General features: G+C 45.5%; 63 protein-coding genes and 4 pseudogenes. 24 read left to right on the top strand and 43 right to left on the bottom strand.

Going from position 1 to position 85,976, the window contains the following annotated elements; all coding sequences use genetic code 11:
* Nucleotides 1–119: 119 nt before the first annotated feature.
* The 4 genes and pseudogenes from RLO19_RS08570 to RLO19_RS08585 form a co-directional block, all read right to left on the bottom strand.
* Nucleotides 120–257 (bottom strand): hypothetical protein, encoded by a 138-nt coding sequence (locus tag RLO19_RS08570; protein WP_446355657.1) that lies wholly within the window; start codon nt 255–257, stop codon nt 120–122.
* Nucleotides 258–487: 230 nt separating this feature from the next.
* Complete coding sequence (locus tag RLO19_RS08575; protein WP_446355650.1) at nt 488–682, bottom strand: helix-turn-helix domain-containing protein; 195 nt, start codon at nt 680–682, stop codon at nt 488–490.
* Between the two features lie 24 nt (nt 683–706).
* A pseudogene (locus RLO19_RS08580) lies at nt 707–928 on the bottom strand (helix-turn-helix domain-containing protein); the annotation flags it as partial.
* Nucleotides 929–983: 55 nt separating this feature from the next.
* Complete coding sequence (locus RLO19_RS08585; protein WP_446355553.1) at nt 984–1,229, bottom strand: helix-turn-helix domain-containing protein; 246 nt, start codon at nt 1,227–1,229, stop codon at nt 984–986.
* A gap of 81 nt (nt 1,230–1,310) precedes the next feature.
* On the opposite strand from RLO19_RS08585, the gene RLO19_RS08590 reads away from it, so the two are divergent.
* The 3 genes from RLO19_RS08590 to RLO19_RS08600 all read left to right on the top strand — a co-directional run bounded on the left by RLO19_RS08590 (nt 1,311) and on the right by RLO19_RS08600 (nt 3,181).
* Entirely contained in the window at nt 1,311–1,577 is a 267-nt protein-coding gene (locus tag RLO19_RS08590) for a hypothetical protein (protein ID WP_446355555.1), read from the top strand.
* A 29-nt stretch (nt 1,578–1,606) separates the two neighbouring features.
* Nucleotides 1,607–2,119 (top strand): hypothetical protein, encoded by a 513-nt coding sequence (locus RLO19_RS08595; protein WP_446355652.1) that lies wholly within the window; start codon nt 1,607–1,609, stop codon nt 2,117–2,119.
* A 174-nt stretch (nt 2,120–2,293) separates the two neighbouring features.
* Nucleotides 2,294–3,181 (top strand): hypothetical protein, encoded by an 888-nt coding sequence (locus RLO19_RS08600; protein WP_446355557.1) that lies wholly within the window; start codon nt 2,294–2,296, stop codon nt 3,179–3,181.
* A 34-nt stretch (nt 3,182–3,215) separates the two neighbouring features.
* Here RLO19_RS08600 and RLO19_RS08605 read toward each other — a convergent pair whose 3' ends face one another.
* Both RLO19_RS08605 and RLO19_RS08610 read right to left on the bottom strand, forming a co-directional pair.
* Complete coding sequence (locus RLO19_RS08605) at nt 3,216–3,989, bottom strand: tryptophan-rich sensory protein (RefSeq protein ID WP_446355559.1); 774 nt, start codon at nt 3,987–3,989, stop codon at nt 3,216–3,218.
* Between the two features lie 36 nt (nt 3,990–4,025).
* Nucleotides 4,026–4,580 (bottom strand): response regulator, encoded by a 555-nt coding sequence (locus RLO19_RS08610; protein WP_446355560.1) that lies wholly within the window; start codon nt 4,578–4,580, stop codon nt 4,026–4,028.
* 826 nt (nt 4,581–5,406) lie between these two features.
* Here RLO19_RS08610 and lipA point away from each other — a divergent pair.
* A complete protein-coding gene (gene lipA, locus RLO19_RS08615; protein WP_446355562.1) occupies nt 5,407–6,336 on the top strand; it encodes a lipoyl synthase in 930 nt (309 codons plus the stop codon).
* Nucleotides 6,337–6,346: 10 nt separating this feature from the next.
* Here the strand turns inward: lipA and RLO19_RS08620 are convergent, their stop codons facing one another.
* The 4 genes from RLO19_RS08620 to zds form a co-directional block, all read right to left on the bottom strand.
* Complete coding sequence (locus RLO19_RS08620; protein ID WP_446355563.1) at nt 6,347–6,583, bottom strand: hypothetical protein; 237 nt, start codon at nt 6,581–6,583, stop codon at nt 6,347–6,349.
* 314 nt (nt 6,584–6,897) lie between these two features.
* Nucleotides 6,898–7,347, bottom strand: coding sequence for an SRPBCC family protein (locus RLO19_RS08625; RefSeq protein ID WP_446355565.1), 450 nt, complete (start codon nt 7,345–7,347; stop codon nt 6,898–6,900).
* A gap of 211 nt (nt 7,348–7,558) precedes the next feature.
* Nucleotides 7,559–8,776 carry an RNA-guided endonuclease InsQ/TnpB family protein gene (locus RLO19_RS08630; protein ID WP_446355567.1) on the bottom strand — a complete coding sequence of 406 codons (1,218 nt, stop codon included), beginning with the start codon at nt 8,774–8,776 and terminating at the stop codon, nt 7,559–7,561.
* A gap of 134 nt (nt 8,777–8,910) precedes the next feature.
* Complete coding sequence (gene zds, locus RLO19_RS08635; protein ID WP_446355569.1) at nt 8,911–10,380, bottom strand: 9,9'-di-cis-zeta-carotene desaturase; 1,470 nt, start codon at nt 10,378–10,380, stop codon at nt 8,911–8,913.
* Between the two features lie 420 nt (nt 10,381–10,800).
* Here zds and RLO19_RS08640 point away from each other — a divergent pair, with 420 nt between their 5' ends.
* Complete coding sequence (locus RLO19_RS08640; RefSeq protein WP_446355570.1) at nt 10,801–11,586, top strand: hypothetical protein; 786 nt, start codon at nt 10,801–10,803, stop codon at nt 11,584–11,586.
* 125 nt (nt 11,587–11,711) lie between these two features.
* Here the strand turns inward: RLO19_RS08640 and RLO19_RS08645 are convergent, their stop codons facing one another.
* Entirely contained in the window at nt 11,712–13,001 is a 1,290-nt protein-coding gene (locus RLO19_RS08645) for an extracellular solute-binding protein (protein WP_446355572.1), read from the bottom strand.
* Nucleotides 13,002–13,255: 254 nt separating this feature from the next.
* Between RLO19_RS08645 and RLO19_RS08650 the strand changes: the two genes are divergently transcribed.
* Nucleotides 13,256–14,416 carry an RRXRR domain-containing protein gene (locus RLO19_RS08650; protein WP_446355574.1) on the top strand — a complete coding sequence of 387 codons (1,161 nt, stop codon included), beginning with the start codon at nt 13,256–13,258 and terminating at the stop codon, nt 14,414–14,416.
* A gap of 377 nt (nt 14,417–14,793) precedes the next feature.
* The gene (locus tag RLO19_RS08655; RefSeq protein ID WP_446355576.1) at nt 14,794–15,213 is read left to right on the top strand and encodes a hypothetical protein; all 420 of its coding nucleotides are present in this window, start codon (nt 14,794–14,796) and stop codon (nt 15,211–15,213) included.
* Here the strand turns inward: RLO19_RS08655 and cobT are convergent.
* The 5 genes from cobT to RLO19_RS08680 form a co-directional block, all read right to left on the bottom strand.
* Nucleotides 15,204–16,319 carry a nicotinate mononucleotide-dependent phosphoribosyltransferase CobT gene (gene cobT, locus RLO19_RS08660; protein ID WP_446355578.1) on the bottom strand — a complete coding sequence of 372 codons (1,116 nt, stop codon included), beginning with the start codon at nt 16,317–16,319 and terminating at the stop codon, nt 15,204–15,206. The genes RLO19_RS08655 and cobT overlap by 10 nt on opposite strands.
* Nucleotides 16,320–16,407: 88 nt before the next feature.
* The gene (gene cysK, locus RLO19_RS08665) at nt 16,408–17,370 is read right to left on the bottom strand and encodes a cysteine synthase A (RefSeq protein ID WP_446355579.1); all 963 of its coding nucleotides are present in this window, start codon (nt 17,368–17,370) and stop codon (nt 16,408–16,410) included.
* 101 nt (nt 17,371–17,471) lie between these two features.
* Entirely contained in the window at nt 17,472–17,969 is a 498-nt protein-coding gene (locus tag RLO19_RS08670; protein ID WP_446355581.1) for a DUF4278 domain-containing protein, read from the bottom strand.
* Between the two features lie 211 nt (nt 17,970–18,180).
* On the bottom strand, nt 18,181–19,020 hold the full coding sequence (locus tag RLO19_RS08675; protein WP_446355583.1) for a DUF2232 domain-containing protein: 840 nt from the start codon (nt 19,018–19,020) through the stop codon (nt 18,181–18,183).
* A 135-nt stretch (nt 19,021–19,155) separates the two neighbouring features.
* The gene (locus RLO19_RS08680) at nt 19,156–19,863 is read right to left on the bottom strand and encodes a Crp/Fnr family transcriptional regulator (protein WP_446334768.1); all 708 of its coding nucleotides are present in this window, start codon (nt 19,861–19,863) and stop codon (nt 19,156–19,158) included.
* A gap of 361 nt (nt 19,864–20,224) precedes the next feature.
* Between RLO19_RS08680 and RLO19_RS08685 the strand changes: the two genes are divergently transcribed.
* From RLO19_RS08685 to pgsA, 4 genes are all read left to right on the top strand, one after another.
* Nucleotides 20,225–22,627, top strand: coding sequence for a hypothetical protein (locus tag RLO19_RS08685; protein ID WP_446355585.1), 2,403 nt, complete (start codon nt 20,225–20,227; stop codon nt 22,625–22,627).
* Between the two features lie 30 nt (nt 22,628–22,657).
* The gene (locus tag RLO19_RS08690) at nt 22,658–24,454 is read left to right on the top strand and encodes a hypothetical protein (protein ID WP_446355587.1); all 1,797 of its coding nucleotides are present in this window, start codon (nt 22,658–22,660) and stop codon (nt 24,452–24,454) included.
* Between the two features lie 547 nt (nt 24,455–25,001).
* A complete protein-coding gene (locus RLO19_RS08695; protein ID WP_446355589.1) occupies nt 25,002–25,688 on the top strand; it encodes a sugar transferase in 687 nt (228 codons plus the stop codon).
* Nucleotides 25,689–25,960: 272 nt separating this feature from the next.
* The gene (gene pgsA / locus RLO19_RS08700) at nt 25,961–26,518 is read left to right on the top strand and encodes a CDP-diacylglycerol--glycerol-3-phosphate 3-phosphatidyltransferase (RefSeq protein WP_446355591.1); all 558 of its coding nucleotides are present in this window, start codon (nt 25,961–25,963) and stop codon (nt 26,516–26,518) included.
* Here the strand turns inward: pgsA and RLO19_RS08705 are convergent.
* Nucleotides 26,464–27,399: an NAD-dependent epimerase/dehydratase family protein gene (locus tag RLO19_RS08705; protein WP_446355593.1), complete on the bottom strand. Its 936-nt coding sequence runs from the start codon at nt 27,397–27,399 to the stop codon at nt 26,464–26,466. The two genes, pgsA and RLO19_RS08705, sit on opposite strands and share 55 nt — an antisense overlap.
* A 226-nt stretch (nt 27,400–27,625) precedes the next feature.
* On the opposite strand from RLO19_RS08705, the pseudogene RLO19_RS08710 reads away from it, so the two are divergent.
* A pseudogene (locus RLO19_RS08710) lies at nt 27,626–27,925 on the top strand (RNA-guided endonuclease TnpB family protein); the annotation flags it as partial.
* A 210-nt stretch (nt 27,926–28,135) separates the two neighbouring features.
* On the opposite strand, the pseudogene RLO19_RS08715 reads toward RLO19_RS08710, so the two are convergent.
* Nucleotides 28,136–28,588: pseudogene (locus RLO19_RS08715) on the bottom strand (ACT domain-containing protein); the annotation flags it as partial.
* 125 nt (nt 28,589–28,713) lie between these two features.
* Here RLO19_RS08715 and RLO19_RS08720 point away from each other — a divergent pair.
* The 6 genes and pseudogenes from RLO19_RS08720 (at nt 28,714) to RLO19_RS08745 (ending at nt 34,975) form a co-directional block, all read left to right on the top strand.
* Nucleotides 28,714–29,463: a gamma-glutamyl-gamma-aminobutyrate hydrolase family protein gene (locus tag RLO19_RS08720; protein ID WP_446355595.1), complete on the top strand. Its 750-nt coding sequence runs from the start codon at nt 28,714–28,716 to the stop codon at nt 29,461–29,463.
* A gap of 159 nt (nt 29,464–29,622) precedes the next feature.
* A complete protein-coding gene (locus tag RLO19_RS08725; RefSeq protein WP_446355596.1) occupies nt 29,623–30,966 on the top strand; it encodes a CmpA/NrtA family ABC transporter substrate-binding protein in 1,344 nt (447 codons plus the stop codon).
* Nucleotides 30,967–31,093: 127 nt separating this feature from the next.
* Nucleotides 31,094–31,246, top strand: a complete 153-nt coding sequence (locus tag RLO19_RS08730; protein WP_446355598.1) for a hypothetical protein — start codon at nt 31,094–31,096, stop codon at nt 31,244–31,246.
* 102 nt (nt 31,247–31,348) lie between these two features.
* On the top strand, nt 31,349–31,828 hold the full coding sequence (locus tag RLO19_RS08735) for a hypothetical protein (RefSeq protein ID WP_446355600.1): 480 nt from the start codon (nt 31,349–31,351) through the stop codon (nt 31,826–31,828).
* A 157-nt stretch (nt 31,829–31,985) separates the two neighbouring features.
* A pseudogene (locus RLO19_RS08740) lies at nt 31,986–32,262 on the top strand (transposase); the annotation flags it as partial.
* Between the two features lie 130 nt (nt 32,263–32,392).
* Nucleotides 32,393–34,975, top strand: coding sequence for a M1 family aminopeptidase (locus RLO19_RS08745; RefSeq protein ID WP_446355654.1), 2,583 nt, complete (start codon nt 32,393–32,395; stop codon nt 34,973–34,975).
* 492 nt (nt 34,976–35,467) lie between these two features.
* Here RLO19_RS08745 and RLO19_RS08750 read toward each other — a convergent pair whose 3' ends face one another.
* Nucleotides 35,468–35,977 carry a TerB family tellurite resistance protein gene (locus tag RLO19_RS08750; RefSeq protein ID WP_446351074.1) on the bottom strand — a complete coding sequence of 170 codons (510 nt, stop codon included), beginning with the start codon at nt 35,975–35,977 and terminating at the stop codon, nt 35,468–35,470.
* A gap of 190 nt (nt 35,978–36,167) precedes the next feature.
* On the opposite strand from RLO19_RS08750, the gene RLO19_RS08755 reads away from it, so the two are divergent.
* Together RLO19_RS08755 and RLO19_RS08760 are read left to right on the top strand one after the other, a co-directional pair.
* Complete coding sequence (locus RLO19_RS08755) at nt 36,168–37,745, top strand: flavin-containing monooxygenase (RefSeq protein WP_446355602.1); 1,578 nt, start codon at nt 36,168–36,170, stop codon at nt 37,743–37,745.
* 129 nt (nt 37,746–37,874) lie between these two features.
* Nucleotides 37,875–38,750, top strand: a complete 876-nt coding sequence (locus tag RLO19_RS08760) for a class I SAM-dependent methyltransferase (RefSeq protein ID WP_446351076.1) — start codon at nt 37,875–37,877, stop codon at nt 38,748–38,750.
* A gap of 565 nt (nt 38,751–39,315) precedes the next feature.
* Here RLO19_RS08760 and RLO19_RS08765 read toward each other — a convergent pair.
* A complete protein-coding gene (locus tag RLO19_RS08765) occupies nt 39,316–39,864 on the bottom strand; it encodes a Uma2 family endonuclease (RefSeq protein ID WP_446355604.1) in 549 nt (182 codons plus the stop codon).
* Nucleotides 39,865–40,160: 296 nt separating this feature from the next.
* Between RLO19_RS08765 and RLO19_RS08770 the strand changes: the two genes are divergently transcribed.
* The gene (locus tag RLO19_RS08770) at nt 40,161–41,891 is read left to right on the top strand and encodes an ABC1 kinase family protein (RefSeq protein WP_446355605.1); all 1,731 of its coding nucleotides are present in this window, start codon (nt 40,161–40,163) and stop codon (nt 41,889–41,891) included.
* A gap of 110 nt (nt 41,892–42,001) precedes the next feature.
* On the opposite strand, the gene RLO19_RS08775 is transcribed toward RLO19_RS08770, so the two are convergent.
* From RLO19_RS08775 to RLO19_RS08870, 20 genes are all read right to left on the bottom strand, one after another.
* Nucleotides 42,002–49,093 (bottom strand): malectin domain-containing carbohydrate-binding protein, encoded by a 7,092-nt coding sequence (locus RLO19_RS08775; protein ID WP_446355607.1) that lies wholly within the window; start codon nt 49,091–49,093, stop codon nt 42,002–42,004.
* Nucleotides 49,094–49,260: 167 nt separating this feature from the next.
* Nucleotides 49,261–50,229: a pentapeptide repeat-containing protein gene (locus RLO19_RS08780; protein ID WP_446355609.1), complete on the bottom strand. Its 969-nt coding sequence runs from the start codon at nt 50,227–50,229 to the stop codon at nt 49,261–49,263.
* Nucleotides 50,230–50,381: 152 nt separating this feature from the next.
* Nucleotides 50,382–51,539 (bottom strand): glycosyltransferase, encoded by a 1,158-nt coding sequence (locus tag RLO19_RS08785; protein ID WP_446355610.1) that lies wholly within the window; start codon nt 51,537–51,539, stop codon nt 50,382–50,384.
* Between the two features lie 37 nt (nt 51,540–51,576).
* Nucleotides 51,577–52,725, bottom strand: coding sequence for a glycosyltransferase family 4 protein (locus tag RLO19_RS08790; protein ID WP_446355612.1), 1,149 nt, complete (start codon nt 52,723–52,725; stop codon nt 51,577–51,579).
* On the bottom strand, nt 52,718–53,791 hold the full coding sequence (locus RLO19_RS08795; RefSeq protein WP_446355613.1) for a glycosyltransferase family 1 protein: 1,074 nt from the start codon (nt 53,789–53,791) through the stop codon (nt 52,718–52,720). The genes RLO19_RS08790 and RLO19_RS08795 overlap by 8 nt, the downstream gene beginning before the upstream one ends.
* A gap of 4 nt (nt 53,792–53,795) precedes the next feature.
* On the bottom strand, nt 53,796–54,650 hold the full coding sequence (locus tag RLO19_RS08800; protein ID WP_446355615.1) for a sulfotransferase family protein: 855 nt from the start codon (nt 54,648–54,650) through the stop codon (nt 53,796–53,798).
* A gap of 31 nt (nt 54,651–54,681) precedes the next feature.
* A complete protein-coding gene (locus tag RLO19_RS08805; RefSeq protein WP_446355616.1) occupies nt 54,682–56,103 on the bottom strand; it encodes an O-antigen ligase domain-containing protein in 1,422 nt (473 codons plus the stop codon).
* Between the two features lie 25 nt (nt 56,104–56,128).
* The gene (locus RLO19_RS08810) at nt 56,129–57,085 is read right to left on the bottom strand and encodes a glycosyltransferase family 2 protein (protein ID WP_446355618.1); all 957 of its coding nucleotides are present in this window, start codon (nt 57,083–57,085) and stop codon (nt 56,129–56,131) included.
* Between the two features lie 50 nt (nt 57,086–57,135).
* Entirely contained in the window at nt 57,136–58,260 is a 1,125-nt protein-coding gene (locus RLO19_RS08815; protein ID WP_446355620.1) for a glycosyltransferase family 4 protein, read from the bottom strand.
* A gap of 201 nt (nt 58,261–58,461) precedes the next feature.
* Nucleotides 58,462–59,352 carry a sulfotransferase family protein gene (locus RLO19_RS08820; protein ID WP_446355622.1) on the bottom strand — a complete coding sequence of 297 codons (891 nt, stop codon included), beginning with the start codon at nt 59,350–59,352 and terminating at the stop codon, nt 58,462–58,464.
* A 44-nt stretch (nt 59,353–59,396) separates the two neighbouring features.
* Entirely contained in the window at nt 59,397–60,275 is an 879-nt protein-coding gene (locus tag RLO19_RS08825) for a sulfotransferase (protein ID WP_446355623.1), read from the bottom strand.
* 32 nt (nt 60,276–60,307) lie between these two features.
* On the bottom strand, nt 60,308–63,679 hold the full coding sequence (locus tag RLO19_RS08830; RefSeq protein WP_446355625.1) for an FG-GAP-like repeat-containing protein: 3,372 nt from the start codon (nt 63,677–63,679) through the stop codon (nt 60,308–60,310).
* A gap of 274 nt (nt 63,680–63,953) precedes the next feature.
* Complete coding sequence (locus RLO19_RS08835) at nt 63,954–64,841, bottom strand: sulfotransferase family protein (protein WP_446355627.1); 888 nt, start codon at nt 64,839–64,841, stop codon at nt 63,954–63,956.
* A 19-nt stretch (nt 64,842–64,860) separates the two neighbouring features.
* Nucleotides 64,861–66,834 carry a CRTAC1 family protein gene (locus tag RLO19_RS08840; RefSeq protein WP_446355629.1) on the bottom strand — a complete coding sequence of 658 codons (1,974 nt, stop codon included), beginning with the start codon at nt 66,832–66,834 and terminating at the stop codon, nt 64,861–64,863.
* 39 nt (nt 66,835–66,873) lie between these two features.
* The gene (locus RLO19_RS08845; protein WP_446355631.1) at nt 66,874–67,767 is read right to left on the bottom strand and encodes a sulfotransferase family protein; all 894 of its coding nucleotides are present in this window, start codon (nt 67,765–67,767) and stop codon (nt 66,874–66,876) included.
* Between the two features lie 16 nt (nt 67,768–67,783).
* On the bottom strand, nt 67,784–69,634 hold the full coding sequence (gene hepA, locus RLO19_RS08850) for a heterocyst formation ABC transporter subunit HepA (protein ID WP_446355632.1): 1,851 nt from the start codon (nt 69,632–69,634) through the stop codon (nt 67,784–67,786).
* A 130-nt stretch (nt 69,635–69,764) separates the two neighbouring features.
* Complete coding sequence (gene hepC / locus RLO19_RS08855) at nt 69,765–70,688, bottom strand: heterocyst development glycosyltransferase HepC (RefSeq protein WP_446355634.1); 924 nt, start codon at nt 70,686–70,688, stop codon at nt 69,765–69,767.
* Between the two features lie 348 nt (nt 70,689–71,036).
* Nucleotides 71,037–73,238 (bottom strand): GumC family protein, encoded by a 2,202-nt coding sequence (locus RLO19_RS08860; protein WP_446355636.1) that lies wholly within the window; start codon nt 73,236–73,238, stop codon nt 71,037–71,039.
* Nucleotides 73,239–73,593: 355 nt separating this feature from the next.
* On the bottom strand, nt 73,594–74,748 hold the full coding sequence (locus RLO19_RS08865) for a glycosyltransferase (protein WP_446355637.1): 1,155 nt from the start codon (nt 74,746–74,748) through the stop codon (nt 73,594–73,596).
* A 231-nt stretch (nt 74,749–74,979) separates the two neighbouring features.
* Nucleotides 74,980–76,485 carry a glycosyltransferase gene (locus RLO19_RS08870; protein WP_446355638.1) on the bottom strand — a complete coding sequence of 502 codons (1,506 nt, stop codon included), beginning with the start codon at nt 76,483–76,485 and terminating at the stop codon, nt 74,980–74,982.
* Between the two features lie 181 nt (nt 76,486–76,666).
* Here RLO19_RS08870 and galT point away from each other — a divergent pair, with 181 nt between their 5' ends.
* Nucleotides 76,667–77,665 carry a galactose-1-phosphate uridylyltransferase gene (gene galT / locus RLO19_RS08875; protein WP_446355640.1) on the top strand — a complete coding sequence of 333 codons (999 nt, stop codon included), beginning with the start codon at nt 76,667–76,669 and terminating at the stop codon, nt 77,663–77,665.
* An 80-nt stretch (nt 77,666–77,745) separates the two neighbouring features.
* On the opposite strand, the gene RLO19_RS08880 is transcribed toward galT, so the two are convergent.
* From RLO19_RS08880 to RLO19_RS08890, 3 genes are all read right to left on the bottom strand, one after another.
* Entirely contained in the window at nt 77,746–78,618 is an 873-nt protein-coding gene (locus RLO19_RS08880; protein ID WP_446355642.1) for an Rpn family recombination-promoting nuclease/putative transposase, read from the bottom strand.
* Nucleotides 78,619–78,831: 213 nt separating this feature from the next.
* A complete protein-coding gene (locus tag RLO19_RS08885; RefSeq protein ID WP_446355644.1) occupies nt 78,832–80,979 on the bottom strand; it encodes a tetratricopeptide repeat protein in 2,148 nt (715 codons plus the stop codon).
* 35 nt (nt 80,980–81,014) lie between these two features.
* Nucleotides 81,015–82,409 (bottom strand): DUF308 domain-containing protein, encoded by a 1,395-nt coding sequence (locus RLO19_RS08890; protein WP_446355646.1) that lies wholly within the window; start codon nt 82,407–82,409, stop codon nt 81,015–81,017.
* 318 nt (nt 82,410–82,727) lie between these two features.
* Here RLO19_RS08890 and pds point away from each other — a divergent pair, with 318 nt between their 5' ends.
* Nucleotides 82,728–84,161 carry a 15-cis-phytoene desaturase gene (pds, locus tag RLO19_RS08895; RefSeq protein WP_446355648.1) on the top strand — a complete coding sequence of 478 codons (1,434 nt, stop codon included), beginning with the start codon at nt 82,728–82,730 and terminating at the stop codon, nt 84,159–84,161.
* A gap of 566 nt (nt 84,162–84,727) precedes the next feature.
* A complete protein-coding gene (gene crtB, locus RLO19_RS08900) occupies nt 84,728–85,654 on the top strand; it encodes a 15-cis-phytoene synthase CrtB (RefSeq protein ID WP_446355655.1) in 927 nt (308 codons plus the stop codon).
* Nucleotides 85,655–85,976: the final 322 nt, after the last annotated feature.

The raw sequence follows: 85,976 nt of genomic DNA on the forward strand, positions 1-85,976 counted from the left end.
CATTTTACCACTTTTAGCTTATGGTAGAATTATAGCATAGGAAAGCTAACACTCGCAACTAAAGTTGCTTGGCTAAACGCCTCGCTCGGTTTCATCCCTCGGATAAATCACGAGGGCTTTCACCATCGCTTACCTTGTAAGGGAATTCTGGGGGGAACGGTTTCTACGAGACGCTGTAGTAATTCCGGGAGACGATCGCGGAGTGGTTCTAGGCGTTGAGCCAATTCGTCTGGTACGTGAATGGTGAGTTCAGCCATTGTTGCTTTTTCGTATCTGAAAAACTGTGAGTTTATAACCAGCTTGGATGAGTTATGTTCTCTCTATCTTATGCTAAATTGCCGCAATTGCATCTAAAATATCTTGCAGCCGTTCCGCCTCTCGCCTCATAGCATTACAGCCTCATGCAAAATGCGATCGCGACTGCGTTCTTTCAACATATCCACCGTAGCAATATCAACTTTGCGATTGAGTAGCTGTTCTAAATCAATTAATAGTCCTCCGGGAAACTAATCTTATTCAGTCCTTTCCTAATTTCGAGAATGGCATCACCTCCTGGATCTCGACTCTCATTGACCCAGTGGTGAATTGTTGATCGCCCAATACCCATTGCCACCGCCAACTTATTTTGGCTAATGCCGTAGGCTTCCAACACCTGTCTTAAAGATTTTCCTGCCTTTCGCATGGTTTCTATCGTGCCAGAGGCAAATGACTTATCTAAATACAAGCCAATAAACTCCTCGGCTGCTGCTGGATTAATCGTATTCAGTCCCTTCCTAATTTCTAAGATGGCATCGCCGACGGGATCTGCCACCTCATAAACCCAGCGGTGAACATTAGAACGCCCCACTTGCATTACCACGGCTAATCGATTTTGGGTAATGCCATAACTTTCCAAGACCTGTTTGAGTGCTTTGCCTGCTTTTCCCATGCCTCAGATTGTGTCAAAGGCTGACAACCGGATAAATGTTGACAAAACCCTTTCCCTATAACGACTCCTCACCCTCATCTGACTCATCCAGATACAACCTAATGAACTCGTCGGCTGCCGCCGGATTAATTTTATTCAGTCCTTTTCTAATTTGGAGGATAGCATCACCGGATGGATCTCGATTGTCATTAACCCAACGGTTGATACTAGAACGTCCAATACCCATCGCCACCGCCAACTTATTTTGGCTAATGCGATAGGTATCTAACACCTGCTTTAACACTGTGCCTGCTTTTCCCATGCCCTTGATTGTGTCAAAGGCTTACAATCACGTAAATGTTGACAAAGTTATACATCAAGATAAAATTAAAAGCATTGCACTTTGTCAACATCGCCGTCAACTAACGTCCTCTGGGTACATATCGAAGGATTGGGCGGTTACTTTATTAGTTACCGCAAGCTAGAACAGTGGATTGCCGCTTGTCGTACCCTAATCCGCTTCTGCCCAAACCTGGAAACCCTCAATACCCTTTGGTTACTCATCTACCAAGAATCTCAACGATACACAAAAGAAGGCTTTTCTCGACTCGAAGCCATCTGGCAACAAAGGCAAACTGATTTGCGCGATCGCTATGGCAAAATGAGGTAATCTCGGCAAACACGATTAGAAAGATAACCATAATGTTAAGAATCGGTAAAATACTCACCGCTTTATCACTCTCGCTATTTTTACTGGTGACGGCTTGTGCCGCACCATCCACCGCTCCCCCACCCTCAACCGAAGCACCTCAAACTAACACTGAGCAACCCACTCAGGCGCCCACAGGCGAACCTTTGGCTGGGGGGCAATTTAATAAATTCTTCCCCAACCCTAGCGGTGATTACCAGCGAATATTTGCCCAAGAGAAAACTGGATTTGCCGAAGCGAAGTTGAAACAGGATGGCAAGGATGTGGCGGTGCTGTCGATTAATGATTTAGCCAATAACCCAAGTGCGGCTAAGAAATTCCAGGATAGCACTAAAACAATTGCAGGCTATCCCGGTGTAGAACAGGGGAAGACACAAACTGCGATTCTAGTTCGCGATCGCTTCCAAGTCAAAGTCCAATCCCGTGACGACTCCTTTACCCCTAGCGATCGCGAGGCTTGGTTGGAAAAATTTGACCTGCAAGGATTATCCCAACTCAAATAAAATTGGTCATTTGTCAAAACACTGATTTCCCAGATTTATTGTCCAGATGCGGGTAGGGGATGAAAGCTTAGTTACACGGATTACACAGAAAGGTTAGTTCTCTATCATTCATTTGTCCTTTGTCATTGGGAACAAACTAAAGATATCATTGAAACGATTTATAGGAGACTTTACATGAGTAAATCTATTATTGAATTAGTTGATAACTTACCTCAAGGTGGGCTAACCGTTTCCGTCTTGAAAGCCTTAGACTTTGTTGCTCCCGGTGATTGGCAAAATGTAGTCGGCTTTGAAAATACCGTGCGCGAGGTGACAGGTGAAGATGATCCGGCATTAATTCAGGATATTAGTGAACGCGCTCTTTGGCTCTATAACGATAAGTCCCAAGGCTATCAACGGGCAATTTGGCTTTTTCAATCCGTTGATAGTGCGGATTTTGCCCTCGGTGCGGCTGCTTTAGCCAATAAAATTGGTGAACGAGTTTCGTTTCTGGGATTTTTAAATCGGTTGACGCCCAAAGCTGATACGGCACAAACCATCGATCTGTGTTTAAAAGTTGTGGCAGAATTGGTGGCGTTTTGTCAAATTAACGGCATTCCTGGAGACAGTATTGGGGATTTTGTCAATGCTTTAGCCGATTATAGCGGTGAGTCAATGATCCGGATGGCGGGGCTCATCTGTATTGATGGTTTGATTCCCCTGGGTCCCGATTTCATTCAAGTGGCGCAATCGACTCTTTCTGGGTTAAGTCCCTCTGGCTTAGAACAAAATTCAACCTTCCAACAAATCAGTAGTTTAATTCCAGGAAATAGTTCTCAAGGAAAGCTGAACTTTATTGGGGAAAGCTTCGATGCGGTGAAAGGTTGGATGGGTGGCGTCGTCGCCGCGAGAGGGTTGACACCCAAAAAGGTGGTTAATCACCTGCAAGGATTTGTGGAAATTGCGGATGATAAGTTGGACTATCTTGCCGCATTCTTAGACACGTCAACGAATTATTACGAACATACTGGCACTCAAACCGTCGCCCGTCGTTTAATCGAACGAGCAGCGGCTGAAATTTGATAGTCTGTTTCCATAAAGCCCGGTTCTAAAACATTTAGGTGTGTTTCAAATTCCTCACCCAGGTAAATAACAAAAGCGCGATCGCGAATCCTCCGGCGAATCCGGAAATCAGTGGGGTATCTGTATGACGCAGTGCGATCGCACCATAAGCCCAAGCAATTACTAGGGGAAAGGCAATATCCGATCGCTGAATAATCACCGTTGCTGTGATTACCGCCCCAACCATGAGGGCAATTGCCGTCCACGCTGAAGGGTCAATCCCCCACCCACTCCAGCCGAGGTCGTAGAGTACAATTGCTACATTCAGAATTGTGGCTACACTGATCCACGCCAAATAGATACTCACAGGAATGTGAACATACCATTTCTGCTTCCGAGACACCCTGACAGAACCAATGCCCAACCGCAAATAAACTCGAATCAGTGGCACTAAAATCCCCAGCATCGCCACCAGCGACAGCGCGAACTGGCGATACTGGAACAGAAACACCCAAGCAATCTGGGCAAAACTCGCCAGCACTAAACTATAGCCCATCTGGCGCAAATGAGGATTTTGCTCCTGGTTGGGCAGTACCTGATAGATCCCCAAACTAATCAAACCCAGATAAATAATTCCCCAGATGGCAAAGGCATAGCTGGCTGGGATAATCTTAATCTCTCCAAAAATAGTATTGGAGATTTCGCCGATTGTCAGTCCACCAATCGGTGCGATATTTGCCCAGATATTAATGCCAAAAGCAGCGAGGATAGCACTTAACGTGAGAACTTGCCTAAGGCGATCTGGGTTTAAAGAGTTGAACTGTTTCATGTTACCGCCGAGTTAAAATCTCGGTTATGCTGGAGGTCACTTAAGTTTTTGTTTAATAAATGCCACGAGCTGTCCCATTTGTTTCTTCAACCCATCAATTTCTGCCTGTAAATGTTCAATTTTTGCCTTTAAGGCTTGAACTTCGTCTGATGAAACACCGGGAGCTTCAGCCGCAGGAACTTCTTCTTTGGGCGGCACAGCCATGACTGGGCGTTTTTTCGCCTTTGCCATCGCTTCCTTAATCGCATCAACCAGTTGCTTCTTTTCAAAGGGCTTTTCGACAAAGGCAAAATACTCAAATGGCTCAGGTATTTTTTCCGTTACTTCTTCCTTTCGACCTGACATTAATACCAAAGGAATGCTCTGGAGAGTACCATCACTTTGAATTTGTTGGAAAACATCCCAACCGCTCATTTTAGGGAGCAGGAAATCTAACATAATTAGATTGGGATGCTCCTGATTGATTAGATTGAGACCTTCAATACCATCTTTGGCTTCTAGCACTTCAAAGTTACCGGGCGGCAACATTTCTTTAACGCGCATCCGGATGACTCGACTGTCATCAATAACTAATATTTTATGGCTTGCCACGACTGACTCCTTTGGAGAGGTAAAAGAAAAACGTCTTAAGCCCAGGTAGAGCAGACCCCATAATTCCACTCAGACAGACCTTACAGAGTCTGTTTCTGGGAAAACAACGGATGACCGACCCACACCTGTAACTTTTTTGCTGTTTTGAGATCGAACCCAAAAGCACTCATCGAAAATTGAGGTTGGTAAGGGGGCGAATGGAAACCCCTGTCATTTATGTATGGGGAGGATCTTGCCCTCTTACATAAACAGCAGTCCGACAGGACTTCCTTTGAGTGAGAAGCTGTTGGTATCCATTACCCTCGTGTAGACGACTGCATATTTGAATTGAAACCCCTACCGCCTTGGATTTACTTGCCGCGTTCGATGTATTGCATTCACCTTTCGTCTGGGCAATTACAGACTCGTGTTTTCAAGCTGTACGCATAGGGGTTAATTTTTGGGGTATGGTTGCCCCTAACTTCCGTTTCCGGAGTGACGTTAGCTTCGCCAATGTTATGCCTCGGTACTATCTCCAACACACTGGTTTAACCCTGTAAGCCTGTTTAATGCTGGAGTTGTAGAGCTACAAACTAGCTACGAATTTGTAGGTACGAACTTTAACTCTTGGGCATAACGTAGACCGCGTAGGTCTTAGGCTGGTCAGGTATGGGCTAAATTCCAAGCCCCCGCCTTTAGGCGTGGGGTTCCTGACTGTCCATGATTCTAGATTAATCTGCTTGGTTGGTTGAGAGCAAAACTCGGATCGCATCAGAGTCCGAGTAAAATGCTTTACCATTTGTATCGTAAAGAGTAACACTCTTGCTGATAGCTCATCAAAATTACTATGGATTTGCCTACTCAACCCAATCTGTCTGCTAAAAACCTTTGGCGAGAGGAAATTACTGCCCTACCGACTTGGTTGCGACGCCCCATTGGTAACGCCAGTGATATCTCCACGGTGCAGCGCATTGTTAAACAACGGCAAATTCACACGATCTGTGAAGAGGGGCGCTGTCCCAATCGGGGGGAGTGTTATGCTAACAAAACTGCGACCTTTTTGCTAATGGGTCCAACCTGTACCCGTGCTTGTGCTTTTTGTCAAGTGGATAAGGGTCATTCTCCTATGCCTCTTGATCCCGAAGAACCCCAGAAAATTGCCGAATCGGTTCAGTTATTGGGGTTGCAGTATGTGGTACTGACATCAGTAGCGCGAGATGATTTACCGGATCAGGGCGCAGGTTGGTTTGTTGCCACAATGGATGCCATCCGGCGACTGAATCCAGATACTCAAATTGAGGTGCTAACGGCAGATTTTTGGGGCGGGAGAGGTACAGACAATCAAACTCCAACCGAGTTGCAGCGCCAACGGGTGAAAACAGTGGTTCAGGCGCATCCCGCTTGTTATAACCACAACATTGAAACCGTAAAACGACTGCAAGGACAAGTGCGCCGGGGTGCCCAATATGAGCGATCGCTGGATGTTCTGCGCCTCGTCAAAACCCTTGACCCGACAATTCCCACGAAGTCAGGATTGATGTTGGGACATGGAGAGACGGAAGCTGAGGTGATAGAAGCCATGGAGGATTTGCGCCGCGCTGAATGCGATCGCCTCACCCTAGGACAATACATGCGTCCTTCTCTGGAACACCTGAGAGTGCAACGCTATTGGACACCAGAGGAATTTGACCGACTCGGTGCGATCGCCAAAGACATGGGTTTCACTCATGTCCGTTCTGGTCCCTTGGTTCGCAGTTCCTACCACGCGGGTGAATGACCAGAATTCATCAAGCCTTGTCGTGTGTCGTTCGCCCACCGATATTCAGCCCTGGATCGAGAGGAACACCAGTTCCATAAGATTCAGTCACTTCCTGGGGCAAATTGGAAATAATTGGTTCCTCGGTATCTTCATCTTCTACCGGTGTATCCGAAACTAGGTCAGTATCTTCGATGGGTACATCAGAAAGATTTCCGGCTTCGTTTGGATGGAGTTCTTGGTTGGGTTTACGAGTCATATCAGCCATAATGTTTCTGTCAATCCTGGGAATATCTATAACTGCAACCTATCTTAAGATTTGAGTCAATCGAATCTGCAAATAGGATGAAAATTTAGCCGTCTCGATCATGGAACGGCACAACTGGTTATAGTTGGTTGATTAAGCTAGCCGAAAGATATATCGAAGTCTGCTTCGTTGACAAATCTTATACAGCGCGATCGGCGCATAAATACCTATGACTGTACCCAGGATAAGGTGTGCGATCGGCTCAATGGGAAGCATCGCCTATTGGTAATCTAATCGATGAGCTGTGACCCATTAACAATCAACAATCACTATTATTAACTTTGGATTTTAAGCGCATATTCCCGGAATCGCTCCAAATCTGCTTGAATCGTAGACTCGACAATTTGACCTAAGAACAAACCATCCATCAACTTACCCAAAATGCCAGGAATATCGTAAGCCACAGTAAGTTTAACAACACTACTTCCGTGGCGATCATAAAAGCGTACTGCACCCCGATTAGGCAAACCATCCACAGATTCCCACTGAATAATCTGATGGGGTACTAATTTTAGAATGCGGGAGAGCCAGCTAAATTCAAAGCCACTGCTGGCGAGTTTCCAACGGGATAAATCTGGATTGTCTTCGAGGACTTGTACCGAGTCAATCCACTTCATCCAGCGAGGCATTTGCTCTAAATCAGACCAGAGGCTCCAAACGGTTTCCATTGGCACCTCGACTTCAACCTGTACACTGTGTTCTAACCAGTCAGATTTATTTGTCATTTGTTTATGTCATTTGTCAGGGAACAGGTAATTCAAATTCATAATTCATAGCAAGTTAGTTGTAGATCATAATAGTAGTTTCTCTCCCCCTGCTTCCCCTGCAAGGGCGGGTTTAGTCACGTTATCGGTTGTTTCCAGAACGTTATCTGTAAAACCCGCCCCTACATCCCGAGCTTCCCCGGTTCTCAGATAACTTGTGAACTACTCAGGCTTACTTCGTAGAAGCCTGAGCTTCTGATTTCACAGGGAATTGCGTCAGCTTAGATTTACGCCCAAGCTTCGGTCTCACATCCCCTCCATCAGCAGTAGTCCCAGTCCCTGAGACCAATAAAATTCTGATGCCTTCTGCTCTAATATTTGCTGAAGCATTGCCGTCTCTATCATGGTGAGTGCCACAACTAGGGCAAGTCCATGACCTAACCTCTAAGGGCATCTCGTCTACCTGATAATGGCAGTTTGAGCAGAGTTTAGAACTAGGGAACCATCGGTCAATTTCTACCAGTACCTTACCCTCTTCTTCAAGCTTGTACGATAGGAAATTGACGAACATCCCCCAGCCCACATCAGAAATAGATGCAGCTAGTTTGTGGTTACGAACCATGCCCTTGGTATTCAGACTTTCGACTACGATGACTTGGTTTTCGTCAACAAGCTTTCTGGACAGCTTATGCAGGTAGTCTTGACGGACATTACTAACTCGTTCGTGAACCTTAGCTACCAGTTTTCTGGCTTTATTCCTTGAGTTGCTTCCTTTCTCCTTTCTGTCTAATTTCCGTTGTTTCCGCTTTAGATTGCGTTCATGTTTGGCTAAGTGCTTGGGATTAGCATATTTAGAGGTTTTGACCCCATCATTGACAATAGCGAAGTTCTTCAGCCCTAGATCAATCCCAACTACCAAGCCATCGGTGTTAGTCGGCGGGTTATTCCCTTCTACCTCGGTCAAGACGGATGCAAAATACTTGCCCGATGGCGTCATACTTACCGTTACCGTCTTGATTGTTCCCTGAATGGGGCGGTGTATTCTTGCCTTAACTTTTGCCACGCGACCCGGAAACTTAAGACAATCACCTGCAACTTTGACCGATTGAGGATACTGAATGGACTGCTTATTCCTTTTAGCTTTGAACCTTGGATATTTGGCTCTACCATCGAAAAAGTTTTTGTAGGCAGTCACTAGGTTGAGCGTAGTAGCCTGTAACACCTGAGAATAACACTCAGATAACCAACACCTTTCCTCCTGTCTCTTTAGTTTAGGTAAGAGTGCATTCAATGCAGAACGGTTCAAGCCTTTGCCCGTTAACTGGTAAGTTTCAATGCACAAATTGAGTGCATAATTCCACCACCAGCGACTACAGCCAAAGTGTTGAGCTAGTATCACTTGTTGTTCAGTTGTCGGGTACAGCCTTACCTTGACGGCTTGATGTCGCATTGTTTATCACCTCTTCTTACCAGTATATACTATTTAGGGTAAGGCTGTCCGGAAGATGGGAAATTGAGGAACGAAATTTCCCACTGTCCATCCTCACCCTACGAGAGTTGAGGGTGAGGACTTCCGTGATCACGTTAAGTCGTGGTAACCAGGGTTGGTTCTACAGGTTTTTGTACATGTTCTAGAATCGCCTTAGCTGCACGCCGCCCGGATAGGGTTGCTCCTTCCATACTATCGATGTAATCTTGTTGGGTGTAGCTCCCTGCTAAGAAGAAGTTGCTCACTGGGGTTTTTTGGTTAGGGCGATAGGAGTCCATTCCTGGAGCTTCTCGGTAAAGAGATTGAGCTAATTTAACCACACTGTACCAGGTCATGTTCAATTCCCGCGAAGAAGGGAAGAGTTCGTGGACTTGCTGGAGGACATGTTGGGCGATGGATTCATTATTTTGCCGGATAAAGGGATCACCGGGTGTTAGTACTAATTGTAACAGTGACCCTTGTCCTTCTTTGTAATAGTCACTGGGGCTGGTTAAGGCTAAGTCGGCAAAGCAGGAGAAGTCCGCATCGGGAGTATAGAGGAGATTATCCATCCCCGCCGCTTGTGCCAGTTGCTTCCGTTTTTGAGCATCATGGAGTTCTGTTACCCAGCCATCAAAGCGCAGTTGCACGGTGGCGACAGGTACAGTGTCTAGCTGGTAGAGATTGTCAAACTCTGACCATTTGCGCCATGATTCTGGCAACAGACGCTGCACTCCAGGTACATCGGCGGCGCAAACGTAAGCATCAGCGGTAATGGTTTCTTCGCTTTCACCTTGGGCGATGACTAAACCTGTCACATTAGCTGAGTCTCCTGTCTCGGTGTAGAGGATTTCTCTCACCCGTCGCCTGGTATAAATTTTTGCCCCTCGCGCTTCGAGGTAATTAATAATCGGTTGATGTAAATATTCATTCGGCGAACCTTCCAGCATCCTGAGAATTGATGCTTCTGTTCTGGCTGCAAAGAACTGGAAGATTGTCAACATGCAACGGGCAGAGATATTCTCTGTATCGATAAAACCGAGGGCGTAGGCGATGGGATTCCACATCCGTTTTAAACTGCCGTTAGATCCCCCATGCTTGCGGAACCAGTCGGCAAAGCTAATTTTATCCAAGTCGCGAATCGTTTGCATTGCCCCGTCAAAGTCGATCAAGCCGCGTACTAGGGGACTGGTTCCGAGTGCGATCGCGTTTTGTAGCTTATCCTGAAGTGATAGCTGGGAGGTGGTGAAAAAGGCTTTGAGTCCATTAAATGGCGCTCCTGTGATAAAGCGAAAGTCTAGCGCTCCCGTGCGTCCACCACGATTAATAAAGGTATGGGTATGTTCTTTGAGACGTAGGTTCTCCAACGCCCCTACCTGGTTCATTAAGTCAAACAAGTTGTAGTAGCAGCCAAAAAAGACGTGCAACCCCATCTCGATGTGATTGCCCTCGGCGTCTACCCAACTGCCAACTTTGCCGCCCACGAATGGACGGGATTCAAAGATTTCTACATGGTGTCCGGCATCGACTAATTCTACAGCCGTCGCCATTCCGGCAAGTCCTGCCCCAACGATCGCAACGCGCATCGTAGCTCTTCCTTTTCAGTTTTCTTTACAGATTGTAATAGAATTTGGTATCCAAATGCAGCATATAGGCTTGCGATCGCCGTTTTGTTTGGTGGGATGAAATCTTGATAAAGTTGGCTAAACAGAGTTGCTGATGTCAGCCAATAGGAATTAGAATGTACAAAGTGTCTTACATGTTATACAGTAAGTATTACAGACTTACCAGTCTACAAAAATTGGGTAAGGCAAATATCTTGCCAAAGAGAAAGCAGGAAAGGTTACTCAATCTGAACATCAGGGTTGCTAGTTACAGATAGAACACCCAACAAAGTCTTTCTACAGGCTCAGCCTCCTAGACGTGAGCCTAACTCTAACTGAGCCGACAGGCAATAGCAGTTTTAATGTCACTGTTTTTGCTTAATCATTTTTAATGCAACTCAAATGTGTTTGAACAACAAAGAACGTAAAAGAGAGGAAGAGAAGGTATTACTATCTTCCCTAGCGGTTGAAGTCGATACTATTTTTTTGAAACTTCGCAAAGCGGATCAAGTCATTCGGAATGAACTTAATTTACTAAATTATCCCAGCATTAAATCCTTTGAAAAGAGCTGGATTGAGCCAATCCATGTCGAAGAACTAAAAAAGATTATTTATAAAATTCCACCTCAACATTTATTGGTAGATGAGTATGTTCTCTACATGCTTGACAGCCAAACAACTAGTATATTCGATTTAGTTGAAGATTATAATCATTCCCTAGAACACCGCAATAAACTGCAACAAAGCAATGATTGTAGTACCCTAAAGAATGTCGATGAACAGTTAGGTTATTCGATTCGACGTTTGGGGGCGATGATCTATCATTTAAATATTCATTTAAATTTGCTAACTGTCTTGTTAGTTAAAGCCCCGATTCTCACCGAGCATCAACAAATCGTTATTAACGACAGCAAAGATAAGTTAGAAAAAAATCTGCTGGATGATTGGGATAAATGGCACGACAATGTTCGGTTTATAGAAATCACCATTGATGAACCTTATGCGATTGTAACGTGGGCAATGGAAGATCTTTGTGGAGATGCCCTTCTTCAGCAGGATCGAGGCGGTTGGCAATTGATGACGATCAGTACAAGCCGATTCGACACGAAAGCCTTGGAACCCGTAAATATTTCCTTGGATGCAGCTCAACGCTTGCTCAAGCGTCATTACCAGAAACTTGAATATTAATTCCTTCTTCTTCGGCAGCATATCAAAGCAAACACCAAACATTTTTCTAGGTTAGATTGACGTTAGGAAACCCGACAAAATCCCAGGCTAAAGCCTTTACTACGAACCAAATCTTGTCCGACGCCTTAGACAAATCGGATTGTGCGAATTTCTCGCCATAGTTCTTGGTACTGCTCAATCGCTTCTTGGGGTAAAGGATGCAGAAATTCACTGGCGTTGAGGATAGAGGGTTCTGGTAAAAGTATCGAACTGTTTTGCAGTTGGTTTGGTAACGTAGCCGGATTCAGGCTAACCATTATCGGTGAAGCCCCATGAGTTAATAAAGAAATGTCAATCGCGGATTGTTTTTGCCAGCAAAAATTAATCCATTGCTGGGATAATGATGTGAACGTTTCTGAGTCTGGCGATTCAGCCGCCGTCTCTTGCACAGCAGGTTGTACCCACACATCTGCCCAAAGGGATGTTCCTGAACGAGGAACGACGGATTGAATTTGGCGATCGCGTCCGCGCAGGGATAATATATCGGTAGACCAACCCACGGCTAGCCAAGTATCGCCTAAAATCAGGGGTTCTAGGTAGTGATCTGAACTGTAAAGTTTAACCTGTTTATGTAGCTCTAAGAGTTCGGTTTTCAGATTGGGGACTTGACTCAAGTTGGCGGTATTATAGGAGAATCCTAATTTTTTCAAGGTCAACCCAATCACCTCTCGCGGACTATCGAGTAACGAGATGCGATCGCGTAATTCTTTTCGCCACAAGTCACTCCAATCCGTCGGGGTCCACCCTAATTCCTCAAACTTATCGCGGCGATAGGCAATAACCACTGTCCCCCAGCGATAGGGTGCGCCCCAAATTAATCCCGATTCATCAAGTTGTCCTTGGCGATTGCGTCTGACAATTGCTTGCCAACGGGGGGGTAACTGTTGCCATCCCGGTAATTCTAACAGTTCTAGGGGTTGAATCAGTTGCTGCTCAATGGCTGATTCTAACCAATAACTTCCTAATGTGACCAAATTTGCGATCGCGGGTGGCTGGCGACTAATCAGAGGAATAGGAAACCGCTGCGGGGATTCTGGGTTCTGTGCTTGTCGTTTCCACACCAAAAGGTGCTCGTATATATCCTTAAGCTGGGCTTGTGGGTCAAACTTGAGCCTCACGGGTGAGTTTAGGGTTTGGCGAAATTCAGCCAATAGCTGAACGGGAATTGAATCTTGCAACAGTTCTACATTCAAAGCCGTTGGCTGTCTATTGCCACACCCAGACGCCAATTGCCCCAGTGCTAGGGCGCTAGCGCCCATTAGAAAGGGGCGTCGTTTCATCCCGAAAATCCAGTAAATTGATGGAATGGATGCGTGTTCTTTCAACAAACTAACATAATTTTTGTGTTCTTTGAGACGGACAGTAAAATAACCCATCTGTTATACAAGTGACCAGTGACCCGTGACTCGTTCATGAACCGCGCCTTACTTCGTGAAGACGCGGATTGGCAGAGGGAACCTGCCAGGAAGTCATGAATAGGGCATAAGTTGGTAGGGGATAACCACTTCCAAGCATTTCTCTAGCTTGGCTTAAATGTAGGTCTAGGAATCTCTAGGCACTGGGTAAGTCCAGGACACACCCCTATCAATGCCTTAAGAGACGTAAACATTTACACGAATGGATTATCTCTATGAATCGTGTTCCAGTAGTTAGCAAAGAAGGAAAACCACTGATGCCTACCAAACCCTCCAGGGCTAGACGGTGGGTCAAAGAAGGTAAGGCAGTGGGGAAATGGTCAGACCTGGGCGTCTATTATTTCCAGCTCACCACATCACCATCGGCTGAGGAGGTGCAACCAATTGCTGTTGGAGTGCTCCCTTGTAAGTCCTACTCCGGTGTCGGTGTCCAGTCCGCTAAATGTACCCTGCTACAACTACACCTGATCCTCCCTTTTGGGCGGGTCAAGAAACGGATGGAAACCCGCGCCATGCTGCGACGGGGGCGACGGGGACGGCGGATTAACCGAGATGACCCATTCAGGCAACGTAACCATCGGCAATGCAGGTTTGATAATCGCAAAGGTCACAAAATACCCCCATCCATTAAAGCCTCCCGGCAGTTGGAGTTACGGACAGTTATGGAATTGGCGGCTATCTTCCCGGTGACAGCGATTGGTTATGAGCGGGTCAGAGCCGACATAGACCTTTCCCAACGCAAACGTGCTAAATCGGGTAAGGGCTTCTCTCCGGTGATGACGGGTCAGAATTGGGCGATATCCCAGATGGAAAAAATCGCCCCTGTCTATGTCCGGCATGGTTGGCAAAAGGATGGGAACGGCACGTCTCAACTCCGAACCCAACTGGGGTCAGAGAAGGATAAGGCTAACAAGTCCAGAGCTAAACCGGAGACTCACGCGGTTGATGGGGTGACACTGGCTTGCGGGTACTTTGTCAAGTATGTCCCGTTCGCTGGTTCTAACTCCCATGGTTACACCCACAAGGGTAGCGTTAACGTGACCCCTTCCCCATTTAAAACCATCACCCGTCCTGGTGCGGTGAAGCGGGGGAAAGAGTATGGGTTCTTCCGTCGTCAATTACACTTTGAAGTACCGGATAAGTCGGGGGTAAGGAAGCGTAAGGGTGGAACGATTACACCATTTGGTCTAAGGATTGGTGATTTGGTAAGAGCAGAGAAATCCGGAAAAGTCTACATTGGCTATGTTGGTGGGTTCACCGACACTCAAAAGACTAAAAATATTTCCGTTTGCGACTACACATGGAAACGTATTGGTCAATTTGCCCCTAGTAAAGTTGAGTTAATCAGGAGAAATAATGGCTTATGTGTAGCTTAGGCAAGAACTGGATGCCTCCATTCTTCCGGCATCCCGCTATCCTTCCTCACCCTACGAGAGTTGAGGGTGAGGACTCCCGCGAATACGTTGAGGGAATCGGGGAAATTATCCAGAGTTCGGTCTTAGTTGAAGGCGCAATTGTTAATAAAACATTAAATAGTTAGATTGGCGACATTAAAGCAAGACAAAGGTAAAATCTGGGAAAAAAGGCGATAAACGCCCAAGATAAATCATTTTGGGGTTGACTGAATCACTGTCAGTTGTCCCCGACCAAAAATCAGCAGGACATCGGGGTAAGAATTGTCTCAAATAGTTAAATGAATCAGCACGAATAGAATTTTCGAGTATAAATTGATTAGCATGAAGTAGAACTCGCTATGGAAATTGGTAAGCAGATGGATAGAATTCAACAACAAATCACCCTCCTAAATCATAAAGTTGATGCCATATATCAAATTATCGAGCAGCTCGACCAAAAACTTTCCCAGTGTCTGCCTACAGTCAAGCCGATGTTAACCGTAGACTCTGAGCTACAAGCATCAACCGAAAAGGTTAATGACATCCCCGTCTACGCGAATCCAAAACTGCTTGACTCAGTAATGGAACATAAAGATATCCTGATTGAGGATACTGGTGAAGTATCTCAATTTCATAGGAATCACAACGGAAATCATCATCCAGAGAATCCCCTATCCGCCGATGTACAAGTGCAACGCCTCACTGCCCAATTGACCGCCGCCTACAATCGCATTGCGGCTTTAGAAGAACAGCTTCTCGCCCGCAGAATTCACTCTTGAGTGAAATAGTGGTATTGAGCCAGCAGTGTTTCAATGGCTTGTAGTAATTGAGTAGCGTTCCATCCTTGGTAAAGATGGGAGGCGATCGCACATCCTCCAGCACCGACGCCTTCCTTGACATATCCTTGTTCGTAAGCCCGTAGCTGCGGATAACTTGACTGGGCAAAACTTAAGTCGGTTGCCAAAAGGGGAACATCACCGATAGCTCGTGCTAATCCTACGGTATCACCCGTGGGATCATCTGCTACCCAGCGAGTTGTACCGACAACCACCTGCTTAGGTTGCCAATTAGCTTGAGTTTGCTGCGCCAACGCCCGTGCTAGTGCATAAACCGCCAACATTTGCGTCCCTCCAGCCAACAAAACACCAACAGTCTGACTTGCGCCAAGTACCATTCCGGCGGCTGTAATTTGCATCGGATCGCCTACGGCGGCGACTAACTCGAAGGGATCAATGAATTCTGCCAGTTTTCTTTCCCAGTCAGCCTGTTGCAGCCCGATGCGAACGATTTCTGCTTTTTGGTGATGATTACAGCGAGGATGGCTGCTATTGACTTTACCCATAGCGGCAATACCTAACCCTGTTAGGACACTCAAAGCCGTTGTGGTTCCGCCAACCACGCATTCAGCAATCATTACATATCCGTCTACGGCAACGGTTGCTAGTTTTTGACCCCAGATTAAGCCTTGATCAAATAGATGTTTTACGGTGCTGATGGGCAAGGCTTTTCCCGTGGTCAAACAGTTAGCGGGTAAACCCTCTAAATCTATAGCTGGGACGGCTGGGGGTTGGGGTAAACCCGCATTGAATAGATAAACGGGAAGGGAACAAGCCTCGACGACAGCGCGAGAAATTAGCACAGGGGATGCCCCAGCATCCAAGGGAGGTAGAGGATATTGAGGATTGGGGGTAAAACCATTAACTAAGAATTCAGCATCCGCTACTGCTGTATACTTACGATCCTCTGGGGTTGCCCCAGCCGCAGAAATGCCGGGGATCAACCCTGTTGCCGTAAATCCTAAAATACAAGCAAGTAGGGGAGGTTGTCCCCGATACTGCTGCAACCATTGATTTCCTTGGATGAATTGGGTATAGATTCGGATCACGCCTGTCCTTTAGCTGAATCGACGAGAAGCCCAGCGCTGTACCCAAAGGGTGACGCGGTTCGGATCAATGATCAATGACCAATGACAATTAAACTAGGACAGGTGTTTCGGTTTGATCGAGTTCTCGAAACAAAGGCGTACTCAGATAGCGTTCACCAAAACTGGGTTGTACCATAACAATTAACTTACCTGCATTCTCCGGACGTTTCGCCACCTGAATCGCGGCACATAACGCAGCGCCGGAGGAGATTCCAGATAACAACCCTTCTTCTCGTGCCAAACGGCGAGCAAAAGCGATGGCATCTTCATCACTAACTTGAAGCACTTCATCAATCAGTTCTGTACGCAACACTTGAGGGACGAAGCCAGCACCAATCCCTTGAATCTTATGGGGTCCAGCTTGTCCGCCAGAGAGAACTGGACTACTGATGGGTTCGACTGCGATCGCGACAAAATCGGGTTTACGTTGCTTGAGAACTTCGGCAATGCCGGTAATTGTACCACCAGTGCCAACCCCAGCGATCAGGATATCGACCTGACCCTCTGTATCTGCCCAAATTTCTTCAGCCGTTGTCTCTCGATGGATTTGGGGATTGGCTGGGTTTTGGAACTGTTGCAGCATAAAGGCTTCAGGAGTACTTTCGGTAATTTCGTTGGCTCTGCGAATTGCTCCTTTCATCCCCTCGGTTCCCGGTGTTAGCTCTAGTTTTGCACCATAAGCTTTCAACATCGATCGCCGTTCTAGGCTCATCGTATCGGGCATAGTCAAGATTAGCTGATACCCTTTCGCGGCGGCTACCATCGCTAGGGCGATACCAGTATTCCCCGATGTCGGTTCCACTAAAACTGTTTTCCCTGGCTGAATCTGACCCGCTGCTTCCGCCGCCCGAATCATACTCATCCCAATGCGGTCTTTCACAGAAGCGGCTGGGTTCATTCCCTCCAGTTTCACCACAATTGTCCCCACACATCCCTCTGCTTGAGGAATTCGGTTGAGCTGAATTAGGGGAGTGCGACCGATCACTTCTGTGATGTCATGAGCAATTCGCATAGTTTCTCCTTATCAAAGAGTCATCATACCAAGTTGCGTTCTAACCTGTCTTATGACAGATTAACTCTTTGAGAGCAACTTGGTATCACGTCTGGGTTAATCTATCCTAGCCCGTTACTCCAATTACTGTTTTGGGTTAATTCCTGTTCTTTAACCACGGGTATCACCGATTTGTGCTCGCTAACGCTAACACCTCGATACTTTAAGGTTGAACTCGTTGACGTAGCTGGAGGTTTCACCAAATGGTGAACTCTCAAAGCCTGACCCCGATATTTTCCGATCACCTCATCTTCCGTTACCTCAACCTGGGCAGGGGTTAGGTCATAGTTAACGCCTCGATAAACTAACTTGACGTTTTTCTCATCCGGCAATGATGACTCTGTGACGGGCGCAGACGATGAAGAACTGCGTCTATGATTACTGAGAATGACCACGACTAGCAGCAATAATTGAATTTGCCAAGGTGCTAAACATAACGTTACAAGTAAGCTAATTAAGGCAACGGCGGCGGCAATATAAGCCATTTCATTAGCCAAATGTTTAAAAAGATAGGCGGCGACGAGAAAAATCCCCAGGGGAATGATAAATAATAAAGACATATCAAGTGACCTGTAACCTACTTAATCTGTTATCTTAGCGAATTACCAAAGTATCAACAGGGGAGCAGGGCTTGCTGTAGCAATATTGACAGATACCTTATTCATCATTCGTCATACTCGCTCCCGCAAAGAAGCCAGCTACGTCTTATGTAAGGGTTTGAAGACTATTTACACAACTTAACATCTTTCGGTTTATTTCCACCTACTGATTTCAATAATCCAGCAAAACTTGTACCCACTGAGGCGGGCGAGGAATGGGATTTTTCAGGCGATCAAAGATGAGTAATGCCACCAGATGAACAACAAATAAATAAACGGCATTGTTGACCACAATTGCCAAAATTGCCACCACCTGAATCAAGGTTAAACTGGGCTGAGCCAGTAACCCCAGCTTGATAAATCCCCATTCCACTAACTCTGTAATTTGAGTCATCACATAAACCCACAAATCCTCACTCAGCAGAATCGAGAGCAGCCAGAATCGAAAAAAGAATCCAAAAGTTCCCAGTAGAGTCCCAATACCAATGGAAAATAACCAATTCGCTTGACGTTTCCACAATGCGCCCAACTGAACGCCCATCAAACCGTAGGGAATCAAAAAGAGAATACTGCGGGTTGGTCCTTGTAGCACCGACAGCAACAACCCTGACACCAGTGCTGCCATCCAGGAGGCTCGATGTCCCCGACGCATATACACCAAGGCAATTGGCACAGGGAAAAACATCTTTAGGACAGGACCTAGGGGAAAATAATAATTAATCAGCCAAATCAAACTAGCTGTACTGGCGAGGAACGCCGTTTCCACCATGACTACAGTGGTATTGAACTGTAGCTGTTGTTCATGAGAGGAGTTACTCGCCTTCTTTTTGCCTTGATCAGGTATTTGCCGTTCAGGTCTAGCATTGGTTGATGTTTCCGTCTCTCGGTCTAGTTCCTCGACCAAATCCCATTCGTCATGGGTATTTTCACTGGCTGAGTCCTGGGGTTGGGGTTCAGTATTCTGATCGGGATTAGGGCGAGGCGTTTGGGCATCCTCAAAAGAATCGCTCATGCAGCTTTCATAAACGCTTAATCAACCTCCACTCTAACGCCCCTTTTACCTCGAAACGATCGCCTGATCCCCTGAAGTGGATAAACCTGCCTCAAACTCTTACCCAGAACAAAGGACAAATCACCAATGACGCCTCTAAGCAATAATGCGTTCTAGTGCCGGCAGATCAGGGATAAACATAATATCATGTTCTCGCTTAATCAACCCTTTTTTTTCCAGCTTAGTCAACACCCGCGTCACCGTCTCCCGTGCTAATCCACTCAAGCTGCTTAACTCGCGATGGGGTAAGTTAGGAATCTCAGTGCCTTGCTGTTTGACTTTACCCTGACCCTCTGCCAAAAACAGGAGCGTGTCTGCCACTCGCGACGTACTATCAGACTCCCTCAGGCGCAGACGACGGTTAACTTGGCGCAAGCGCTTTGCCATAAGCTGAGACAAACGAACACCTGCTAGAGGTTCATCATGAATGAGCTGGACAAAATCTTGGGCGGGTATACTGCCAATCGTCGTAGGAGTTAAGGTAATCACATCGGTAGAACGAGGTACCTCATCCAGTGCCGCCATTTCGCCAAAAATTTCCCCCTTGCCTAAAATATTCAGGGTCACTTCTTTACCCTCCAGGTTATAAGTCCGAATCTTTGCCCAGCCCTCCAAAATGAAGTAAACCGAGCCACCCCAATCATTTTCCAGCAAAATCACTCGATCCTTTGGGTGGCTGCGAGTAACAACATGAGCCGTAGCTTGATTCACACTGGCTTCTGGTAAGCCAGCAAATAAAGGAGCAGTGCGAATTAACTCATTAACATTAGAGTTCATTGCGTGTGAGCTGTATCGATCATCCATGAAGCCAAACCACATTGTATACGCCGTGGACAAGTACGGCGATTTGTTATCCTCAAAAACTTGAGCAGGTTTCTTCCTGTTCCACAACAGACACAGGATTGAGTCGTTGTGGTGTCAGCGCCCCCCATCACCCCATCTAGACCAGCCATAATGGCAGATACAAGGGACTCATGTCCTGATCGATGACGGCGCTATACTCCCTCGAAGTGCCTTCAAAGTTAATCAGCCGCAGATTGGTACACAGCTATTATGCTTCATATTGAGGGAGATTTAACAATTTAGATGCCACTCATGATGACTTGAGGGGTCATTGTCCACGACCAAGACATAATAGTTAAGAGAAGCAGGGGGATGTTTCACCGTGACTAAACAGAAGACAATTCAATCGCTGATTGCTGATATTGATAGCCTCCTTGCCAAGTTGGACTCCCGTTTCCCTTGGTCTAAATCCAACGACTTAGCCCGCGATCGCCAAGTTTTGGAACGAGTGCGTAGTTATTTGCTGTCGATGCAGCAAGAAGAAATGGCAATGACGCCAACCCAGCAATCAGCCGTTAGACCGATTATGCAAGCCGTGGCTCAAGAAATGGAGAGTATACGCCAACAGGTGAGTGCACCCTTGCTCTCTGAATTGTCTGACTTGCGTCAACAGCGAGAGTCTTTGACCCAAGAAATTCAGCAACTTGAACTCCAAAAACAGGAATTGCTCAATACTTTGATACCGATGGGGGGGGGACAAGAGCAAGCACTCCCAGCATTTGCTCAGGATTTAATTAACCAGTCAACTGAACGCCTGACGCAACAGTTGGCTCAAATATTACTAAATTTAGAAGCCCAACTGCTCAACGCTTCATCAACATCGGGATCACTAGGACAGCAAGCATCGGCGATGATGTCGCCACAAGAACGTTTGCAGCAACTGCGACAACTCCAAAACGAGAGCGATCGCATGTTGATCAATATAGACGCCAACCAACGGACTCTCTTTGAAGCACTCAATCGTGATTTACAGGGATACCAGCAGTCTTTGTCTCAAGGGATTGACAAAATGCACCGCTTGAGCAATCAAGGAGAGCTGTTATTTACAGCCCTTGTCAATCGCCTCGCTCAGTTATTGGGACGAGAAACCTCAACCTTGGTGCAATCTTCTCTACCCTGGTCAGAGGCGGCGGAATTATCGGAGTCAAGACCCAGTTCAACATCATCACCACCAAAACCCAGCGGTATCTTTGTCGGAGTTGATCCGGTTTCTCAGCCTGAATTCAACGTGACCCTATCTGCCAACGCCTCAACCCCGTCCCCGCAACTGCCGATTCAGCTTTCGTCTAATATCCCCGATCAGCAATCCACCCCAGAACTGGAGACAGAAAATTTAGCCGAAAATTCCCTAGACGCATTGATTGGCTGGGATATGGATACCCCAATCCCAGTAAACTCAACCCTAAATTATTCAGAATTTCCCGATCTAGATTTCTTATTAGACATCGATAGTGAAAAGGAGTCCACAACACCATCATTCCTATCCGTCCCAATCATTCAGGCGGACGCCACGAAACCAGTACAACCACCAAACATTGCCGCTCAAAATGAAGTAGAGAACCGCCACCATGAAATTGATGAGTTGTATAATACCCTATTTGGCACAGACTTTGCTCAAGACACCAATATAAGAGCTTCCGCAAATACCGTCGAGGTGACCGAGGCTAATCCCTCAGTTGCATCAATAACCACAACGGATTGGCAAGAGGATCACTCAACCGATCAGGCTGTAGGCGAGAATGTATCGGTTGAGGTTGCTGATTATCTATTTGACGGAGTTATTGATCCCGCCGAGGAAACGAGTTCACCAGAACCCTCGGTGGAAGGCGTCAATCATGATCTGCTATCTTGGGAAACCTTACTATTTGAAACCCCAAAAACGGACGCCCCGATTGACTCAGAGTTAGTTGCAGCGCCCGAAACCGCAACTCACCCTCACCAGGAAGCACTCAGCGAGTCTCAAGAGGTTAAAACGATTACCGCCCTAACCGATTTACTCGATGAAATGGGGTTAAGTGATTCCTCCCCCGTTACCGAACTCCCATCCATGGCGGCGACTCGTGAGGAAGAATGGTTTCTGGAAAACCCTGGGGAAACTAATTCCCCAGTTACTTCAGTTGATGACTACTATATTCCCGCCTCACCAGACGAAGATTTATTGGTAAGGGAGGAATTTCAGGAGTTTTCTGGTCAAGAGATTCGCTTAGACCAAAGTACCCTCGATCAGCTTAGTGAAGACTTGCACAGCTTTGAAGCGGTAGACCATCTAAATATTGTCCCTCAGCCATCCCCATCGCGCGATCGCATCGTCCCACCCCCAAGCTTCGATTTAGACTCAATCCAGTCGTTGCCTATGTCAGAGGAGTTGTTAGCAGAAGATTGGGAAGAGTTTGCCCTCCACGACCTATCCCAAGAGGATGTTATCTTCCCAGATTGGGAACAGACAACCCCCACTGACCTAGACTCCCGCATACCCGATCCTTTGGTGAGTGACTCTGAGGACACGAATCCACCACAATCTCCAGCGTCGGAGGACGTTGCTGATGATTTGTCTGAGAAACCTATTGACATAGAAGGAGAAAATGTGGTAAAAAAATACGTCTTGGAAGATTCAGTAACTCCTGATCAAAATTCCATGAGTCAACCGCAAGAAACGTCTTTAGAGGATGGCGAACAAGATAGGGATCAGAGTAACAGTGATACTCGTGAAGCAGATAATCTTTAATTTCAAGGGAGGGTCGAGCAATTTAGTTGAATGGCTTCACCATCAAATTCGTTAGTGGATAGGAGTAATCCTCTCTGGTACTTGGGAATTGACTTCGGCACCACAGGTCTATCGGCGGTTGTGTTGAACCAAAAAACAGGTCAGCACTACCCTCTGTATTGGCAAAAGGAATCATCAACCGCCAATCTTCATGGGGGCGATCGCCTGTTTCGTTTACCCACACAAACATATAGTAGTCAGCCATCGGCTCCAAAAACAGCTCCATCAGTCGGTGTTGCTGCTTCGGTGTCTACCTTGGCAAAAGCACTGGGAATACGAGTGTCCATGGTTAAACCCTATTTGCCATTGGCAATTCCTTACTATTGCTCAGAACGTCGTCAGTGGGAACCGATGTTACCTTTACCAGATGGACAGGTTCCTCTATACTGGGTGCGACGATCCTTGCAGGCAATGTTGGCAACTTTAACCCCAGAGACTGTTCGCACCAAGACACCATTGCAGGTAGGGGCAATGGATCTTTCTTCACAGGTACTGGCAGAAGCTTTGGCACAACTCGAAGGTGTTATTGTCAGTTATCCAGCCGATTGGGGCGATACATACCAGATTAACGTCCGGGAAGCGGTATTGGCTGCCAAGTTAGTCAAGGAATCTCAACAAATTGTTTTCTTAGAAGATGCGATCGCGTCCCTGTTAGCCGCTTTTCCTACATCTGAACCCCTGTGTCCCCCCTTAACCCCTCAATCCTCCACTCCTAGACGTGGCTGGACTCTGGTGATCGATATTGGCGCAACCACCACGGAATTGGCATTAGTGGATTTGCCTTACAATCTGAGCCAATTAACCTATGCCGACTTTCAGCTTCAGAGTTGGTCTTATGCAGGTCAGGCTATTGATCAAGATATCATTTGGCAGCTACTCTACCCTCAGATGTCTGAGGCGCAATTAGCACAACTGGCTCTCAGCCAGGATTTAGAACGACCCTTACCCGGTCAACCTGACCCCAAAAGACGCGATCGCGCTTTATTCGAGTTACAGCATTCGGCGTTAGGACAGGCGCTACTGAAAGCGGCTGAATACTTGAAGCTGATTTTGCCACACAAAGCCGAATTTACCCTGGAATTGGGTACGTCTCAATGGACGGTGCAGCAAAAAGACTTCAATACTGCTGTTATCACACCCTTTATTGAACAACTCAACCAACAGGTTAACAAGCTGCTAATTCAAGCAGGACTTTCCCAACAGGCTATCGGACAAGCCATCTGTACAGGCGGAAGCGCTAAGTTAAAAAAGGTTAAGGAGTGGCTCCAGCACAAACTGCCTAACGCTAAACTCATCCCAGACACCGGACTCCCCCAGACGTGGGTAGCCACTGGATTAGCAAAGTTCCCCCTGTATCCCCATGTCTTTAATCGTTTCCAGCAGCAGTATAGTGACTACTTTCTACTACAGGAATTACTTAAGGCGTTCCCCCCGACAGAGAAGGAATCAGCGATTCGGGATTACACTGTGGCAGAGATTAGGCAACGCTTAGAACGTCAAGGACTCAACACAGTCGCCTGTTATGAGCGGTTGCTGGGGTTTTTGGACGGTGAGTTACCGTCAGGGTTGCTCCCAGTGAGCGATCGCCTACAGGGGTTCTGTGCAACTTCTCCTCAAAACTCCTCTTATGGTGATCTAGCTGACGCCAAACTATTTTCAACCGTAGGCGAAGAGCTTTATCGTGCCAATTTCCAGCAACACGAACGTCTGCGTCAGTACCTTAAACTCCTTGTATCGAGTCTGTCTCAAACCTTTGATGAGCCTTTAATCATTAATTGTAATCATTGACATAAATAAAGTCTATCAGTAGGAAAATTTTTTCCAGCCAGAGGATGAATTGTCCCCATCTTCTACACAAATCCTAGTCCTAGAGTGGGTTATGCCCATGGGACTTTGTCTATTCCCACAGTTAGAGAAATTAACTGGTAATTTTTAGTCTGCTGTAGTATCTGTGCGTCTAAATCAGTTGTGAAAGAACAACCCTTACTGGCTAAGTTTTTCAGTCCCATTTATTTTCACAAATCCTTTAGACTGGCTCTAGCTATATAAGATAATTTAAGATAATTTTACCTCTTTAGGTAGATGTCTAAAGTTAACGTCATATAAAATGTATTACAAATTACATTCAGTTTAGAGCACAGATGGTTAAATGACGCAAACTTTGTTCATTCCAATTCATCGTCTTTATAATATCTTCATAAAAGAGGTGTATAATTGTAAAGATTTCATGAAATGCACCAAAAGGACTATATTTTTTTAGGAAAAATCCTAATACTATAGAACATAATAATTAGGCTAAATAACTTACAACTTGTAATACAATTGAACTGACAACATGTTTACTACATCAAACTGTTCCACACCCAGGTCGGGTGATCCTCCCGTTCTCCAAACTTTCCCTCGGTTACGTGTGGCGCATCGGTCGGCGACCTCTCAAATTAAACGGCTTATTGATATTCTAGGAGCCTTGGTTGGCTTGATCATGACAGCCATTCTCGCCATACCCATTGTGATCGCCATCCAAATTGACAATCCAGGTCCTATCTTCTATCGTCAAGTTCGTTGCGGTCTCAAAGGTAAACCCTTTCGCATCTTGAAATTTCGTTCAATGGTTGTAGGCGCTGATCGCATGCAACATTTGGTGCAAAATCAGGCAAAAGGTCATATCTTTAAAAATACAAACGATCCTCGCATCACTCGTGTGGGTCGTTTTTTACGGCGCACCAGCTTGGATGAATTGCCTCAATTTTGGAACGTCCTCAAAGGTGAGATGAGCTTAGTTGGCACTCGTCCGCCCACCCTAAACGAGGTACAAAACTACCAGCCACATCATTGGAAACGATTGAGAACTAAGCCAGGAATGACTGGAGAATGGCAAGTTCATGGTCGCTCTAGTGTTATCGATTTTGAAGATATTGTGTCTATGGATCTGGCTTATCAGCGCAAGTGGTCTGTTGGCTATGACTTTAAGCTCATCGTGAAAACTATCGCTGTAGTCTTGAAGAAGCAAGGAGCGTATTAAGCCAAGGTGGATCTCAATGTAAATTGCTATTACCGAAAAAATTCCCGATCATTTGTCAATCATTGATTATTAAAGAACGTCCAGTAATTAAAGTTTTCTAATCCTAGCTCGATTAAACTAAAAAAAATGTTCATAGTTGCACGAATTGTGCTATAAGCGAAGATAGGGCAACTACAAAAATTCATAATTCATAAGCCTATCCTAGGGGATAGTTACTAATAACTAAGCCAAAAAACTCGCCCTTATTCATAAGTCATATATTCATAAGTCAGATGACACTACCCACATGGATTACATTTTCTCGATTACTCGGGTTGCCCTTTATTCTATACGGACTGCATGATCCCACAGATCAGACGCGCTGGATTTGTTTGGCAATCTTTCTGATTGCTGCAGGTACCGACTGGTTAGATGGCTATCTGGCGCGGAAGCTGGATCAAGTTACGGATTTAGGAAAATTTCTTGATCCCTTGGTTGATAAATTATTAGTCTTAGCCCCCCTTTTAGCGTTGATCGAATTGGGTCAAGTTCCCGCCTGGGGCGTATTTGTGATTTTATTAAGGGAATTAGCGATCGCGGGTTGGCGAGTTAACCCCAATTTGACCCGGGAAATTAGTGGCGCAAATATTTGGGGCAAACTTAAAACAGTAAGTCAAATTACAGCAATTGCCCTATTAATTGCACCACTTCCTCCGGTGTGGGAAATGCCATCCCTTGTCCTATTTTGGCTATCAGTTGTCCTTACCCTAATTTCTGGCGGAATTTACATCTTGCCTCAACTCGCGGCTAATAGTTGGTCATCTAAGGAGAAATCAACCTCCGCTTCGTGACGCTGGGATGCTAAGTAATCGTTTTGGAACGAATCATTAAGCCCCGATATCAAGTCATATTCCGGCTCCCAGTTGAGTTGAGTCTTGGCTTTATGGACATCAGTAAAAAAGTGTTGTGTCCGCAGGGGGAACGCTTTGCGCTTGCCAAAATCAAATTTTTTGGGATTGTAATGTAATAGATCGAAATCGTCGGGGGATTTGCCCCCTGCGACAATACAGGCGTTTGCCAAGCCGTCAAAGGTTACATAGCGATCGCCGGATACATTGTAAACTTGTCCAATGGCTTGCTGGTTTCCTAGTACCAGAGACATGGCACGGGCTAAATCTTTACAATGTCCCAGTTGTGTGATATACAGACCACTATTGGGGATAAGGATGGGGCGATCGCGAACGATACGGTCAAAGAACCAGGCTTCTAAGTCGTTGTAGTTTTGAGGTCCATAGATATAAGTTGGGCGAATCGCAGTAAAGGGAATCCCTTGGGCTTCTAGGTAAGCTTCCGTCTCATGTTTACCTTTGTGGCGACTTTTCGGATCTACGGGATCACCTTCCACATGGGGCATTTGGTCAGATTGTAAATAGACCCCCGCCGAACTCATATAGACAAAATGCTGTACTTTGTCTTTAAATATCTCGACTAGGGGTTGAGTATCACTGAGTTCCCGCCCGTTATTATCAAAGATGGCATCAAAGGCTTGTCCAGACAGCTTTTCCTTGAGTTGGGTAGCGTCTTTGCGATCGCCGTGAATCTGTTGTACCCCTTCGACAGGGGCGGGTTTATTACCTCGGTTGAACAGCACCACCTCATGTCCTTGTTCAACCAAGATTTTGGTTAAGTAGACTCCGATGAAGCGAGTACCACCCATGATTAAAATTCGCATGATTATCCTTTCTGTCTAATCCCGTATGGAAATTTTACCAGGCAAGCGATGGTGAAAGCCCTCGCGATTCATCCGTGGGATGAAACCGAGCGAGTCGTAAAGATAGCGGGATTTATCCCGCAATAATCTCCTCAAGTGATATAATATAACCATAAACAGGGAAGTGATATTCTTGTACGGTTGTCAGCAAGTATTGTTAAACCCAAATAAAGAACTAGCCGCAGTTCTAGAGTTTATTTGCACTGAAGAAAGCTATACCTCTAAAGCAAGTTTCCTCGACAACGACCCTCTACCTGTATTCGGCTCAGGCCCGGAAGGGTGGAAGGCTAGTGGGAAGCGGGTGAAACGCGGGATGTACCGCACCAAAAACGGAGAATTTGTTAACGCCGATGCTAACGGGGCTGCCAACATTCTCCGCAAAGTAGAGATACAGTTAGGTCTTGACCTAGCCAAGGTCTGTAGGGCGTTTTTGACTGCGCCATCCAGGGTTTTTCTCTGGAACTCTAAGAAGACAAAACTTTCATGACGCGGCTTCAGCCCGTCCCGTAGTATCCTCTTAGAATCCCCCGCGTCCCTTCACTTCGTTCGAGGGCAAGTTTAACCGGGGGAGAAGTCAAAGGAAACGGGCAAGAATTAGCTGTCTGAGCCTGTGCATAAATGCTAGTTATGGGCGATCGCTCTGATTTTTTTTACTGGGCTGTCTTGAGATATAATCCTGCATAGAATCTGTCTGATATCGAGTAATGGGAATGTGGTGAAAATCAGCGCCAAACTCTTCGCTAACCCCTTGCAAATCGGGGTGATTGCTAATAATTAAAGGAATGGAAGCCGCAAACTCCTGAGCTTTTTGCCGCCAAAGTAAATCGAACAGACAATGATCTTGCCGACTCACCCAAATCGAAATCCGAGGCAGGCTATCCGAGAAATAAAGCTGCCACTTTGCCTGTAACGGTTGGGCGATTGCCGCAAATGCTGGGTCAATCAACTCCGGTGGTAAGTTAAAATTGTCTAACTGCCATTCAATACGAGTGAGAAACAGCCCTGTGGCAAAGTCAGTATGCTGATCCGCATGAATGATATTGCCGCCGTTAGCATAAATAAAATTGGCAAATTTTGCAACTAATCCCGGTTGATCAGGACAGGAGATTAGTAGTGTAGCCGTTTGAGGTTGATGCTCTCCCTTTGCCATTTTTCTTCCCTTTAGCTGAAATTAATCGCTGAGAATGCAGTGATTCTATCAATTTGTTCAGTAAATATTGTATATGCTGAGCAAGAGAACCCTTATCTACGCTGTGCTGAATGAACCCAAAACCGATGACACCGCCAATCATTGGAATTACCACCTTTAACTACAAGCCAACGGGAAACTTTTATTCACCGGCGGGTTATACTCAGGCAGTCCAGTCGGCTGGAGGGATACCCGTTCTGCTTCCGCCTGTTCAATCTGATCTCGTCGTCTTGCTGAACCGGATTGATGGGTTAATTTTTACAGGTGGGGGTGATGTAGACCCAGAGTTGTATAATGGTTACCCTCATCCTACAATTTATGGTATTGATCCGGAACGCGATCGCGCTGAGCTAGGGCTAGCAAAATTGGCATTGGCGAAACAAAAGCCTATTTTGGGGATTTGTCGCGGCTTAGAAGTGCTGATGGTGGCTAGTGGTGGTGATTTAGTCCCCCATCTGCCAGAGGAATTTGGGGAAGATATACTCCATCGAGAGGACATGCTTAAACCAAGTCAGCATAGGGTGCAGATTTATCCTGATAGCCGACTATCTCGAATCATGGGAGAGGAAGAACTTACTGTTGTCTCTTGGCACCATCAAGGCGTGCGTACCATACCTCCCGGTTGGCAGATTGTCGCCAAAGCCACAGATGGCTTAATTGAAGCATTAGAACATGAACAGCATCCCTTTGCGATCGCGCTGCAATGGCATCCGGAACTTTCCCCTTCCGACTCCAGACACCTTTCGATTTTCCAGGCGTTGATTCAAGCCGCAAGTCAAAATGAATTGAACCCTAATGGCTTTCATTTGCAGACGACTGGCTGGGGGTGTGGATAGGATGCAATACTGCTTGGATAAGCCCGTCTTCTCTCCCCCTGCTCCCAGACGCGCCATGGCGCGTCTCTACATTGCTCCCCCTGCTTCCCCATCTCCTTGTCCCCCTAAACGCGGTAGATTCAAGTCAGCATCTATAATTCATTGGGTGAGGAAAAAAACATGAAGCGCCGCCATTTTCTCAAATACACCAGTCTGGCAAGTACAGGGTTAGCCTTTGCCGCTTGTAACTCGGTGAATCTGTCTACCTCCGGCAGGAATAACTCTTCTGAGTCTTCATCCGCCTCAACGCTTGACTTTGGCAAACTCGAAAAAACTTACCTAAACCTAGGTATTATTCCCATTACCGAAAGTGCGCCCCTGGTTATCGCCCAAGAATTAGGCTTTTTTGCTCGCTATGGGCTTAACGTTAGCCTGAGTAAGCAAGAGAATTGGAATCAAATTCAGGATGGTTTACTCGACTACCAGTTAGATGCAGCTCAAGCCTTATATGGAATGCCAATGATGGCACAATTGGGATCAGAAGCCGCTCCCATGGTTGCCCTGATGGTACTCAATCTCCATGGCAGCAGTATTACCCTGTCCCCCAAAGCCTGGGATGCTGGAATTCGACCGGCGATTGAATATTTCACCTTTCAGGAGTTTGCCGATTCCTATCGCCAATACGTTCGCAAATTCGAGGAACCGCCTATCTTTGCTACTGAGTCGAATGCTTCGATGGATTATTACATTAGCCGCTATTGGTTAGCCGCCATGGGAATTAATCCGGAAAGTGAGGTTGAATTTATGGAGATTCCCCCCTCACAAATGATCTATAAAATTCAAGCGGGGGTGATGGATGCTTACAGCAGTAGTGAACCGTGGAACCAACAGACGGTTTTGCAGGGAAATGGATTTACCGCAAATGTCTCTCAGAATATTTGGACGGGACATCCGGGAAATGTGCTAGCTACGATGCAAGGCTGGGTGGATGAACATCCCGCAACCGCTAGGGCTTTAGTGGCGGCGATTATAGAAGCCTGTGAGTTTTGTGAGCAAGCCAAAAATCGCCGCGAAGTTGCCCAAATTCTTGCCCAAAGCAGGTATCTGAACACGGATCAGGAATATATAGAACCGGCTTTATTGGGTAACTATGATTATGGTGGCTTTGATAACCAGGAACGGCTGGAAACTATTCCTAATTTTTATCACTTTTATGGTGACAATAGCGATGATCCAGAGAAGCCGAATCCAGTTAACTATCCCTGGCGTTCTCATGGGATTTGGTTACTCACTCAGATGATTCGTTGGGGTAAAATTGAACAACAAGATTATCCGAAGGATGCTGATGAAATCCTAGATGAAATTTATCCGTTAGAAATTTATACAGATGTGGCGGAGGCATTAAAGATTGAGCTACCCAGTGATCCGATGAAAGTGGAACCTGCCACTGTTTTTATTGATCAACGCCAATTTGATCCGAGTGATCCAATTGCTTATTTGAATAATTTTGAGATTCAGGTATAAGTGGGCAAGATATTTACGGGGTGATCGGTACTGGGGTAGCTGACTTTTTACGAAAAGTCGAGAACCCTGCGTCGGGGCGGGTTTAGTCACATCCCTTGTGCCAACGAAAAGATAGTAGAGACGTTGCATGGAACGTCTCTACAACTCACGTTGCACCACATACGGTGAAAAGCAAGCTTTGGTAGAGATGTTCCTGCCCAAAAAAGACTACACAAAAACAAGTGCCGCCTTGTCCATTTCTCAAGAGAGAAAGTCCAATAAAAAAACTAATGGATTGTAGCTTAGTAGTAAGCGGATATTGTGTTAATCTTATTACGGTGTGGGTGGTAAGGCACAAAGTCCCCCACCAGCCGGTAAAATCTTGATCAGGAGTAATCGAATTATGTCTACCCGAAAAGAAGGTGTTCATTGGCTTTTTAATAAAAAATGTGGTTTCAACGATATTCCGAAACTTCCTGCCTTCGATAGTTATATGAAAGCGTTATTGATTTGTGCGAATGGCGATAATGAGTTAACCCAGGCGGAAAGAGATTGGGTTGTTGGTCACGCATCAGCCTTTAACGCCCCTGATGAAGTAATTGAGGAACTCAAAACTTACAAGGCTGATGAAGACATTGATTCGGTTATTTCTCGAGACGTCGCAGCAAATGCTTGTCGCCGCTATCTTGTCTATGACGCGATCGAGACTTGCTCGGCGGATGGTGAATACAGTAGCGGAGAGCGAGAAACCGTTACCAAAATGGCAGCTCAACTTGGTATTGATGCAGAAATCGTGAAGCAGATTGAAGAGATTTATACTCAAGAGGCTAAACTTCGGGAAAAGCGATTAGCGCTGCTATTCCCGACAGGTACTCCCCTATAGATAGTACCAGGGTAAGCTCTTCTAATTGGGTATAAATTGTACTTGACAAAAATTATGCTTATTGTATGGAAAGAGGAAGGGGGGAAAGCGATCGCACCCCTGAAGAGGTCAGCTAAAACCATTGTCTGGTGGTCATTATGGAGGAAGAGGAAGGCGCTCTATTCGCCAACACTGGGCTATTGAAAACCAAGTCCATTGGACTTTAGATGTCATTTTTCGTGAAGATCAATGTCGCATTCGTTCTTTTCCTAGCCCTCGCAACTTGGCTCTTTTAAGGCGATTGGCACTTAATGCTCTTAACCGTGAGACATCCTTCAAACGTAGTCTCAGGCAAAAAAAGTTTCCATGCGGCGATGAATAATGACTACATGATTACTGTTCTCAACTCATGCAAGTCAAGCTTGATTGAGATGCTCTTACCCTGTTTTGCGTAGTGATTGTTTAAGGTTAAGAGACTTCTAAGTCAAAAAGCTGGATTCGCATTGACTGGGAGTCGGGGAGACAAGCTAACCTGGAAGGAAGAGATACCTGTAGTTGTTCTGTTAACGTTTGACAAATTCACACATGGCACAGTCTTATTTTGATTCTGATCAAAACGGTCACAAGTCCTTTGAATTACCCGGTGCTAGACCCCACTACAACCCCGATCGCCCGGGACAAGTTAATCATATTTTCCTGGATTTGGTCTTGGATATCCCCAAGCAGCGCTTAGAAGGGACTTGTACCATTACCCTAACGCCAGTGCGGAATGATATCCATCAGTTTGTCCTGGATGCGGTGAACCTGACGATTGAATCGGTGCAGATTGATGGTGAATCCCAACCCTTTGACTGTGACGGGGAACAACTACAGATCCAGCTTCACAACCCAACTGAGGCGGGGAAAGAGGTAAAAATCGCGATCGCGTACCATGTCGAACATCCGCAACGGGGTATCTATTTCATTACTCCCAGCCAAGATTACCCCAACAAACCCACTCAGGTGTGGACACAGGGAGAAGATGAAGACTCTCGCTTCTGGTTCCCCTGTTTCGATTATCCGGGTCAATTAGCCAGTTCTGAACTGCGTGTCACGGTTCCTAAACCCCTGATTGCGATATCTAACGGGGAACTGATTGGAACTCAACAACAGAGCGATCGCACAACCTATCACTGGTTACAGAACCATGTTCATCCTACCTATTTGATGACCCTGGCGGTAGGTGACTTTGCCGAAATTCGCGATGAATGGCAAGGAAAACCTGTTACCTATTATGTAGAAAAAGGGCGCGAAGACGATGGGCGGCGCAGTATGGGGAAAACTCCCCAGATGATGGAATTCTTTAGTCATGTCTTTGGCTATCCCTATCCTTATCCTAAATACGCCCAAGTCTGTGTTGATGACTTTATCTTTGGGGGGATGGAAAACACCTCTACCACCCTACTTACCGATCGCTGCTTACTGGATGAACGGGCGGCGCTTGATGGGATGCGTACCGAAAGCTTAGTCGCCCACGAATTGGCACATCAATGGTTTGGTGATTTGGTGGTGATCAAGCATTGGTCCCATGCTTGGATTAAGGAAGGAATGGCGTCCTACACGGAAGTTTTGTGGACCCAGCAGGAGTATGGTAAGGATGATGGGGCGTATTACCTACTTAATGAAGCCCGCAGCTACATAAATGAAGATACCTCCCGCTATCGCCGCCCCATTGTTACCCACATCTACCGAGAAGCGATTGAATTGTATGACCGCCACCTTTATGAAAAAGGGGCTTGTGTCTATCACATGATTCGGGCGGAATTGGGGGATGAGTTATTCTGGAAGACGATTCAAACCTTTGTTCAAGATAATGCTCATAATACAGTAGAAACCGTTGACCTATTACGGGCAATTGAAAAAGCCACGGGTCGAAATCTCCTCTTTTTGTTCGATCAATATGTCTTCCGAGGTGGTCATCCAGACTATAAAGTTAGCTACACCTGGGACGCCGACAGCCAGTTGGCGAAAGTGACAGTTAGTCAAACCCATGCAAAAGAGAGTCAAAATGGTAGTAAAAATGAGCTATTTGACCTAAAAATTCCCATCGCCTTTGGCTACAAAGACGCTGATTCCCCACTGAAAACATTTAAGGTTCGCATCCATGAACGGGAACAGAGTTTCTATTTTCCCTTGGAGAAAAAGCCCCAGTTTATTAGTTTTGATGCAGGGAATAATTACTTAAAAACGGTGACGCTGGAGTATCCTTTAGCTGAACTGAAAGCCCAGCTAAAGCATGACCCTGACCCCGTTTCCCGGATTTACGCCGCCCAAGCGTTAGTGAAGAAGGGGGGGTTAGAAGTGGTTCAGGCGTTAGCCCAAGCCATGACTGATGATCCGTTCTGGGGTGTACGAGTCGAAGTCGCTAAACAATTGGCAAAGGTCAAACTGGATCAAGCCTCTGTTGCTTTAGTCGCTGGATTGCAGGATAAAGATGCGCGGGTGCGGCGATCGGTGGTTGAAGCCTTGAGTCAGGTGAAAACGGTAGAAAGCTATGAAGCATTAAAGCATCTACTAGAGGTGGGGGATGCTAGTTATTATGTGGAAGCGTCTGCGGCGAAGGTGCTAGGTAAACTGGCGTCTGGGAGTATGAAAGATAAAGCAGATGAAGTGCTGCAACTTTTGACAAAGATCCTTAATGAACGCGCAGGTTGGAATGAAGTTGTGCGATCGGGTGCGATCGCGGGATTGAGTCAGATGAAGTCTTCACCCCAGGCGTTAGATGTGATTATGGAGTACACTAAGCTGGGTGTTCCTCAACCCTTGCGATTGGCGTCAATTCGGGCTTTAGGTACGATTTCCACGGGTCAAACGCCGAATAAGCTAGAGGAGATAGTGGAGGCGTTAGAGGAGTTATCTGGGGAATCGTTCTTCCTGACTCAAGTGGCGGTTGTTTCCGCCTTAGCCCAAATGGAGACTGTCAAAGCGATTGGCGTGCTGCGATCGCTGTGTGATCAAACACCGGATGGGCGTGTGCGTCGGCGGGCGGAAGAGGCGATGCAAACGGTGCAGAAGCAGGTGGGTTCAGACAAAGCGATTAAACAGCTTCGTGAAGAATTGGATCAGATTAAGCAAGAGAATCAGGAACTTAAAAGTCGCCTAGAAAGCCTGGAAGCGAAATCGTCTTGATTTGTCGTTAACGGTAGGGGCGCATAGACGTGCGCCCTCTCATCTTGTCGTCATTGTTTGGGAGTTAGGGGTGAATTCGATGATTTTATCGGGAAACGCAGAGGTTCGCAGAGGGTAGCGCAGAGGGTCGCAGAGGGGTTATTTTAGCGTTTGGGGTGGGGTGCGATCGCGTTTGTTTTTTGAATGCTGAAAATCTTCTTCAGGAGACGATAACTGGGATGGGTTTATCAAAGCGCGTTGGCGGAGCCTGTTCCGAAGAGAATGTATCGCATTCACATTTTTGACTGGTTCTGATACTTTAACTGATGCCTAAACCTTGTCCTTGCTTAGGACAATGAGCGCTATTCAGGTGTTTATCATTTGCCCTTAGTGAAGGGCGGGCGACCCAAGTAAATTGAGTGTGCCAGCGGGTCGCCCCTACAGGATAATTAAAAATAATACAATTATCCCTTTCTTTGCTAGAAACGTTACATCCAACGTCTGTACAAACCTCTAGTCATGCACGGGACTGCCATCAGGGAACAATAACTGAATACGTTGTTGTTTCAGACGTTCTTCTTCGGCACACAGTTTTTCAATTTCTTCTACTACGTCTTCAGCAATCCCTAGAGCCGCAGCCGCTTGACGGACAACCTTTTTTTCTTTGTCGTGATAAACGCCATCAGCTGCAGAAACTTTAATCGTAAAGTAGATTACAGCTTGGCGAGATTTATTGGTTGTCTGAGTTTGAGAAAGTACCTCTACTATATCTTCATTTGCCGGATAGGTTTCTAATTCTTGCAGTAGCTCTTCTCGGTATCCACAAGCCGCCGCCCGACCCAGCGCCCACTGTCTTTCTTCATTCGTCAGTGTCCCGTCGCCATTAGCGGCAATGAGTTGAGCCTTGAGAAAAGTGGCATGTACTTCTACTGGAGGAATCTCTTCAGGCTGCCAACCCCAGACATCCTGGTAGTACCAATTCACTGTCCGTTGACGAGCGGCATCAATTTGGTTTGTCGTCATAGTTTCTTTTTTCCTTTCAACGCTAAACTATCGATTTTAACTTTCTCTCAATATCCTCCCAGACAATCACGCTTTTTTTTTATTTAAAAAAATTATTAGTAAAAATTATTTAATAAGTTTTTTCTATACAAAAAAACTGGATAGAAATTCTAATATAAGGTATGTTGTATATTTAATTCCTAAAAATTATATGTTAGATTGCATTGTGATTGGAGCCGGACCCGGAGGTCTAGTGACAACCAAGGAATTACTCGAACAAGGGGTGCGCGACGTTGTCTGTTTAGAGCAAGCCGAGGATGTAGGCGGCGTTTTTGCGAAAACCTACGACAGTTTAGTTCTAACCTCGTCTTGCACCTATAGTATGTTTTCCGACTTCTGGATTGGTGATGGAAAACAGCACGAATTCTGGACAAAGAATGAAGCGGTTGACTATTGGAAACGATATGCCAAACAGTTTGGTGTGTTAGAGAAAATTCGGTTCAACGCCAAAGTTGTAGCCCTGGCGGAGCAGGAAGAAAACCAAGGATGGCACGTTCAATTGGCATCTGGAGAGACTTTAGTTTCAAAACGAGTGGCATTGGCGATTGGTAACAATAGTATCCCGAATTATCCAAAATGGAAAGAATTCTTAACGGAGGTAGAATTTTCCCATTCCCAAGACTATCATAATGCTGAGGGCTTTGCGGGCAAAAATATATTAGTCGTTGGCGGCGGTGAATCCGGTTCAGATGTAGCCTTAGAACTATCTCGTGTCGCCCAGAATTGCTGGGTTAGTCTACGCCATTCAACCGGGTTTGTTGTACCTCGCCATAGAAATAATCGCGCCAACGACATCGCTAGCAATCGGGGCATATACGGCTTACCCAGAGACTATGGACATACCTTGAGTAAAATTATCCTGCGACAGTGGTTAAGTTACAACAATCCCGTTGATCAAACTGCCGTTACCCTGAATCAGAAAGTTAAGTGCAGAAACGGAGTGTGGGGAACATACGGAACTAAAACATTCGCCTTACCCAAGGCAATTGTGGAGCATGGGTGTGATGTCGTTGGTGAAATAACCACGGTAAAAGATGGTGGCAGAACCTTGCTCACGGCTGATGGGAAAACTCTGCAAAATTTAGATGCGGTAGTATTTTCTACGGGCTACAAAAACTATGTACCTTTCCTTCCCGATGAACTGAAGCAAACTGACCCCCGGAGCCTTTACAAACATATATTTCATCCCCAGTATCGAGACAAAATCGCTTGGATTGGCTGGGCACGTCCGGGGTTCGGAAGTCAGTTTCCGATTATGGAAATGCAAGCCAGATTGTTTGCTTTGATTTGTACTGGGGAAAAAACGCTTCCGGCGGCGGAAATGGAGCAAATAGCATCGATAGATCGAGAGAACTATTTAAACCAGTTTGAACATAATGCCCTTCGCATCCGCAGCTTAGTTGATTATCATAGTTACATGGATGATCTGGCTGATATAATCGGTTGCAAACCTCCATTGTGGAACTACTTTTTCTTACAGCCTCGCCTCTGGCTGCGTATTGTTTATGGTGCTACCAATGCAACGCAATTTCGTTTACGAGGTCCCGGTGATAAGAAAGCGTTGGCTCAAGAAATAATTGCCAAGTTACCCGTCGGTTCCTTCAATTACTTTTTCCTTGCTGGTCTCAAAGGTCGCGTGATGTATGGGTTCAATGCTATCGTTAAAGGGGGAACCCAATTCTGGCAAAAAATCAGAATTGGACAAGGGAAAGCCAATGCATTGCGATAAGGAGTGGAAAGGATCTGTTTGTTTCAAGCCGCTTCATCCCTATGCCTATAGTCTAGCCAGGACAAATGTGTTTTCTTGCCTATGCCGAACCCAGGTTAATATATTTACTCCTATTACAGGAGTTTGTAGATGTCTGTTTTTGTTACTGATAATTACCCAATGATGGTCAACTTTGCGGAAGGAGATATTGCAAAATTGATGCGTAAAGGTCATCCTCAAATTGCTGAAGGTGACACCTACATCATGAGACTGGTTAAACAACATTGCCAACGCCTAGAACCACCCGTTCGTCTGCTTGATGTTGGCTGTGGTACTGGCTATTTTGCGTCAAGGTTGCTCAAGCAGTTCTCGGAAATCGAACTGATCGCGGCAGAAGCAGAACCTGATATTGTGGTTAAATTAGAACGTCGTCTCGCTAACACTAATGCTAAAGTATTCAACTGTCCCTTTGAAGAGTGGAACGAACCCGTAGATATAATCCTCTCTTGGGGCGCTCACCACCATTTGCCGTCAAACTATTTAATTCACGCCAAGCAGGTGCTAAAAAAAGATGGCGTTTTCATTGTCGGGGATGAATTTTGCCCAGATTACTGCGATGAAACTGATGCAGTACGGATTGCTAACGCTGAACTTATCTACATCGCGAATGGGTATATTTTGACAACGGCGGCTGAGGTAGAAAATTATAAACGTTCAGGGGAGATTCCGCCTGTGGCATTGGAATTTGAACGGCGTCGGCAACAGGCACTCTGGATTTGGTATAGGTATGTTGTTGACTACGCCATGGAAAGGAATTGTATTGAAGTCGCAATCGACGAACTCCGAGCAACGTATAATGACCTAATGACGGGTTCTGGCGATGAACACAAAATGTCCCCACGGATTGCTGAACAAGAATTCAAACTTGGCGGTTGGCGGCAACTCTCCAAAAAGTCTTTGGGTTCTGCTAATGCACCGGAATTCCAAAGCTTTGTTGTCTATGAGCTAGAGCATCAGTGGGCGTAACCCCGGTTCGCGATCGCAACCAGTCAAAAGCCGACTCACTTAGCTAGTGATTGATCAATTGCTGTAATACATAAGGGGTTTTATATCCAGAAACTGTAGGGGAAAAAGATGTGCGCCCTCCGAATAATGCTGCATCAGGATAATTGAACCCTGAACATCACCTGAACTGGAGGATAACTCGAATGGGTTTATCTTGGCGCGTTGGCGGAGCCTGTTCCGAAGAGAATGTATCGCATTCACATTTTTGACTGGTTCTGATGCTCGCTTCTGATTGAGATACATTGTTCAAGGCTAGGACAATGAGCGCTATTCAGGTGTTTATTATTTTCCCTGGCGTCTTGGGCGACCCGAGGCAATTTAGTGGACTCCGTTGTTGATTTGTACCAGCGGGTCGCCCCTACAGGAGCATTAAACGGAATTCAATTATCCTTGCTAATACTATTGCTTGGTCTTGTATCTGTCTCCAAATCGACCCTATAGGCTGGCACATTTTCCCATTATGAAGTAAGTCTCCCACAAAACCATGGCATTTGTCAACACTGAAATAGAAAATATTTGAGTCATTCTAGGCTAATAGTTCATCAACGGTTATACTGAAACCGGGTAAAACAGTTTGTGTACTCACCACTTCCCCAGAAGTAAACACCAATCTCTGGTTGTGAGTGGCGATAATAATCCAACGGCTTTCTGGAAAGACTAACCAAACTTCCTTACCACCCGATTGTAAGTATTCTTGGGCTTTGATAATCACATCTTCAGCTAAATCAGTGGGGGAAACGATTTCTGCACTCAGGGGAAAACTTTGGGGGAGGACTTTCGCATCACCATATTGGGTAACGAGTTCTGGGGGAAGATAGGCGACATCGGGACAACGCCCTTGTTTATTGGTGCGACAAGGTGCTTCTGTATAGATTTCTCCACCTAGTTCACTGGAGTCTTTATGGGTTCTCCAGTAAGAGGAAAGTTTGGATTGAATTCGACTATGTTTGAGTGTCATGCCATTTTTTTGGATTAATTCTCCATTGACCCATTCTGTACTATTTGGGGGATTTTCAATCCAGTCGTCTAGGGAGATGGGTTGGGTGTGAGTTGCGGGAATTGTTGAGATGATCATTGTTTGAGAGTTAGGGGTGAATTCGGTAATGTTTATAGGGTAACGCAGAGGACGCAGAGGGTAGCGCAGAGGGGCGCAGAGGGGAAATTGCTTGCGTTTTGGCTGGGGTGCGATCGCGTTGGCTTATTTTTGAGGGTTTCAGCCTACTTGCTTTCCGCCAGCCTATCGAGTCTCCCCACTCCCTCTCAGCGCTGTTGTGGTCTGGACTAAGTAGGATCACTTAGAATATACTTAACAAAACGATAAAAAAATAAATAAACTTTTCTAGTTCGTTACGTGAGAGGCTATAAGTCGCTGTGAGTCAGCAATACATTGAAGTTGATTATCTTGAAGCCGAGCAGATTCAACCCCGACGGCGCTATGATCCCGACGCGATCGCAGCTAAATACCGCTATCGCCCTTGGGTGGTTCTCTGGCGGGCGTTAAGGATTATCTGGAACTTTGTGCAGTTTATTCTTGGTCTCAAGTGGGACGAGTGGCGTAACCAAGTTGAGCGGAATCGGTTTAAACGCGCTACTCAACTGCGACAGATCCTGACTCGCCTCGGCCCGACATTCATTAAAGTGGGACAAGCTTTATCCACGCGCCCGGATTTAGTTCGCAAAGATTTCTTAGAAGAACTGATTAAGCTACAAGACCAACTCCCGCCCTTTGATAATGAAACCGCCTTCGCGATTATCGAGTCAGAGTTAGAGCGTCCGGTGAGTGAAGTCTATCGCCAAATTTCTCCAGATCCAATCGCTGCGGCAAGTCTCGGTCAAGTTTATCATGCTTATCTGCATACCGGGGAAGAGGTAGCCGTTAAAGTTCAGCGTCCTAACCTACTCAAGTTACTCACGCTGGATCTCTATTTAATGCGGAAGTCAGCCGGTTGGTTATCCCGATGGCTCCCCCTAAATTTGGGTCATGATTTGACGTTAATTGTCGATGAATTTGGCATTAAGTTGTTTGAAGAAATTGATTATATCAACGAAGGTCGCCATGCAGAACTCTTTGCCAGTAACTTCCGCGATGATCCCAGTGTCAAAGTGCCGACCATTTATTGGACGTACAGTAACCACCGGGTTTTAACCTTAGAGTGGATTAATGGGTGTAAGCTAACTGATACGAAAAGTCTTTGCACAGCAGGACTTGATGCTGACCAAATTATTCAAACTGGTGTCATAGCGGGTTTGCGCCAACTCTTAGAACACGGCTTTTTCCACGCTGATCCCCATCCCGGTAACTTGTTTGCTATGCCCGATGGTCGCATGGCTTACATTGACTTTGGCATGATGGATCAGTTGGAGGAAGAAACGAAAGAAACTATCGTAAGTGCGGTTATTGATTTAATCAATAAGGATTATGTTGAGTTAGCGAAAAAGTTTGTCATACTGGGCTTTTTAACCCCAGATACAGATATCACACCGATTATTCCCGCCATAGAACGAGTGCTGGGAGACGCAGTGGGTCAAAGTGTACGGGACTTCAATTTTAAAACAATTACGGATAGTTTTTCGGAGTTAATGTTTGACTATCCGTTCCGAGTTCCAGCCAAGTTTGCCCTGATTATTCGGTCGTTGGTTACTCAGGAAGGGTTGGCGTTAACCCTGAATCCAGATTTCAAAATCGTTGAGGTGTCTTATCCTTACATCGCCAAACGTCTACTCAAGGGTGAATCGCCAGCAATGCGGCGGCGGTTGATTGAGGTGTTGTTTAAGGATGGTAGATTCCAATGGCAACGGTTGGAGAATATGATTGCGATCGCGCGATCTGATGATAACTTTGATTTGCTACCCACAGCGCAACTGGGATTACAATATCTGCTATCTGAAGAAGGGCAGTTTCTGCGGCGTCAGGTACTATTGGCGTTAACCGAAGATGACCGATTGCACACTGAAGAGGTGCAACGCCTCTGGAATTTGGTCAAAGATGACTTGAAACCGGGACGGTTATTTAATGTGGCGTTAAGTTCTCTGGGTACTATTTCCACAGAGAGAATTGCCGCGATTCTACCCCTGGCGGCGATGATTGGGGAAAATAATTAAGCATTTGATCATTGAGTGGTAGAGACGTTCCGGCGGAACGTCTCTACCACTGTTTGGAAAGTCCTAAGCTATTTGTCTACTGCTATATCTTCCACAGATTTCAACTATCATCACACAAGTTCGAGGATGATTTTTGAGGAAAGGGCACTCGTGGTGCCATCTAAATATTTCACCACAGCAACAATGTAGTTGAGTCCTCCTTCTGGATCAGATTTGGTCAAGGTGACAGGAATGTCAACAGAGCCAGTCCCGTCAAGGGTAGCGGACTGCTCAGTAATGGCTATAATACTGTTTGCCTCAAATGGGTCTAGATCAAATCCATTGCCACTATCAGTAAACAGTGCTGCCTCCGTAACCAGCAATACAACCTCAGCACCCGCAGGACCTGTAACCTGGATGGTCTGATTTTCATTCGACACCTTGGCTCGTGTCGAAGACAGTCCTACGGCGGCAATCGTGGGTTGACCGGGCAAGTTAGATTGGAGTGTAACCTGAGATCCATCGATACTGTTGGGAATCCGATAGGTATCTCCCACCAACGTTGAGCCATCATTAAAATCAGCTCGCACTTGGGTACCCGTTAACTCAAGTCCAGAAACGTCAGCCGAATCGCCAGGTCCGGGTTGTGGCGATCCCTTAATGCTAGTCGGGTCAACGTCAATGGAGAAGGTTAGTGTTTCTGTCGGATCAAAGTCATTGAATAGGATTTCCAAGGCATCAAAACCACCGTCATGGGAACTTAGCAGCGTGTGCGAAAGGTATCCCACTCCTGAGTTGCTATCTATAGTAAAGACTTTGGCGGCTGTGTCGCCAGCGGTACCATTGGGATCAAAGACTAAATCAGGCAGAATACTCGAACTCAAATCAATCAAAACCCGGTTGAGTTTCTGACCCGAAGTCGAGGTGTTGGTGATTTTGAAGGAACCGGAGCCAAAGGTACTGCTATTGATACCTGCCCCCGGTGGGTCAATTGTAAATGTAGCCGATGCCGTGGTCGTTGGCAAGGCTTCATTGTCCAAAATCCGCAGCGTAGCTTTATTTTGCGCCCCAATTCTTGCCCATGGGGTAGGACTATCCAGTACCAACTTGATTGTCTCATCTCCTTCTACTTCCGTATCTTCTAGGATGGGAATCGACACCACTTTCGTTCCGGTTTCCCCATCGGCAAAGGAAACGGTAATCGGAGCATTGGTGTAGTCAACACCACTGGTAGCTGTGCCATCGGTTTGAGTCATTGTTGCACTGACGGCGCCAAAACTCACCCCAGTGCGAGTGACACTCACCTGAGCCACAGATGTCCCATTTTCATTAACCGTAAACTCCAGATCACCGAATGCCAAGGTGCTACTCAAGTAGACAAAGGCATCGGGTATAGTGGAGGTTGTGCCGTCATTGGTGACCACTACATCAAGTAGATCACCTGTTGGGGTGGTCTGCTCAGGGATAATCCCCTGAATCCGGTTGGCTGAGACGGAGGTAAGAAGCGCTGTCTGACCGCCAATCGTGACTGTGGTATTGGCAAGGTCAGGGTTGAAGTTTGTCCCGCCAATCGTGAAGGTAGCACCACCCACAGCCGGCGAGCGCCAGGGGAAGATATCATAGGCGGTCATATTGAAGACAGCCGCCAGATCATCGGGTAGGGAAACAGTGATTTGGTCGTCCGTGAAATCGATGCCCAGAATTGCGCCCCCAGGACCATGCACAACATCTAGAGCAGTTGGAGTATTGATGATCGTCTCTAAGGACTCAAAGGAGCCATTGGGGGAGACAAAAGCATTGTAGACGGTGCCATTCCATTTCTGAGCCAATATGTTGCCCTGCATCTGTCCCAAAAAGGTCGTGGCTCGGTATTCGGTAATCCCATTGGTTGAGGACGCTACCGCCCCTAAGGGCGGGGTAAAGTCGCCTGTATCGTTGGGACCATACCAAACATACTGCCGAGGATCGAAGCGACCTTGATTGCGATTGGCATGTCCGTAGTAGTTACCCTCAACCAAAAGGTTAATTTCATCGGGTTGACCGGTGATGGTCTTTTCGGTGTTTGGTCCAGTAGAGGCAGTACCAAAAGCACTGCTGGCATTGGCACCATTATCTGTGCCGTAGAGTCGATTTTGAGTCGTCCAGACAGTATCAAAGGGGTTTCGCTGTCCGCTGGCGAACACGGATACATCCACACCAGGAACCACGTTGACGATTTCTCCGTATACCTGGTCATTGGCATTAAATCCCGTTGGTGCTGTTTCTCCTGGAGTTAACTCGTACTCAATCGTTCCATTAAAATTCGGTTTTGTGATTTTGGCTTTTAGAATAGCCCCCGATAACGGAGATTCCGGAAGACCACCAATGTTGTTGTCGGATACCCCTGCATTCGTATTCCCACCAACGGCGATGAGCAAGTCTCCATGATTGTCAAACGCCAATCCGTTAATTCCATGGTCGTGGTTAGAGACGGGTAAACCTGTAATTAAAGGCGTTACCGTTGAGAAGTTGGGTCCTTCGAGGATAGAAACCTGACCATTGTAGGGTGAAAATTCGGTGACGGGTCCTTGACCACCATTATGGGCAAAAAGTTCACTGTGGGCGACGTAGATTTTAGGGGCATCAGCAGGATCATCAAAGGGGTTAAAGGCGATTCCCAAAATATTGTTGTTGCTCAGACCGGCGATACTGGAAACGGACTGGGTATTGGTCACCTGATAGTTATCATCGAAGGTGTAGATTTTAATGGCTCCGGTAATCGTTCCCACGTAGAGCCTGCCATCGGGTCCCCAAGTTGCCTGAGTCGGTCCGAATAGCGTGGCACCCGTTTGTTGTTCAGGCAGGAATTTAATCGGTGGTACTCCTTCAACATAATTAAAGGTGACCACATTGCTCATCCCATTGGGCGTTTCCACCCTTACATCAACCGTGTCGCCAAAGGTTCCGGGGGGTGTGGCAAAGGTGATTTTCCCCTGATTCACTTGGATATCGGGTTCAGTGAAAATCGTATTGCCCCAGTGAACTTTAACTTGATCAGAGGCATCACCTTCCCAAAACGCAATACCCTTAAGGGTGAGGATTTGAGCCCCGAACGTGGAGATATCGGTATCGGCGGGAGGATTGATGAAGGGAAGCAGACTGGTTTGGTCGTGAGTTAGATTGGTTCCTTGCAGGGGTGCGGGTGGGGCACCATCAATTGATGCCAGTACTTCTATGGGGTTTACTTCCCCGGCTGCCCGAGCCACGCGAACTTCCAGGTTATAGGTTGTTCCTGCGGTTAGGGTTTCTGTACCCGTGACCAGATTGCCATTAATATAGATGTCGCTGTCGGTGCCACCATTAACGGTGAAATCATAGTCACCAGCGGTGGTGGGTGCAAATTTTCCCTTGAATACAACGGCTACATTTTGGTTGGAGTAGGACGAACTGCCCAAGGTGCCAAAGGTACCATTTTCCTTCAGGTGTAAGCTGCCATCTAGTAAATCATTTGGATCTTTTGGCGTCAGGGGTAGGATTTCCTGAAACTCAGGGGCGGTGAGATTGTCAATATCGGCATCCAGATCGTAGGAGACTAACATCCCACCGACGGCGTTGATGGGAAATATATTCAGGTCAACCGAATCCGTGAGACTATCGGGTGGTGCATTGCTATCTTCAATGGTCAATGAGACTGTATGCGAACCAACGCCCAAAGTCGCCTGAATATCTTCCCCTGTGCCTAAAACCGTTGCCCCTTGTGCCCAAGTCCAGCTTGTCAATACCTTACCGGGTTCATGGGTGTGGGATTCATTGCCCAAAAAGGTGACCCCTTCGCTACCATTTCCGTTATAGTCAATGGCATATTCTGGGGCATCGATCACAACATGCAGAAAGGGATGACCACCGTGAGCCTTTTCTTCCTTGACAACTTCGATAGATGAGATTTTCGGCTTCTCCACCACACCGACTAAATCGATATTGAGAATGCCATCGGTTACCCCAACATTGTTGGAAATTGTCAGTGCCGCATTGCCACCCACCTGAGCGTAAATGTCTAGATCATTGGCGATTACATTCCCCTCAGCGATGACATCAAATACCCGCAACCCCGCATCAGCCCAGTAAATTTCCGCAAAATTCAGGTTTACCGTATAGGTGCCTTGTTCAGGGACAGGAATTTCATAAGACAGGGTATTTTTGTGCCAGCGTTCTGTTTGATATAGCTTATCGTCAAAGGTATTGCCAATATCAGTCGTCGCCGCAATGCCATGGATGCCACCACCAACGAAGTAGGTATCGGCTTTCCAAAGCCGACTATCAACACTGGTGTAGTCTCCTCCCCCGGAGTTGATTAGGGTGGGGGGGAGTGCAGTCCCGGTGACAGCAACATCAAAGCTGCCTAGAGTGCCACTGGTGACAAAGTTACCACTAGCGTCGCTGACTTGGTTGGCTGCCAACGCGATGGTGTAGGTGCCATCATCTGTCCCATCCCAGTTTCCACCTGGGGCAGCAAACTTGTAAATGGCTTTTAGTGGAGAACCATTACTGTCTGGTTGAATACTGTGTAGAGTGGCTAACTGACTGAACCCATTCGGTCCGGTGACGAGAACATCGCTGCTGTCTACAGTGGCGGAATCGATGACTTGGTTATCGGAGTAGGTGACGCTGAATTGATACTCGGTTCCACCTCGGTAGGTTACATCAGTCGCATTCAAACTAGCGGTTGGTATGATGGTATCCGGGATGGGATTGGCTAATATCTCAATGGCTGAGAGCTTGGCGTTATTGACCAGAGCATTCAAGTCTAGGTCGAGGATGCCATCGGTGACATTAACATTTGCCAGGGAGGTGATTAAGGCGGTATTCTTCACCCCAGTCACTGATATGATGTCTAAATTATTCAGGAACGGATCACCCTCAACCGCCACCTCAAAAGCCCGTTGTCCTTCTTGATTAAAGTAGGTTTCGGCAAAGTGCAGGTTTACCGTATAGGTGCCATTGACGACGGGAATGTCGTACCCGAAGGAGCTGTGATAGCGCTCTGTTTTATAGAGGGTATCTTCTACCGTGCCATCAATGGCAGCACTGGTTGATGAAGTATTGCCGTTGGTGAAGTGGGTATCGGCTAACCAAAGGTTACCTTGAGTATCTGTATAGTTTCCTCCTCCCACATTGATCCGGATATCTGTTGGTACTGGGGGAGCGGCGTTGACGTTAAAGGTTCCTAGAGAACCGCTAGACACCGCATTGCCACTGGTGTCCATCACTTGGTTAGCTTGCTGAGCGATCGCGTAAGTGCCATTATCCCCCGAATCCCAGGTTCCTCCCGGAGCCAGGAAGCTGTAAGTGGCTTTCATTGGCGTGCCATTACTATCTAGCTTCACGTTATCCAGAGTGGCTAACTGACTGAACCCATTCGGTCCAGTGACGAGCAGGTCATTGCTGTCCACAGTGGACAAGTTAACGGCTTTGTTATCAGAGTAGATGACACTGAATTGGTAACTGGTTCCACCCTCTTGGGTGACATCAGTCGCACTCAGGCTAGCGGTTGGCACTATCGTATCTGCACTGGGACTCGCTAATACCTCAATGGCTGAAATCTTGGCTCTGTCAACAACACCAGCAAAGTCAATATTCAGGATGCCATCGCTAACGTTTACAGCAGAAAGGGATGTGATTAAGGCGGAATTTTTTGCTCCAGTTACCGAAACAATGTCTAAATTGTCATTGAGTAACTGACCCTCAACGGTGGCATCAAACACCCGTTTTCCGGCTAAATCGAAGAAAACTTCGGCAAAGTGCAGGTTAACGGTATAAGTGCCATTATCGACGGGAATTGCATACCCGAAGTTTTTCCGCCAGCGTTCTGTTTGATAGAGAGTATCTTCGCTAGTACCAGCAATGGGAACATTGAATAAAGAGGTATTTCCGGCGGTAAAATAATTGTCCGCCTGCCAAAGGTTACCTTCACTATCGGTATAGTTTCCTCCCCCCGCATTGATGCGTATTGCTGGGGTAGTCACTTGGGTTGCTGATACGGTTGGCTCGTTAGCCGAAGCTGTTGCCAAGGTTAAGTAGTTGGTTTGGACTAATGGCAAGAGCGAGTCGCCACTTTTACTCTTCTTATTTCCTTTTCCTTTCTCTTCATCAGGAACAATTTCAATACTTGAGAGGCGAGCGGCTTCCCCTTTAAGAGATTTGAAATTTAATTCAAGAAACCCATCTTTAACCTTGGCTTTAAAGGTTCTTGTCAGAGCTGTATTGGTTTCGGGTTTGTCTTTAACGGCTTGAAGTAGGGTTTCAGCTTCATCAATTTCTAGTTTGTCTTTAGATTTTCCTTTTTTAAGGATGCCGCTAATTTTTTCATCTTCTAATCCCTTAACAGCCGCTTCAATTTCCAGGATTTTTATCTTGCCAATGCCTAATTTATTTTTGAGCTTTTCCGCTTTGATGATGGCATCAATTTTATCAACAGCATTTTTCTTTTTAGCCTTTATCTCTTGAATTACATCAACTTCATCAAGAGCAACTAGTTGATTGGCTTTTACCTGAAACTCCCGTTGATCAGCTTCAAGGACATAAGGCGTTTCGACAAAACTTAACCTCACTTCATAGTCACCGTTGGGCAGTGCAAATAAATACTCAAACTCTGCTGCCTGACGCCCCGACTGAAACAGGACTGAATCCGTTGTTCCTGTAACTTTGGGTAATGTTTTAAAGCTTTTCCCGCTTTTACCACTGGTGAAGTTACTGTCTGCTGCCCAAACCTGACCTTGACTATCTCGATAGTTTTCTGAACCCCCGACGTTAACACGGACTGTCTTGGGGTCGCCCGTGATTTCAGCGAGTTTGGATGCCGAAAACAAACTTTTTAGCCGATCTTTTTCTTTCTTTTCCTTTTCTTTGGCGTCGTCGGACAGACCGTTTCCCTGTTCCTGCTTTTTCGAGGAAATTGTCCCAGTCAAAGCGTCGCCAAATGCACCGACTAAAGGAAGATTGTCTTGTGAAGAATCTTCCGAGTCTAGTTGAGTATCCTCAACAGTAGAATCAGAAGGTAGGAGGGTATTCACCACCAAGTCATCTGTCCATTGACTAAGAGACATGGTTGTGAGAGTAGCCTCCAAATCAACACTCAATGAAGTGGAAGTCTGTACCGTTTCATTCTCTTCATTTAGTCCAAGATAGGCAGAATTTGTTTCAGTGTCTAAAGATGAAGAGAATAGTTGTTCGGTTGTGAATTCCATGATATACCCTGTTTAAAGACCACGTTTTTAAGGTTGATGCGGGCTTGATATTAACTCAAAATGCTTGAGTAAAATAGCCTTATTAAATAGGTTAGCAAAACTGACGATCATTGGAGCGGCTCCATGATAGAATTTAACCAAGAAGCCGATCTTCTTTATTACTTAACTTAAGTTTTCGGTTGAGAAGAAAACTGTTTCCGTTGCGTCCAACCGTATAAACTTAACAATCCCAGTCCGATCAAACTGCTGGGTTCAGGGACTGATGTTGTCGGTTCTGGCCCCGACTTTACCATGCCCTCGTAGCTTAGTTCAAATCCTAGGGTGTTTGGCGAAAAATCGACGCTGTAACGAATCAATAAAGCATCGCTGGCAAACATCAGGGTTTGGTCCTCAACCTCGCCGGTCATGGAGGTAAGTAACTGAGTTGGGTCATTGCCATCAAAAAATTCCAATACCGTATCCTTTAATGATAGAGCTGGAATATCTAGAGCGACGGCGTTCATCGACTCAGATGTTTGAATCATCCAAGAGCAAGTGGAATAGTTCTGGACGAATGGAAAACCGTTTTGGGAACTGAGAGAACCGATTACTCCATTAAGGGTTTCCTCTCCTTGGCAGAACGTGGGTTTACTTTCATCAGGTAAAGTAATGTCATCTAATTGGCTGGCATAGGAAAGCTGACTCTCCGTGATGTTTGTGGCAGAAATCCAGTTAGTACCCATCAAGTTAGCCCCCATCAGTTGTGCATCCTTAAAGTTTGCCAAAATTAAGTTAGCCCCGGTTAAGTCAGCACCCAGTAGGTTGGCATTATTCAGCAAAGCCTTGATCAGATTAGCGCCCATCAAATTAGCACCACTCAAATTAGTCCCAATCAGTTGAGCATCAATCAGTTTGGCACCACTCAGATTCGCCTCAGACAGATTGGCACCACTTAAGTCGGCGCCACTGAGAATAGCGCCACTTAGATCAGTACCACTCAGATCAGCATCCCTTAAGTCACAAAATCGGCAATTCCCTGTTTTTAAGAGTTGCTCCAAATTGGCTACATTAAAGGCTTGAGCGGAATTAGGGTTCAGAAAGTTTAGGGTTAGTGCGATACCACTGCTAACACCACTGGTTGCAATAGTTCGCAGCATTTTATTCACAAATTTTTTCCTCTAATAATTTTTTCATCTAGGTACTATATCCTTACAGATATAAAAGAGATTCTACCCCAAATATCAGGAAGTCCGTATCTGGGATAAGCTACGATCGCGAAAAATTCATCTTAACTTTACAAATAGGCAGCTTAATTTAAAGATTGAGTAAAGATAACCTGGTCAAGTAGCTGAGCAATCTGCTGGTTGACGATGTTGAGATTGAAGCGTTGACTGGCTAGAATCTGGGCTTGCTGAGCCATCGTTGCTGCTTGTTCGGGCTGGTTACGGCAGGTGGTGATAATTTGAGCCAGTTGCTGGGAATCACTCGAGGAGAACAGCCATCCCGTTTTCTCTGCTTCAATGAGTTCAATAACACCACCAGCAGCAACAGCAACAATCGGGCGTTCACAGAGCATGGCTTCGACAACAACTCGCCCGAAGGGTTCTGGTGACGTTGAGGTATGAGCGATTAAGTCACAGGCTTTCATCAGAGGGACGATATCCGAACGAAATCCTAAAAACTGAACTCGTTCTTTGAGTCCTAATTCGGTAACTTGTTGATGTAAATGCTGGACATACTTTTGTTCACCGAACAGGGCATCACCGACTAAAATTGCACTCACCTCTGGGGGACATTGAGCCAGGGCTTCCAGTAAAATATGCTGTCCTTTCCAGGGAGACAAACGGCTGAATTGACCGACAATAAATTTTCCATCTAATCCAAGTTGTTGTCTGATTGGATGGGAATCATTTACCTGAGTTTTGTAATAGTTAGGTTCAAAGCCGTTATAGACGACTTGCGTCAATTCTGAGCGTCCTCCTGCGGCAATAAATGCGGCTTTAGTGGCTTGGGAATTGGCAATAACTAATGATGCCAAGCGATTGGCTAGGGAGACAGCAATACGACGGTTGGTCAGGCTGAAGTGATCGGAAGAAAGGATATCATGGAGGTGATAAACCAAAGGAAGACGCCTAAAAAGGCTGACGAATGCACCAACGACTAGGGCTTTTTGGGTATTGGCGTAAATGAGTTCGTAATCACGGGCTATTTGGGTAACCTTGATGATCAGTGGGACTAGAGAACTCATACTCCCTAAACTTTGAAGAATTCCACTGTCTTTTTTTACTAGGATTGGTTCAGTGGTGAGAACTTGGACAGGAATTTGCTGGTGTTCTAATAACTCCCTGAACGTTCCGTCGGCAAATAAACCCACTAAGCAGTGATTTCGATAGGGTTTTGCCAAATCAGTTAGGCAGAGTTCAGCCCCGCCTAATTTGCCACTCTGGTCTAAAAATAGGATTTTCATATTTTTTTAAGTAACAGGTGTTAAGCCTGCTACGTTTCTACAGAAGAACTTCACGCACCTGCTGGGCAATTTTATGCCAGTTGAAATTGCGGCAAGCATAGTCCTGACAGGCGGTTCGAGAGGGCATCGAAATTTCTCCGGTTAGTAATGCTTGTAATTTTTGGGCGATCGCGTCTTCATCGGCTGAGTCTGTGATCAGTTCAGGAGAAAACGGCAATAAAATTTCTGGCATTCCCCCCACGGGCGTACACATAACCGGGGTACCCGATGCCAGAGATTCCAGTATAATTAATCCAAATCCTTCCAGAGACTGACTGGGAATCACGGTCAAGTCGGCGGCTTGATAGGCGATGGGTAAAAGTTCATCGGGTAAATACCCGAGGAATTTAACGTGATTTTGCACTCCTAATTCTGTGGCTTGTTTTTCTAGAGACTCTCTGAGTGTTCCTTTCCCCGCGATCGCTAACCACACATCGGGAATCTGAGATATGATTTTTGCCAGGGCACTTAAGAGGATATCAATCCCCATGCGCTGAACCAGGCGACGGGGAGTAAACAAAATCATCCGATCTTGATGCCAGTTGAGCTGTTCTCGCGCCTGTTGACGGGATAAGTTGGGTTGAAATCCATGGGTATCTACACCACCGGGAATGATGTGAATTTTGCTCCAGGGAATTTGATAGTGTTGGTGTAAGAGACGACCAAAGGCTTGACTGAGGACAATGAAGCGATCGCACCGATTATAAACCCGCTGTTCCATCCACTGCTTGACGAATACAGCTAGATTGTTGCTACCTGCTAGATTACTCTCCATTGCCCAAGGTCCGTGAAAGGTGAAGGTGATCGGTACCTTTTCCGGGAATAGGGATAACAGAGGCAAACTGTAGAGGGCAAAATGTAAGTTAATCGCATCAGGAGGCGGTGCTTGTCGGTTTAAAAAATGGCGGCGGGTTGACCAAAGCCTTTGCCACAGGGGACTATCGGGTTCAGCAAAATTAGTGAGTTTTAGGGGCGAGTTGGCTGGAGTTGGCGGTAGTCCAACACCGCACAATTCAACCGTATCCTGTCCAGCAGCGAGGTTGTGGGTTAGTTCGTAGACATAGCGATCGAGTCCACCTGGCATTTTGGGTAACCAGCCATTGCCGACGCAGAGAATGTAGGCAGATTTTGCCGTAGGGTTACTCATGGTAATTTGTGCAAGACTCCGGATCAGATTGGGTTCCATTTAACGTTTCAGCAATGTACTGACCCACCACTGTTTCCGAGCATTTGGTTTGCCACCAGTTCAACCCTTGCTGATGTAACCTCTGGATTAAGGATGGATCGTTGGTCAGCTTTTCCAATACCGCCTCTAGCTCACTCCAATCTTGAATCTGAATCGTCGGCGCTCCATTATAAAACCATCGTGAGGGTAAAGCTTCAGTTACGACAACACAACCATATCGGAGTGCCTCAAAGAAACGATAGGTTTCAAAAGACGTTCCTCTAGGAACCAGACATATTTTAGTATCCATCATTTTTTCGGAATAGCTGCTGGCATCTTGATCCGTTGTGGCATGGAACCCCCGTGTAATTGACAATTCAAATTTTAAGTGTTGGTATTTATACCTAAGGGAATCGATTACAGTAAGCATTTTTTGTCGAGACACAATCTTTGGATCTTTTAGCCAATATTTTAATGATTTTTTTTCATACTTTTTTTGCGCTAAACTGCCAGCAAAAAACACATCATAACACCGATCATGGATATCTTTAATCGGCAATTTCAATTGTTTATAGTAACCGAGAGGAATATCATAAATCGGTGGAACCTTAACCAGAGGTGAAGGTAAATTTTTAATCACCTGCAATCCATAATGGAACAAACCGGGTAAACGTGCCACCGAGATCAGCATAAATTGACCGAGGGTGAGAACGTTGATGTAGGATGGGTTAAGCAGGGGATTACATCCCAGACTACGGCGCGTACCGTAGCATTTAAACACAGCGCGTACCTGATGAAAATAGCCGGGGATACGACACCACTCATCCCCTTGGACAACAGCAACCACGTTTTGCCCGTATGATGGCAGCTTAGAGATATCCCAGGTGAGGTAAAAGGTTAAACCTTGTACCTGCAAATTATTCTCCATCGCCTGAAATACCTTACCAAAATAGGCACACTCAGGAACGATATGGCAGTCTTCTTGCCAAGGATTCCAAGCAATAGGTTCCCGATTTTTGGAGCAGACATAGTACTGGTTATAAATCATAATTTTACCAGGGATATCCCAGTTTAGACATTGTTGGTTCCATGATTTCCTTAATCTCTTGGAGTATGTTTGGATCTAATGAATCTTTCCACTTATTCGTTCGAGATGGGTCAGCTGTTGCCATTGCATAATTGATGATCGGCTCAGGAGAATCTAGTTCAGCAAAATTCGCAATTTCATGAATTTTCTCCTGCGGTGAACTAACCAAGTCCTCATAGCGTATTTCTAGGTAATTTTCTGGAGGCAACTTTCTGCCTTCAGCAATCGCTATTTCCATTGTTTCAGACCACTGTTTTGCCAGCAAAGCTTCACGAGAATATTGGTTTACCCATTCTTGCCATCCTGGGGGTCTTGCACCCCAGTAGTCTAAGGGGATACCCACCATTCTTTTGAGACGAGATGTGATCCGGGGCAGAAATACCGACCATTCCCAAACTGGGACTTCTTTGAGTCTAGAATAGGCTTCCTTCCAAGGGACATTCTTGGGGCGATTCAATTCTTTTTTCGTCGAATTAATTACAGAACGACCATCCCTGAGTAACATAATAATTTTGGCATCAGGGAAGACTGCCTGTATAAAAGAAAGGCGTAGACAATTTCTGGGAGTCTTATCGCAAATTCTTTTTTTGTGATATTTTTCCAGGTATTCAGTGAATCTTTTTTGAATATAACGTTTAATTTTGGGATTTAGATCGTTCTCTGTGAGATGATCATTGGTTTTATGGGTATTGCCCCACATCCAAATATTACTAATTTCTGCCCAGCCAGCGAGGTCAGGATGTTGGTCGAAGGCTTTGCCTAACCACGTTGTTCCTGAACGGGGAGCGCCGAGAATAAAAATAGGTTTTTCAACTGACATTATCAACCTCCAGTTTAGTTGTAAAATAAGCTTATTTCAATAAATTTATTTTATTTGGCGGCAAAGACTCTCTCAAGTTTATTTTATGTTGATGGTGGTGATACTGATGAGCCGCTATACCGATCCCTAAAAACCCCCACAGAATTGTACCCGATACACCCAACATTGGCACATTGATCGGTAGTCTGACCAAGGCGCTAATCACAGCGGCACGAGCGGCAACAGCAAAGGGATCGAAACCCACTTCAGAACTTTGAAACAAACTAAAAATAAGTAAGCTCATTCCTCCCATATAAAAAATAGTGCCAATCCAACCCAACTGAAAAAGCATCACCAAAATAGAGTTATCCGTCGCTACGCCACCTATTCCCAAACCCACAACACTGGTCAGTGCATCTCCAAATACCATTTTAAAATAAGCCTGTCTATTCTGAAAACTATTGTCATCCTCAAGACTGGAAAAGGTTTCTAATCGCTCACTTATTTTTTCGGAGAATGGTTCTAGCGTCGATAACGGAATAACCAGAATTATAATCGCAAAAAGGGTAATAATTAAACTAATTCGCTGCTTTGGCTTCAGAGAACTGATCAGCGTCAGTAATCCTGCCAACCAACCCAGCCAACTCGAACGGGCAAAGGTGAGCAATAAGGCTGAATAACCAGCGACTGAAGCTAGCACCTTTAAAACTTTTTGTTGATGATTACTTAATAACAGTAGCAAACCTGCTGCCATCATCGCGGCAAAAGGTTCGGTAGAGTTGAGTGTACTCCAAACCCGGAATCCAAAAGGTTCAGGACTGCCAAAGGTTGTCAATCCTGAATTAATCAACCAAAATCGATCCCACTCCGGCATTATTACATACTGTATGATTCCATAACCTCCCATCACCAATACACCCCAGACAAAAACGCGCTGCATATTTTGGCGATAATCGGGGTAATTGCGCCAATTCAAAAATAAGTGATACCCTAAAATTACTGGTGCTAGCCACTCCAACAAGGCGAGGCAAGCTTCAACGGGACTCTTTGAAATAAATCCCACTAAAAAGCTATAGAATATACCAGCAATCGATAGAACAAAAGGTAAGCTACCCTGGCGAGCCGTTTTAGGGAGATTTTGCCAGAGGGTAATTAAGGTAATTAACGTTACTAAGAAAGGGGCTAAGAGAATCGGACTGGGATTGCTAAAGCCACTCCGATAATCGACTAAGCGACGAACTAATGGTGTCAAAAACCACATCCACCAGCTAAAACCAATGTAAAGGACTGGATAGCGAAAATATAGGAACAAGCCTACAGCGAAAGCCCCCACTGGAAAAGCAAGGTTGAGTATTTTGCCAGCACCGGCTAAAATGCACAGTGCACAGAAAAAGACGAGTGCTAAGATAGCTATCCAAGCGGGCGCGGGTTGCAACTCCAGTCGGAAGCTTGAAGGTAGTGGTCTATCGCTCACTGAATATCTCCCAAGTCAAAGTATCTCAAGGTTTTGATTTAACTACGCTTCCAATCCTTGACCCTTGCCATGTTAACCACCCTTGCCACCGTCCTTGCATAGACGCTAACCATTTTTGTCCGGCTAAAGAACCTTGACTGGGTAAAAATCGCAACCATTGCACAAGACCGGGAGACTTTCTAGTTCCTACTAAAGTTGCCCATATTATAAAAATAATCTGTTGTAAACGTGGCAAATGTTCTAACAACGCTAAGGTTTCATTATGGACAGCATTGGTTAAGGCAATGGCATTAAATTGATGGCGTTGGTCTTCATCAAAACGCGGTGCTGGATAGTGATTAACGACAATATTGGGATCGTAAATCAGCTTCCAGCCGTTGCGTTTCAATGCCAAGCAAAAGGGAACTTCAAAGTCTACCTGCGCCCCCGTCCCGCGCATTCTTTCGTCAAAACGTAACGCTTTAATTGCATTCCGGCGAAAACTCATATTAACTCCTTTAAAAATATCAACGTATCGGGCTGCACCGACACCAAGATGATGATTGCCAATTAAGCGTCCGAACCACTGAAGGCGACCAACAACCTGCTTTGTCTCAGTTGTCCATAGTTCACCGTGGTAATAAATCATGTCGCGCCCCCCGACACCGCCAATGCGCTGATCAGACAAAAAATGATTTTCAATCCGTGCCAACCAATCGGTATGGGGAGCCGCATCGTCATCGGTAAAGGCAATGATATCTCCCTGGGCAACCTCAAGACCTGCATTCATTGCAGCTACGACTCCTGGCACCTTTACCTGCACGGTACGCAGTGGCAGAAAGTTAGGGTCAAAGGTTTCAAAGAATTGCCAAGTTTCCGTATCAGTGTTACGGATAATCACCAACACTTGATTGGCAGGTCGAGTTTGCTTTTGCAGCGCCTCCAGACAGCGTTTTAGGTCTGGCAGACGGCGATATGTTGGTATAGTAACGGTGATAATCATTAATATGTTTTTAAATAGTTTTATTGGGCTAAATAATTATAAATCAAAGATTAATGATAACCCAATGATTTAAATAATTTAATATAACGGTGTGCCATATTCGCCCAACTATGTTGCTCGGCTTTAGTGCGGGCAGATTGACCCATTTGTTTTCTCTTTTCTGGAGTTTTTGTTAAAATATTTAGGGCTTGGATCAACCCTGGCACATCATCCGGATCAGATAAAACTATGCCACAATCTGGGGTAACAATTTCTGCACCACCTGCGGTGGCGGCGGTAATCACGGGGAGTCCAGACGCCATCGCTTCGAGTAACACAAGTGTGCAAGCTTCATATCGCGAGGGAAACACAAATAAATCCACAGCGTTCATGATTTCGGCAATATCTGTGCGATAGCCGAGAAAATGAACTCGTTGACTTAGATTCAGCTTTTGGGTTAGCTGAGGATAGGGACTTCCGGCTGTACTTCCAGCAACGGCTAGGTGTAACTCAGGAACCTCAACTAAGGCGTGCAGCACCGTATCCAAGTTTTTTCGAGGGGTGCGGATGTCTCCAGCAAAAAACGCCAGGGTAACGCCTTCGGGAAGCCCAAGTGGAGTGCGATCGCGCCTTGTCGGACAAAACTCTTGCAAATCAACCCCATTTAAGATCACCTGAATAGACTGGGATGGGATTCCCATCTCTACCAGTTCCTGCTTAACCTTTTGTGAAACCGCCACAACCACTTTAGCTTGGATAAATGCCTGTTTTTCCCACCCAGCATTTAGCTTCGTGTAAAGCCACTGATAGAACCCATAGAGATCACGACGGATGCGCCAAGTATGCACAGGCGATCGCAGCCAGGAACTGTGGACGAAATGCACGGCGTTAACATCTCCGGGACTACTCGTGATCGCGCCATTAACTTTGACCACATCCAGTTCATCCCGGTGTTTGCTTAACCACCCAGCACTTCGCCAAGAAAAAACGAGATTTCGCAGCAATGCTGTGGGGAATTTCTGGACAGAGATATCAATCCACTGAACCTGACTATTTTGCTGCAAATCGAGTGCAACCTGACTGGCGATGAGGGTGACATGATGACCGAGACGGAGCGCTTCTTTGACCACTTCATAATTAACTCTGCCTTGACCATCGCCTTTATCCACAGTATGGGTAACAATACCAAGTTTCATAATATATTTGTCATTTGTTGATTGTTCATTGATAATCCTCTTCCCCTGCTCCCAGACGCGCCATGGCGCGTCTCTACATCGCTCCCTCTGCTCCCCCTGCTCCCCCTGCTTCCCCTGCTTCCCCTGCTTCCCCTGCTCCCCCTGCTTCCCCTGCTTCCCCTGCTCCCTCTGCTCCCCCTCAGCGATTAAAGAACCATTAGCCTATTTCAGCCAAGCCGACAGGTCTCGCTGTATAAGCGTTTGCAGCTTCTCAATATCCTCTCGATAAACTTCGAGCAACTCCTGACGAATCTCAGGTAAGAGAATAGGTTTAGCTCCTAAATTTTGCTTTTTGACACTCTCGCGAATCGCGAGACGTAATTTCTCGGAAAATAAAGGTTTAAACGCTGATTTTATCGGATTATCTTTAGTAAACAGATTCTGCAACCATCTTCTTTTAGGAACCCCTGATACGTTTTCTCTCTTGAAATCCGGGATAAAAGTATCATCTATGGCTAAAAAATTATAGATGTCTTGGACAACAGTCAAGCTATCTGATGCTAGATCATCATACAAATATATTCTAATCTGTTCTGGATCAAAGCTATCCAAATATCCTTTAATCTGACTGTAATAAAATCCCACTTGTTTGTAGTGCCATCCGGGTCGAAACCCCGCTTTAATCCGCTTTTCTTCTTCTTGAAGGGCTTGCTGAAACGTCAGAGTTTCAACGCCATCTCGAAACTGATAGAGAAACGCCGAAAACGCTCGCTCTACCGGATTGCGAAGGATGGCAATGAGTTTAGCCTTGGGGAGGTGGCTTTTGATCCGTTCCGGCGCTTTAGGAATATAGAGATACTCGGTAGAAGCTTCCCCAATAGCGATTTCAGTTGAAACTCCTTGAAAGAGTTGACAATATTGTTCTAAAGTCAAAGCCGTTCTTCGCCCATTATCTCTCACCCCGTTATTGTAAATGCTATAAAGCTCTGGGGTAAAAAATCGGGGTTCTTTCACCGGACTCATATAAACTTGGGGATGCTGATTTAAGTAGGAATAGAGAGAAGTCGTTCCCGCTTTTGCTGCACCAATAATCAGAAAATTAGGCATTATCATCGTTCATAACCGGGTACAGTGAACAGTAAATTTTTGACTTAGCCCTATAAATAACCATAAAGCGCGAGTTCTGACTTAGCAATTTGTTCGGCTGCGGCAATTTCGACGCGATCGCGTCGTTTATAGATGCTGATTGAGCTAGTTCTGGCTTGCTTAAATTTCTGGCGCAACTGATTATTTAGGCTACAGCCAAAATGGGCAACGACGGCTTCTCCATAGTGAATCGGATCACGAGCTAAGTCTTCATATTTCAATAACATAACCCGGTTACTGGCAATGATATCGGGACGACAAAAGAACTCATGACAGCGACGCACCATTTCTTTCCACATCCAGATAGCTCTTACGTAAGGTGTAGCCGCCAGAAATTCTGCTTCTAAACCTGGGTCAACCCACCAGGGAACATAACGGTGATCGTATTTACGACCGAGGGGGGCTTCGGCTGTCCGCAAGTTGGTTAGCTTTTCATCCGTCAACACATCGTATTTTCGGATGAGAGAATCGGCACAATCCCGACCATCGCGGTAGATATGGACAATGCGACAATTGGGTAAAGCGTTGTAGGTAAACTCTGGGGCAAAACTGAGAAAAGGCTCTTTATAAATAATCCGTTCGATGACTCGTTTTCGTTGCAACGCCTGAATCAGTTCTGTTGTCCCCATTGACTGAGTTAGCCATCTGTGGATTGCCGAGACTCGTTCTTCGGAGATCGATTCGATAAAATCGATCAAAGAGAACTCAAATCCCGTCAAAAGTGATTGATAAATTTCGGAACAGAGGTCACGATTGATCAGGTGGGGAATGACAATCGGCAGTAAATGCCCAGAAATACATTCTGAATGAGGTAAAGGTTTTAGAGAATCGAGTAAAAAAGTTGTTCCTGATCGGGGACAACCTAAAATGACATTATAGTCCATGTCCATAGCTGACAATATTCCCTCTATTAAGGTATTACTTAAAAAACCACAATATCGGCAAAACTGATATTGGCTTGGTTGGACAACGTGGCTAGCAATCTTTGGTCACTACCGCCAGCGCCATCGATATCAAAGAAGAGATTACCTGTACTTTGGTCATAGATAAAGCGATCCTCGCTATCTAAGGCTGTGGTTCCCAAGACAAACTGTTCGGCGCCAAGAACACCCTTTACCAGATCACCACCAAACTTTTCTCCCTTGACCTGAATTATGTCATCTGCTACAGAGAAGTCAGTAATCGTGTCTACTCCATCCGTTGTTCGGAAAAAACGGAATCTATCAGAACCTTCACCTCCTGTAAGCGTGTCATTGCCGAACCCACCAATAAGTAAGTCATTTCCTAAACCACCATTGAGAATATCATCACTAAACCCCCCATTCAGGTTATCATTGCCAGCATCGCCGTTGAGGATGTCCTCACCACCAGCGCCATGAAGCACGTCCCGCTTATCGCCCCCATTTAGGATGTCTTTACCATCTGCTCCCTTGAGGATGTCCCTGCCATTAAAGCCGTTGATGATATCATCACCAGCCGTACCGTTAAGAGTATCATCACCAGCCGTACCGTTTATCGTGTTATCTTCTAGAGCCGGTATGAATTCCAGATAATTAAGATTAAAAACTCCATTGATGATATCCAGTTGTAACTGTTGAGAACCAGCCGAAAGATTCAGAGCTTCGGCAACTACGTTTTGCCAGGACTGCCAGTCGCCTGTTTTGTCAAACTCAAGGGTCGTTGTTTGCCCATCAACTGTGACATTGAAACTGTGAATGTCTTGCTTGCCACTGGCGACACGAGCCACTAAATTGTATAGACCGGACTTTGGTACAGTGAAGTTGTAGGTTAGCCATTCTCCAGCGTCAGTCCAGCCAATGTTGTAACCTCCACCTACATCAGATGTGGCTTCAATATCCACTTGATCATTGCGATAAGCACCGCCAAAATTCTTTTTCGTGGTGTCATAATAACTAATACCCTGACCACCAGATGCGTAGTCTTCAGCTTCGATACGGATAGAAGTGTTGCTGAGCGGGTTGATTGTCAGGTTGACCGTGGCGGTATCTGTACTCTGGAGATCATCAACCTGATACACAAATTGATCAGTACCTGTGAAATCTACAGCCGGGGTATAGGTGATAAAATCGTCGCTCAAATCATCAGGGGTATCGTTGTCATCAACTACGGCGGTACCGTTGGTTGGAGGGGTAAGGATACTCAGCGACAGTACATCTGCCTCAGCATCGCTATCGTTACTCAACACATCGATATTGACAGGTGTATTTTCATTAGTGGTTACATCGTCATCTATGGCGATTGGAGCCGTATTTGCCCCGCTGTTATCTGCTTCTAAAACTGTAATTAATTGATTCGCTGAGATGTTTTCCAGCGTTTGAACAATCCCACTGGGCCAATGAATTTCTAATAAATCCACTTGGGTATTCTCCGCGAGTCCAAAATGAATGCGCTGGTGATTTTGCGCCCACTTATGGATTCCTCCCGATTGTTCACGCAGTTGGGTCACGCCTCCAGCCGTCACGAATACTCGTGCCCCTATTCCGTCTCGGTTTGAGACTGTGCCTTCTAGGTCGATTTGAAGCCAGTTATTGCCATTACCTTGGTTGCGGAAAAGCTGGTGGGGACCGTTATTACTGAACAATGGTGTGCCTTCCACAAAACCATTAGTGACGAATAAGTCAAGAAAACCATCGAGATTATAGTCAGCCGCCGTTACTGAGTCACCCAACCCCAACGCCGAACCAGCGGCTCCCCCGGCATTTGACACCGGAATAAATGTGCCATCCCCTTGATTCTCAAGCAGGATATTTTCCCGGTTTAAAGCTGACCCGGTGGCAACAATATAGAGGTCTACATCCATATCGTTGTCAAAATCGCCAGCCGTTACGCTGTTGCCAGCACTATTAATATTATTGATACCAGATTCGCTACTGACATCCACTAATCCTTGATCTGTATTGATCAAAAGTCGATCCGATGGGAAAGAAGGATTCGGATTAAAACCCAAAGCCGCCAATTCCGAAATCGGCTGAGTCGCTTCAACAAGAATAGCTTCTCGATTGATTGAGTTAAATATTTGCCAACGCTGTAAGCTGGCATCATAGCCAATATAAACTCCTTGATCAACACCAGGAGTATGAGGATAAATACCGACTACATTTGGATCATCTGGAGATAAAGTAAATTCACTAAAGTTGTTAACGGGAGTAGGATTAAAGCCACTAGAGCCGATGAAAATTTTATTAGCGGACGCTAAGGCAAATTTAAAAGTAACCTCTCCAGTGGTGTTGAATTGAACACCTTTCTCGTCGCCATTTGATCTAAAAAATACGCTAATATCGTTAGGTGTCACTTGACCCAACTCTGCTTGCGTCCCTCTACCTGTCAAATATAGATCTGGCAGCAGATCACCATTTAAGTCAGCCGAAATGACATCACTACCTGAGAGTAAATGTGTACTTGATAAGAGACTTGACGTTATGTCTGTAAACGGTGTGGAAGTCGTATCTAAAATTGTTTTGTTTTGGGGCAATACGAGATCTAAATTCCCATCTCCTGAAAGATCGGATAAAATACCAAATTTTACAGTCTCTGATTCAAGTCCTGGAACGACGACGGAGCCAACATTCTCAAAACCATTACTGGTTTGGCGAAAAATTGTCGTGGGGTCAAGACCATCCGATCTTTTGGTGGAGCCATGGAAAAGGTCAAGCAAACCATCGTTATCGAAATCAAACCAAATAGGACCTTGTGCCTTGGCGCTGGCGTAAGCTAGCCCTAATTCTGTCGCCCGATCTCTGAGTACACCTCCCTCATTAACAAATAATAAATTCGGTTCCGTTGTCGGTGAACCAACAAGCTGTAATAAATCCTGGTCTCCATCATTATCAAAATCTACCCATGTTGCTCCATGATGATCAGAGCTTAGTCCTGAACCTGCTGTTAATTCTTCTAGCAAGAAGACGGTAGAGGTAGCATCAGTAAAAGTGCCATCTTTCTGGTTTAGATATAAAATGCCAGGATGATTAAAGTGATTATTAACCCAGATATCGGGAAATTTATCACCATTGAAATCTCCCCAAGCTGAACCATAAGTCAGTCCGGCATAAGATATTCCAGCTTCATTGGTGACTTCTTCAAAACGAATAGTAGTAGCAGATATCGAACTATCTTCTGTGGGAGTTGTGCTACTCGTTTCCACTTCCTGATTCGATGCCACTATTTCTATAAGTGACTGATTAAGGAGTAAGTTTGGCTTGGCTGGGACTTGATCTTGCTCAAAGGAGGTTTCGGCATCAATATCGGCATATAATAAATCACAAATTATACACATAAGCCTGGGGAATTAATTGTCAGTTCTAGATTAATTTTTATGTTAACCCTTTCAAAAAAGCAAAATCAAGTAAATGTTTAAACTTCATCAAAACTTTATCTCAATACTTCTATAGAAATTTATGGTCTGATGCGGTACATCGGTAAGGGCGCAAGCCTTGGGTAAGGGCGCAAGCCTTGGGTAAGGGCGCAAGCCTTGGGTAAGGGCGCAAGCCTTGGGTAAGGGCGCAAGCCTTGCGCCCCTACATGCTTGGAAACCGCTATAATCTACTCAATTATTTCATCCACTTAGCCAGATCTCGCCCTAGAAGGGTTTGAAGGTTGACAATATCCGGTTTATACATATCAACTAATTTTTTTCTGATGTCAGAGTCTATAATTGTTTTTTTGCCCAGATTCTTCTGAGTGATACTTCGGTTAAGGCTTTGACGGATTTTTTTAGGCAGTAAAGGCTTAAGCGCAGATTTAATCGGATTTTTTTTAGTCAGAATTGTTTGTAAAACCTTATTTTTAGGAATCCCTGATACATTCTCTCTGGTTAATTCGGGTGTAAAGTCATCATCGACACCCAGAAACTGATAAATATCTTTAACCACAGCACTGCTGTCATCTACCAAATCATCATACAGGTAAATCTTGATCTGATCTTGTTCAAACGCAGCAAAATATTGCTTAATCCAATCGGCATAAAATCCTCGCTGCTTATAATACCAAAGCGGCTGCCATTTCTCTCTGATTCTGCTTTCTTCTGCTTCCAGTCCCTCGGCAAAAGAAAGTGTTTCGTAACCATCCCGAACTAAATGCAAATAACTAGAAAAAGCTCGCTCGGCTGGATCGCGAAGAATGGCGATTAATTTAACCTTAGGGATGTAGTGCTTGATCCGTGCGATCGCCTTCTGACTGTGCAGGTACAATGTAGACGCCTCACCAATCGCTATCTCATTGGTAACACCCTGAAAAAGGCGGCAATAGTCCTCAATCTGAGTCACTGAACGACTATTTATTCCCTGTGCTGGACCTTGAAAATCAAGGGTCTCACCTTCTAAGGCAAAAAATCTCGGTTCCTTAATCGGACTCATATAAATCTGAGGATGCTGCTTTAAGTAGGAATAAAGCGAACTGGTTCCAGCTTTAGCCGCACCGATAATTATAAAATTAGGCATGACCATTTTCATTTTCTCCTTAAGCTTTTTCAATGATTAACAACTGGTCAATGGGCGGATTTTTAATTTCCTGCAACTCACCCTCCGACCAAACTATCTTTATAGAATCTACTTGAGGACTTTCTCTTAACCCAAAGTACAACCGATAATGTCCCTGAGAAAAGTGCGACCCTTCCGCTTGACCAACGGCTTGAATTTGAACCCCGTCAGACGTAACCACCTCAACATGAGAACCAATGGCTTGGCGATTTTTAGGCGGTCCAATGAGTTTAATTTGTAGCCAATGATTTGTCGCACCGATATTGGAATACAGCTTCACTTGCCAGAACGAGGGTAAAGCGGATTGGGAAAATACTTTTTTGACGAACCGATTCAGGATAGAATCGTGATACCGTGTGGCTAAAAGTAAATCGCGATCGCCATCGTTATCGGCATCAAGCCAAGTGGCGCGGGACTCCAGTAATTCAGGGGATTTCACTTCTAGCATCTGAGTGGCTGTAAATTTGTGGTCTTGATCTTGGCGATATAACCCACCAGGTATTAGATGTAAATCGGTTAAACCGTCGTTATCGTAATCTACCCAGTTAGCCGTCAAAGCTTGAGTTGGGAGTCCGACTTGCTGGGGTTCAACCACTTCATAAGTCCCGCGATTATTGATTAATAAGGTATTGGCGTTGGGTGAGGCAAAAAATACATCTAAATCGCCATCTGCATCATAGTCAGCAACTGTCAATTTATTGCTATCCTCAAATCTCTCAATCACACTTCCGGGATTTGAACCAATTAACTGAGGTTTAAATTGTCCAGAATCATTGACATATAACCAAAACGCTTTTTCATCGACCCAAAATAAATCAATATCTCTATCTCTATCCGCATCTAACCAGGCAAAGATTCCCATGTTAGGAAAATCCAGATTAGTTTGGCTAGCCACGTTCACAAACTTACCATCAGAATCCTGACGGTAAAGCTGATTGGGAAACGTAGCCGTTCGACCAGCCGCTTGATAGCATACCGTGTAAATATCGAGACGATTATCTGCATTAAAATCCACCCAAGCCGTCTGTAAAGCTGGACAGCCATCCTTGACAATTCCTGATTGAGCAGTAATATCTTGAAAAGTTTGGTTACCCTGATCAACTAATAATTCATCGCTGAACCTCTCCGGAATTTTATCCATTCTCCCCTTGAGACCCCCGCGCACGATGAAAACATCAACCATGCCTTCTGCATCATAGTCTGCCCAAGCCATACCGTGACGATCTCTTAAATATAAGGAGAATTCGTGGGACTTGGGATTGACAAATTGATTGCCCACAAACACGCTATCTATAGGAAGGTCATTATCTAGCTGGAACGTGATCGGCAGGCTAACGTTATGAGGTGTAAAGACGAGTTTACTGTCCTTGTTTTCACTTTTAAATTCCAAGGTTGACACAATGGCTCCGGAAGCAAGTTTGTCTTCGGTGACATTGACATCAAATTGCTTGTTTTCTTTGATGTTTAGGGGAGAAGATAATTTAATAATTCCTTGAATTGAATTATTATTTTTATTGTTTTTTATAATTAAGCTTCTGTCTTTCCAGTAAATATAGATACCTGGTTTACTAATTTTAGGCTCAGTTCCCGAATATTCCAGACCAGGAAAATCGTAGTCTTGATCCAGTCGCAACGACGATATCCTATTTTTGGTAAATTCTCCATTGCCTTCACCCAGCAAGAGTAACTGACCATGATTATGATTAGACGTGAAGATATCTAAATTTTTGTCAGAATTAACATCAACAACGCCTAAGTCAAATAATCTAAACTCATGGGTTAGTAAAGGACGGGAAGTAAACCAGGTTTTGTTTTCTGTATAAAGATTTAATTCTTCATTGGCAGGTTGCCCAACGATATAGTTAATGCCAATCACTAAGATAGCTGTACAAATTACTAAAGCTAATGTACGAATAGTCAATAGTGGATATTTAGTCTTTAAACGCTTAATCATTATTTAGATGCATTTTTTATATTCAGGACAAAAAGTTATTCATGTTATCCAGTCAGAAAGGTCTCGTTGGATCAGATCCTGAAGCTTTAAAATATCTTCTTTGTATAGTTTTATCAAGTCTTGGCGATCCTCTGGCGATAAAATAGGTTTCGCTCCTAAGTTTTGTTTATCAAACGTTTCCGCAATATTTCGACGGAGCTGTTCCGGTAAAAACGGTTTAAACGCCGACTTGATCGGGTTGTCTCGATTAAACAGAGAATACAACAGCCTACTTTTAGGAACGCCCGATATATTTTTTCGACTTAAGTCAGGGGTAAATGTATCATGTACACCCAGAAATCTAAAAATATCTTGGACGACAGCCGTTGAGTTTGCCGCCAGATCTTCATAAAGGTAGAGTTTGAGCTGCGATCGCTCAAATGTATCATAGTAGCGCTTGAGCTGATCATAATAGAATCCTTTTTGCTTATAGTAAAAAAGGGGTGCCCATTTCTGCTGTATCCGGATTGGCTCCTCTCTTAAAGCCTCGGCAAAGGAAAGGGTTTCATAGCCTTCTCGAACTAAGTGGGCAAAACTTGAGAAAGCCCGATCAACGGGATGACGCAGGATGGCGATGAGCTTTACATTGGGGAGGTAGTGCTTTATCTTTGTTGCTGCTTTAGGGCTGTAAAGATAGATCGGGGAAGCTTCACCGATCGCAATCTCATCGGACACATCCTGAAACAGTTCGCTGTAGGCAGCAAAACTGGTTCTAGAGGTTCGATTTATTCCTTGATCCGGACCTTGAAAATCAAGGGGTTCCCCCTCTAAGGCAAAGAATTTGGGTTCTTTAACCGGACTCATATAAATTTGCGGGTGTTGTTGAAGATAGTAATAGAGAGAGCTAGTTCCCGCTTTAGCCGCACCGATAATCAAAAAATTAGGAAGTACCATAAAATTAACTGATCTCCTATCTGATTTGCCCCAATTCGTGTTGTATTTGGTGATAATTCCAAAGCTTACCCCGCTTCTCCAACAACTCCTGATATCCTCCCTGCTCCACAATCTGCCCTTGCTCAAGCACCACAACTTTATCCGCCCGCATAATCGTCGATAACCGATGAGCGATCGCAATCACGGTTCTTCCCACTGAAAGCTGCTCTAATGACTCCTGAATCAGCCGCTCTGACACTGAGTCTAAAGCACTCGTGGCTTCATCCAGAATCAGAATATCTGGGTTACGCAGCAGAGCTCGCGCGATCGCAATCCGTTGTCGTTGTCCCCCTGATAACCTCACTCCGCGATCGCCTAAACGGGTGTCCAACCCTTCGGGCATTTCTTCGATAAACTCCAAGGCATTGGCTAAACGAGCCGCTTCCCGAATGGCAGTCTCATCGGCTCCTTCTGTGCCGTAAGCGATATTATTGCGAACTGACGTATTAAAAATAAACGTGTCTTGGCTAACAATCGCTAGCCGACGACGTAAAGAATTAATGTCAAATTCCCGCAAATCGATGCCATCCAACAAAACCTTTCCCTGTGTTGGATCATAGAATCGGGGAATTAGATCCGCTAAGGTGGTTTTACCCGCACCAGACGCCCCCACCAAAGCCGTCGTCTTTCCTCGTTCAATGGTTAGCGTAACGTTATGTAATACAAGATTATCCGCCTCATACCCAAAATCTACACCGACAAACTCAATCCCTCGCTGTAAGCCTTTAAACTGAACGGTTCCATCTTTAAAATAGGGTTTATTGTCACTCCTGAGTAACTCTTTGATATTATTCAGTGACCCTTGAAAATCACCGAGTTTTGCTCGAGTTCCATTGAACTGACGCACAATGGGCATTAGGCGAAACAAGACAAATAAGAACGTCAAAAATGAAGCTGGTTGTAGCTGATTATTGGGAATAAACGTCGTAAAAGCAAACAGCAACATCCCAATAATAATTGTAATGGACATCCCCTCGGAAAGCGGTCCGACCAAATTACTCGCTTTCACGATTTTGGTCATCGTATTGACAATTTCTGAACTGGCACCATAAAAACGCCTGCGTTCAAAATCCTGGGTAGCAAAGGCGTGAACCGTGCGAATTCCGCTGATAAATTCAACGGCTGTGGCGACAAACATTCCATTGGCTTTTGACCGTTCAAAGCTGGCTTCTCGTACCCTAGCAATCAATGTTGATACTCCAACGGAAAGCAGCGTAAACAACATCAAGGAAATGATCGTCAATTGCCAGGATATCAACACCATTGAGATGATATAAGCCACTAGGGTTGAACCCCGAGTAAACAGAAAAGCCATCACCTCAAACGACTGTTTAATTTGCTCAATCTCAGTCGTTAAACTATTGAGCAGTTCACCCGAACGAGTCTTAGAAAAATATCTCAGACTCAATCCTTGAAGCTGTTCAAACATTTGCTTTCGCAGCCCATCAATGAGATTAATCTGAGCAATCTTACTATAAACCAGTCCTAAGTAGGTCAACCCACATCGCAGCCAAGTAACCAGTAAAATCAGAGCAGATACCCGATAGAGTCGTTCCCTAGCGGGTGCATTGACCGCTAATACCCAAACATCAAGCCACTCAATTCCCGTTTTAACTGGCTCAGCCTCTGGGCTGGTAAAACTTTGTAAGAAGGAAAGGATAAACCCGACTCCGAATCCTTCAAAAATTGCCGCCAGTAATGTAAACACCACAGCCAGAACAGCAATTCGGCGAAAGTTTTTAAACTCCCGAAATATAAAAGCATTATCCTGCCAAAATTTTGTGGTTTTCAGGAAATTGCGGATTGGGTTAGGAACCTTTAGGAGCATGGGTATTTGATGAACAGCAGGGTTAGACTAGGGTTAGGTTTGGAGCCTCTCGATGCTAGCAAAAACATTCAAGACGACAACAGACGCAGGGTCAAGTTTTTTACGGGTAAATAGTTGCAGCCCGCCTCATCTAGTAAGCGCCAAAACCTGAGAGTACCTTGGGAACTGTTTTCAACAGCAGCATCAGATCCTGCCGCACTGACCAACGACGGAGATAGTCGAGATCCCAATGATTAACTGTTTCTAAATCCAGCAGAGTTGACCTAGCTTCTACCTGCCAACTTCCCGTGATTCCAGGTCGTGCATTCAACCGCCGCCTTCCTTCAGGGCTCAGCCGTACAGCATCATACAAAGCCCAGGGGCGGGGTCCAACTAAGCTGAGTTCACCCCGTACCACATTAACTAATTGGGGTAATTCATCCAAGCTATACTTTCGCATCCAACGCCCTAGAGGGGTCACACGGGGGTCATCTTCGCGCTTGTGTAATCCTGGCATATCACCCATCACTTGATGGTGCTGCTTCTCGGCATCCACCACCATGGTGCGAAACTTGAGAATCCGGAAAAACCTGCCCCGTTTCCCAATCCGCCATTGCTTGAAGAAAATCGGTCCTGGCGAGGACATGCGAACCCAAAATGCTAATAGCAGCAGGATGGGACTCAACACAAGTAATAAGAAAGAAGCAGCAAGTACGTCAATAATACGCTTGAGAAACCAATTTAGGGGACGGCGCTTTCTCGGTAATTCCCGAAGAGAAGGAATTCGCAGAAAGACGGGCTTCCCCGCTTGCTCACAAGCATCCGCCCAACGATTGAGTTGAGTCTCTCCTAGTTCGTAATCTAAGGAAACGAGTTTGACTGGGGAACGTTTTAAACATTCAGTTAACCGTTGCTCATTCTCAAGCGTACTCAGACATGGATGGTTGGCTACATCCCCACGCCTGACCAGCAATTTATTCTGTCGCCACTTCAGCATACACGAGTGTGGACAACGTTCTGTCTTTTGCTGGTGAGTAAAAGTTGAAGTCTTAAATAAAACTTGGGATTTGATCATTAGTATTTATGAGTAGATGACCCTCTTGGCACTTGCCGACAGAAAAAAATTTTTATTTCGATCGTATAATAATCTTAATTGAATAAAAACATTTTTGCTTCAGTGTATTGTAAAGATTCGATGAAGCCTAGATGAAAATTACATGAAGAACATCTGGAATTATAGCCAGTCTCAATGATTCATGAAAACAGATGAGACGGAAAACCTTGCCCAGCAATACTTGCTATTTCACAACTATTTCACAACTCATTGAAACGCACTATAGTAACCCTTAGATGCGGGCGAATTAATAAAAGAATCGGTGTCCTATGTCCGATAGTCCAGCCACTACCCAATAAGCAATAACACTTAGTTAAGGTCTAGTAATTGACTTTTACTCTGCTGAGCATAAGCAACATAACGATTTGTATAACTACTAGCACCATTTGCCACCACACCGATCGCGTTTAAGGGACTGAGCAGATTGGTTGCCTCCATCAATTCTGATTGTGTCACCCGATCTAAGCGGGCAACCAATACCACACCCCGACAAAAGGAAGCCGCTTGCATGGCATCGACAATGCCCAGAACTGGCGGAGTATCAAGTAAAACCAAGTCATAACGCTGTTCAAAGGTTGCCATTAATTGCTTCATTCGTCGAGAACCGAGTAACTTAACCGGATCGGGTGGCGTTGGTCCAGCCGTTAACACCTCAATCTCGACACCGAATAGGGAAAGCTGTTGCGGCTCGAACTCTAGGGTTTGATCAGCAAGTAGGGTTGCCAGTCCTTGAGCATTAGACAAGTGAAGCTGTTGGTGCAGTGTTGGACGGCGCAAATCCGCATCAACTAAGAGTACCCGTTGGTGTAAGCGAGCGGCACTAAATGCTAAACCCAATACAAACGTGGACTTCCCCTCACCAGGTAGGGCGGAGGTGACAACCAGAGACTTGAGTATGGCATCAGCATTTAGAAATTGGATATGTTTATAAATCAGATCTAACGATTCCCGCAAGGGCAAAGATTGCAGCATGGGGAGCGTTTCCGGTTCAGGAGTGGGTGACTTACTGAAGGGAAAGTGCATCAGCCGTCCATTGGTACTCAAGCGCGGCAATTGGGGTAAGATACCCAATAAAGGCAGTGCCACCTTTTGCTTCAACTGATCTGAGGTATGCACGGCATCATCTAGCGCTTCCCGTCCAAAAGCAGCCATTCCACCCAAGAAAAACCCAACCACCACAGCCAACATCAAATCCTGCTTCCTGTTAGGTCCCATTTTCTTGCCCAACTGGGGAGCTTCCACCACTTGCCATTTAAATCCCCCCCTAGCGATTTCAATGCTTAACTCCTGTCGGGCTTCGAGGAGTTTTTGCAGGGTATTGCGTTCAACTTGCACTTCGGGTTGCAGGCGTTCGTACTCCGCTATCAGTTGGGGAAAGCGACTGAGTTGCCCTTGGAGTTGCTGCTGAGTTTGTGCCAAACTCTGATCCCTTGCTTCTAGGGCTTCCAGAGATGTTTTAGCTTCCACAAGCTGGCGTGAAAGCTCCAAGTCTGTATCTCCCAACTGTCCAGCTTTCTCTAAGCTTTCTGTTGTTTCTACTCGCACTTCTCCTAATACCCGATTGGCTTCTGCTTGCAACAGTTCCTGCTGGCGCTGACGCTGTTTCAGCAGGTTCTGTACACTGGGTTCGGCATCGGTAAATCTCACCCGTTGCTCTGCTAAGGCGAGTTCTGTCTTTTGCAGTTCATCCAGCAGGGTTTGGTAACGGGATGACTCACTTAAGCGGGAAGCGGTGAGTGCCTTTTGGGGAGAACGTGCCAGTTGTTGTTGTAGTTCCTGATAACGCGCCCTTGTTTCTTGTGACTGAGCGTTAATTGCCTCTCGCTCTTGCTTAATCGTGTTCAGCCTTTGTGTCACCGTTGTGGCTTGCTGCTGCGGATCAATCAGGTTTTGGGTTTGGCGAAATTGTTCTAGGGCTTGCTCTGCTTGGCTGACGCTCTGTCGTGCCGTGGGTAACTGGTTATTGATAAACGCTAAACCTTCGGCGATGCGTTGTTGCTGCTGCTGGAGGCTGAACTCCTGATAAACCTTTTGAATCGCTTCTAAGACGTTTTGGGTTTTAACTGGATCATTGCTGGTATAATCCACTTGCACAATCTTGGTCTCTGTTTTGCCCTCCTGCTTCCGGGTAACCGTCAACGATTCCTTAAGCGCTTCCACCTCAAGGTTTGGGTATCGCGGGTGGAGCAAATCCACGGCTTGTTGCAGAAGTTGAGTACTCCTCATCAGGTTTAACTGGGTGGCATAGTCTACTTCTAGATTCGAGTCCTTAACCTGATCTTCAAAAGCCGGTTGTCTATTTTGATTATTTTCTTTAAAATAAGGCTCAACCAATAGCTGCATGGAACTCCGGTAGGTAAGCGTTTTGGTCAGCGACAGAGGAATCGCGATCGCCAAAATCCCACAAAATACACCGAAAAACCAAAAGCGTCGGCGGACTAGAATGGCAAACAGTTGCCCGTAACCAAAATCGGTATCTGCTCCCTGGGTACTATTTGATGTCACTGTCACGATTGCTCAACTGGAATGGATAAATGAGAGAGAATGATCCGGTCTAAATCCACCTAAAATGCGGCAAGGGGGCGGACGCTATAACCGCCTCGGTTATATCAAGCGCAGCGAGTACCGCCAAGGGTTTAGCGTCTGGAGAATTGCCGCTGGCAGGGGTCAAGAGGATTGAGATTTTTATCTAGAACATTACTTTGAGTCACTCATTACTGGTAAAGTTTGCCTCGACGGTGTTAAGACTCGGTACTTTCTAGCAAGCACTGCCTTTTCCGAATGAGCTGTTTAACTTGCTAGTTGTAGAGCAAAGAACTGGCACGCATTCTTTGGTACGAACGTTAACTCTTAGTCTTAACGGCTGCTAGCAAGAGCTAGCCGTCTGGTCAACAGGCTCATTAAAGCCCACACCATACCCCCTAGGGTTGGTGTGCGGTAGTTGACACACCTGCTCCATCAGTTGTGTCACTTTGCCAAAAAATACAGCTTCTGAGAACTTACTCAGAGCATAATGACGAATCTGGGCATAATCCCATGTTAGTTGATTGAATTCAATTAAGGCGGCATGGATGGCTTCTGGGGTTTGTTTGTTGAAAAATACGCCCGTTTTGCCTGGGATTTGGGTATCGATTACTCCTCCTGCACCATAAGCAATCACCGGGGTGCCACTGGTGTTGGCTTCAATGGGAACTAATCCATAGTCTTCTAATGCTGCAATAATTACCCCCTGTGCTTTCGACAGATATTGCTTACGCTCTTTGTCACTCACATAGCCAAGAAATTTAATGTTTCCCAAAGCTTTGGCTTCAAGACGTTCTCTTTCGGGTCCTTCCCCTGCAATCAGTAAAGTCCACCCTAGCCAATTAAAGGCTTCCACGATAATATCGATGCGTTTGTAGCTGATCATGCGGGAAGAAACATAGAAATAATCCTCCTTGCGATCGTCAAAGATAAACTTGCTGGTGTTAATTGGATAGTGAATGACTTGTGCGGGTTTCCCATAGATGGTTTGAATGCGCTCAGCCACCGTTGTTGAATTGGCAACATATAGATCAGGTTCCTGAGCGTAGGTGATATCTAACCTTCTGAGCCGATTAAAGATTTTTTTAATCACCGGGGAATAGAGTCGATAATCTTTGTATTCCCGCAGGTAGGTTTGGGTGTCCCAGAGAAATCTGGTAACGTTATGACAAAAACAAATATGGGTAGCGTCAGGATGTTTCCGCACGCCCTTGGCAAAGCTGCTGGTGCTGCTAATGATTAAATCATAATCTTGCAGGTCTAATGCCCGAAACGCTGGATAGTAGAAGGGCGCCAAGAGTCGGAAGTACTTGGTTGCGCCGGGAATGTTTTGCAGTTGCGTGGTGTTCACCATGCGATCACCTAACTCAATGGTTTGCTGCGGATCGTATAGTGATGTAAATATGTCTGCTTCTGGGAAGTAGTTACAAAGCAGTTCAAATACCCGCTCTGCCCCTCCTCGTTGGGTCAGATAATCATGCACTAATGCAATTTTCATGTCTTATAATTATTCGCACCCTGCATTCAACTATCTCTGTTTACAATTGAATGAAGACACCTAAAGGACGTTGAAACTAGACACCTTATTAATATTATCCTCCTAAAAAATGAATTTGTCAATACAAATTATTAAATAAACTTATAGTCCCCTTTTGGGAAAAGAAGGGGTTAATGGAAACGGTTAGTCAAGCTTTTCAGTCCCATTGGTGTTCACGAACATTTAAACTGACTATGTGGTCATGCCAAAGTAGAGTTGACTCAATTGAGCCAAAGAAACATCGTTTTCCGGTTGGGGATTACGTAAGAACGGATGAATCGGGAGTCGCGGTACTCGACGATTGGTTTTGGGTGACGATAAAATCTGCTCAATTTGGTTTAAATAACCTTGAGCCGTACTCTCCCAAGTATAGTGATTTAATACCAGTTGCTGAGTAAGTTGAGAAAAACTCTGCCATTCGGGTTGATTACAGATTAACCGCTCCAATCCTCGCGCCATATCCGCCGGATCATCGGGGTCAATAAAAACGCCATAGTCTTGATTGTCTGTATGCAAGCTTTCCGTGATTCCCCCATTCTGGGTAACGACGACCGGTAATCCAGCGGCGGCGGCTTCTAAGGGGGCTAAACCAAAGGGTTCAAACAGAGAGGGTAGGGCAAATACCGAGCGGCGCTGGGCTAAAAAGCGATAGGTTGCGGCTAGGGCGGGTTGATCGGGAACGCAAAAGGCGCTAATTTTGCCCCATAAGTTATGGTCATTGACAACTTGGCGGATTGGTGATATTACCTTTTGTTCTGTTTGTTCATCCTTCACCTTCTCGTGTAGGGGATTATCCAACCCAGCCGTAATTAACACAATATTGGCTCGTTCTTGCAAGGTTGGACTATAGGCAAAAGCTTGGACAAGTCCCAAGAGGTTCTTTTTGGGATCTAATCGACTCGATGCCAAAATTACGGGTAAATCGCGCCGCGACTCAGCAAGATCTCGCGCTAGTTTCTGTTGAACTAACTGGTATGTAGCCTCTTCGTTGGGGGAGCGAACCTCAGCACTAAACATCGCGGGGTCTACTCCCGGTGGAATGACTGCAAAGCGAGCATCGTTATGGACATCAACGGCGTCCCGATAAGCCGGATGACTATATTGCTGGAGGCGTTCTTGGCGAGTGTTGGTAATGTTGAGTGCCGAGTGATTCATGCTGAGGCGTTCTACCACTAAACGGCGTCCAAAGAAGTAATACTCGTTCATTTGTGCCAAATTTTCTGGCGTCACGTTTAATTTGTCCATCTTCTGGGCGCCAAGGGAATGGGCGGTAAACGTGAAGGGTACGCCTGTTTGGTCTTCAATTAATAGACCCGCGAGTCCCCCATCTGCATAGTGGGCGGTCATGATGTCCGGAATTTCCCCTTGTTCTTGATAAAATTTCAGAATATTGGGCACCCAATCTCGAACCAGATGAGTCCAGAGTAACTCTTTGCGTAAAAATTCCTTGGGTCCGGCGGGTAAGCGGACAATCCGGACATTTTCTACACCGGAATAAGCATCAAAGGGTTCTGCAAACCCCTCCCACTCTGGATCGATGATTTGACGGGTGAGAATATCAACCCTGTGTCCCTGCGCCGCGATCGCGAGGGCGACTTGCTTGACGTAAACCAGTTGACCACCAAAATCGGGATGTTCTGTAATATACCTATCATCTGGGTCAAAGTTGCCCTGGGGGTTAAGAAAGCCGATGTACATTGTCTGAATGATGAATAGTGAATGATGGACGCAACGGATGAGTTGACATCAGACAAATGATGTCTGAATGATGAAAGATAGACGAAATGAATGAGTTGACATCAGACAAAATTCCGCTCAGAACGACTATCGATAACTATAGGACAACGATTATTAAAGTACATTATAGGGTCTAGATAGTATGCAATCCGGACAAATCCGACTCAACAAGGTAACGCAAGAATGGGTGATTTATGCACCTAGTCGGCGTAAGCGTCCCCAGGATTTTCAGCAAAAGAGTCGCCAAAAACCATCTTTAGGTATTAAACCCCAAGATTGTCCCTTTTGTCCCGGCAATGAACATAAATCTGAGTCGATTGTTCTGGAGATGCCAAGCCGACACCACAAAGGCTGGCAAACAAGGGTCGTACTGAATAAGTTTCCGGCATTAATTCCCAGTGAAGATAGAGCTCGATCTCAGAAAGGGATTTATTTAATGATACCTGGTTATGGTCAACATGAAGTGATTATTGAAAGTCCTGATCACTATCAAGATATTGCCACAATGTCAATTGAGGACGTAGAAACTGTGATTGAGACCTATCACAAGCGCTACGTCTCACTCATGCAAGTCCATAAAAACATGATGGCAATTATTTTTCGCAATCATGGGATGAAAGCGGGTGCATCGTTGAGTCATCCTCATTCTCAAATGATTGTCACAGGTATGGTTCCTCAAAACATCCGTTGGCGAGAACAAGAAGCCCAGCGATACTATGATCAATGGCAACGGTGTGTTTACTGCGATATTTTAGAGTTTGAACGGCATCACGGCAGACGAGTGATTGCCGAAAATGAATCGTTTCTGGCTTTTGTGCCTTTTGCCGCTGATGTACCTTTTGAAATTTGGATTATGCCAAAAGAACATGAGGCAGATTTTGGTAGTATCTCCGCTATAGAAAAAGCACATTTTGCTTTAATTCTCCAAAATGTCCTGACTCGCTTATACAAAAAACTAAATGACCCTGATTATAATTATGTTATTAATACCGCTGCCCGTTACAAAGCAGAAGAACCGCAAGTTCACTGGTATTGCCAAATTAGCCCTCGGCTAACTACCCCAGCCGGATTTGAACTCGGTTCTGGAATTAGTATCAATCCTTCTTTACCTGAAATTGATGCCGATTTTCTAAATTCTTAAGTTTATTGGTCATCCGCGATCGCACTAGGGATCATTTCAGGGACAGTACACAGTACAACATTATTTCCAGGTACTTAGTTCTACAAATTTTCAGACTCTTTCTCGCGCAGTTCTCGAACGGCTTCCATACTTAATCCCGTTGTTAGCGCGATCGCTTCGTCATCCAGTAGGGTGAGTAGCTTTTTAGCAATAGCCCGTTGTTCTTCTTTTTTGCCTTCTTGACGACCTTCTTGACGACCTTCTTCACGACCCAGAGCAACCGCTCCTTGCTGATCATAAATAAACATTTCTCGACGCTCCAAATCTTCTAGTTCTTCGAGGGTTAGGTTGGCTTGATTGGCAATTTCAAAGGCGCGGTGGAGTTCCGGAATATTGTCCATATTTGTGGGAACTTCATCGAGCGATCGCGCTGATTTGATAAAGTAAATCCATTTATCAGTAATCGTTTCTAGTTCTTCAATTTCTTTGGTAAATTTTGGTAATTCAACAAAAATCAGTTCAATATCGTTTTCGGGATAAACATAGCCATCGGATACTTCTCGATAAACGAAGCGGGAGGTAAACTGATGGCGACCAGGGAACATCTCAAAATCAGTCAAGGTTAGAGCAATGACTGGTTTAAGCATTCGGTAGCCTTCTCCTTTTTGCAGTTGAAAGCCATAGGTCTTGGCAGCGTTGAACAAGACTCTCTTCCCAAAGGATTGCACATTCAGCACTTGCATTTCAATGATCACCAGTGTGCCGTTTTTCAGTTGAGCTTTGACATCAAGGTAAGTATCTTTTAATCCCTCAACTTTCGGTGGTAAGTTGGGATTGATGATTTCTAAATCTTCAATGGTAGAGTTGCCGTTATAAATCAAGGCATTGAGAAAACTAATTAAAATGCCTTTGCTTTCAGCGGAACCAAATATTTTCTTGAATGCGTAATCAGTTTTGGGATTGATAAATCTCATCGTTTTGCTCAAAACATGAGGTTTTAACCATTATACACTAAAAACTTATCTAATCCTTCATAAGTAGGTCGGTAGCAATAAATTTACCTATATTAAGTTTTGTAAATATCCCTCAAGTCATTACATAAACGCAGCTATATTCTCAAAAGAGGGAGTATGACGAATCACGAATGACGAATGACGCTCCTCACCGTTAACTGTAATTGTCCCCACCTACTTATTTGCTTGTTCAAAACTCGCGATGGCTTCGTCTTCTCTGCCTAAATTCCGTAAGGCTAACCCGCGATTATTCCATGCTTCTGGATAGTCTGGTTTTAATTCTAATGCCTGATCAAAGGAAAGAATGGCTTCGTCTTCTCGTCCTAAATTCCTTAACGCTAACCCGCGATTGTTCCAGGCTTGGGCATAATCAGATTTTAATTCAATCGCTTGTTCAAAACAAACCATTGCTTCTTCATACCGCCTTAAATTATCCAAGGCTAAGCCGCGATTATTCCAGGTTTCTGGGTTATCTGGCTGATGATCTAAGGCGTGGCTGAAACTGATTAAAGCTTCTTGATAACGTCCTAACTGGATTAGGGTAACTCCGTGATGATTCCAGGTTTGGGGATCATCAGATTGTAGGGCTAAGGCTTTATCATAGCTCTCTAAGGCGTCTTGGTAGCGTCCGACGCTTTCTAGGGCAATCCCTCGATTCGCCCAGGCTTCAGCAAAATTGGGTTGAATGGCTAAGGCTTGATCATAACTCGCGATCGCAGCTTCCCAGCGCCCTTCATTTAATAATAGATTGCCTCGATTTACCCAGGCGGGGTACAGTTTCGGTTGGAGTTCTAGGGCGTTATCAAAGGTGGTAATGGCAGCCTCTGGGCGGTCTAAATGCATTAGGATTAACCCTTTATTATACCACGCCTGGAAATAGTCCGGCTTGAGGGTAATTGCCCGATCAAAACTGTTAATCGCTTCCTCTAAGCGTTCCAACTGACACAAAACCGTTCCCCGATGTTTCCAAGCCTCCGGGCGATCAGGGTAGGATTCAAGCACGCGATCCAAACAGGCGATCGCCTCTTGGGGACGTTCTAATTGCATTAAGGCAGTACCTTGAATATACCAAGCATCTACATAGTCGGGTTGAATTGTCGTCGCTTGCTGACAACTAGCGATCGCGTCTGCTAAATGCCCTAATTGAAATAATAAATGACCCCGATAAAACCAGGCTTGGGCATAGTCGGGTTTCAAGGTTGTCGCTTTATCCAAACAGGCGATCGCCGCGTTGGGTTGTTCTCCCTGCATCAGCGCCATTCCCTGCATGTACCAAGCCTCAGCATAATCAGGATTGAAATAGGTAGCATTCTGGCAACTCGAAACCGCTTCCCGATACCGTCCCAAATTATATAATGCGCTGCCCCGATTACCCCAGGCGGCGTAATCATCGGGTTTAAGCTGCAAAGCTTGATCATAAGACGCGATCGCATCCTCTAAATGCCCTAAGCTAAATAGGGCATTACCGCGATGAAACCAAGCTTCTGGGTAATTGGGTTGTAATTTAGTTGCCTTTTCGCAGCTTATCAAGGCTTCAGCATAGCGAGTTAAATGAAACAGAACCAATCCCCGATTGTTCCAGGCTTCTGGGGCATTTGGTTGTAATGTAACCGCTTTCTCATAACTCGCTAAAGCGTCTTCTAAACGTTCTAGTCGATACAACGTATTCCCTTGCTGAAACCACACCTCGTAATCATTGGGCTGTAGCGAAACCGCTTGTTGCCAACTATCTAACGCCTCAGTATAACGGTTTAAATTAAACAGTAGCCAACCTTTATTTTTCCAAGCGTCCAGATAATGAGGATTTAAAGTTGTGGCTTGGTTAAAGCTAGCCAAAGCCTCCTCTTTCCGTCCCCCATTCATCAACACCAACCCTTGCATATACCAGGCTTGCACGTAATCCGGTTGACAGCTAGTCGCTTGTTTACAACTAGCTAAAGCCTCCTCATACTGTCCTAAGTTATACAGCGTACTTGCCCGATTTCCCCAAGCCACTGCCAAAGCAGGATTAAATTGCGTCGCTTGGTTATAGCTCACTAAAGCGTCCTCTAGGCGTCCTAATTTAAACAGGATATTTCCTTTATTAAACCAGGCTTCTGAGTAATCTGGTTTCAACGTAATCGCCTTTTCATAGTGCGTCAACGCCGCGTCAAACCATCCCAAATGAAACAAAGTATTTCCCCAATGGAACCACACCTCCGGCATATCGGGGTGTAATTGGGCAGCCTGATCAAAACTCGCGATCGATTCCCCGTAGCGCCCAATCTTAAAGTATTCAATTCCCTGCTGCAACCACTGATTAGCTAAATATGCATTTGTCATTTGTCATTTGTCATTTGTCATTCGTTAAAAACTATTTAACTGCGATCGCGAAACAGAAGGATAAAAGCAATCACCACAGTTATCACCCCTGTGCTAATACTTCCCCAAAATACAGTCGTGAAAAAGAAGGGTGTATCTTTGGCGGGGGGCAGTTGTTCGACCAAAACCGTCGCAGCAATACTGCTGACAATCAATCCGATACCAATTAAAGCGACTGTCGTATTTAACGTGCGATTACTCTTTGTTTGTTCAATACCACTTACGCTACCAATCGTCCGAATCAAATTTTCCATCAATGGTAATCCTGGACGAAATGTCGCGCCATCCGTGGCAACTTGTTGCAGATATTTTTCATTTGCCACTTCACTAAAGTGGTTCAAAAATTTCAAATAGCTGCTTGTTTCTCGTTCTAGCTTTTGAATCCGCTTTTGATAATTTTCTAAATTTCCCTGAATCGTTGTCATATAATACTCTAGGTCATTTAAATTCATGGCATAATCCGATAATGTGGGTAAAGTCTGGATTAAGGTTGATTGAAGTTCTTTTAAATTCAAGCCTTGGGCAGGGATGGGATTTGGCAAGGTACGGACACTGGCAACTAAACTTCTAATCTCATAGGACTGAAGTTTTAACTCTTGGGTACGGCAGCGACTTTGCCAGTATGCCCAAATAATTTTATGGCGATAACTAAATAAGCGGATTAAATCTAAGTGAATATCATACATATTTTGCCGAATTTCTGTAACTTTTTTCCCAGCCGGAAACATACAGATTATCAAATGATAGTTTTCTTGACTAAAAGACGTCCAGTCTTGCTGCCAATTATCGGGAGAATGCCAATATTCAAATACCCTTGCTCCCAACAATCGTCCTTGTTCTCTAAATTCAGGAATCCATTTAGGATTGGGGGTGAGTTGTTCATAACAGTCTTTAGCCAATTGTTTGGGATCTTGATTACTATCAGCAATTTGTACAGACACTAGCCAAGTTTGACCAATTGTGCCTTGCTTAGTGGGGAGCAGTTCCCAAGTATTAAATTGATTATTAATGTGAGAAGCAATAATTTTCTTGAGTTTGCTTAAGGTTTCAATGCGTTGGGTTGCATCATTAGGTTGTTTGGTTTCAGCATCTTTATAGTCCCCCGAACAATTGACTTGCAGGGCGTAAATATCCCCAAGTTGTAGCACCCGATAGTATCCATCTATGGGAGATTCAAATGCCTTAACCAAGAGTTGAACATAATCAGCTTCGGGATTTTCTAGGGCGGCTAATTGGCTGAGTTGGTCATTGTCTAAGCTGGGATCGATTTTTTGCCAAAACTGTTGGCGGTGTTGATTGAATTCATGTAGAGATTGACCGAAACTATCGCGCAGATCATACAAGAATAGATCGACGGTAGGGTAGATTAGCTGAGTCGGTTTGTTCATCATTGATGACACGGGGAACGGGGGTGGGGGAGATGGGGGAGATGGGGGAGATGGGGTAGGAAGTTAACTCAACATTCACGCGCCAGGTTTCCTTGAGCCTAGGGTTGGGTTTCTCCATCCCCAGAGGTTGCGGTCTAAAGATAGCAGATTTTTCTCCACAGCCCCTTTAGCCCCACAGCCCCTTTAGCCCCTTTAGCCCCACAGCCCCTGGAGCTAATTCTATGAAGTCGGCAACAGTTTTTACCAAATGTAACGGATTGCAAAGTATAATGAAATCCAGATTACACCGACAAGCACCTAACTAAAGAGTATTACTATCAGATGCGAGTTGCGATCGCTGGAGCGGGTTTAGCTGGACTTTCCTGTGCCAAATATCTCACGGATGCAGGTCACACCCCTATTGTTCTAGAACGTCGGGACGTTCTCGGCGGAAAAGTTGCCGCTTGGCAAGACGAAGATGGGGACTGGTACGAAACCGGGTTACATATCTTCTTCGGTGCCTATCCCAATATGCTACGGCTGTTTAAGGAGCTAGATATTGAGGATCGGCTACAGTGGAAAGACCATACCATGATTTTCAATCAGCCAGAGAAACCGGGTACCTACTCTCGGTTTGATTTCCCGGATTTACCGGCGCCGATTAACGGAATTATTGCGATTCTACGGAATAACGATATGCTGACCTGGTCGGAGAAGATCCGGTTTGGCTTGGGTTTGATTCCAGCCATTATCAATGGTCAGAAGTATGTTGAACAGATGGATAAATATTCCTTCTCCGAGTGGTTAGGGCGCCAAAACGTACCGCCACGGGTAGAAAAGGAAGTCTTTATCGCCATGACGAAAGCCCTTAATTTTATCAACCCCGATGAAATTTCGGCAACCGTGGTGTTGACCGCGCTGAATCGCTTTCTCCAGGAAAAGAATGGGTCAAAAATGGCATTCCTGGATGGTTCCCCAACGGAGCGCCTCTGTAAACCCCTGGTAGACTATATTACGGCAAGGGGTGGGGAAGTGCGATTAAATGCTCCGGTGAAGGAATTTTTACTCAATCCGGATCAGACGGTACAGGGATTTTTAATTCGGGGTGAAAATGGGGACGAAGTGCTGACGGCGGATGCTTATGTATCGGCAATGCCTGTAGATCCCTTAAAGTTAATGATGCCTCAATCCTGGCGCGAGATGGAATTTTTCAATAAGCTAGAGGGGTTAGAAGGGGTTCCGGTGATTAACCTACATCTGTGGTTTGACCGGAAATTAACAGATATTGACCATCTACTATTTTCGCGATCGCCGCTTTTGTCAGTTTATGCTGACATGAGCAATACCTGTCGGGAATATGCCAACCCTGACCGTTCTATGCTGGAATTAGTCCTCGCCCCGGCTAAAGATTGGATTGGTAAATCCGATCAGGATATTGTTGAGGCGACATTGGCAGAACTTAAGAAACTTTTCCCCAAGCATTTTGACAATGATACCCCTGCCCAGTTGCTCAAGTATCACATCGTCAAAACCCCACGTTCAGTTTACAAAGCCATTCCGGGACGACAAGCCCATCGCCCCTCCCAAGAAACGCCCATCGCCAATTTTTATCTGACTGGCGATTACACCATGCAACGTTACCTTGCCAGTATGGAGGGTGCCGTACTTTCTGGTAAGCTGACATCGCAGGTGATTGTCAGGCGTCATGAGTCAGGAGGGTTAAGTCAAAGGGTGTTTAAGCCAGTGGACAGTAAAGAGGTTGTCGGGGCGGGTTGAGAGGAAACTTGATCACCCTAATCCCACTATCCATCTCTACGTACAGACGTGATCTGCCGCGTTTTTATACGAAAGACGTGCCAAGGTACGTCTAGACATGACTTTTTGACCGCCAACTGTTATTACTTGACCCAGGATCTACTCCTTAGCCCATGACAACTCCACAAACTGATTCGATGGAGTACGGTGTGGGCTTCTCTAGGAGCCTTTGTCATTAGCCTGAGTGTTTCGCCCTTGTCAGAAGCACGCTCGTTATCCCAGAATATATAGGCACTTGGTGAATGTACAGACCTAGCATGCTAAGTCTCTACGACAAGTCGTGTTCTAGTTCTGAACACTGCGGTTCTTGGATTTGACATTCGGCCCTGTGGAGAGGGGAAGTGTTGAGAACAGAAAACTTGGGGATAACATTGTCTCAGAACACCACATCCTCCAAGGATGCAATGCCACTAAGAAGGGCATTATTTACTAGCGATTCATCCCACGTTGCTGCCGTGAGTAGCAAGCTCAGGAGGTCAGGCGTGGGTAACCTATCGCAAAATAAGCTAACCGATTGCCTGCAACGAATGCTTCAATTGCCTAAATCTCCGCCCATGAGAAAGCTGGTTCCTGAATCTGAGGCTTATGAAATCTGCCGTCAGATTACAGCCAAATACGCCAAAACGTTTTATCTGGCTACCTTACTTATGCCAGAAGAAAAGCGTCGTGCGATATGGGCAATATATTTCTGGTGTCGGCGAACCGATGAACTGGTGGATGGTCCCCAAGCCCGTTTAACGACGCCGGAAACCTTGGAACGCTGGGAACAGCAGTTAGAATCGGTTTTTGCGGGACAGCCAATCGAGGACGCGGATGTGGCGTTAGTGGATACGTTGCAACGATTCCCGATGGATATTCAACCGTTTCGGGATATGATCGCGGGTCAACGGATGGACTTATTCCGCAGCCGTTATGAAACCTTTGAAGAACTTCAGCTGTACTGCTATCGTGTGGCAGGTACGGTGGGGTTAATGACGAGTCCAGTGCTAGGATTTGACTTGGCTTGGAGTCAAACGTCCTGGAATGGTCAATTTGAGACGAATCCAGTAGAGGAAGCGATCGCGTTAGGGATTGCTAAACAGTTGACAAATATCCTGCGCGATGTTGGCGAAGATGCACAAAGGGGTCGAATTTATCTGCCATTAGATGAATTGGCGCTATTTAATTATACCGAAGATGATTTATTTAAGGGAGTTGTTGACGAGCGCTGGCAGGAACTGATGCGCTTCCAAATTCAACGGGCGCGTAAGTTTTATACTTACGCGGAAAAGGGTATTGGGGCGCTGAGTCGGGATGCTCGTTGGCCCGTCTGGGCGGCTACGATGCTGTATCAGGGGATTTTAGATGTAATTGAGCGTAATAATTATGATGTGTTTACGCAACGGGCTTATGTGTCTAAGGGGCGGAAGTTGCTTTATTTACCAGTAGCGTGGTTAAGGGCGCAAGCACTTTAAGAATCATTGGTCATTGGTCATTTGTTTTTGAACATTACTGGTAGGGGCGCACCGACGTCATCCGTGTCAACTTAAGGTGGAAACCAATGCTGACAAGGTTTTTAGCTGTGTCTGTCTGATCCTCGACATTTTCCCCCTCATCCCCTAACCCCAACTCCCACCCCCCTCATTCCCCCCTACCCCCCTCGTTCCCCCCTACAAGAGCAGGGAGGACAGAGGATGCTTCGCTTTTTTTGCATGGGAGAAGGGGAACCGGATTCTCTTGCTCCCCTCTCCCTATCCCCCCCTTTTTTACCCCTTTTTTTCTTTCCCCCTTTTTTTC

Source organism: Coleofasciculus sp. G2-EDA-02 (genome assembly GCF_040226375.1).
GTDB lineage: Bacteria > Cyanobacteriota > Cyanobacteriia > Cyanobacteriales > Coleofasciculaceae > Coleofasciculus.

Excerpts from the sequence above, each read along its gene's own strand:
- RLO19_RS08845 (WP_446355631.1), bottom strand. The coding sequence starts at position 67,767 with ATGGTACTTCCTAATTTTTTGATTATCGGTGCGGCTAAAGCGGGAACT.
- RLO19_RS08870 (WP_446355638.1), bottom strand. The coding sequence starts at position 76,485 with ATGTACATCGGCTTTCTTAACCCCCAGGGCAACTTTGACCCAGATGAT.
- pds (WP_446355648.1), top strand. The coding sequence starts at position 82,728 with ATGCGAGTTGCGATCGCTGGAGCGGGTTTAGCTGGACTTTCCTGTGCC.
- RLO19_RS08695 (WP_446355589.1), top strand. The coding sequence starts at position 25,002 with ATGTTTACTACATCAAACTGTTCCACACCCAGGTCGGGTGATCCTCCC.
- RLO19_RS08765 (WP_446355604.1), bottom strand. The coding sequence starts at position 39,864 with ATGATCATCTCAACAATTCCCGCAACTCACACCCAACCCATCTCCCTA.
- RLO19_RS08620 (WP_446355563.1), bottom strand. The coding sequence starts at position 6,583 with ATGGCTGATATGACTCGTAAACCCAACCAAGAACTCCATCCAAACGAA.
- RLO19_RS08760 (WP_446351076.1), top strand. The coding sequence starts at position 37,875 with ATGTCTGTTTTTGTTACTGATAATTACCCAATGATGGTCAACTTTGCG.
- RLO19_RS08600 (WP_446355557.1), top strand. The coding sequence starts at position 2,294 with ATGAGTAAATCTATTATTGAATTAGTTGATAACTTACCTCAAGGTGGG.
- RLO19_RS08835 (WP_446355627.1), bottom strand. The coding sequence starts at position 64,841 with ATGCCTAATTTTATAATTATCGGTGCGGCTAAAGCTGGAACCAGTTCG.
- RLO19_RS08830 (WP_446355625.1), bottom strand. The coding sequence starts at position 63,679 with ATGTGTATAATTTGTGATTTATTATATGCCGATATTGATGCCGAAACC.
- RLO19_RS08795 (WP_446355613.1), bottom strand. The coding sequence starts at position 53,791 with ATGATTTATAACCAGTACTATGTCTGCTCCAAAAATCGGGAACCTATT.
- RLO19_RS08645 (WP_446355572.1), bottom strand. The coding sequence starts at position 13,001 with ATGGGTTATTTTACTGTCCGTCTCAAAGAACACAAAAATTATGTTAGT.
- RLO19_RS08800 (WP_446355615.1), bottom strand. The coding sequence starts at position 54,650 with ATGTCAGTTGAAAAACCTATTTTTATTCTCGGCGCTCCCCGTTCAGGA.
- RLO19_RS08785 (WP_446355610.1), bottom strand. The coding sequence starts at position 51,539 with ATGAAAATCCTATTTTTAGACCAGAGTGGCAAATTAGGCGGGGCTGAA.
- RLO19_RS08825 (WP_446355623.1), bottom strand. The coding sequence starts at position 60,275 with ATGGACATGGACTATAATGTCATTTTAGGTTGTCCCCGATCAGGAACA.
- RLO19_RS08755 (WP_446355602.1), top strand. The coding sequence starts at position 36,168 with ATGTTAGATTGCATTGTGATTGGAGCCGGACCCGGAGGTCTAGTGACA.
- RLO19_RS08885 (WP_446355644.1), bottom strand. The coding sequence starts at position 80,979 with ATGACAAATGCATATTTAGCTAATCAGTGGTTGCAGCAGGGAATTGAA.
- hepC (WP_446355634.1), bottom strand. The coding sequence starts at position 70,688 with ATGATCAAATCCCAAGTTTTATTTAAGACTTCAACTTTTACTCACCAG.
- RLO19_RS08780 (WP_446355609.1), bottom strand. The coding sequence starts at position 50,229 with ATGCTGCGAACTATTGCAACCAGTGGTGTTAGCAGTGGTATCGCACTA.
- galT (WP_446355640.1), top strand. The coding sequence starts at position 76,667 with ATGCAATCCGGACAAATCCGACTCAACAAGGTAACGCAAGAATGGGTG.
- RLO19_RS08840 (WP_446355629.1), bottom strand. The coding sequence starts at position 66,834 with ATGATTAAGCGTTTAAAGACTAAATATCCACTATTGACTATTCGTACA.
- RLO19_RS08705 (WP_446355593.1), bottom strand. The coding sequence starts at position 27,399 with ATGCGAATTTTAATCATGGGTGGTACTCGCTTCATCGGAGTCTACTTA.
- RLO19_RS08745 (WP_446355654.1), top strand. The coding sequence starts at position 32,393 with ATGGCACAGTCTTATTTTGATTCTGATCAAAACGGTCACAAGTCCTTT.
- RLO19_RS08640 (WP_446355570.1), top strand. The coding sequence starts at position 10,801 with ATGTGTTTGAACAACAAAGAACGTAAAAGAGAGGAAGAGAAGGTATTA.
- RLO19_RS08575 (WP_446355650.1), bottom strand. The coding sequence starts at position 682 with ATGCGAAAGGCAGGAAAATCTTTAAGACAGGTGTTGGAAGCCTACGGC.
- RLO19_RS08650 (WP_446355574.1), top strand. The coding sequence starts at position 13,256 with ATGAATCGTGTTCCAGTAGTTAGCAAAGAAGGAAAACCACTGATGCCT.
- zds (WP_446355569.1), bottom strand. The coding sequence starts at position 10,380 with ATGCGCGTTGCGATCGTTGGGGCAGGACTTGCCGGAATGGCGACGGCT.
- RLO19_RS08680 (WP_446334768.1), bottom strand. The coding sequence starts at position 19,863 with ATGGATGATCGATACAGCTCACACGCAATGAACTCTAATGTTAATGAG.
- RLO19_RS08750 (WP_446351074.1), bottom strand. The coding sequence starts at position 35,977 with ATGACGACAAACCAAATTGATGCCGCTCGTCAACGGACAGTGAATTGG.
- RLO19_RS08670 (WP_446355581.1), bottom strand. The coding sequence starts at position 17,969 with ATGTCTTTATTATTTATCATTCCCCTGGGGATTTTTCTCGTCGCCGCC.
- RLO19_RS08605 (WP_446355559.1), bottom strand. The coding sequence starts at position 3,989 with ATGAAACAGTTCAACTCTTTAAACCCAGATCGCCTTAGGCAAGTTCTC.
- RLO19_RS08790 (WP_446355612.1), bottom strand. The coding sequence starts at position 52,725 with ATGAGTAACCCTACGGCAAAATCTGCCTACATTCTCTGCGTCGGCAAT.
- RLO19_RS08810 (WP_446355618.1), bottom strand. The coding sequence starts at position 57,085 with ATGATTATCACCGTTACTATACCAACATATCGCCGTCTGCCAGACCTA.
- RLO19_RS08585 (WP_446355553.1), bottom strand. The coding sequence starts at position 1,229 with ATGGGAAAAGCAGGCACAGTGTTAAAGCAGGTGTTAGATACCTATCGC.
- crtB (WP_446355655.1), top strand. The coding sequence starts at position 84,728 with ATGCTTCAATTGCCTAAATCTCCGCCCATGAGAAAGCTGGTTCCTGAA.
- RLO19_RS08880 (WP_446355642.1), bottom strand. The coding sequence starts at position 78,618 with ATGAGATTTATCAATCCCAAAACTGATTACGCATTCAAGAAAATATTT.
- RLO19_RS08865 (WP_446355637.1), bottom strand. The coding sequence starts at position 74,748 with ATGAAAATTGCATTAGTGCATGATTATCTGACCCAACGAGGAGGGGCA.
- RLO19_RS08625 (WP_446355565.1), bottom strand. The coding sequence starts at position 7,347 with ATGACAAATAAATCTGACTGGTTAGAACACAGTGTACAGGTTGAAGTC.
- RLO19_RS08735 (WP_446355600.1), top strand. The coding sequence starts at position 31,349 with ATGTCTACCCGAAAAGAAGGTGTTCATTGGCTTTTTAATAAAAAATGT.
- RLO19_RS08675 (WP_446355583.1), bottom strand. The coding sequence starts at position 19,020 with ATGAGCGATTCTTTTGAGGATGCCCAAACGCCTCGCCCTAATCCCGAT.
- lipA (WP_446355562.1), top strand. The coding sequence starts at position 5,407 with ATGGATTTGCCTACTCAACCCAATCTGTCTGCTAAAAACCTTTGGCGA.
- RLO19_RS08730 (WP_446355598.1), top strand. The coding sequence starts at position 31,094 with ATGGAACGTCTCTACAACTCACGTTGCACCACATACGGTGAAAAGCAA.
- RLO19_RS08820 (WP_446355622.1), bottom strand. The coding sequence starts at position 59,352 with ATGATAATGCCTAATTTTCTGATTATTGGTGCAGCAAAAGCGGGAACG.
- pgsA (WP_446355591.1), top strand. The coding sequence starts at position 25,961 with ATGACACTACCCACATGGATTACATTTTCTCGATTACTCGGGTTGCCC.
- RLO19_RS08775 (WP_446355607.1), bottom strand. The coding sequence starts at position 49,093 with ATGGAATTCACAACCGAACAACTATTCTCTTCATCTTTAGACACTGAA.
- RLO19_RS08655 (WP_446355576.1), top strand. The coding sequence starts at position 14,794 with ATGGAAATTGGTAAGCAGATGGATAGAATTCAACAACAAATCACCCTC.
- RLO19_RS08570 (WP_446355657.1), bottom strand. The coding sequence starts at position 257 with ATGGCTGAACTCACCATTCACGTACCAGACGAATTGGCTCAACGCCTA.
- RLO19_RS08890 (WP_446355646.1), bottom strand. The coding sequence starts at position 82,409 with ATGATGAACAAACCGACTCAGCTAATCTACCCTACCGTCGATCTATTC.
- RLO19_RS08690 (WP_446355587.1), top strand. The coding sequence starts at position 22,658 with ATGGCTTCACCATCAAATTCGTTAGTGGATAGGAGTAATCCTCTCTGG.
- RLO19_RS08725 (WP_446355596.1), top strand. The coding sequence starts at position 29,623 with ATGAAGCGCCGCCATTTTCTCAAATACACCAGTCTGGCAAGTACAGGG.
- hepA (WP_446355632.1), bottom strand. The coding sequence starts at position 69,634 with ATGCTCCTAAAGGTTCCTAACCCAATCCGCAATTTCCTGAAAACCACA.
- RLO19_RS08720 (WP_446355595.1), top strand. The coding sequence starts at position 28,714 with ATGACACCGCCAATCATTGGAATTACCACCTTTAACTACAAGCCAACG.
- RLO19_RS08630 (WP_446355567.1), bottom strand. The coding sequence starts at position 8,776 with ATGCGACATCAAGCCGTCAAGGTAAGGCTGTACCCGACAACTGAACAA.
- cysK (WP_446355579.1), bottom strand. The coding sequence starts at position 17,370 with ATGCGAATTGCTCATGACATCACAGAAGTGATCGGTCGCACTCCCCTA.
- RLO19_RS08815 (WP_446355620.1), bottom strand. The coding sequence starts at position 58,260 with ATGAAACTTGGTATTGTTACCCATACTGTGGATAAAGGCGATGGTCAA.